The organism is Rhodococcus sp. 14-1411-2a (genome assembly GCF_002259485.1).
GTDB lineage: Bacteria > Actinomycetota > Actinomycetes > Mycobacteriales > Mycobacteriaceae > Rhodococcoides.
In genome coordinates this window covers 345,727-460,817 of record NZ_NPGA01000019.1, presented here as the reverse complement: position 1 = coordinate 460,817, position 115,091 = coordinate 345,727, and the positions used below count along the sequence as shown (strand labels likewise).

The following is a 115,091-nucleotide window of genomic DNA, read 5'->3' as shown; positions in this document are numbered from 1 at the left end:
TGCGCACCTTCTCGTACTCGGCGGTGACTTCCTCGATCACACCCATCAGAGCCTCGGGCACGAATCTGCCGCCGTAGACGCCGAAGTGGCCACCCACATCGGGCTCGTGCGCGCTGCGATCGGTGAGGCCGATGCTGCTCTGCGGCAGATCAGCGCCCTTGAAACGGACTGCCTGCGGGGCGTCCGTGGTGGAAGAAGAATTGCTGGTGCTCACCGGTCCAGTGTGCCCCAACGGCGGACCGCAGCCGCGCTCGGGTCAGCGTGCGGGCTTGGGGCACGAGGGATGCGTTCCCGCCGTCACCAGGTCCGAGACGGCCGTGCGTGGATCTCCAGCCGTGACCAAGCCCTCGCCGACGAGTACCGCGTCGGCACCGGCACCGGCGTAGGCGAGCAGATCTGCAGTGCCCCGTACCCCGGACTCCGCGATACGGATGATCTCGCTGGGCAACCCGGGCGCGATACGGCCGAAGCTGTCACGGTCGATCTCGAGCGTCTTCAGATTGCGGGCGTTGATACCGATGACGCTGGCACCGGCTTCGAGGGCGCGATCCGCTTCGGCCTCGGTGTGCACCTCGACGAGCGCAGTCATACCCAGCGACTCGGTGCGGTCGAGCAACGAGGTCAACGCATCCTGTTCCAGTGCCGCGACGATCAGCAGGATGACATCGGCACCGTGGGCCCGAGCCTCGTGGATCTGGTACGGACCGACGATGAAATCCTTGCGCAGCACGGGAATCGAGACGGCGGCCCGGACCGCGTCGAGGTCTGCGAGTGAACCGTGGAACCGACGCTCCTCGGTGAGAACGCTGATGATGCGAGCGCCGCCCTGCTCGTACGCGCGAGCGAGAACAGCCGGATCACCGATGTCTGCCAACGCGCCCTTGGACGGGCTCGCCCGCTTCACTTCGGCGATGACGCCGATGCCGTCCTCACGGAGGGCAGCTGCCGCGTCGAGGGGGGCCGGGGCTGCTTTCGCTGCTGCTTTCACGGCGGCGAAATCGACCACCGATTCACGCGCGGCCACGTCGGCTCGCACACCGTCGAGAATCGAGTCGAGAACAGTCATGGTGCCCCCAGTCCTTTCTGAGCGTCGACGTCCGATGTGAGGAATCTCATCGGGGTCGGACCTAGCGTAGAGGTCCGTTTCAATCCGACGAACGCCGGGTACCGGACTCGTCGGTAGGGTCTTCGCCTGCGTCGAGCGCGTCCCACATCATGCGTTCGGTGAGGTCCTCTCCCTCGTCCTCCGCGCCGGCACCGGATGCCGTGGTGCGCGCGCGCCGAGCAACCTCGTCGCGACGCACCGCCGGGGCGTCGTACTTGGACGAGAGTACCTGCGGGGCAAACGTTTTCCGAATCGACACCACAGCAGCGGCGAAGGCGCAGACAGCACCGACGAGGGTGACGATCGCCGGCAGAATCGAGACGTCCGTCATCGAGACCTGGGCGCGTGCAGGAAGCTCAGCCAGCGCCGCGGATTCGGAATCCGAAGCCCCGGCAGTGAGCAGTCGAACTGCCGGAATCGCGGCCGCCACGGCTACGACGGCGATCAACAGGGCCAGCACCCGAGAGGCCCACCCTCGCACGGCGAACGACGCGGCGATCGCTGCCACCAGCACCAGCGCGAGCGGCGTCGTGGCAGCAGCCCAGGTGCTGCCGAGCAGCTCGTCCGTCCTGCTCTCACCGAGGCCGTCGAACGACGTCACCCGAACCCAGGTCATTCTCGACGCGCCCCACAGGCACGCCGCTGCAACGACCAGAAGGGCGACGGGCAGAGCGGCCGACCCGCGGCGACCGGATCGCTCGGTCATCGGCCGCCGACCTCACGGAGTGATTCCGCTGCCGCGACGGCTCCCAGCACCGCCATCGCCTTGTTCCGTGCCTCGTCGTCCTCGTATTCCGCAACCGAGTCGGCCACGACGCCTGCCCCGGCCTGAACGTAGGCGGTGCCGTCCTTGATCAGAGCGGTGCGAATCGAGATGGCCGTGTCGGCGTCCCCCGCGAAATCGAGGTAGCCCACGATGCCGCCGTAGATTCCGCGTCGCGTCGGCTCCAGCTCGTCGATCAGTTCCATCGCGCGCACCTTCGGGGCCCCGGAGAGGGTGCCTGCCGGGAAGCAGGCCTTGACCGCGTCGAGGGCGCGCTTGCCCTCGGACAACCGTCCGGTGACCGTCGACACCAGATGCATGACGTGGCTGTATCGCTCGATGTGGCGGTAGTCGCTCACGCGAACGGTGCCGGGAGCGCAGACGCGTCCGAGATCGTTGCGGCCCAGATCGACGAGCATCAGGTGTTCGGCGTTCTCCTTCTCGTCGGCGAGCAGGTCCTTCTCGAGCAGCACGTCCTCTTCTTCGGACGTGCCGCGCCAACGCGTACCCGCGATCGGATGCGTGGTGGCCAGACCGTCGACCACCGTCACCAACGCCTCGGGGCTCGATCCGACGATGGAGAACGCCGTCTCGTCGTTCTCGCCCGGGACGTGCATCAGATACATGTACGGGCTGGGATTGGAGGCCCGCAGCATTCGGTAGACGTCGAGGGGTGACGCCTCGGTGTCCATCTCGAAACGCTGGGAGAGCACCACCTGGAACGCCTCCCCTGCTTCGATCTCCTCGACCAGGCGAGCGACATCGGCTCCGAAGCCCTCGGACGTGCGCTGCCGGCGGAACTGCGGCGCAGGCCTGGACACGGTGGAGACGGTGGAGGCAGCGGGCTTCGACAGGTCCGCACACATGCGATCGAGACGACGCACGGCGTCGTCGTACGCCTCGTCGACGTGATCGTCGGTGCCGTTCCAGTTCACGGCGTTCGCGATCAGGGTGATCGCGCCTTCGTGATGGTCGACGGCCGCGAGATCGGTGGCGAGCAGCATGACCATCTCCGGAACACCGAGGTCGTCCTGCGCGTGCTCGGGCAGTTTCTCTATGCGCCGCACCGAGTCGTATCCGAGATAACCCACCATGCCTCCGGTCAACGGGGGTAGACCGGGCAGCCGCTCCGAGTGCAGCAGCTCCAATGTCCGCGCCAGCACCTCGAGAGGATCGCCGCCGCTCGGCACGCCCGCGGGGACGTTGCCGCGCCACGCGGCCTCCCCGTCGATGACCGTGAGCGACGCCGGAGCGCCTGCACCGATGAACGACCACCTGGACCACGAGCTGCCGTTCTGCGCGGATTCGAGCAAGAAGGTTCCGGGTCGGTCGGCACCGAGCTTGCGGTATGCAGACAGTGGAGTCTCGGAGTCGGCGAGCACCTTTCGCGTCACGGGCACCACGCGGTGCTCTGCGGCGAGATGCCGGAACACCTCCCGCGAGGTGGTCGAGTCCGAGTTCTCGGTGTCGGGAGTGGGGCTGGGGTCGGTGGTCGTCTCGCCGTGCATGCCACCATCCTCCCAGGTTCGGGTGCAGGGTCGGCGCTCGCGGTAACCTGCCGAGCATGAAACCAGGCGAGCTCGTTCCCGATTTTTCCCTTCCGGACCAGACCGGAAAGACCCGAACACTGACCGAATTGCTGGCGAACGGTCCGGTCGTGCTGTTCTTCTACCCCGCGGCCTTCACTCCCGGTTGCACCGCCGAGGCGTGCCACTTCCGGGACTTGGCATCGGAGTTCGCCGAGGTCGGAGCAACCCGCGTCGGCATCAGCGCCGATGCTGTCGCCAAGCAGGCAGAGTTCGCCGCCGCCAAGTCCTTCGACTACCCGCTGCTCTCCGACGAGGACGGCAGTGTCGCCACCGCATTCGGCGTCAAGCGCGGTCTGCTGGCAAAGCTCTCCCCGGTCAAACGCGCGACGTTCGTGATCGGCACCGACCGGAAGGTCCTCGAGACCTTCTCGAGCGAAGTACGGTTCGAAGCCCATGCGGACAAGGCTCTGGAGTACCTGCGAGCACATCGCAGCTAGAGCACTGTCCGACGCGATGCCTCGGGTGGGGGGAACCTCGAGGCATCATGTGCAGGCGACAACCAACTCGATCGAGAGGTTCCCCGCGATGAACACGTCGGCGACACCGCAACACACGGTGGATCCCCGTTGGCTCACCGAGAGTCAACAGGAGGCCTGGCGATCACTCGTCGCGCTGGTCACTCGGTTGCCGGCAGCGTTGGACGCTCAGCTGCAGCGCGATTCGCAGCTGACCCACTTCGACTACTTCGTCCTCGCGACGGTCAGCGAGAATCCCCAGCGGCGGATCCAACTCCGCGATCTGGCCGAGTACGCGAATGCGTCGCTCTCGCGCCTGTCACACGTGGTGACGAAGCTCGAGAAGGCCGGGTGGGTCGAGCGCGAGAGCATCCCGGGCAGCCGGGGATCCTATGCGGTGCTGACCGACGCAGGTATGGCCAAGGTCGTGGAATCGGCACCCGGGCACGTCGGCACGGTGCAGTCGCTGGTGTTCGAGGGTCTGTCCGACGCGGAGGTCGAGCAGCTCGGGACCCTGAGTTCGACTCTGCTGGCTCAGTTGGACAAGGGAATAGCAGCGGGAACCGGTCACGCCTGAGTATCGGGGCCCAACAGGACGTCGGCGTCGAAGCAGGTATGTGTGCCGGTGTGGCATGCCGCGCCGACCTGATCGACGACCAGCAGCACGGTGTCACCGTCGCAGTCGAGTCGAACCTCGTGCACGTACTGCGTGTGACCCGACGTCTCACCCTTGACCCAGTACTGCTGCCTGGACCGCGAGTAGTAAGTGCCCTTACGGGTGTCGAGGGTTCGAGCGAGTGCCTCGTCGTCCATCCAGGCAACCATGAGTACCTGACCGGTGGATCTTTCCTGCACGACAGCGCTGAACAGCCCGGCCTCGTTGCGCTTGAGCCGCGCGGACAGCGTCGGGTCGAGTGTCATCGAAAATCCTCTTCGCTATCGAACGACGATGTGCTCGGCGCGCATCGCATCTTTGACCTGGCCGATGGTGAGATCGCCGAAGTGGAAGACACTCGCGGCAAGAACGGCGTCCGCTCCGGCGTGCACTGCCGGCGAGAAGTGCTCGACGCTACCGGCTCCACCGCTGGCGATCACCGGCACGTGCACCGCAGACCGAACGGCGGCGATCATCGGCAGATCGAATCCAGCCTTCGTTCCGTCGGCGTCCATCGAATTGAGCAGGATCTCCCCGACGCCCAGTTCTGCACCGCGTACTGCCCATTCGACGGCGTCGATGCCGGTGCCGCGTTTGCCGCCGTGCGTGGTTACTTCCCAGCCCGACGGGGTGTCCTGCTGCCCCTGAGGGACGGTTCGGGCATCGACCGAGAGCACGATGCACTGTGAGCCGAACCGTTCGCTGAGCTCGCGCAACAACTCCGGTCGGGCGATCGCAGCGGTGTTGACGCTGACCTTGTCCGCACCGGCTCGCAACAGCCGATCCACATCGGCGACGGTGCGCACTCCCCCGCCGACGGTGAGCGGGATGAAGACCTGCTCGGCGGTGCGGCTGACGACGTCGAGCATCGTGCCCCTGTCCGAGGTCGACGCGGTGACGTCGAGGAAGGTCAGTTCGTCGGCACCCTGCGCGTCGTAGGCGGCCGCGAGCTCCACGGGATCGCCTGCGTCACGGAGGTTTTCGAAGTTGACTCCCTTGACGACCCGTCCGGCGTCGACGTCGAGGCACGGAATCACTCTGACCGCGACGCTCATCGCACCGGTCCTTCCAGATAGTCGACGGGATCACCGAGTTCGGTGATCACCTTCAGCAATTCTTCGTGCACTCCTGGCCCGGCTGCCAGGACCGATGCAGAGTCGACGGTCCAGGGTTCACCCGCGAGGTCGGTCACGATTCCGCCTGCTGCGCGTACCAGCAGCGCACCGGCCGCGTTGTCCCAGGCACGGTGACCGAAGACGACTGCGCCGCCGAGTACTCCGCTGGCCGTGTACGCCAGATCGACTCCGGTGGCACCGTGCATCCGCAGTCGCGAGGAATGCATCGACAACTCTTCGAGAATGCGGAATCGGAACCGGCCCGGCAGCGAACCGCGGCTGGCGACGTTGAACGCACCGAACCCGATCATGGACTCGCGCAACGCTTTCGGCTTCAGCGCCGGGAGGGCGACACCGTTGAGCAGCAGGGGCCCGCCTGCCACAGCGCCGAAACGCTGATCCACCAACGGCAGCCAGGTGAGCCCGAGCACCGGCTCGCCGTCGTCGAGCAACGCCAACAACGTTCCGGCCGAGGGCAATCCCGACGAGTAGTTGAAGGTCCCGTCGATCGGGTCCAGCACCCAGACGAGTCCCGAGTTCAGGTCCGGTCCCCCGAACTCCTCACCGTGAACGGCGATTCCGGTGGCCTCGTACAATTCCGCACCGAGCCGCCGCTCGAGTTCCAGGTCCACCGCCGTGGCGAAGTCGTCGGGGCCCTTCTGCACCGCGCTCGGTGCGCCGACGCCGGCGACGAACCGATCGTGGATGCCGTCGAGCAGACCGCCGGCGATCTCGAGCAGACGAGTCGGGTCCTCGGGAACGGTCATTCCTGCGTTACCGAGACACCGCGGCGAGGGCGTCCGGGAGTGTGAAACGTCCGGCGTACAGCGCCTTTCCGACGATGGATCCCTCCACCCCGCGGTCGACGAGTCCGGCGATCGCCTCCAGGTCTGCAATCGTGGACACGCCACCCGACGCGATGACCGGCTTGTCGGTCTTGGCACACACATCGGCGAGCAGTTCCAGGTTGGGTCCGGTCAACGTGCCGTCCTTGGTGACGTCGGTGACGACGTAGCGCGAGCACCCGTCGCGCTCGAGCCGCTCGAGAACCTCCCAGAGGTCGCCGCCGTCGCTCACCCAACCGCGACCGCGCAACCGCGGCGCTCCGTCGACGATGAGCACGTCCAGACCGACGGCGACACGATCACCGAACTCGCCGATCGCGCGGGAGCACCACTGCGGATCTTCGAGGGCTGCGGTGCCGAGATTGACTCGCGCGCAACCGGTCGCCAGCGCCGCGCGCAGCGACTCGTCGTCACGAATTCCGCCGGACAGCTCCACCTTGACGTCGAGCTCGCCGACGACCGACGCCAGCAGCTCGCGGTTGGATCCGCGGCCGAACGCAGCGTCGAGATCGACGAGGTGGACCCACTCGGCACCGTCGTTCTGCCACGCGAGTGCGGCGTCGCGAGGCGACCCGTACTTCGTTTCGCTTCCTGCTTCTCCTTGAACGAGACGGACAGCTTCGCCGCCTGCGACATCGACAGCAGGCAATAAGACCAGGCTCACGTGCGGTTATGCTACGGGCCGAGCGTGTGTGAACTCAAAACGGGTCGACTGTGGTGCTACCGGAGTTCCTTGCGCGTCATGCGGGTGGACACCACGCCCATGGCCGCGATCGCGCCGACCACACCGGCCAACGCGATGACCAGACCCACCCCGGCGCTCGGCTGCAGCACCGCGATCAGTGCCGTCGCGAGGGCGAGCACGATCACGGCTGCACCGAGTGCTCGAAAGGCCAAGCGCCCGAGTGAGAACTCGCGCTCGCTCACACCGATCGGACCCAGTTCTCCAGCAGCGCGGCCCCGGCGTCACCGGACTTCTCCGGGTGGAACTGAGTGGCCGAGAGCGCACCGTTCTCCACTGCAGCGAGAAACCGGCCGCCGTGATCGGCCCAGGTGAGCAACGGGGCAGCGATGGTGTCGCTGAGTTCGAGCTCCCACTGCTGCGCGGCGTAGGAATGGACGAAGTAGAACCGGGTCTCGGGATCGATGCCGTCGAACAGCACGCTCTTCTCCGGTGCCTCGACGGTGTTCCACCCCATGTGGGGCAGCACCTCGGCCTGCAAACGCTCCACCGTTCCCGGCCACTCCCCGCAACCGTTCGCCTCGACACCGAACTCGACGCCGCGGTCGAACAGGATCTGCATTCCGACGCAGATGCCGAGCACGGGACGTCCGCCGGCCAGGCGACGGCCGATGATGCGGTCGCCCTTCACCGCCAACAGACCTTCCATGCAGGCGGCGAACGCACCGACACCGGGAACGACCAACGCTTCTGCGTTCAGAGCCTCGTCGAAGTCAGAGGTCACGGTCACATCGGCACCGACCCGGGCGAGAGCTCTCTTCGCCGAGTGCAGATTGCCCGAGCCGTAATCGAGCAACACCACAGAAGTCATGTGGGAAGTCTATCGGGGCGTGGTCTCGCGATGAGCGCCACCGCCGCGACGACGACCACCGTGGCAGCCGCGGCGGCGAATCCGGCGGTGTACCCCACACTTGTCGCCAGGACGCCGAGGGCGAGGGCTCCCGCCCCGGTCCCCGCGTCGAAGCTGATGTTCCAGACGGCGCTCGCGCTGCTGTAACGGGCGGGGCCGGCTGCGTCGAACGCCATCACGAGACTGTCGTTCTGGCATGCGCCGTACCCGATTCCGAACAGGACGGCTGCGACGAAGAACAGCGCCGCTGGCATGTTGCCGAGCGCGGCGATTGCGAAGAGAGCGATGCCGATCGCCGCCGACACCAGAGCCGGAAACACGGAGCGTCCGATACCGATTCGATCCGCCACCGACCCTGCGACGTATCGTCCGACGAGCATCGCGGCGCTGACGACGGCCAGTGCGAGTCCGATCATCGCGGCTCGGTTCGATTCGGCGATCGGCAACAGACTGGTGATTCCCCCGTATGCCGCGGACACCGAGGCCACGACGAGACACGGCACCAGGAATCGACGTACGTCGAGGCGAACCCGCTCGATCCTCGGCGGCTGCGGTGCGGGCCGGGTCGGCGGCAACAGCGCCACTCCGATCAGGCCGGCTGCGGGCACCAGAGCACCGAGGACGAACACGGCCGTCGGACTCGCCGCGAAAATCACCAGACCCAGTGGCAGCGTGACCATCTGAGACAAGGCGACGGCGATGCCCTGCGCGCCCGTTGCCCGGCCGAGCAACGCCGTCGGAGCGAGCTCGGCGACGATGGCGGCACCGGCGACCGTCAACATTCCGAACCCGGTGCCCCGCAGGGCGGACACCGCCAGCGACGGTGCGGCCTCGACGGAGACGATGAACAGCAGCGCGGGTAACCCGAGGAGCAAGCATCCGGCCGCGAGAACCGCGCGGTGGCCGACCTTCATCAGCATGCTCGGCACGAACAGTTGAGTGATCACCGTCGTGGCCATGAAGATCGCGGTGCTGGCAGCCGCCACTGCATCCGATGCCCCCGACTGGGACACCGCGAGGGGGACCACCGGAAGCAGCAGTCCCCAGCCACCGAACGACGCCGCACCCATGGCCATCGCGGCCGGAAGACCGCGGATGGAGCTCAGGCCACTCAACGCACGAGCGCCGATCGACCGATCACAGACTTCCCTTGGTGGACAACACACCGGTCACGCGAGAGTCGTACTCGGTGGCCTGACGCAGTGCACGAGCCACTGCCTTGAACTCGGCCTCGGTGATGTGGTGCTGGTCGCGGCCGTAGATCACTCGGACGTGCAGAGCGATCCGAGCGTTCGAGGCCAGCGTCTCGAACACGTGCTTGTTGATCACCGTGGAGTACGGAACACCGGGGTAGCCGCCGATCACCGAGTGCACCATGTAGTCCGGTTCGCCGGTGTGTACGCAGTACGGACGACCGGACACGTCGACGGCCGCGTGCACGAGCGTTTCGTCCATCGGAATGAACGAGTCACCGAACCGAGTGATGCCCGCCTTGTCGCCGAGGGCCTGACCGAGGGCCTGGCCGAGCACGATCGCGGTGTCCTCGACGGTGTGGTGCGCCTCGATCTCGATGTCGCCCTTCGCGCGCACCGTCAGGTCGAAACGAGCATGGGTGCCGAGCGCGGTGAGCATGTGGTCGTAGAACGGAACGCCGGTGGAGATGTCGACGATGCCGGTGCCGTCGAGGTTCAGCTCGACCGAGATGTCGGATTCCTTGGTGGTGCGCTCGATCTTGGCGATGCGGGGAGCGGGTGTGGTCACTTCGGTGCCTCTGCTGTTTCGGTCGGTGCGAGTGCTGCGCTGACGGTGAGGAATCGGTCGTTCTCGTGCGCCAGTCCGATGGTGACGCGAAGATATCCGGGAATTCCGACGTCCCGGATGAGCACGCCTTCGTCCAGGTACCGCTGCCAGGTCACGGCCGCATCGGAGAACCGGCCGAAGAGCAGGAAGTTGGCGTCGGACGGCACCACGTCGTACCCCTGGCGGCCGAGAGCCGCTGCCACCCGATCTCGTTCGGCGGAGAGTTCGGCCACACTCCCGAGGGTGTCCGAGGCATGCCGCAGGGCCGCTCGCGCAGCTGCCTGCGTGACGACCGACAGGTGATACGGCAAGCGCACCAACAACATTGCGTCGACCACGGCCGGGGCAGCCACCAGATATCCCAGCCGACCGCCGGCGAACGCGAACGCCTTGCTCATCGTTCGGCTGACCACGATCTTGCTGGGGTAGCTCTCGATCAACCCGATCGCGCTCGGCGCAGAGGAGAATTCCGCGTAGGCCTCGTCGACCACCACGATTCCCGGTGCCGCGTCGAGGATTCGGCGCAGATCGGCCTCGTCGATGCTGTGGCCCGTCGGATTGTTGGGGCTGGTGACGAACACGACGTCGGGTCGACGTTCTTCGATCGCCTGGACTGCGTAGTCGACGTCGAGCGAGAAATCTGCCCGACGCTTTGCCGGGATCCATTCGGTCTGCGTCCCGGAGGAGATGATCGGGTGCATCGAGTACGACGGCACGAAGCCCAGCGCGGTGCGATCCGGTCCCCCGAACGCCTGCAGCAACTGCTGCAGAATCTCGTTGGAGCCGTTGGCCGCCCACACGTTGGCCGCGTCGACAGCGAAGCCGGTCTGCTCGGTGAGGTACCGGGCGAGGTCGGCCCGTAATTCGTCGGCATCGCGATCCGGGTAACGGTGCAGCTGCCCGGCGGCGATCCGAACGGAGTCCGCCACATCGTCGATCAAGGCCTGCGTCGGCGGGTGCGGATTTTCGTTGGTGTTCAGCTGAACCGGCACGGTGAGCTGCGGCGCACCGTACGGTGATTTGCCGATCAGTGCTTCACGCAGCGGAAGGTCGTCCAGCGAGACCGCTTGCCCCAGAGCATCGGTCATGATGGGTCACCGGTGCGCAACCCTTCGAACCGCAGCCGCACCGCTTCGCCGTGAGCCGGCAGATCCTCGGCATTGGCCAGCGCAATAACATGTGCCGCAACATCTTTGAGCGCGGCTTCGCTGTAGTCCACCACATGGATTCCGCGCAGGAACGTCTGCACACTCAGGCCGGACGAGTGGCGCGCGCATCCCGCAGTCGGCAGAACGTGATTGGAACCGGCGCAGTAGTCACCGAGGCTCACCGGAGACCACGCTCCGACGAACACGGCACCGGCGCTGCGCACCCGGGCTGCGACGTCGGACGCGTCCTTCGTCTGGATCTCGAGGTGCTCGGCGGCGTAGGCGTTGACCACGGCCAATCCCTGCGTGACGTCGTCGACCAGCACGATGCCGGACTGGCTTCCGTTCAGTGCGGTGGCCACGCGTTCTGCGTGCCGGGTGGACGCCATCTGTGCGTTGACGGCCTCGTCCACGGCATCGGCCAGTTCGATACTGTCGGTGACCAACACGCTGGCCGCCATGACGTCGTGTTCGGCCTGGCTGATGAGGTCCGCTGCCACGTGAATCGGGTCCGCGGTGGCGTCGGCGAGAATCGCGATCTCGGTCGGTCCTGCCTCGGAGTCGATTCCGACGAGCGAGCGACACAGTCGCTTGGCGGCCGTGACGTAGATGTTGCCCGGACCGGTGATCAGATCGACCGGTGCCAACTCGCCGCCGTCGGTGTCGACGCCGCCGTAGGTGAGCAGCGCGACACCCTGTCCACCGCCGACGGCCCAGACCTCGTCGACGCCGAGCAGCTGCGCCGCAGCCAGGATCGTCGGGTGCGGCAGGCCGCCGAAGTTCTTCTGCGGCGGCGATGCCACCACCAGAGAGCCGACGCCTGCGATCTGCGCGGGCACCACGTTCATCACGACCGACGACGGATACACGGCGTTGCCGCCGGGCACGTACAGGCCGACGCGATCGACGGGGATCCAGCGTTCGGTCACCGTGCCGCCGGGTACCACCTGGGTGGTGTGGTCGGTTCGACGCTGATCCGAGTGCACCAGACGGGTTCGTTCGATCGCGACCTCGAGAGCAGCGCGAACATCGGAATCGAGCTCGGCGAGGGCCTTGACCAGTTCTTCCTGCGGGACGCGAATGCGATCCGGCCGGACGCCGTCGAACTTCTCACTGAACTCGAGCGCAGCCTCGGTGCCGCGTTCGCGGACGGCATCGACGACGGGGCGAACCTGATGCAGCACCGAATCGACATCCACTCCGCCTCGAGGAAGTGCGCCGCGTAGTTCGGCGGTGGATGGAGTTCGTCCGCGTAGATCGACGCGGGCGAGCTCGATGCGGGCAGGCATAGTGGGCCCCTTCGTGAAGTCGGTTCGGTGCCGGGGTTCGGTCGAAACAGTGTGGTTCGAACACCCAGGATAGTTCCACCGAATTCCGCTCAGCCCCGCACGTCCCACAGATGATGGATGGGGTCGTGAATGTAGTAGGCGGCCAGTGATTCGACCGAGAAGTTCGATCCGTCGCTGCGCCGACCGGTCCGATGCCGATTCTCGGGCGGAACAGCGGCGAAATCGTCGGCGAGGGCGCGAGCGGCGTCACCGAGTTCCGACGCCACCTCCGCAGGATCCTGGGAGTTGTAGTCGTCCGCCAGCGCAGTGGCGTCCTGGTCCCAGTTGGCGAACTCGGGATCGTCCTCGGTCAGCACCAGCGCCAGCCGGGTACGGAAGATCCGGTGCGCGTCACGTACGTGCGCGGCGTACTCGAGGGCGGACCACGTCGAGTCGTCGGGTCGCAGTTCAACGTCTTTGCGCCGCAGAACCGCTTCCCAACGCTCGACGTCGGCGCGAATAAGGTCCGGGATGTCGTCGTATACGACGGCACTGGAGTCGAACCCGCAATCCGGGCAGGCTCGTTCGAGTACCCAGGTCCAGTTCTTGGTGTCGGGATCGATCGGCATGCCGGTCAGAATAGATGCAGGTCAGGCGTAGCGGGCGGCCAGGTTGTGCAGCGTGCTCTTGATGCCCTGCGCGTTCTTCTGCGGCATCTTGAACAGTTCCAGCATCTTCGGGGACTTCGCTGTTCCGTACTTGAAGCTCTCGGTGACCGTCGTCAGTCCCGGCTGCTTCTCCTCGAACTCCCAGCGCCAGCTGTGCCCCAGCGGATGCTGCCACTCGACGACCTTGTGCTTGTCTGCGTCGACGAACTCGGTGACGGTGCTGGTGATCTTGTACGGCACGCCGTACTGCTTCATGCCGACCGAGAATGTGGCACCGCTACTGAGACGATCGGGGCCTTTGACGGTGTCCTTGACGGTTCCGGACCCGTCGAGTTCGCCGTGGCGGCGCGGATCGGCCACGATCGCGAACAATTCGGCCGCAGGCGCTCGAACCTCGGTCTGCTTGGAAACTTGCTGCGGTCCTGTGTCGATGGTTCTGATGTCTGCCATTCGGGAGGTCTACCCCGTCGCGCTGCGTTCGACACCCGCGGCCGGGCGGAATCGGAGTTGACGGGCGTAGTTCAATGAACGCATGTCCTGGTCAGTGTGGCTCGCATTCCTCGGCGCGAGCATCGTCATCAGTCTCTCCCCCGGTGCCGGTGCCATCGCGTCGATGTCCACCGGGCTTCGCTACGGCCTACGCCGCGGATATTGGAACATCTTCGGGTTGCAGATCGGGTTGCTCCTGCAGATCGGCATCGTCGCCGTCGGACTCGGAGCCGTTCTGGCGAACTCCGCGCTGGCCTTCACCGCCATCAAGTGGTTCGGCGTCGCCTACCTGGTCTTTCTGGGCGTTCGGCAATGGCGTGCGGCCCCCACCGATGTCGCCGATGCTCCAGCGGTGGCCGACCGCGGAACGACGATGCTCGCCCGCGGATTCCTCGTCAACGCGAGCAACCCGAAGGCGGTCGTCTTCATGGTCGCCGTGCTCCCCCAGTTCCTCGACCCGGCTCGGCCCCTGCTCGCCCAGTACCTCGCGATCGCGGCCACGATGGTGGCAGTCGACATGCTGGTGATGACCGGATACACCTCCCTGGCATCTCGGGTTCTGCGGCTGATGAAGTCGCAGCGCCAGCAGAAAACGATGAATCGCACGTTCGCCGGGATGTTCTTCGCGGCTGCGACGTTTCTCGCGACCGTCCGGCGCGTGACTCCGTGAGGAAATATCGCGTGATCATGAAGAATGCCCTCGGCGGCGACCCGATTCCACTGGGGCTGTTCGACACACTTCTCGAGGCCAACACCTGGATCCAGGACGTCGGCAAGCGGGACGAACACGAACTGGGCACCTATACGGTCGAGGTAGTCGACAAGTGAGTGGGCGGTGTCCGTGTTCGAGCGGTGACACGTTCGACGCATGCTGCGAGCCGTATCTGCTCGGAGTGGCGAACGCACCGACGGCGGAGACGCTGATGCGTTCGCGATTCACCGCGTTCGCCGTCGCAGACGTGGACTACCTCCGCAGATCGTGGCATTCCGACACCGCTCCGGCCGAGCTGGAATTGGACCCCGATCAGCGGTGGTATCGCCTGGACATTCTGGCAACCGACGCCGGTGGATTGTTCGACGACGAGGGGACCGTCGAGTTCCGAGCTCGGTACAAGCATCCGGACGGGGCGGGCTCGATGACCGAGGTGAGCCGCTTCGTCCGAGTGGACGGCGGCTGGCGTTACCTCGACGGGGTGGTCTCCCGCTAGAGGTTGCGGAGCTTTGTCGGCCGATTACCGGCGGTACGACGTGCTTCCTGCTTCTCCTTGATGCGTTCGGCATCCTTGCGCACCTGAATCTGGGTGCGACGCTCCCGGACGAGCCACTGCGGCGGGCTGACGACGAGCTCATCGATGGCATCACTGGTCAACGCTTCGGTGACACCGCCGCGGGCCAGTCCTGCGATGGACACGCCGAGCTTCTTCGCGATGACGTCGCGCGGGAAGGGTCCGTTGGTCTGCAATTCGGTCAACCACTGCGGCGGATCGCTGCGCAAGGCGTCCAGTTCGGACCTGCTGACCATCGAGTTCTGGAATTCTTCGGGTGCTGCGGGAAGATAGATGCCGAGCTTGTTCGCCGCGGTCAGTGGCTTCATGGTCTGTTGCTTGTTCTCCGGGCTCACCGGAACAGCTTATCCGGCCATGAGCGCTCTCGACGCCACGGTCGCTCGCCGCCCGCGTCGTCCCATAGGGTCGACACCGTGAACATCGATGTGCAGACACTGCGCTGGTACGCGGCGGTGGCGCAGCAACTGCATTTCGCGCGCGCTGCTCAGTCACTGGGAATCTCGCGAATCCGCTTGAGCAAGACGGTGGTGGAACTCGAGGAACAGCTCGGCGTCGATCTGTTCGTGCCGGGGGCATCCCCCACCGAGCTCACTGCCGACGGCCGCGATCTGCTCGAGCGGGCGCTGGTGGAGATCGCCGAGGACGATCGACTCTCGGAACTCGCGCAGGTTGCTGCTGCCGAGCCGACGACGTTCACCATCGGGTATGCCGAGGGAGTGACGCTGACGAAATGGACGCGCATCTGGGCTGATCGGTTCCCTGATGTCACGCTCTCCGTGGTCGCGACCACACCCGAGACACAGGTGGCGGCGTTGCGCGACGGCACGGTCGATGTCGGCTTCGTTCGTCCGCCGATCGATCGCGAGGGCCTCAACGCGATCGGTCTCTACCAAGAAGTACAGGTCGTGGTGGTACCCAAGGACCACGCCGTCGCCGCATTCGATTCGGTCACCGCGACCGATCTCGCCGACGAGCACTTGCTCGCAGACCCCGCGACCGTGCCCGAATGGGCAGCTGTGGCAACCGAACTCACGACCGGCAATCGCCCGGAACTTCCGCCGATGAACTCCGCCGCGGAGACGTTCGAGTACGTGGCTGCCGGGCTGGGGGTGGCGATCGTGCCGCACTCGGTGGCGCGTTTCAACGCCCGTAAGGACCTCGTCTACCGCCCCGTGACCGACGTCGAGCAGTCGCAGATCGCACTGGCCTGGGTCGCCGAACGCGAGGACGACCGCATCGAGGAATTCATCGGCATCGTCCGCGGCCGCTCGACCCGCAGCTCACGCGGTGTATCGGACGAGGCACCGGTCAAGAAGAAGAAAGCGCACCCCTCCAAACCTGCTCGCCCCGTTGCCAAGACGAAAACGAACGCCCGACGCAGCGGGAAGCGCCGCTGAATCTGCACCCTCGCGCCGGCCCGAATCCTGGACGAACCTGTGTTCGAAAGTTTGTCGGTGGGTCGCGGTAGATTCTGTCCATGCTTTCGGGGGACGGCGGATCAGGGGTGGACGGCATCGATGTGGTGCCGCCTGCCCCTGACGTGTCCGATCCCGAGTTGTCGGCATTCGTGGAGCGGGTCGAGTCTGCGGTTGCCGAGTTGGCGGGGCAGGCGTCGGTGTCGTGGACGAACGCCGACCGGCGTGCGGTGATCCAACGCATGGAGATGCTGACACGGTCGCTGACCGCGTACTCGTACACCTGGCTGAACGAGTTGATTTCTCAGCATGGCCTCGACGTGTATCCGGGCTCGGTCCCGTCGTCGGTGGCGTGGATGCTGCGGATCACCCCACGAGCAGCAGGAGCAAGAGTGCGTCTGGCTGCGGAGTTGGGGGATCGCACCTCGTTCTCCGGTGAAATTCTGGCCCCGTTGCTGCCGCACACCGCCGAAGCACTGCGGGCGGGGTTGCTCGATGCCAAGCACGTGCAGATGATCCGCGAATTCTTCCGCCATCTGCCCTCGAGTGTCGATCCGCAGACCCGCGATCTCGCCGAACAACAGTTGGTGGAACAGGCAGTGAAATTGCGGCCGGACGATTTCGCGCCGGTGGTGGCGTGCCTGGACGCAATGGTGAACCCGGACGGCGACCACGATGATGACGATGACGATGACGACGGAAACCGGCCGAAGCCGCGGAAGCGGAGAGATGCGTTCTTCTACCTCGGCGAGCAAGGGGTCGACGGGATGTCGGAAGGGAAATTCTGCGTCGACCCCGCACTGAGGGCCTACCTCGAGGCTCTGTTCTCCAAAGCCGCAAAACCGGGCATGTACAACCCCGCAGACCCGACATCGATCGTCCACGACGAGACCGAACGGGACGGCAGTGCCACTGCGCCGCAGCCCGAGTCGACGTCCAATGATGCAGGGTTGTGGGACAACACCGGCTGTGACGGTGACGGCGAATGCGGCGAGGGTGCCGACTGTGGTTGCGGCACTGAGTCAGGTGACACGCCTGACCCCGACGACACCGGCGACGACGACAGCGACACTGGTGTCGACGATCCTGCCGCGGACAAGACAGCAGCGCGGGACGCTGCCGCCGCACGCGATCTCCGCACCCAGAGCGAACGTCGTCACGACGCCCTGAAGCTGGCGCTCCGGCACACCCTCGCCTCCGGGACCCTCGGCACCCACCGAGGCCTGCCCGTCACCGCGATCGTCACCATGAGCCTGAAAGATCTGGAAGCCGGCTGCGGATACGCGAAGACCGCCACCGGATCACGAGTGTCGATCCGCGACGCGATCCGCATGGCTTCCCACGCACACCACTACCTGACGATCTTCGACGACCACGGCAGAGCGTTGTACCTCGGCCGCTCCAAACGCATCGCCTCCGCCGACCAACGCATCGTGCTCATCGCCCGAGACCGTGGCTGCAGCTTCCCCTCCTGCACCCGCCCCGCAACCTGGTGCCAAGCCCACCACCTCACCGACTGGATCGACGGCGGCAACACCGACATCGACGGATTGACCTTCGGCTGCGACATGCACCACGCACTCGTCGGCACCGGACCAGGAAAGTGGGCAACCACGAAAACCGGAGCAGAACATCGCTATCCGGGCCGCACCCTGTGGCATCCACCGGCCGGGATGGACCCACGTAGGCGTGGGCTGATCAATCACGCACACCACCCCGAAGAGGTGCTGTACCCGCCCGACCAGCATGACGACACCGGCGACGAGGAACCACGACAACCCGCCTGACCACCCACACCAGTCTCAGGGCACAGCCCTGCCTGCACCCGCGCCGACGTGCCTCAGCGAACCGGGTGGCGCTTCCGATTGTGAATCAGAACAGCCACCCCGAGTCCCACCAACGTCAACAGAAGCGGTGCGGCGATGACGAGGGAAGCGTCGATCGCCACGAACAGAATGAGCAGCAACGCTGCTGCCAGGAAATATACGGCGGCGAAACGTGGAGTCCACAGGACAGAATCCATTCCACACCTCCTTGCGCGTACGAACTACGTGTCGTTACCGAAGGTAACTGAAAGAAGCCGGGTGCACTAGATACCCAGGCCCCGAAGTCGGTCGATCTCACGACGATCGCGCTTGGTGGGCCTACCCGCCCCTCGATCCCGTCTCGGTACGGAAGCCAGAACTTCTTTCGGGGGCGGCGGCGGACTGCGATCGATCAAGCACTCGGGAACGACCGCTGCGCCGACGCGTTTGCCGATGGCCCGCACCACGACGACGATCTTCTCCACTCCGTCGGACCGGAGCCTGATCTCGTCGTCGGGGCCGATGCGATGCCCGGGTTTGGCAGGAGTTCCGTTGACACGGACGTGGCCGCCGCGGCAGGCAGCAGCGGCGGCAGACCGCGTCTTGAACAACCGGACCGCCCAGATCCAACTGTCGAGGCGGACACTCTGAACTTCCATCTTCGAACGAATTCCTCACATTGCGAGGCTCGACTACATGTCCAGGCCGAGATCGAGCACTGTCACCGAGTGTGTCAGACCGCCGACAGCAAGAAAGTCGACCCCCGTGCGCGCATAGTCACGTGCCACGTCGACGGTCAGGCCACCCGAGGATTCCAGCTTCGTCTGCGGCGCGAACTTGTCTCGGCGCTGCACGGCCATCTGCGTCTGCCACAGCGCGAAGTTGTCCAGCAGAACGAGTTCCACGTTCTCCGCCAGCACCTGGTCGAGTTGCTCGAGGCTGTCGACCTCGACCTCGCACGCGATGTCGGGAGCCGCAGCCCGCACCGCGTTCAGAGCGGCGACGACCGAACCGGCCGCTGCCACGTGATTGTCCTTGATCAGCGCGGCATCGCCCAGACCCATCCGGTGATTGACGCCACCACCTGCGCGTACCGCGTACTTCTGCAGCGAACGCAACCCCGGCAACGTCTTTCGACTGTCCCGGATCTTGCACTCGGTGTCTGCGACCTCGGCGACCCAGCCGGCCGTCGCAGTGGCGATTCCAGAGAGATGGCAGACGATGTTGAGCGTCGTGCGTTCTGCAGTGAGCAGACCCCGCGTCGGCGCCTCGACCGTCAGAACGGCCTGTCTCGGTTCGACCTCGGATCCGTCCTCGATGCGATGCACGACGGAGTATCCGTCGGCTCCGATCACCTCGTCGAGAACCAGGAGGCCGACGTCGATCCCGGCGATCGTGCCGAACTGGCGCGAGACCACCGACGCCGTGGTGACAGCATCCTCGGATACCGTCGCCAGCGTGGTGATGTCGGGTCCGTACCGCAGGTCCTCGTCGAGCGCGGTCCGAATCAGTGCGAGTACCTCGGTGCGATCGACGCCCGGGTTCACCTCGTTCACGGTGTCGGTCATGTCAGCGTGCTCCCGTCATCACGTCGTCGTTGACTATCGCCAGCCGTCCGTCGAGATCTCGTTCGACGAACAGGCTTCGGCGTTGCGCAGGCGCGCTCTCCGGATGATCGCGTCGGGTATGGCACCCTCGGCTCTCACGGCGCTCGGCCGCGGCCAGCACGATCACCTCCGCCGCAGCGGTCAACGCTGCGTCCTCGACGGCGCGCGCATCCACCGGCGGTTCCGATACCACGCCGTGCGCCAGAACACCCTGCGCTGCAACAAGACCCGCTGCATCTCGCACCACTCCGACCTCGGCGGTCATGGTTCGCTGCAGTACCGCGCGGTCGATACGGGAATACGTGGGCATTGCGACATCGGAAATGCTGCCGTGTCTGCCGACTCGTTCGACGGCCACGTAGGCCGCACGCTCACCGACGACGAGACCCTCGAGCAGACTGTTCGACGCCAACCTGTTGGCTCCGTGCAAGCCGGTGCGCGCCACTTCACCTGCGGCGAGCAAGCCGGGAACCGAGGTGCGCCCGGATATATCCGTCGCCACGCCCCCGCACGAGTAATGCGCTGCAGGTGCCACCGGAATCAGGTCTTTCGCCGGATCGATGCCGGCCTGTAGACATGAGGCGGTCACGGTCGGGAACCGTTCGTGGACGCGTTCCACCGCGCGGGCATCCAGCAGAACGTGGTCGTCACCACGCTCGTGCAGCAGCTCGGCGATGGCGCGGGACACCACGTCGCGTGGCGCGAGGTCGCCGAGCGGGTGCACTCCCGCCATGAAGGCACGGCCGGTGACATCGACCAGGCGGGCTCCCTCTCCTCGCACCGCCTCGCTGATCAACGGGCGACGGCCTGTGGACCCGGCGGCGAACAGCACCGTCGGATGGAACTGCACGAATTCCAGATCCGCGATCCGAGCACCGGCGTCGAGCGCGAGTGCGATGCCGTCGGCCGTCGCGCCCGGCGGGTTGGTGCTGCACGAGAAGAGTTGTCCCAGTCCGCCGGTCGCGAGCAGCACCGTCGGGCAATGAACGACGCCGACACCGCGAGGCCCGCGCACGAGCAGACCGACCACCTCGCCGTGGGTGGTCAGTACCCGCAGCGCGGTCGTGTCGAAATGCACAGTGGGCACGGACGCGTCCAACGTGCGCTGCACCTCCGCTCCGGTGGCGTCTCCCCCGGCATGAACGATGCGACGAACGCTGTGGCCACCCTCGCGGGTCCGCGCAACGGTGCCGTCGGCCGCTAGGTCGAACTGAGCGCCCGCAGCTTCGAGCGAGGTGATCGCCGCCCGCCCGCCGGAGACGATGGAACGCACCGCGTCCTCGTCGCACAGGCCGGCACCGGCGACGCAGGTGTCGGCCACATGCGATTCGATAGAATCCTCGAGTTCGGGGCCGACGACCGCGATCCCACCCTGGGCGTACTGCGTCGCGGTGTCGGTGGAACGCCCCTTGCTGACGGTAAGCACCCGCAGGCCGCGAGCTGCCGCCGTGCGAGCCGCGGTGAGTCCGGCAATTCCACCGCCGACCACGACGAGATCGGCCGCGGTTTCCCACGCGACCGATGGATTCACTCGCCGCCGCCAGGGGTGCCGATCTCGATCATCCGCTGCACCGACTTGCTCGCGATGTTCGCGGTCTCGAGGTCGACGTGCACCTCGTCGCGCCCCTCGACGAGGCAGCGCAGCAGAGCAGCAGGGGTGATCATCTTCATGTAGCCGCACGATGCGCGGTCGTTGACGGCGAGGAAGTCGACGTCGGGTGCCGCCATCCGCAGCTGATGCAGCATGCCGATCTCGGTGGCGACCAGAACCTGCTTGGACGCGGTGGTGCGGGCAGCGTCGAGCATGCCGCCGGTGGAGAGGATCTTGACCTTGTCGGCGGGTACGAACCCCTCGCCTGCGAGGTACAGAGCCGAAGTGGCGCAGCCGCATTCGGGGTGCACGTACAGCTCGGCATCGGGGTGGGTGCGAGACTTCTCGGCCAACTCGTCGCCGTTGATACCGGCGTGCACATGGCATTCTCCGGCCCAGATGTGCAGGTTCTCGCGCCCGGTCACGCGCTTGACGTGCGCGCCGAGGAACTGATCGGGCAGGAACAGGATGTCGCGGCCCGGATCGATCGACTCGACGACCTCGACGGCGTTCGACGAAGTGCAGCAGATGTCGGTCAGTGCTTTGATCTCGGCGGTGGTGTTGACGTACGAGACGACGACGGCGTCGGGAAAATCGGCCTTCCATTCGCGGAGCTGGTCTGGGGTGATGGAATCGGCCAGTGAGCAGCCGGCGCGCTGGTCCGGGATGAGGATCGTTTTCTGTGGGCTCAGGATCTTTGCCGTCTCGGCCATGAAATGAACTCCGCAGAACACGATCGTGTCCTCGGAGACCTCGGCGGCCATCCGCGAGAGCGCGAGCGAGTCGCCGACATGGTCGGCAACGTCCTGAATCGCAGGCAGCTGGTAGTTGTGCGCGAGCAGCGTCGCGCCGCGCAGATCGGCGAGCCGTCGAACCTCTGCCGCCCACTCGGGAGTTGCCTCCACTCCCCCGTAACCACCTGCTCCGTCGACGATGTCGCGAACTCCGGCGAATGCCGAGTCCAGGATGTTCACCCGGGTAGCGCTGCTGGTCATGACGGTTCTCCTTCACCGATCATCCGGTCGTCGGTGACCGAATTTCCTCCGAGGGAGTTTTCGACCTATGATCGAAAACGTGATCTATCGTAGCACCGTCCACGAAGTACTCATTGCGGTGTTCCAAGTTCGAGCCTTTTCCGACCCCGACGCCCCGGAACTGGCGGTGCTGCTGTGGCAGCGCGCCCTCGACCCCGAGGCCGGCACCTGGTCGCTGCCCGGTGGCACGCTGCGCGACGACGAGAACCTCGCCGCGTCCGCGCGCCGTCAGCTCGCCGAGAAGGTCGACGTGCGCTCGGTGGCGCACCTCGAGCAGCTGTCGGTCTTCAGCGAACCCGAACGCGTACCGGGAGATCGGCGGATCGCGTCGACCTTCCTGGGCCTGGTACCGATCTCGGCCGAGCCGACACTCCCCTCGGACACGGCATGGCACCCGGTTGCGGCACTGCCCGACATGTCGTTCGATCACGGAACCGTCGTCGCGCACGCGAGACATCGACTGGTCGCCAAACTCTCGTACACCAACATCGGATTCGCACTGGCTCCGGTCGATTTCGCCATCTCGTCGCTGCGCGAGATCTACGGTGCCGCACTCGGATATCAGGTCGATGCCACCAACCTGCAGCGGGTGCTGAGCCGGCGCGGAGTGATCGAACCCACCGGACGGCGCGCGCCGTCGGGCAAGGCCGGTGGTAGGCCGCCTGCACTGTTCCGCTTTGCCGACAACAGCATTCGAGTCACCGACGAGTTCGCCGCATTGCGACCGCCCCAGGCGTGAACGGCTGCTGTCAGTCGGCTCGATTCGAGTCGAACGACGGTGGCGGCGGGAAGAACTCGACATCGAGGTCGTCCGGATCGGGATCGGTGTGTTGCAGATTGTCGTTGGGATTCATCGCGGCCAGAAGCATGATCACCAGCGAAGCCATCAGCGCCTGAACGATCAGCACCTGCGGAGTCTCGATACTGGGCGCAACGGTGACGATCGACCCGACCGCCGGATCGGTGACCTTCGGAAACCGAGAAGCAGCAATCCCGTTGCCCACCAGGATCGCAGCGACCGAGCCGACGAGTGCGCCGACGAAGACGGCACCGAACAGCCGTGGCCCCCGCTCGGACCTCCACAGCCACCACCCGATCGGGAGAACGAGACCGAGGGCCAAGGAAAGGAACGAGAACATCGCAAGCCCGTCGAAGCTGTGCAGGCTCTCCCCGGTCAGGGCCGCCCCACGATCCTGCGCCACCACGAGCAACTGCTGCGCCGGTGCCAGGAATCCCCACAGCATCCCACCCAGAGCCGAGACTGCCACCGAGATTCCGACAACCACCGACAACACCCGAACGGTGCTGCTCCGCGGCGGCACTTCGAGAACGTCCGACGTGACCACCTAGCGCCTACCCGTCGTGGCCGAATCGACGAGGCCGTGACGCGAGCACAGCGACGTCCACCCGTCGGGGACGATCTGCACCACCAGGCGGCGACCGCATTCTGCGCAGAACCGCGGCGGCTCCAAACCGAGCCGGACGGCGACCGACAACGAACCCGCACTCACCTCGGCTCCGGCGTCGACAGGCCGACCGGTGTACGGGTCGTAGTGGGTCTCGCTCGTCATTCGACCCACCCTAATACGCCCATCAGATCGTCGAGTTCAGCGCTTTGATCGGCATCTGCAGCTCGCCGAGAAGATCGAGATCCTGCTCCGCCGGGCGGCCGAGTGTCGTCAGGTAGTTGCCGACGATGACGGCGTTGATCCCGCCGAGAATTCCCTGCTTGGCACCGAGGTCGCCGAGGGTGATCTCGCGTCCGCCTGCAAATCGCAGAATCGTGCGTGGCAGAGCGAGACGAAACGCGGCGACGGCGCGCAGAGCATCGGACGCCGGCAGCACATCGAGATCTCCGAACGGCGTTCCAGGCCTGGGGTTGAGGAAGTTCAGGGGCACCTCGTCGGGTTCGAGAGCAGTGAGATCGGCGGCGAATTCGGCCCGCTGCGCGAGCGTCTCCCCCATACCGAGAATTCCGCCGCAGCACACCTCCATGCCGGCCTCCCGCACCATGCGCAGGGTATTCCACCGCTCCTCCCAGGTATGGGTGGTCACCACGTTCGGGAAATACGAGCGAGAGGTCTCGAGATTGTGGTTGTACCGATGCACGCCCATCGCCGCGAGCTGATCGACCTGGTCCTGGTCGAGCATGCCGAGCGAGCACGCGATATCGATCTCGACTTCGTTCCGGATGGCTTCGATACCGGCGGCGACCTGCGCGAGCAGCCGAGCGTCGGGGCCGCGCACCGCCGCGACGATGCAGAATTCCGTGGCTCCGGTCTTCGCGGTCTGCTTCGCAGCTTCCACCAGCGACGGAATGTCGAGCCACGCAGCACGAACCGGGGAAGCGAAAAGTCCGGACTGCGAACAGAAGTGACAATCCTCGGGACACCCACCGGTCTTGAGGCTGATGATTCCTTCCACCTCGACCTCGGGCCCGCACCACTTCATCCGCACCTCGTGGGCCAACAGCATCGTCTCCTCGAGACGGTCGTCGCCGAGCTCGAGAACCTCGAGAACCTGAGATCGATCGAGCGCGATGCCGTCGCCGAGCACCTGAGTACGCGCCGTGCGCAAAATGTCCATTCCGGGTCCCCTCGTAGTCGAACGGCATCATCATTGAACACCGTTCAAGTTGAACGGCGTTCACGTTAGGCGCCGGGCTCGGCTACTGTCAAAGCGAAGATGCGTCGAACGACTTGGGGGCAGCAGTGCAACTGAACAGGCAGGACGTCCTGGACGGCGCGATCGCCATTCTCGACGAGTACGGCCTGGCAGACCTGACGATGCGGCGTCTGGCTACGTCGCTGCACGTGCAACCCGGCGCGCTGTACTGGCACTTCCCCAACAAGCAGACGCTGCTCGGTGCCATCGCCGATCACATGCTCTCCGGTGCCGATGCGCCGTCCACCGAAGATTCGTGGGACGCACAGATCGGGCAGATCGCCCACCGACTGCGCGACGCCCTTCTCTCCCGACGCGACGGTGCCGAATTGGTGGCCGCGACCTACGCGTCGAGGCTGACCACCAACCACATTCGCGAACGCATTGCCGCCGTGTGCATTCGAGCGGGACTGCCGCGACGCGACGCGGAACTCACCGCCGACACGTTGCTGTACTACATCCTGGGCCAGACCGTGGACGAGCAGGCGCGCCTACAGATGGACTCCGTCGGAGCCCTCACGCCCGACGCGTCACCGCTCTTCGAAGAACCCGACCCGACGAGCAGATTCGATTTCGGACTGAAGCTCTTCCTCGACGGAGTACGGCATACCGCGGCGGACCGCATCCGCCACTAGTCGATCAGAATTCGGCGAAGACGATCCGCCCGTTCCCGTTGTCCAAAGTCATGGTTCCGTCGTCCCGAGACCACCGCGGGGTGGAGGTCAGGAACTCCGACAGCCACCGGTCCTGCTCCATCAACGCCTCCGGGCAGGCCATCCGCGTCGACCCGAGAGAGTCGATGGTGATCCTGCCCTGCGAGGTGTCCACGGTGCCGAACAACCTGTTGCACCCGGCCTCGGCCGAGATTCGGTCGTCGACGAACTCAAGCCTGACCGTCGTTCCGGCGACCGGCGTGTAGGAGTCGGGTGCCTCGACCGACGAGTACGTCTTGCCGGCCGGGAATTCACCGTACGAGTCGGTGCACCCGGAGGCCACCGCACTCGCACCCAACGCGAGAGCGACCAGCGCGCGCCGCGCGTCAGCCACCGAAGATCGGCCCCAGACCGGCCGCACCGGCATTTCCGCGGGACGCGAACGGGTTGTCGTGCACCATGTACGTCCAGGTCGACGTCGGGCGTCGCAAGCCCGCTTCGTCCAGATCGATTCCGTCCGAGGTGATCTCGGCCGACTCGAACGTAGCGTGCGAGAGATCCATCGCCTTGGAGGACACCGTCTTGAACGCCTCGACAGCGATCCGGTGGTACTCGTCCAACGGATTCTCCCGACCCAGTGCGCGCAGGTGAATACTCTCGCGCACGTCGGCGAGGTGCGCGAGATAGTCCGACCACGACCGATCGAGGTGGTACAGAACGATCTGACGGGCGACCTCGACCAGAGTCTCCTCGGACACGTTCTCGCGCAACTCCTTCGAGCGCGCAGGCGCGTGCTGCTCGAGTAGCGTCAACGCCTCGTCGGTGTCGAGCAACGTGGCCCGGCGGCGGTCCAGGATCTCACGGTGCTGAGCCGTCAGCTGGTTGTAACGCCAGGTACGCGAATGTATCTCGAGCATCTGACCCTCGGCGATGCGCTGTGCATGATCGACGCGGTCGGCCGCAGCCGAGGAAGTGAACATTCCGCTCTCGTCGGTGTCCTTCGGTGCATCCTTGTCGCCGATGTTGTTCTTGACGACGTCGTCCTCCCAACTGCCGAAGAACAGCGAGCGCCCTGGATCTCCCTGCCTGCCTGCACGTCCGCGGAGCTGATTGTCGAGACGCTCGGTGGTGTGGCGACCGGTACCGAGAACGAACAGTCCGCCGAGCTCGGCAATACGTTCGCGATCGGTGCCCTCGGGACCACCGAGCTTGATGTCGGTTCCGCGCCCGGCGATCTGCGTCGATACCGTCACTGCGCCGTGCACACCCGCCGCGGCGATGACCGCCGCTTCCTCGGCGTCGTTCTTGGCGTTGAGTACCACCACGTCGACGCCCGAGGCGGTGAGCGTCTCGGCCAGCGCCTCGGACTCGGCGACATCGTGGGTACCGATGAGAATCGGCTGACCGGTCTCGTGAATCTCTTTCACCTGCAATGCAATTGCAGCGTTCTTGTGCTCGATCGTGTCGTACACACGGTCGTCCTCGTCGACGCGCACCGTCGGCACATTGGGGGCGATGACCGAGACACCGAGGCTGTAGAACGTGCGAAGCTGCTCCCCCGCCGCCATGGCCGTACCGGTCATACCGCACACCGTTGCGTACCGGTTGATCAACGCCTGCACGGTGATCGTGTCGAGAATCTCACCGGTCTCGGTGGGGGCGAGCCCTTCCTTGATCTCGACCGCGGCCTGCAACCCGTCCGGCCAGCGCTGCAGTTCGGCCACTCGGCCACGTGAGGCGTTGATCAGCTGCACGCGTCCGTCACGAACGATGTAATCGACGTCGCGCTGGACCAGCACCTGGGCGTGCAGGGCCACGTTGACCGCAACCAACGTCGTCCCTACGTGCTGCTCGGAGTACAGGTCGATTCCGCCCAGTTCCTTCTCCATCCGCAACGCGCCCTCGTCGGTGAGGAACACGTTGCGTCCTTCGGCATCGGTGTCGAAATGAACGCCCTTGTCCAACAACCGGACTGCATCCATGACCGTCGAAGTCGAGACGTCACCGGAGACCGAACCGGCCAACACCAGCGGAACGAGCGCCTCGTCGACCAGCACGGAATCGGCCTCGTCGATCAGGGCAACGTCCGGAACGGGCGCGACCAGATCGTCGCGGTCGTTCACCAGATGATCACGCAGAACATCGAAACCGATCTCGTTGACCGAGGCATAGGTGATGTCGCAGGCATACGCGGTGCGCCGCTCCTGGGCAGTCGAGGACTCGCCGATGGAACCGACCGTGATACCGAGGGACTCGAACAGCGGCTGCATCCACTGCGCGTCACGTTGCGCGAGAAAGTCGTTGACCGAGATGACGTGCACCGCGCGTCCGGACAACACGTATCCGACGGCAGCGATCGCGCCGGCCAACGTCTTGCCCTCGCCGGTTGCCATTTCCACCACGTCACCGGCGAGCAACCGCACGGCACCGTGCAGCTGCACGTCGAAGGGCCGTAGCTTCAGCGCACGCTCACTCGCCTCGCGCGTCAACGCCAGATACCGCGGAACGTCGAGACGCTCGGCGGCGTCGACACGCAGCGCGGCCGCCTCGGTCGCCAATTCACTCTCGCTCAGGGCAGCTGCCCACTCCGCGTGCTCCTGGGCCCGGTCGACGCTTCGACGCGAGGTGCTCTGCGCCTTCTGTGCGGATCGGCCGAGTACACGCCAGAATCGGTCGGAGCCCAAAGCCATCTGTTATCCCTACCTGAGAAAGAAAAACCGTTCTCACCCACAGTACCGATGCGGCTCCGCCCAGCTCTAGGCATCGAGCGGCGTCGTCACCGCGATCCGGCGCGTGCCGTCGTCCAACGTCACCACCTGATAGGCATTGCGCTCGGTTCCCACCGGCGAACCGTCGGAGTCGAGGTTCTCGAGAAGAAGATGCCCGACCCAGATACCCGGCACCTCGGCCTCGGTGACGATGTCGCGGGCCCGCACACCCTCGATTCCGCGCGACCGATAGTAGGTCTGCCCCTGCCGAAAGAACTCTCGGGTCTGCTGCGGCTCGGCGATCGCCGCACATCCCCGCGCTGTGACCGCCAGAGCCGGATAGTTGTAGATCTCGGCCAGACCGTCGAGATCACCCGAGGTCAGGTACCCCGTATAACGAGCGAAGAAGCTGTCGACCGATTCGTTGTCAGGTGTCATATCGACAACGGTAGGACCCATTCCCGTCAGGGCTGTGTCGGGAATCGGGAAAAATTCGGACGGTGCCGAAGCAGAATGCGCCCCGGTCGCTCGACAGCGCACTCACCCTGCGCCGCGTCGCGCGTCAGCAGCGGATCGTCGAGTGGCTGGGGTCGGCGGCTGCGCCGTTGACCTCGCCCGAACTCGCGCAGCGGCTCGGGGTCTCCGTGCGCACCGTCGAACGCGACCTCGCCCGGTTGCGTGAGTCCGGGGTCCCCCTCGATGCGGTGCCGGGTGTGCACGGCGGATCTCGGCTGGCAAGTGTCGACTCGCCTCGGCCAGTGCGGTTGACCGCCCCCGAGATAGCAGCACTCATCGCCAGCCTCGCCGCTCTGGGGCCCACCGAAACCGACAGTGCCGCATCGGCAATGAACGCTCTGATCGAGGCATTGACCACCGAGTGACCTGGGAGTGGGCATCACCGTTTTCCACGCCACCAGAGGTCAGAGTTGCGCAACCAATGCCGGCAATCCCGTCGCGGCCGTGGTGCGCCACCGGTGATCGGCCATGTCCGAGACCTCGGTCTCGACCGGGTTGATCTCGACCACCGTCGCTCCGGCGCTGCGGGCGATCGCGGGCAGCCCGGCGAACGGGTACACCACTCCGGACGTACCGACGACGAGAACGAGGTCGGCCTCACGAACCGCGTGCTCGGCCGCCTCCCACGCGGCCTCGGGCAAAGATTCGCCGAACCATACCGCTCCGGGCCTGATCAGCCCGCCGCACAGCGGGCATTCCGGCGGCGGAACTCGCTGATCGGCCTCGGCCGGGGCGACGGCCGCACCGTCGTCGAACGATGCTCGTGTTCCACAGTCGCTGCAGTACGGCTCGAACAGACTGCCGTGCACGTGCGCGAGAACCGTGGCCCCGGCCCTCTCGTGCAGGTCGTCGACATTCTGGGTGGCGATGTCCACGTGCGCCCGTTGCTGCCATTGCGCAAGTGCCACGTGACCGGCGTTGGGCTCGGAGCGTCGGACCAATTCGGCTCGCCATCGATACCAGCCCCACACCAGATCGCTGTCGGCCGACCACCCCTCCGGGCTCGCGAGATCTCTGGGGTCGAAGTCCTTCCACAATCCGCTCTGGGCATCCCGAAATGTGGCGATCCCCGACTCGGCGGACATGCCTGCGCCGGTGAGTACGGTGATCCGCGAGGCCCCTCGCGCGGAGTCCACGACGGGCTTCGGAACGGCTACGGGCGACTGGTTCTCGGAAGTGCTCACCCGGTTATTGTGCCGAGCGGTGTGCCAGGTCGCGCTACCGTGGTCGCATGAGCATCGACACCACCGCGCGCACTCGACGACGCCGGCCACTGTGGTTGGCCGCCGGCGCAGCTGCCGTCGTGGTGGTGGTGGTGGCTGTCGGGGTTCTGTGGCTGGCACCGAGCCGGTACCTCCCGTGGGACACCGAAGCGTTCCCCGAGGTGAGCACCGGCGAGCTGACCGCCGATCAGGCTCGGGTGGTCGAACTCCTGCGTACCGAGCACGAACTGCAGCGTCCGGGCACGTTCTACGCCGAGGGCGTCGAGGAAGCGTGGTGCGCCGATTTCGTCAGCTGGATCATGAAGGAGGCCGGCCTGCCGTTGTCGAACCCCCATTCGGGTTCGTGGCGCATTCCCGGCGTCTACACCCTGCAGGAGTACTACCAGGAGCAGGGACGATTCGAGGCCGTCGGCGACTACACGCCATCGGTGGGCGATGTGGTGCTCTACGACAACACGAGCTTCAGCGGACAACACACCAACGTGATCGTCGCAGTCGACGGCGACGAGGCCGTCACCGTCGGCGGCAACGAAGCCGGCAAGATCAGGGTGCACACGCTGCACTACGGATCGGATTCCGGGGTAGTCGGATTCGGTCGACTCCAGAGCTGACGGTCACTCCGTCGGGATTGCGTCTGCGTCACCGTACGAACGAGCGCCGCCGTCTCGTTTGGCCCGGTAGAGCAACATGTCCGCGCGGTCGAAGCAGTCGTCGACGGACTCCCCGGCACGCAGTGTCGTGTAGCCGGCAGAAAAGTTCTGTCCGTCGGGCACGACCGCCGACAACTCGGCCAGCACGGCCGACATGGTCGTCGCACCCGCGCCCGGTATCACCAGAGCGAACTCCTCACCGCCCCACCTGGCGATGGATGCGCGGCCACCGAGCAGGTCCTCGACAGCAGCAGAGAACTGGATCAACAGCCGATCTCCGCGTCCGTGCCCGTACTTGTCGTTGTACGACTTGAACCGGTCGAAGTCGAGCATCGCCAGAGCCAATACGACATCGGCACCGCGCGGTGTCGTCAACTGATGCAGCCGATCTCGCCATCCACGCCGGTTGAGCAATCCGGTGAGGGCATCGGTCTGCGCGGCCTGCCGAAGGTCGTCCTCGACGCGCCGACGATCGGTGGTGTCGTGCACTACAGCCATCGTCCACCGAATGCCCCCGGGGCCCGGGACCTCACTGGCCGAGACCCATCCCCACCGGACCGTGCCGTCCGGATGCAGGTAGCGCTTCTCGACGTGCACCGATTCCCCACGCGCCTTGGCGTCGGCCATGATCTGTTCCATGGCGGCATGCTGGGCCAGATCGTCGGGATGAGTGAACTCGCGAGAGGACCGGCCGGCCAACAGGTGACGGGGACAACCGACGATGGCCGCGTACGCCTCGTTTGCGAGAACCAACAATCCGTTCTCGTCGGCCAGGGCCAATCCGACCGTGCTGGCCTCGAACATCTCCCGATACCAACGTTCGGTGTCGACCATCTTCAGCCGGTCTCTTCCTCGAACAGTGCAAGCCACGTCGAATCGCACGGACCACCGAGAATACTCGGTGCGTCGCACCCGGGCGGCACGTGAGCAGGGCTCTGCCGATCTTGACCTTGACATAGCGTCACGGTTCACACTGAACACATGAGAATCGGATCCCTGGCCGACGCCGCCGGAACGACACCTCGAACAGTGCGGCACTATCACCGTCTCGGCCTGCTCGGTGAGCCACGCCGTCTGTCCAACGGGTATCGCGAGTACACGATCGACGACGTGGTTCGACTCATGAGAATCCGCTGGCTCGCCGATGCCGGAATGCCCCTCGGCGCGATAGCAGCCGCCCTCGACCGGTCCGAGGCGGACGAGAGCAACGTGGTCGCCGATCTACGGGCTCTGCTGGCCGGTATCGAATCGGAGCAGAAAGCGTTGGCGCACAAGCACACTCGACTGTCGGTCCTGCTCGACGACGCCGTCGAGCATCGTCCACTGACCGCTCTGCCGCGCGATGCGGCGGACACACTTGCCGCATTGATCGATGCCGCTGCGGAGACCGAGCGAGAAGCGCTGCTCCGTGAGCGTGACCTGCTCGAGGTGATGGCGATCGCGGGCACCGTCCCCGCATCGTTCTTCGAGACGACGACAGCGGCGCTGGCCGATCCCGGAACCCGGCAGACATACCTGGCGCTCCTGCGTAGATTCAGCGCGCTCGAAGGCCGAGACGTCGACGATGCCGCAGACGACATCGATTCGCTCGCAGCAGAATTGGCCTCGATGCTCGATATCGGCGCTCTTCTCTCGGCTGCGCCCGACGACACTGCCGACGAGACCGGCCCGCTGAGCATCGACGACATCGTGCCCGATCCCGCTCAGCGCGCAGTGATCATCGAAGCCACCGCACGTCTGCAGACCACCGAACCGAGCAGACCGGGTGATAGTCGATGACGGTCGTCGCGACGGTGGACCGAGCGAGCATCGTCTCCACCCGAGTTCACCGCCGCTTCGGCGTCGTGTCGCCGACGCTCGACGGCGGCCGACTCGTCCTACCGAATCAGGACGGCACCACCGTCGACATCGATTTGTCCTGCGCAACAGTGGTGTCCGTGCCCGCACCCCTGCGGCGGTGGTGGGTCGAGGGTAGTGCCCACTCCTTCGGCCTTCACGTGGACGATCCCGCGGCACTGGTCGCAGCGCTCGGTCGGTCCGCCCCCTCGATCGGATCCGCGTCGGCGCGTCGGAGCAGTCCGGTTGCGAACAACAGCACCATCAAGGCCGCCGCGGTGATACCGGATCCGGCCCAGATGGGCGAGGTGTAGCCGAGACCGGCCGAGATCGTCACACCACCGAGCCACGCGCCCAACGCATTTCCCAGGTTGAACGCGGCGATGTTCGCGCCGGACGCCATCGTCGGAGCGTCGGATGCGAACGACATCACCCGCATCTGCAGCCCCGGGACCGTCGCGAAGCCGAACGCACCCATCAACACGAGGGATGCGATCGTCGCCGGGCGACTCTCCGCGGTGAGCGCGAAGAAGACGAGTACGACGGTCAGTGCACCCAGCAGAATCGTCAGCGATCCGGTGAGGTTGCGGTCTGCTGCCTTGCCGCCGAGGTAATTGCCGACGAACAATCCACCGCCGAACAGCACGAGCAGCCACGGCACCGAACTCGACGCGAAGCCACTTACGTCGGTGAGCGTGAACGCGATGTAGGTGAACGCACCGAACATGCCGCCGTACCCGAGCACCGTGACCGCGATGGACAGCCACACCTGCACCGACCGGAACGCGCGCAGCTCTCGACGCAGATTGCTTACCTCACCGCTCCCGTTGTCACGAGGAACGAGGGCGGCGATACCGATCAGCGCAACGACGCCGATCACCGTGATCGCCCAGAACGTCGAGCGCCAACCGTGGTTCTGACCCAGGAACGTCCCGAACGGAACTCCGAGGACGTTGGCGGCGGTCAGACCGGCGAACATCATGGCGATCGCACCCGCCTTCTTCGCCGGCTCGACGAGGCTGGCCGCCACGACGGCACCGATGCCGAAGAACGCTCCGTGACACAGCGCTGCAACGACGCGGCCGAGCAGCATCATTTCGTAGCTGCTCGACAGTGCGGAGACGAGATTGCCGACGATGAACAGACACATCAGTGCGAGCAGGACACTCTTGCGAGGAAACCGTGTCACGGCGGCGGTGACGAGCAGGGCCCCGACGACCACGGACAGCGCGTAGCCCGTGATGAGCCAACCGGCCGTGGCCTCGCTGACCGCGAAATCGGCCGCGACTTCGGGCAGTAGCCCCATGATGACGAATTCGGTCAAACCGATTCCGAATCCCCCGATGGCGAGGGCGAGCAGGCCGAGTGGCATGTCCGATACTCCTGATTGGAAGATGCGTACGCAATTATCGCGCTATCGCGTGTAGTTGCACGCGCTGAACAAATGCTTGCATACGCGCTATACATGCGCAAGCCAGACACCGCTGGATCAGACCGAAACCGTCCCCGAACTGGGCATATCGCGGCAAAGCAGACTCCGAGGGTTACTTCACCTCACGTACACGTATTGTTTGCCCCAGAATCCCGTCTTCACCAGAACCGGGTACCACCGTCCGCGACCCCCGACCGAGTGGTCGATACACAGCCGGGAAGTCACTTCTCCTCCATGCACGTACCCCACAGCAGCTCCGATACTTCGGCTTCGGTTGTTCCGGCTCAGGGGGACACCGCTCTTTCGCCCAGCGGACCGCAGCGGCCACCGCAGCGGCACGACCTCGACGGGCTGCGCGGCGTGGCCATCGCGCTCGTTGTCGTATTCCACATCTGGATGGGTCGGGTGTCGGGAGGCGTCGATGTATTTCTCACCCTGTCCGGCTTCTTCTTCACCGCATCTCTGCTGAGATCGGCCGAGGCCGGGGCGAGCCTGAATCCGTTCACCCGGATCACTCGGGTGCTGCGCAGGCTCGGGCCTCCCCTGCTGATCACGCTGGCCGCGGTTGCCGTCGCATCGGTATTCCTGCTGCCGCGCACTCGCTGGGCCGATCTGGGCGATCAACTCGTATCCGGCGTCTTCTACTACGTGAACTGGCAGCTGGCGACGACGGCGAACGACTACCTTGCGGCCGACCCCTCGGTGAGCCCTCTTCAGCACCTGTGGTCGGTGGCCGTCCAGTTCCAGTTCTATCTACTGGCCATCGCTGTCGTGTTCGGTCTCGCGTGGATACGACGCACCGTGCGTCCCGACGGACCACGAAGCTTTCGACCGCTGACGTTCGCGGTGATATTCGCCGTCATCGCGGTGGTCTCCTTCGTGTACGCAGCGGACGGTGTGCAACGCCACCAGGCGTGGAACTACTACGACACCGGTGCCCGGCTGTGGGAAATCATGCTCGGAGCCGCAGTCGCCGCCGTGTTCGCCGCACGCAGCGGCGAGCCGTCCAGGGAGCCGTCCTCCGATGACACCCGAACGCGGTCGCAGCTACGCGGGGCCCTTGCCGGTATCGGAATAGCGGTCATCGTCGCGTGCGGCTTTCTCGTGGACGGTGTATCGGCGTTTCCCGGTCCCCTGGCCCTGATTCCGGTGCTGGCCACCCTCGCGTTGATCGTCGCGGGCTCCGAGACCGCAGTGGCGGCCACGCTCTCCAACCGGTTCTTCGCCTGGCTCGGATCCATCGCGTTTCCGCTGTACCTGTGGCACTGGCCGCTGCTGATCTTCTACCTGTCGGCCACCGGCCGACCTCACGCCGACGTTCTCGGCGGTCTCGGCATCGTCGGAGCCTCGGTTGCATTGGCATGGCTCACCGTCCGCCTCGTCGAGCGACCCACGCAGTCGCCGACATTCACGCCGGCACGCATCGCGGTGACTGCGACTGCGGCGATCGCTGCCGTCACGGTGACGGCAGGGTCGATCGGATGGAACTTCCACATCGATCGGTCGATCAACGCCGTGCAAGCGGACGGATCGGTCGACGAGCAGACTCACCCCGGAGCGCTCGAACTGACCGACGGGATTCGCGTGGAGCCGGCCGACGTCAGTCCCCCGCTGTACTCCGCCCCCGAGGATCTGCCGGCCACCACCCTCGAGGGCTGCATCGCGGACTTCGAGACGCGCGACGCGGTCTCGTGTACCTACGGCGACGTCGACTCGGACCGGACGATCGTGCTTGCAGGCAGCTCGCACGCCGAACACTGGGTGACCGCCCTCGACACGCTCGGTCTCCGGCACGGCTTCGCGGTCGTCACGTTCTTGAAGATGGGCTGCCCGCTGAGCACGGACACGATGCCGATGCTCGGCCCCAACGAATACCCCGACTGCCTGGACTGGACACAGACCGTGCTGGCCGAGGTGGCCGAGATGCAACCCGACTACCTGTTCACCACCGCCACCCGGCCCAGGGAGGACGCGCCCGGCGACTTCACACCGCCCTGGTACGCCTCGGTGTGGCAGCAACTGACCGCGAACGGCGTCGGAATTCTGGGCATCCGAGACACCCCGTGGCTCGCGTATCGGGCCATCGACTGCCTCGCCGACGGCGGCACGGCCGCCTCCTGCGGTATCCCGAGGGACGAGGCGCTGGACCCCGTCAACCCGGCCCTGGCCTCCTCGTTCCAGCTGCCCGGGTTCTCTGCTCTCGACCTGTCCGATGCGGTGTGCGACGACACCGTGTGCCGCGCCGAGCAGGGGAACGTTCTGATCTACCGTGACGAACACCATCTGACCGCCACCTACGTGCGAACGCTCACCACCGAGCTGGGCCGACAGATCGGATCGGCCACCGGCTGGTGGGCCGGACCGTGATCGGAGTCGGTCCAAGGCCAGGGGCATGCGGCTCGCGCTCGGTAAGCCCGGGCCCAGCCGCCACAGTAGGGTTGATCCATGCTGCACGAAGCCTCCGACGACACGCCTGCCATCGCAGTATGGCCGGGATCCGCTTATCCGCTCGGCGCGACCTACGACGGAGCAGGAACCAATTTCGCATTGTTCTCCGAGGCCGCTGAGGCCGTGGATCTGTGCCTGATCGCCGCTGACGGAACCGAGACCCGCATCCGTTTCGAGGAGTCCGACGGCTACGTCTGGCACGCGTATCTGCCCACGGTGGAACCGGGTCAGCGCTACGGCTACCGCGTGCACGGCCCGTGGGATCCAGCGGCCGGGCACCGCTGCGATCCGAGCAAGCTGCTCGTCGATCCGTACGGCAAGGCGTTCGAGGGATCGTTCGACGGCGACCGATCGCTGTTCTCGTACAACATGGATGCGCCGGCTCCCGAACCCGAGGCCGCGGTACCGACCGACGACGAATCCGCGGATTCACTCGACTCCGAGGCACCGTTCGAGGACACCACCGATCTCACCGATCCCGACGACGAGATCATCGAGGACGCTCCCCTCGCGCACGACGACGCGCCGAACAACGACTTCCCCCAGCACGATTCGCTCGGACACACGATGACCACCGTCGTCATCAACCCCTTCTTCGACTGGCAGGCCGATCGCGCCCCCAAGCGCCCGTACCACGAGACGGTGATCTACGAGGCCCACGTCAAGGGCATGACGATCAACCATCCCGACATCCCCGAAGCCGAGCGCGGCACCTACGCGGGCCTGGCGCATCCGGTGATCATCGACCACCTCAACCACCTCGGTGTCACGGCCATCGAGCTGATGCCGGTGCACCAGTTCATGCAGGATCAGGTTCTGCTGGACAAAGGGCTGCGAAACTACTGGGGCTACAACACGTTCGGCTTCCTGGCCCCGCACGCGGAGTACTCCTCACACAAGTCCCCCGGTGCCGCCGTCACCGAGTTCAAGGCCATGGTTCGTTCGTTCCACGCCGCAGGCATCGAAGTGATCCTCGACGTGGTCTACAACCACACCGCCGAGGGCAACCACATGGGCCCGACCATCAGCTTCCGCGGGATCGACAACGCCGCGTACTACCGGCTCGTCGACGGCGACCTCGAGCACTACATGGACTACACCGGAACCGGCAACAGCCTCAATGCGCGACACCCGCACACGCTGCAGCTCATCATGGACTCACTGCGCTACTGGGTCACCGAGATGCACGTGGACGGATTCCGATTCGACCTCGCGTCCACCCTGGCGCGCGAACTGCACGACGTCGATCGCCTGAGCGCGTTCTTCGATCTGGTGCAACAGGATCCGGTCGTCAGCCAGGTGAAGCTGATCGCCGAGCCCTGGGACGTGGGCGAAGGCGGCTACCAGGTCGGCAACTTCCCCGGCCTGTGGACGGAGTGGAACGGCAAGTACCGCGACACCGTCCGCGACTACTGGCGGGGTGAGCCTGCCACGCTGGGCGAGTTCGCGTCGAGGCTGACCGGATCCTCGGATCTGTACGAGGCCACCGGTCGTCGCCCCGGTGCCAGCATCAACTTCGTCATCGCGCACGACGGGTTCACGCTCAACGATCTGGTGTCGTACAACGACAAGCACAACGACGCCAACGGTGAGGGCAACAACGACGGCGAGAGCCACAACCGCTCGTGGAACTGCGGCGTGGAAGGCCCGACGGACGATCCGGAGATCCTGGACCTGCGTGCCCGCCAGATCCGCAACATCATGGCGACGTTGCTGCTCAGCCAGGGCACGCCCATGATCGCCCACGGCGACGAGATGGCGCGTACTCAGCAGGGCAACAACAATGTCTACTGCCAGGACTCCGAACTCGCCTGGATGGACTGGTCGTTGGCCGAGAAGAACGCCGAACTGATCGAGTTCACCCGCAACGCCATCTCGCTGCGCGCAGAGCATCCGGTGTTCCGGCGTCGACGATTCTTCGAGGGCCGCCCCATTCGCACCGGCGAGCAGGCCCGAGACATCGCCTGGCTCACTCCGGCGGGCGAAGAGATGACCCCGGAGGACTGGGACAGCGGTTTCGGCAAGTCGCTGACGGTCTTCCTCAACGGTGACGGAATCCCGGAACCGAACCAGCGCGGCGAGCGCGTCGTCGACGACTCGTTCCTGTTGTGCTTCAACGCACATCACGAGACCATCGAGTTCGTGACCCCGGACGGGAACTACGCCAAGGAATGGACTGTGGCGCTGAACACCGCGTCGCGAACCGGGACAAGTGAGAAATCGATCGAAGCGGGTACACCCGTGGAAGTCACCGCTCGTTCCCTGCTCGTTCTACGAAAGACTGCCTGACATATGCCGCTGCCCACCAGTACATACCGGTTACAACTGCGGGGCGATGCCTTCACCCTGGCCGACGCCTCCGACGTGGTCGACTACCTCCACGACCTCGGGGTCACCCACCTGTATCTGTCGCCCATCCTGACTGCGACCGAGGGCTCGACCCACGGCTACGACGTCACCGACACCGCCACGGTCTCGGCCGCACTGGGTGGCCGGGAAGCGTTGACGCAGTTGCATTCTCGCGCGGCAGAGCTGGGCATGGGGATCATCGTCGACATCGTCCCCAACCACGTCGGAGTGGAGGACCCGCGGCAGAACGCATGGTGGTGGGACGTGCTGCGACGCGGCCGTGACTCCGACTACGCGACGTACTTCGACATCGACTTCGGAGCCGACAACGGCGTCGACGGCAAGATCGCCATTCCGGTTCTCGGTAGCGCGAGCGACGTCGGCGAATTGACCGTCGACCGCTCCGAGGACCAGCCTCTGCTCGCGTTCTACGAGCACCGCTTCCCCATCGCCGACGGCACGGACAGCGGCGACGCGCGGGCCGTACACGATCGTCAGGCGTACCGACTGGTGAGCTGGTCCGATGGACTGATCGGGTACCGACGGTTCTTCTCGGTGAACGGCCTGGCAGGAATTCGGCAGGAAGACCTCGACGTCTTCACCGACTCCCATCGCCAGGTGGCCAGTTGGATCGAGGACGGTCTGATCGACGGACTTCGCGTCGACCATCCCGACGGCCTGGCCGACCCGGCCGGCTACCTCACCGAACTACGCGCGCTCCTCGGCCCCGACCGGTGGCTGGTCATCGAGAAGATTCTGGCCGACGGCGAACCGCTGGACGAATCGCTCCCCGTCGACGGCACGACCGGATACGACGCTCTGGCCGCGGTCGGCGGAGTCTTCGTCGATCCCGAGGGCGTGCACGCGCTCACCGCACTGTCTCAGGTGCGCTCGGGCATCGCCTACGACAGCGAGACGCTGCACGAGACGGAACTCGACCTCAAGACCGGTGTCGCCCGCGGGGATCTGTCCCCGGAGGTGCGACGCCTCGCCCGGGCGGTCGTACGGGAGTCCGGCACCTTCGTCGAGCTCGAGTCCGTCATCGACGCGATCGTCGCTGTCGTCGCGGCCGTCCCCGTGTACAGGACCGACTACGCACCGCTGGCCCGCGTACTGCCCGGCGTGATCGCGGACGTCGGCGAGGAGCAGCCCGAACTGGCAGCCGGCCTCGGTGCGTTGACGACAGCTCTCATCGGCGGTGCCGAATCGCCGGTGCGATTCGATCAGGTGTGCGGTGCCGTCACCGCCAAGGGCGTCGAGGACTGCCTGTTCTACCGCGCCAACCGGCTCATCTCGTTGCAGGAGGTCGGCGGCGATCCCGGCCGATTCGGTTGCAGCACAGAGTTCTTTCATCTCACCAATGCGGACCGCGCGAAGCGATGGCCGGCGGCGATGACGACGCTGTCGACTCACGACACCAAGCGAGGCGAGGACGTGCGAGCGCGCATCGGCGTGCTGTCGCAGACTCCCGAGCTGTGGGCCCGATGCATCACGGACTGGGAAGAACTGACCCCGAGTCCCGACGGCACCACCGGAATGTTCTTGTGGCAGAACCTGTTCGGAGTTTGGCCGGCGGACGGCGTGGTCACCTCCTCGTTGCGTGAACGCGTCCATGCCTACGCGGAGAAGGCGATTCGCGAGGCCGCCCTTCGCACCACGTGGACCGATCCGGACGAGGAATTCGAGTCCGCGGTACACAGCTGGCTGGATGCGATCTTCGACGGTGCCGTCGCCCGTTCGATGTCGATGCTCGTCGAGAAGCTCGCTCCGCACGGCCATTCCGACGCTCTGGGCCAGAAGCTGTTGAATCTGGCCGGACCCGGCATCCCCGATGTGTACCAGGGCACCGAGCTGTGGGAGGACTCGCTCGTCGACCCCGACAACCGCAGGCCCGTCGACTACTCGGTTCGTCGATCGATGCTCGCCGCGTCGAACCCCGCTGCGCTCTCGGTCGATACGGGTGCCGCCAAGCTCGCCGTCGTTCGCTCCGCCCTGCACGTGCGACGCGAGCGACCCGCGAGTTTCGTCGGCGGAACCTACGCACCCATCGTCGCGGACGGATCCGCAGCCGAGCACCTCGTCGGATTCGCACGTGGCCCACTGCCCGGCAACGCCGACGTGGTGGCACTGGCCACCCGGCTCTCCCTCGGTTTGGCCGAGCAGGGGTGGGGCGAGACGACCGTGACCCTGCCCGACGGTCGCTGGCGCGATCGGCTCACCGACGTCGAACACACCGGCACCGTGTCGGTGGCCGAGGTGTTCGCCTCGCTCCCGGTCGCACTTCTGGTGCGCGACAACGAAGGAACGGTGACACAGTGACGTCTCCCGCAGTGACATCACCGGCAGTGACATCGGCAGCAGCAACTCGTCGGTTCCAGGTCTGGGCACCGACCCCCGAGACGGTCCGGCTCCAACTCGACGACACGGTGCATCCGATGCAGCGCTCCTCGAACGGGTGGTGGCACGCGGATGTCGAGTGCAGCCCGACGAGTCGTTACGGCTTCCTGCTCGACGACGCAGACAAGGCCCTCCCGGATCCGCGGTCGCCGCGGCAGCCCGACGGAGTCCACGAGCTGTCCCAGGTCTTCGACGTCGATCCGACGCTGTGGACCGACGCGGCCTGGACCGGCCGGCAGCTGCCCGGCTCGTCGATCTACGAAATGCATATCGGCACGTTCACCGACGAGGGCACGTTCGATGCGGCCATCACCAAGCTCGATCATCTCGTCGATCTCGGCGTGACGTTCATCGAGATCATGCCGGTCAACGGGTTCAACGGCGTGCACAACTGGGGCTACGACGGTGTTCTCTGGTACACCGTGCACGAGGCGTACGGCGGCCCGGAAGGCTTGCAGCGCTTGGTCGATGCGTGCCACGGCCACGGCATCGGCGTCGTTCTGGACGTGGTCTACAACCACCTCGGCCCGTCCGGCAACTACCTCGAGCGCTTCGGCCCGTACATGACCGAGGGTGCCAACAGTTGGGGCCAGGCGATCAACTACGCCGAGGCCGACTCGGGCGAGGTGCGGCGCTACGCCCTCGACAACGCGCTGCGATGGTTCTCCGAGTTCCACATCGACGCGCTGCGACTCGACGCGGTGCACGCGATCGTCGACCACACTGCGATACACCTCCTCGAACAGCTCTCGATCGAAACGCGAAGCCTCTCCGCTCATCTGGGTCGGCCACTGACCCTGATCGCCGAGAGCGACCTCAACGATCCGATGCTGATCACTGCTCGATCGGGTGGCGGTTACGGACTCGACGCCCAGTGGGACGACGACATCCACCACGCGATCCATGCCGCGGTCTCCGGTGAGCGGCAGGGTTACTACGGTGATTTCGGTTCACTGCAGGGGCTTGCGAACACGCTGCGGCAGGGCTTCTTTCACGCCGGAACGTACTCGAGTTTCCGCGGTCGCGTCCACGGTCGCCCACTGGACACCCGGCGTATCCCGGCCAGTTCCCTGGTGACCTACACGACCACACACGATCAGGTGGGCAACCGTGCGATCGGCGACCGACCGGGCTTCTACCTCTCCCCCGGCCAGCTCGCGATCAAGGCCGCCCTGGTGCTGACCTCCCCCTACACTCCGATGCTGTTCATGGGCGAGGAATGGGGAGCGTCTACGCCGTTCCAGTTCTTCACCTCGCACCCCGAGCCCGAGCTGGGCAAGGCCACCGCAGAGGGGCGCAAGGCGGAGTTCGCCGAGCACGGTTGGGACAAGAGCGATATCCCCGATCCGCAGGATCCCGAGACGTTCACGCGGTCGAAGCTGAACTGGTCGGAGTTGGGCGACGGCGATCATGGGCGACTGTTGGCCGTCTACCGCGATCTGTTGCGGCTGCGTCGTGACCGGACCGAACTGACCGATCCGTGGCTCGACCACGTGAAGGTGGAGTACGACGAGGACGCGCAATGGATCGTCGTACGCCGAGGCCGCATCAGCGTGGTGTGCAACCTGTCCGAATCCGCAGTGACGGTGCCGGTCGGCGGCTCCGCACTGCTCGAGTGGGAGCCGACGACCTCGGACGAGACCGGCTCTGCCACCACGGTTCCCGGTCACTCCGTCGTCGTGTTGGAGTCCTGACGCTTACGTAGATTGACCAGGACGAACACGGCGGTGATCGCCAGCACCACCGCGGTGGCGACGGCCGCGACATGCATGCCCGACACGAACGCAGCATGCGCGGAATCGAGCAGAACCGTCGCCACCGAGTCCGGCAACTCACGAGCCACCGCATCCGCGCCGCCGAGTGTCTCCCCTGCCCTGGCTCCGAGCTCGGGGTTCAACTGGGTGACGTCGATTCCGCGACGGAAGATGGCCATGACCACGGTGCCGAGTACGGCGACACCCAACGCGATACCCAGCTCGTACGCGGTCTCCGACACCGCCGAGGCCGCTCCCGCTCGTTCGGGTTCGACGGAGCTGACGACCAACTCGGAGGTCAGCGTGAGCGCCACACCGACCCCGGCTCCCACCAGGACGAACCCTGCGATGAACAACGCCGGTCCGCTGTCGGTCGCGAGTCCGACCAGGATGCCTGCGCCCGCGGCGGCGACGATCATCGCGACGCCGAGAACCGTTCCCGCGCTGAAGTATCGAACCAGGACCGCGACCAGCAGTGAGGTGACGATACTGGCGGCGGTGCCGGGCAGCAGCAACAATCCGGCTTCGAGTGGGCTGTTGCCGAGCACGAGCTGCAGGTACTGCGAGCCGAAGAACAACACCCCGGCGAGGGCGAACACCGACAGGAAGTTCGTGGCCACGCCCGTCGAGAACGCCCGGTTGGCGAACAGTCGTAGGTCGATCATCGGGGCGGCAAGCGTCCGCTGACGACGGACGAACACGTACCCGGCGATGACGCCGACCACCGCGGAGAGCAGGTAGACCACGTCGAATCCGTGTGCCGCAGTCTCTTTCACCGCGAACACCACGGGGACGACGGCAAGCATCGACAGTGCCGAGCTCGTCAGGTCGAAGCGCCCCGGGTTCGGATCCTTGGACTCGGGGATGACCAGGGGCCCGAGCGCGATCAGCACGATCATCACGGGGATGTTGATGAGGAACACCGATCCCCACCAGTAATGCTCGAGCAGCCAGCCGCCCACGAGCGGGCCTGCGGCGGCACCGCCGCCTGCCATCGCGCCCCACACGCCGATCGCGGCGACGCGTTGACGCGGGTTCAGGAAGATAGTCCTGATCAGGCCCAGAGTCGCGGGCATCAGAGTTGCGCCGGAGATGCCCTGCAGCACTCGGGCGGCGATGAGCATCTCGGCGCTGGTCGACACGGCGGCGACGAGCGAGGCGAGACCGAAGCCCGCTGCTCCGATCAGCAGCAGTCGACGACGACCGATTCGGTCACCGAGCGTGCCCATGGTGATGAGCAGGCCGGCCAGGACGAACGAGTAGACGTCGATGATCCACAGCAGCTGGTTGCTGGTGGGTGCCAGATCCGCGCTGACGAACGGCAGGGCCAGATCGAGGACGGTGCCGTCCACAGCGATGAGCAGCACCGCGAAGGCAAGCACCACCAACCCGAGCCAATCTCGGGGGCCGGCCCGATGCTCGGACGCACCGTCGACCTCGTGCACCGAACCGGTGCGCACGTCACTCACCACGATCTCCTACGTTCTGCGCTCGACGACCGGGTAGGTGGCCGAAGCGACGACAGGCACCGACCGTCCAGCCGGTACAGTGATCGAGAGTACCGCGAACCGTCCAGCCGGTAAAGTGAGTTTCATGTCATCGGACACCCGCGACCGAATACTCGACGCACTCGAATCGATGCTGATCGAACACGGCATGACCAAGGTGACCCTCGACAGTGTCGCCGCCGCCGCAGGCGTTTCCAAGGGCGGCTTGCTCTATCACTTCAAGACCAAGGACGCCCTGGTTGCCGCCATGGTGAGGCGACTCGGTGCCCAGGCCGATCAGCAGCGCGCCGATGCTGCAGCGGGGGGCACCTCGGTGTCCGAGTGGTATCTGCAACCACCCGACTCCATCTCCGAGAAGGAGATCGCACTGTATCGATCGACCCTGGCCGCTTTACGGAGCGTCGACGGTAATTCCGGCGAGGTGCAGGACGCAGTCACGGAGATGATGCGGTTGTGGGACGAGGGGCTACGCGCCGAAATCGACGACCCCGTTCAGGCCGAGATCATCCGACTCGTCGGCGACGGCATCTACCTGGGAGCCCTCCTCGATCTCCCGGGCGTGGACCCCGAACTGCACCGACAGGTGGTCGATCGCCTCCTCGGCCGGTAACGCCGCAGGTAGGTGCGGTGGGCCGACTCAGGTCAGGTAGCGGTACACCGGAGACCCCGGCTCCAGCTGCTCGACGTGCAGGTGCGAATTCCGCATACGTTCGAGCAGCGGGCTCAATCCGGTCGCCGACCCGAGTTCGACGCCCACCAGAGCCGCTCCGGTCTCGCGGTTGTTGCGCTTGACGTACTCGAACAACGTGATGTCGTCCTCGGGGCCGAGCACCTCGTCGAGGAATCGGCGCAGCGCCCCGGGTTCCTGCGGGAAATCGACCAGGAAGTAGTGCTTGAGCCCCAGGTGGACCAGAGAGCGCTCGAGAATTTCTCCGTAACGGGAGACGTCGTTGTTACCACCCGAGACCAGGCACACGACGGTACTGCCGGGGGCGATGTCGAGGTGCTCGAGCGCAGCCACCGCGAGTGCGCCCGCGGGCTCGGCGATGACGCCCTCGTTCTGATAGAGCGCCAGCATCGCCGTGCAGATCGCGCCCTCGTCGATCTGTGTGATCAGGAACGCGCCCGGGCCCGCACTTTCGAATACCGGCGCAGTGAGCAGCGGCAACGAGGCATGCGAGACCACACTCGCTCCCAGCGACCGCAGCGCGGCGTACGGCACGTCTCCGATCCGGCGGACGGCAGCTCCGTCGACGAACGGATCGATGTCGGCGAGTGTCACCGGACCACCGGCGATCAGTGCGGCGGTCATCGACGCGGCTCCGGACGGCTCGACGCCGACCAGTGAGGTCTGCGGTGCTCGCTCACGCAGGTAGCTCGAGATGCCCGCGATGCATCCGCCGCCGCCGACCGGCATCACGACGACATCCGGTGCGCCGCCGAGCTGGTCGACGATCTCGGCGGCGATGGTGCCCTGGCCGGCCACGGTTCGGGGGTCGTCGAACGGCGGCACCATCGTGGCACCGGTACGAGCGACATCCTCGGCAGCGGCGGCAGCTGCCGCGTCGAACGTGTCGCCGATGACGATGAGATCGACGAATTCCCCACCGTGCACCCGGATGCGGTCACGCTTCTGCTTCGGGGTGTTGGCCGGGACGTAGATCCTCCCCCGCACCTGCATCGTGCGGCATGCGAATGCGACGCCCTGCGCATGGTTGCCGGCGCTCGCCGTCACCACGCCCACGGCGCGCTCGGCATCCGTCAGCTGATCCATCAGGTTGTATGCGCCGCGAATCTTGTACGACCGCACGATCTGCAGGTCCTCGCGCTTGAGGTAGACCTTTGCGCCCGTCTCCGCAGACAGCCGCTCGCACAACTGCAGGGGTGTCGCGGCCACCACCGAAGAAATTCGCACCGCAGCGGCATCGATGTCGGCAGCGGTGACGGCTACCGACGATGAGTGCTGGGAGGCGAGTTCAGGGGATGAAGACACCAGGACATGCTGCCACCAGCGTGGAACGGTTGCCCATCCGGGACCGTTCCACGACCGGTGCAGACACTCCTCAGGCGCGCGAGAGAACCAGAACCGGTATCTCGCGGTCGGTCTTCTTCTGGTACTCGGCGTAGTCGGGGTACGCGGCAACCGAGCGTTCCCACCACACGGCCTTCTCGTCGCCGGTCACTTCACGTGCGATGTAGTCGTGCTTCTCGGGACCGTCCTGTAGCTCGACCAGTGGCTCGGCCTTGACGTTGTGGTACCAGACGGGGTGTTTCGGCGCGCCGCCGAGGGAGGCGACGATGGCGTACTCGCCGTCGTGTTCGACCCTCATCAACGGCGACTTGCGGAGCTTGCCGCTCTTGTTGCCCTTCGTGGTCAGCAGCACGACCGGCATACCGTTCATCATCGTGCCTTCGGTTCCGCCGGAGTTCTCGTACAGCTCGGCCTGCTCGCGGGCCCAGTCGGATGAACTCGGTTCGTATTCTCCTGTCAATGGCATGGCTTTCAGTCAACACCCACCGACGTTGCGACGCCAGGAGATCGGCAACAATGCCAGGCCGGAGCCCAAGTTCGGTGGACCGAATCTTTTGTTGGGTATAGTCTGAACTTCCCGCAGCGGAGACCCGAATCTGCCGGTGGCACCAGAGGAGAACGCGATGACCTACACGAGCACCCAGGTGACCCGTCGACCCGCTCCTACCCTGCGCACCGCGGACGTGGCAGGCATCGCATGGCCGGTCTACAAGCTCGAAGCCCTCGCACTCGGCCTTCTCGTGTTCGCCGCGACCCTCGTCATCGCCGGCTCGCTGCAGGCAGCCGTGCTGGCCGGCGCAGCGGTCGCCGTAGTCGCCTGGTGGATGCTGCGGCTGACCGAGTTGGGTTCGACCGGGCCGGCCTCAGCCCGTCAGGCAGCCCGGCCCCAGTAGCGCCTTCAGGTCGCCCATCAACGCCGAGGTCGGCGTCACCCTCAGGCTGTCGTCCAGCTTCATCGTGGTGATCTTGTCGCCGCTGACCAACCGCAGATGGACGTCCGAGGTCCCTGGGTGACTGATCAACACCCGCTTGAGCGCGCCGACCTTGTCGGCGGTGCACAGTCGCGTCGGTAGACTCACCGCGAGCGGCTTGTCGATACCGATGGCCGAAAGATCCGGCACCGCAAGGTCGTTCGCGATCAAGGAAACTCGGTCGTCACGCACCGAAACCCGACCCTTGACCAGCACCACCGAGTCCTCGGTGACATCGGCACCGAACACCGAGTACGCCTGTGGGAAGAACAGCACCTCGATACCACCGGCCAGATCCTCGAGCTGAGCCGACGCCCACGTCAGACCGTTCTTGTTGATCCGACGGTTCACCGAGGCCAGAATGCCGCCCACAGTCACCTGGGTGCCGTCCTTGATGTCACCCTCGAGGATGGTCGGGATGTTGCAGTCGGACTTCGCCGCCAACATGTGCTCGACGCCCAGGAGCGGGTGGCCCGAGACGTAGAGACCGAGCATCTCGCGCTCGAGGGCGAGCCGATGCTTGGATTCCCACTCCTCGTCCGGCACTCGGACGTTGAACACCGCGGAGATGGACTCGTCGGCATCCTCGCCGCCGAACAGATCGAACTGACCTATCGCCTCGGCCTTCTTGGTGCCCATCACCGCGTCGATCGCGTCGGCATGGATGAGCATCAGACCTTTGCGCGGATGGTCGAGCGAGTCGAAAGCACCTGCCTTGATGAGGGATTCGGTGACCTTCTTGCTGCAGGCAATTGCGTCGATCTTGCCGAGGTAGTCGGAGAAGTCGGTGTACTTCGACTTCTCCGATCGCGCCCTGATGATCGACGCGACCACATTGGTACCGACGTTGCGGACAGCGCCGAGACCGAACCGGATGTCCTTGCCCACCGACGCGAAGTTGAGTTCGGACTCGTTGACGTCCGGCGGCAACACCGTGATTCCGAGCTTGCGGCAATCGGCCAGATAGATCGCAGCCTTGTCCTTGTCGTCGCCGACACTGGTGAGCAGGCCGGCCATGTACTCGGCCGGGTAGTTGGCCTTGAGGTACGCCGTCCAGTACGACACCAGGCCGTAGCCCGCGGAGTGAGACTTGTTGAACGCGTAGCCCGCGAAGGGCAGCACGGTGTCCCACAGCGCCTTGATGGCCGCCTCGGAGAAGTCGTTGTCTAACATGCCCTGCCGGAACCCGGCGTACGCCTTCTCGAGCTCGGAGAGCTTCTTCTTACCCATGGCACGACGCAGCAGGTCGGCTTGGCCCAGGGTGTAGCCGGCCACCTTCTGCGCGAGCTGCATGATCTGCTCCTGGTAGACCACCAGGCCGTACGTCTCACCGAGAATCACCTTGAGCGGCTCTTCGAGCTCCGGGTGAATCGGCTTGACCTCTTGCCTACCGTTCTTGCGGTCGGCGTAATCGTTGTGCGAGTTCATGCCCATCGGACCGGGCCGGTACAGCGCCAGGACGGCGACGATGTCCTCGAAACCGGTGGGCTGCATGCGTCGGAGCAGATCGCGCATGGCACTGCCGTCGAGCTGGAAGACGCCGAGAGTGTCTCCGCGAGAGAGCAAGTCGAAGGTCGCCGGGTCGTCGAGCGGGAGAGCGTCGAGGTCGATGTCGATGCCGCGGTTGGCCTTGATGTTGTCGATGGCGTCACCGATGACGGTGAGGTTTCGCAGGCCCAGGAAGTCCATCTTGAGCAGGCCGATGGCCTCGCACGACGGGTAGTCCCAGCCGGTGATGATCGCGCCGTCCTGCGCGCGCTTCCACACCGGAATGGCGTCGGTCAGCGGCTCCGAGGACATGATCACCGCGCAGGCGTGCACGCCTGCGTTGCGAATCAGGCCCTCGAGTCCCTTGGCCGTCTTGTAGATGGTCGCGACATCGGGGTTGGAGTCGATCAGCGCTCGAACCTCGACGGCTTCCTTGTAGCGCTCGTGCGACGGATCGGTGATGCCCGCCACCGAGATGTCCTTGGCCATGATGGGCGGCGGCAGCGCCTTGGTGATCTGATCGGCGATCCCGAAACCGGGCTGGCCGAACTGCACTCGGGCCGAGTCCTTGATCGCGGCCTTGGTCTTGATGGTGCCGAACGTGATCACCTGGGCGACGCGATCGCTACCCCACTTCTCGGTGGCGTAGCGGACCATCTCACCGCGGCGGCGATCGTCGAAGTCGATATCGATATCGGGCATCGACACACGCTCGGGGTTGAGGAATCGCTCGAAGAGCAGACCGTGCGGCAGTGGGTCGATGTTGGTGATGCCCATGGCGTAGGCGACCAACGATCCGGCGGCGGAACCTCGGCCCGGCCCGACGCGGATGCCGACGGCTTTGGCGTGGTTGATCAGGTCGCCGACCACGAGGAAGTAGGCCGGGAAGCCCATCTCGAGGATGACCTTGATCTCGTACTCGGCGCGTGCCAGGTAGTCCTCGGCCGGGCCGTCGGGGAACCGTCGCTCGAGTCCGGTCATGACCTCGTGGCGCAACCAGGTGCCCTGGGTGTGGCCCTCGGGCACGGGGAAGATCGGCATGCGGTCGCGGTGCGCCCACACCTCGTCGTACGGCTGCACTCGCTCAGCGATGAGCAGGGTGCTGTCGCAGGCACCGGGCACCTGATCGTCCCAGAGCTCGCGCATCTCGGCGGCGGACTTGAGGTAGTAGCCGTCACCGTCGAACTTGAAGCGAGTGGGATCGCTGAGCGTCTTACCGGTCTGGATGCACAGCAGCGCCTCGTGGTTCTCGGCGGCATCCTTGGTGACGTAGTGGCAGTCGTTGGTGGCCAGCGGCGGAATCGAGAGCTTCTTGCCGATGTCGAGCAGGCCTTCGCGGACACGCCGCTCGATGGACAGGCCGTGATCCATCAGTTCGAGGAAGAAGTTCTCCGGACCCCAGATCTCGCGCCATTTGGCAGCGGCCTCCAGCGCCTCACGATCCTGGCCGAGTCGCAACCGAGTCTGCACCTCACCCGACGGGCAGCCGGTGGTGGCGATGATGCCCTCGGCGTGCTGGGCGATGATCTCCTCGTCCATCCGGGCCCACTTGCCCAGCTGACCCTCGATGGAGGCGAGCGAGGACAGCTTGAACAGGTTGCGGACTCCGGTCGCGTTCTCGGCGACCATCGTCATGTGCGTGTACGCACCGCTACCGGAGACGTCGTCGGACTTCTGGCTGCGGTCGCCCCACAGCACACGCTTCTTGTTGAATCGGGACTCGGGCGCGATGTAGGCCTCGATGCCGATGATCGGCTTGATCCCGGCCTTCTTTGCCTCGTTGTAGAACTCGCTGGCCCCGTACATGTTGCCGTGGTCGGTCATGCCGACTGCCGTCATCTCCAACCGTGCTGCCTCGGCGAACATCGCGCCGATCTTGGCGGCACCGTCGAGCATCGAATATTCGGTGTGGTTGTGCAGATGAACGAACGAATCGGCCACGAAGGTTCTCTCCTGAAGGTCGTGCGTCGGCGTGAATACGAGCCGCGAACGTACTCACTGTAAGCGGTCGAACCGACAGAATTTTCACGCTGCCGGTGTGTCCTCGGAGGACGTGACAGGTGTGACGGATGCGACGAGAAATCGCCTCATCGGGTCGGCACGGGACCGTCGTCCGGGAGCGGACCGACGACGTCGACGTGCTCCGGCAGGAGCGGCTCGACTGCGAACTTGCCGGACACCGCATCCGGCGGAAGCGCCTGCACCGCTCGCACATCGGCGCGGCCGGCCAGCTCGCTCAACTCGGCTGGGGTCGCGCGCACCACCAACGTCACCACACACGCACACCCGTCGAGCAGACGTTGCTGCGAGACTGCGGCGATCTGCGCCTGCCGGTCTCCCGCCCCGAACGATTCGGTCGCCAGGCTCGCTGCCCGCGCGGTCGAATTCAGTACCGAGCGTTCGCTGCCCGGCACGCCGACGGTCAGTATCGGGGTCTGCACACGATCGAGCGGAACACGCAAAAGCACCTGCGAGATACGAATCCCGTCGGCGACGGCATAGGCCTGTTGGGCGGTGAGTTCGCGATCGAACGACACCGATCCCCACCGAGGTTCGGTGTTGTCGCTGCGCAGGCTCGCCTCGGCGCGGGCCAGGTAGTCGACCACCTGCTCGCCGCTGTCCGGGCCGAGCCGGTCGGTGCCCACGCCCAGCTGTCGTACCGGGTTGAGGTGCCCGATCACCGCGAGCGCCACGAACACGAGTGCCGCGGCAACGACACCGCCCAGCACTCCCCTGGTGCGCATCACGCCCTCCGAAGCACCTCGAGTGCGTGCTCGAGGTCGGCCGGATACTTGCTCTCGATCTCGACCCAGCGTCCGTCGGACGGATGCGCGAAGCCGAGCGACCGGGCATGCAGCCACTGCCGCTCCAGGCCCAATCGTTCGGCCAGCCGCGGATCGGCACCATAGGTCAGATCGCCACAGCACGGATGTCGCAGAGCCGAGAAGTGCACCCGAATCTGGTGCGTGCGACCGGTTTCCAAGTGCACGTCCAGCAGGCTCGCGGCCTGGAACGCCTCGACCGTGTCGTAGTGGGTGACGCTGGGCTTGCCGTCGGCACGGACGGCGAACTTCCAGTCGTTGCTGCCGTGTCGACCGATCGGGGCATCGATCGTTCCACTGCTCGGATCCGGATGCCCCTGCACCAGTGCGTGGTAGCGCTTGTCGATCGTGCGCGCCTTGAACGCCCGCTTGAGCACGGTGTACGCCCGCTCGGACGTGGCGACCACCATGACCCCGGACGTGCCGACGTCGAGGCGGTGCACGATGCCCTGACGCTCGTGCGCACCGGAGGTCGAAATTCGGAAACCGGCGGCCGCGAGACCGCCGATGACGGTGGGTCCGGTCCAGCCGACGCTGGCATGCGCGGCGACCCCGACGGGCTTGTCCACGGCCACGATGTCGTCGTCGGCGTAGAGGATGTCCATCCCCTCGACCGGCTCCGCCTCGATCGTCAACTCACGGGCCGGCTCGGGCAGCGTCACTTCGAGCCACGACCCAGCGGCCAGCCGGTCGGACTTGCCGACGGCACCGGCATCGACCAGAACCGAGCCCTCCTCGGCCAGCGCCGCGGCGACGGTACGCGAGAGCCCGAGCAACCGAGCGAGACCGGCGTCCACCCTCATTCCGTCCAGACCGTCGGGCACCGGCATCGAGCGCGATTCCCTCACTTGTCGGCCTCGGCTGCGGCATCGGAGTTCGCCTTGGTCACCCGTTCACCGTTCGGCTCGAACCCGAACAGGCTCAGGACGACGAGGAGGATCGCACCACAGACGATGGACGAATCGGCAACGTTGAACACCGGCCACCAGCCCACCGACACGAAGTCGACGACGTGTCCCTGGAACGGACCCGGGGCACGGAAGAATCGGTCGATCAGGTTGCCGAGCGCGCCGCCGAGAACCAGACCCAATCCCAGTGCCCACCACGGCGATCGCAGCGTCCGACCGATCTTGATCACTCCGATGACGACCGCGACTGCCACGACCGTGAGCAACCAGGTCATGCCGGTGGCCATCGAGAACGCCGCACCGGGATTACGCACCAGCCGCAACGTCACGACGTCTCCGACGATCGAAATCGGGTTGCCGGGCTTGACGTAGTGCACCACCACGATCTTGGTCACGAGGTCGAACAGCAGAATCACGGCCGCGATCGCGACCAGCAACCGCGTCTTGAGCGGCTTCGGAACTCGACTCGCGGCGCTGTCGGTATCGGTCACCTGCGAGTCCGCGGTCTCGTTCGGTGCCGGAACACTACTCGTCTCGGCTGGCGGATCGTCGGCGCGGTCTTCACTCACCTGTCCATCATGGCGTATGGACGGCGGCGGGTCCTCATCCGTGCCGCGCACCACCGGTCGCCACGGGCGGTGTCAGTAGCCTGGTGGCCGTGAAGTCGACCGATCGTTTCCGCACCGTCCGCTCCGGCACCGTCCGCTCCGGTTTCCTCGCTGCCTGCTGTGCACTGGTTCTCGTCGCCGGATGTTCGAGCGCCGACACCGACACCGATCCCGCTCCCGAGCAGGCGGCGTCCTCGAACGAGGTGACGATCGCCGTGACGCCGACGACCACCACCGTGGTCGACCCCGGCACCGAGCCGCGACGCGTACTGGCCTTCGAAACCTCCGACGCGAACGAGCAGAACGTGGACCTCACCACCACCTCCACCGTCTCGCAGCAGATCAGCGACGGGGCTCCACAGGACTTCTCCAGCCCCGAACTGACCGTGCCCCTGTCCGCATCGACGTCCGATACCGTCCCGGACGACGACGCCTCGACCGGCGCTACCCGGTCCGTCGAGCTGACCATCGGAGCTGCGACGTCGCCCGACGAGGGCCTGACCGACGCACTCTCCGCATCCGAGGGCTCGTCGGCACGGCTGGCGACCACCGACTCGGGAGCGATCACCGCACTGCACATCACCCCCGCCGACGCCGCGCTCGACACCGCCCGCGCGGCGATCGAACGCTCGTTGAACGCCGCGGTGTACCGCTCCGTCGACTTCCCCGAAGCAGAGGTGGGAGTGGGCGCGACATGGACCGTCGATCAACAGGTACTGAGCGGCATCACGTTGAACCAGCGCACCACGGTCACGCTGCGCGCACTCGACGGTGACCGAGCGACCCTGGACGTCGCGATCACCCAGACGCCCGAATCGACCACCTGGAACCTGCCCGACGACGCAGGGACGCTCAATATCGAGACGTACACGTTCACCGGCTCGGGAACGCTCGAGATCGATCTGACCCGACCACTTCCCGTCGGCGGATCGATCACCGCAGGTGGCGAGCAGATGTACACCGACCCCGAAAGCACAACCGTGCTGCGTCAGACCGTCGGAGATTCGATCACCTGGGCCGCCCGATGACCGGGCGGACCGCGACGCAGCTGCTGGCGGCGCTGTCTGTCCTCGGCGTCGCCGCGTCCGGGTGCAGCGCAGACGAGCCGGCCCCGACCCCTGCACCCGCGCCCAGCTCCGTCCCCGCACCCGATCCCTTGCTCGGTGCCCCCATCACCGACTCCGGCGTCCTCGCCGCAGCGATGTTGGGTCTCGGCGACCTCCCGGACGGCTTCTCCTCGATTCCCGACCCCGTTCAGGATCTCGGTCTCGATCCGGCTCCCGAGTACGACTCCCCCGACGAGTCCGGTACCGATCCTGCCGAGTGCGCTGCGGTACTGGCACCGATCTCGGAGCAGCGGGGCGGTGCGGCGTCGAACGCAGTCGTCCGCTTCTCGGGACCGAACTTCTCCTCGATCGACGAGGACGCGGCGAGTTACCCCGATACGGGCACGGCCGAGGCCTTCACGGCGATCCAGCAGGCGTGGGTGGGGTGCACGACGTTCAGCGGCACGGATGCGGACGGGGTGAGCGTCGACTACGCGTTGGCGGGCCGGGAGCAGTCGACGGTCGGTGACGCGTCGGCCTCGGTACGCCTGACCACCAGCAGTGAAGGGTTCACCTTGGTCTCCGATGTGGTGGTGGCCGTGGTCGACTCGACCGTCGTCCAGATCGTCGTCTCGGATCAGGCCGGCCTGGAACCGGAGACCGTCACCGCTGTCGCCGAGGCTGCCGTCGAACGCATTCGATCGGTGACACCGAGCATGTGAATCGAGCCGGGCCCACGAAAAACTGCCGGTGACACGTCCCCGAGGGGACATGTCACCGGCAGTGTTCTTGTCGGTCAGAGACGATCGGCAGGACTCAGGGTGCGGGGCACGCCGGGCTGGTCAGCTGCGCGAGCGAGACGATGCCGCACGCGTTGTCCTTGGAGAGCTTCCAGACGCCGTCCTCGGGGACGAACTGGAAGGTGCCGGGGTTGGCCTGGCCGTTGAGCGTGATCGTGATGCCCGCGTTGAGGACGCCGGTGCCGAGATCGTCGATGCTGGTGATCTCGATCTGCGCGTTGTTGGCGACGGCAGCGGCGGCGACCTGGTTGATCAGTTCGGGATCCTCGGATGCACCCTGGATCAGGGCGGCCTTCTCCTCGACCGGAACGTTGGGGTCGAGCCCGCGTACGAGCTGAGCGTTGAGGTCCTCCACGGTCGGCACCGGCGGGTACGCACCGGCGTCGGGAGCGGCAGCGGCAGAAGTTGTGACCGCCGTCGTCGTCGCGGTGGGCTCTTCGTCGCCTCCGGAGCTGCAGGCGGTCATGGTGAGCGCTCCGGCGATGGCGATGCCGGCAACCATTGCCCGTCGGGTGTTGCGAAGCTTCAAGTGCTTGTCCTTTTCACTCTGAGTCACGTCTCGATCGTTCTGTGACTCGTCGGTCGTCTGGAATGGGGTCGTCTCGGACCTGGTCCACTATGTCAGCTCGACACGCCCGAGTCACAACGCGATCGGCATACCTGTGAAACCTCACAGAGTTTCCTCAGCGACGCCACAGCTCACTTCAGGCTGTCGAGAACGTCGGCAACGACCAGGTTGTCGTCCGATTCGGCGAAGGTGCGCGCGATTCCCGGCCCGCTGGTTCGCGTCTCGAATCGCACGGTCACCACCGAGTGACCGGCCCCCTGCACCCAGCCGTGACCGAAGTCGGGATGCCGGACGTCCATGCCCGGTTGCCACCGCGGACCGTCCGGGACAACGACATCCGCGGCGGCCTCGATCGGTGCGGGCGACTCCTCGGTCGCATCCGCGGCAGGCTCGTACTCCAGCTCGGGAAACAGCGAACCCTGTCGCACGGCCGACAGCCCGGCCAGCCCGACGCCGACGAGCCTGATCGGACCGACGTCGACCGGATCGACGGCAAGTCGCTGTGCCGTGGCCACGATGGTCTGCTTGTCCACCGTCGCGTACGGCAACGTTGCCGATCGGGTGATGATGCTCATGTCGGACTTGCGCAGTTTCAGTACCACCGTCCTGGCACCCCGACCGTCCTTCAGCAACCGGCGATGCGTCGAATCGACGATGGACTCGATGGCCGGGCGGAGCTGAGCGAGAGAGATCAGGTCCTGTGCGAACGTCGTCTCGGCGCTGACCTGTTTGGCCTCGGCCCGCTCGGCCACGACGCGATTGTCGATTCCGCGTGCGAGCTGATGCAGGCTCGGCCCCATCGTGGCCCCGAGAATCGACGCCACCTCGGACTCCGGGGTGGCCACGAACTTGCCGATGGTGTTGATCCCCAAGCGTCGCAAGCGCTCTTCGGCCACCGGTCCGATCCCCCACAATTTCCGAACCGGCAGAGCCGCCATCAACTCGGCCTGGATTCCCGGAGCGACGACGGTGATGCCGTCGGGTTTGGCCAGTCCCGACGCGATCTTGGCAATCTGCTTTCCGGATCCGGCACCGATCGAGGCGACCAGTCCGGTCTCGGCGAGTATCAGTGCGCGCAGGCCCGCGCAGAACTGCTCGACCTCGTGAACCGTCGCACCGGCGAGTTCGAGCGGCTCACCGAACGCCTCGTCGATCGAGAGTTGTTCGAGAACGGGCATGGGTCCGCGTAGTGCCTCGAAAGCGCGTCGGCTGAGCTCGGAGTAGAGAACGAACCGCGGTGGCAACACCACGGCCCCGGCTCCGACGAGTCGGCGAGCCTGATGCATCGGCATGGCCGAACGCGCCCCGAAGGCACGCGCCTGGTAGCTGCAACCGGCCACCACTCCCCGCCCACCCGCGCCGCCGACGAGGACCGGGCGGCCCCGCAACGTGGGGCGAGTGAGCTGTTCGGCGGATGCGAAGAACGCGTCCATGTCCAGGTGCAGCACCCATCGGCGACTCCGCAGAGTGTCGTCGGCGATGTTCGACATGGTCAGCCGAGATCGACGGTGAAGCCGAGCGCCTGCGCCGCACGGTCGGGTATCGGACCCGACCACGGCTCGGTGGGCACGACGACCGATCCGTCGACGTCGATCATGACGACTTGGTGATCGCTGCCCGCACTCCCTCACCGAGATCGCTGCCGTCGTCCCCGACGCGTCCGTCGACGAGCGAGAGTGCGAGCACCTCACCGGCGATGAGATCGCGGTGCGTGTCGAGCCACGCCTGCCGATGTTCGGGGACCTCGATGACGATGTCGATGCGGTCCGAGACCTCGAAGCCGTGATTGCGACGCGCGTCCTGCAGTTCGCGGATGCGGTCCTTGGCCCAGCCCTCGGCTTCGAGCTCCTCGGTGACGGCGGAATCGAGCACGACCAGTCCGGCGTTTCCGGGCAACGGCGCCGTCGATTCGGGCTCGGCGGCAACGAGCCTGCGAGTGAATTCCTCCGGCAGCAGCGCAATTCCTGCTGCGCTCACCACACCGTCCGCGTCCTCGGACCAATCGCCTGCCTTCACGGCCTTGATGACGGTCTGGACGTCCTTGCCGATCCGCGGGCCCGCAGCACGCGCGTTGACGACGAGCTCGAACTTTCCGTGTACCGCAACGTCTTCGGTCAGATCGACCTTCTTGACGTTGACCTCGTCGGCGATGATGTCGACGAACGGACGCAGCCGCTCCGCATCGGCGGCCGCGACGGTCACCTCGGGCAGCGGCAACCGCACGCGCAGGTTCTGTGCCTTGCGCAGACCCAGAACGGTCGAGCACACGGTGCGGACCTCGTCCATGCTCTCGACGAGTTCGGGATCCGACGGCAGTTCGTCGGCCTCGGGCCAGTCCGTCAGGTGCACCGAGCGGCCACCGGTCAAGCCCCGCCACACCACTTCGCTGATCAGCGGCAACAGCGGGGCGGCGATGCGCGTGAGCACCTCGAGCACGGTGTGCAGGGTGTCGATCGCGTCGGCGTCCTCGCTCCAGAACCTCGAACGCGACCGTCGCACATACCAATTGGTCAGCGCATCGCAGAACGTGCGCAGCTCGTCGCAGGCACCGGCGATGTCGTTGCCCTCGAGCGCATCGGTGATCGCGTCGCGGGTGGCCGACAACTTGGCCAGAACGTAGCGATCGAGCACGTGCGGAGAATCGGTCCGCCACTGACCGGGCTTCGAAGCGTAGAGCTGAAGGAAGCTCCACGCATTCCAGATCGGCAGCAGCGCCTGGCGGACGCCCTCGCGGATGCCCTGCTCGGTGACGATGAGGTTGCCGCCTCGCAGGATCGGTGAGGACATCAGGAACCACCGCATGGCGTCGGAGCCGTCGCGGTCGAAGACCTCCTTGACGTCCGGGTAGTTGCCCTTGGACTTGCTCATCTTCAGGCCGTCGTCACCGAGCACGATGCCGTGTGCAGCAACAGTTTTGAACGCCGGTCGATCGAAGAGGGCCGTGGCCAGCACATGCAACGTGTAGAACCAGCCGCGTGTCTGCCCGTTGTACTCGACGATGAAATCGCCCGGGTTGTGCGTGGAGAACCACTCCTCGTTCTCGAACGGGAAGTGCACCTGCGCATACGGCATCGAGCCGGACTCGAACCAGCAGTCCAACACCTCGGGAACGCGGCGCATCGTGGACTCACCCGTCGGGTCGTCCGGGTTGGGACGCGTCAGATCGTCGATGTAGGGCCGGTGCAGATCGGTCGGCCGCACACCGAAGTCATGCTCGAGCTCGTCCAGGCTGCCGTACACATCCAGCCGTGGGTACGCCGGGTCGTCGGAAGTCCACGCCGGAATCGGACTGCCCCAGTACCGGTTTCGGCTGATGTTCCAGTCGCGTGCACCTTCGAGCCACTTGCCGAACTGGCCGTCCTTGATGTGCTCGGGAACCCAGGTGATCTCCTGGTTCAGCTCGACCATCCGATCACGGAACTTGGTGACTGCGACGAACCACGACGGCACCGCCATGTAGATCAGTGGCTGACCACTGCGCCAGCTGTGTGGGTACGAGTGCTCGATGGTCTCGTGCCGCAGCAACCGACCCGACGCCTTGAGGTCCTTGATGATCACCGGATTGGCGTCGAACACCATCAGGCCCTCGTACGGCGGCACCAGCGAGGTGAACTTGCCGCCTGCGTCGAGCGGTTGCACCACCTCGATGCCGTTCGCGGTGGCGACGTCCATGTCCTCCTCGCCGAAAGCCGGTGCGAGGTGGACGATTCCGGTGCCCGAATCGGTGGTGACGTAGTCGGCCTGCAGCACGCGGTGCGAGTTCTCGTGGCCGAGGAAGAAATCGTACGGCGGTGCGTAAGCAAGTCCGACCAACTCGGTACCGGTGTGCTCCGAGAGCACCTCCGGCTCCTCCCCCAGTTCCTTCGCGTAGTGCGAAAGACGCGCAGCGGCAAGCACGTAACGCTCACCGTCGGTGCCTCGCACCTGCACGTACTGCACCTCGGGATGCACCGCGATCGCCAGGTTCGACGGCAGGGTCCACGGCGTGGTGGTCCAGATCAACGCGTTCGCGCCGTCCAGGTCCGAGCCGGGAGCCGTCAACGGCATCGTGACGGTGACCGCAGGATCCTGACGCATCTTGTACGCGTCGTCGAGGCGGGTCTCCTGGTTGGACAGGGGTGTCTGCTCGTACCAGCTGTACGGCAGAACTCGGTAGCCCTGGTAGATCAGGCCCTTGTCGTGCAGCGTCTTGAACGCCCACATGACGGACTCCATGAAGTCGACGTCGAGGGTCTTGTAGTCGTTGTCGAAGTCGACCCACCTCGCCTGCCGGGTGACGTAGTCCCGCCACTCGTCGGTGTACTGCAGTACCGACTGCTTGCAGTAGGCGTTGAACTTCGCCAGGCCCATCTCGTCGATCTCGGACTTGTCCTTGATACCGAGCTGCTTCTCCGCTTCCAACTCTGCGGGCAGACCGTGGCAGTCCCAGCCGAAGCGGCGCTCGACCTTCTTGCCCCGCATCGTCTGGAATCGCGGGACGAGGTCCTTGACGTAGCCGGTGAGGAGGTGGCCGTAGTGCGGCAGACCGTTCGCGAAGGGAGGGCCGTCGTAGAAGACGAATTCCTCGGCACCCGCTCGATTGTCGATGCTGGCTCGGAAGGTGCCGTCCTCGGCCCACTCGTGCAGCACGATGCGTTCGAGATCGGGGAACGGGACACTGCCCGATCGGCCCTCGGCCAGATCGACCAGCGGGTAGGACGCATTCTTCGGACGTGCGCTCGCATCTGCCATATCTGTCTCCTCCGTGCCGGACGCGTATTGGACGCGACACCTGTTGGCACGGGGACGACATTCGACGATCGGGACGTCGGATACCGCGGTACCACCCCGCTTGCTCGGCTCCGACGACACTGTCGCCGGAGCAAGCCTCTCCACGTGAGCTGTGACGGGCTCACCCGTTCGGTTCTACTGGACGTCGATTCGAGGTGGTTGCCCATCGAACCGAGTCGTTCTTCCGAAAGCTCCCCGGTGATAGCCGGATCGACGCCTGAAACAACTGGGGAAATCAGCACATATTACTTGTCGGGTTCCGGCGGTGGTCGTTTGCCCGTCAGTGCACCGACAAGTAGCAGAACTGCTCCCACGATACACACGACGATGCAGGCCCACGCCCACACGACCGACCCCGTCATCAACGCAAGAATTAGAAAGCCGAAGCCGATAGCCGCTGCGCCGAGAGTCAGGACCAGCACGTGATTCCTCGCTCACCGTTCGACGCGACGTCAGGGTGCGATGCTGCCGTGTTCGGCAGCATCGACACGAACTCCTGCGTCAGTTGCCCTTGGCGTACGACTGGCTGTACCCCGACGACTGGCTGTCCTGGTTGAAGTTGTCCTGCCCGTTGTCCACCGGCAGCGCCGAGGAACGGTTCTCGAGCTCTTCGAGCTGCGATTCCAGGTAGGACTTGAGCCGCACGCGGTACTCGCGCTCGAACGTCTTGAGCTGCTCGATGCGACCTTCGAGGACCGAACGCTGCTGGTTGATCGTCGCCATGATCTCGGTGTGCTTGCGCTCGGCATCGGCCTGCAGTGCGTCGGCCTTCTCCTTGGCCTGACGCAGCTGGGTCTCGGAGCGCGTCTGTGCGTCGGACAGCAGCGACTCGGACTTCTGCCGAGCCTCGGACATCATCGACTCCGAACGCGTGCGGGCATCCGAGACCAAACGCTCGGCGTTGGTGCGCGCGTTGCCGAGCAGCTGCTCGGACTCCGACTTGGCATCACCGGTGAGACGATCGGCCATCTCCTGAGCGAGGCCCAGAATCTTGGCGGCCTGCATGTTGGAGTCGCCGCTCTGCTGCGGGGCCGCCGCAACGGGTGCGACCGGAGCGGGCTGGGCCGCGACGGGCGGTGGCTTGGGGGGATCCACCGGGCGCTGTGGCTCGGCCTTCGGTGCCGCGACCTGAGCCGCCTGCGGGCTCTGCCGCGAAGCGTTCTTGGCGTCCGCAAGCTCCTGGTCGAGCTCACCGACCCGCTGGCGGAGGTCGGCGTTCTCTTCGATCAGTCGCGACAACTCTTGCTCGACGAGGTCGAGAAAAGCGTCGACCTCGTCTTCGTTGTAACCACGCTTACCGATGGGCGGCTTGCTGAACGCGACATTGTGCACATCAGCTGGAGTCAGCGGCATGGAAGGATCCCTTCACGCGTCTTGGGGCGGTAGAGCAAGCATTCAGTTATATGCCATTCCGCGCGAGTGCAGAACAATCAAACTGTAACTGGCGTCCATTCTGTCACACAGGACACGCAGCATGCGCTGGGTCCCGCGTTCTAACATTTCGTCTGCGATCTCAGGCCGCGAGACCGCTGGTCACATTCCACGCGATGAAGACGACGAACAGCAGGACCATGATGGACAGGTCCAGTCGCACTCCGCCGAGGTTGAGCGGCGGAATTATCCTGCGGAGGAACTTCACCGGCGGGTCGGTGACCGTGAAGATCGCCTCGAGCACGATGACGACCAACCCGGTCGGTTGCCAATCTCTCGCGAAAGTTCTGATGAACTCGACGATGATTCGACCGATGAGAAGGAGCCAAAAAAGAAACAATACGATGTTGATCACCGTGAACACGATCACGGCTATACTCTGCCTGAATTCGACGGGCTGAGCAAAGCGCGCTGGTCACAGCCCTGCACTACCGCCCCGAACAGCGAATCTCTCACTGCTGACTGTAGAAGCCGGTCTCGGCGATCCGCCTGCGCTCCTGCGGCGAGACGTCGACGTCGGCCGGCGAGAGCAGGAATACCTTGGTCGCCACCTTGTCGAAGGAACCGCGCAGCGCGAAGGCGAGCCCGGCCGCGAAATCGACCAGGCGCTTGGCGTCGGCGTTGCTCATCTCGACCAGGTCCATGATGACCGGAGTGCCGTCGCGGAAACGCTCACCGATGGTGCGCGCCTCGCTGTAGTCACGCGGTCGCAGCGTGGTGATCTTCGAGAGCGGGCCGCCGTCGTCCGCGATAGGGCTGCGTCGCGTCTCCGCACGCACGTCCATCCGAGTGTCCATGGCCAACGCTCCCCTGGTTGCTGCACCTCGCGTGGTCGGTGCCGCGCCACGTCCTCGTCCGCCGATCGGGGCCAGCGTCGCCGGACGCGGGGCCTCGTAGTCGTCGTAGTCGTCCTCGACCTGCGCGTGCCGAGATCCACCGAACGACGGCTTCACGAATTCACGCTCGTCCATGTCGTCGTAGGTGTCACGACCACCACGGGAACTGCGTCGCGTGTCCGGATCGTCGAGGTAGTCGTCCTCGTAGTCGGCGAGCGGAACCATGCCGAAGTACGCCTTGAACTTGTGCAGGGTGCTCATCGTTCTGCCTTCCGTGGCGGTGTGTCTACTGTCCATCTCCAGGTTCGCAAGTGTCTGTTGTGACTGATGTGATCCATGGACTGTTATTGCGAGGTTATCGGCCGCGCGCCGAGTATTGCGGTACCGACACGCACGCACGTCGATCCGTGCCGCACAGCAGCTTCCAGGTCTCCGGTCATGCCTGCGGACAGCTCGAGCGCTTCGGGATGATCGGCCGTCAGCCGACGGTGCAGGCTCTCGAGATCGGCGAATGCGGCGTCCGGATCGGCACCGAGCGGTGGCACCGCCATCAACCCCGCCAAACGCAACCCGGACGCGTTCGACACCGCGTCGGCAAGCTCGTGGAGTTCGTCGCGTTCGACGCCGCCGCGGTGCACATCCCCGTCGAGACTGACCTGAACGATCACGTCGAGTTCGGTCCGACGCACACCCTCGTCCAATGCCGCCGTCGTCGCCTTGGACAGTGCGGCCACCAACCGCGCACTGTCGACGGAATGAATGGCGTGCGCCCACGCGGCAACCGACTTCGCCTTGTTTCGCTGCAGGTGTCCGATCATGTGCCAGCGAGGCGGATCGCCGACGAAATCTTCGGCCGTCTCGGCGACCTTGGGCGACGCGTCCTGCTCTCGGGACTCGCCGAAGTCGCGGCACCCCAGTTCGTAGAGAACCCGCACGTCCGAGGCGGGGAAGAACTTGGTCACCGGCAGCAGAGCCACGTCGGCGGGCGACCGGCCCGCATCGACACAGGCGCGGTGCAACCGCTCGCGCACCGACGTCAACGCCGTCTCGATCTCCTGCGCCCGGTCGGTGCCCGACGCGCTGCCGGTGGGTTCGCTCATGACAACCTCTTCTGCCGGTTCACCGGTCTGCCGTTTCGGCCCGATCACCGGGGGATGTGCTGTCCATCCAGACGACACTGGCGATTCGGCCGGTCGATCCTTCACGACGGTGACTGAACAAGGCCCGGTCCTCGATGGTGCACCGCGGATCCTGAGCGACACCGGACACTCCCGCGGCGAGCAGCTGAGCGCGGATACCGGCGGGAATGTCCAGCCCCGGCGTGTTGCGGACCGTGGTCGTCGCGCTGCCGGGGAGATGCTTGTCGACGTCCGCTCGCATGGAGGCGGGCACCTCGTACTGTCGGCCGCTCGCCGCCGGACCGAGAAATGCGCCGATCCGCGCCGGAACCGCCCCGAGCTCGACCATGGCGGCCAACACCCGGGGAACGATGCCGATGCGGGCACCGACCCGTCCTGCATGCACCGCTGCGATCACGCCTGCCTCCTCGTCGGAGAGCAGGACCGGCACGCAATCGGCAGTCAACACCACCAGACCGAGATCACGTTGCGTCGTCACCAACGCATCGGTCATCGGCACCGGCTCGGACACCGGACCGTCCACCACGGTGACGGTGCGTCCGTGGACCTGCTCCATGAACACGAGCCGTTCGAGTCCCATACCCAGTCGATCGCCGAGGCGTCGACGGTTGGCTTCCACCGAAGCGGGGTCGTCACCTACGTGATCGCCCAGATTGAACGTGTCGAACGGCGGTGCCGAGACGCCGCCCGCCCGCGTCGTCGAGACGCGTCGGACACGAAACGGACCGGCGGAAGCGGTGTCACTCACCGCCGCATGAAGGACGGCACATCGACTTCGTCTTCGCCCTCGTCCTCGGCGATCGGAACGCGACGGCCGGAACCGACGGACTCGCGGCCCTGTCCGGACGAGTCCCGGCCCTGGCCGGACGAGTCGCGACCGTAACCGGCTGCGGATTCGCGGCTCGACGATTCGCGGTTGGACGAGCTCGACGAGTTCAGCGGCGGCAGACTGCTACCACTCGGTGCGCCGACCGGGTCGCGGAACACAGCACCGTCGGAACTGTCGGTCGATTTGGAGGACACCTCGCCCGAGCGAGCCGATCCGATGGGGCCGCGGGTGGAGGTGGCAGCTTCGACCGGACGCCGCGTCGGGGTTCCGCCGTCGAAGCCTGCGGCGATGACGGTCACGCGGACCTCGTCGCCGAGCGAGTCGTCGATGACGGTGCCGAAGATGATGTTGGCGTCGATGTGTGCGGCTTCCTGCACCAGCGAGGCGGCCTCGTTGATCTCGAACAGACCGAGATCGGATCCACCGGCGATGGAGAGCAGCACTCCGCGTGCACCTTCCATCGAGGCTTCGAGCAGCGGCGAGTTGATCGCCGATTCGGCCGCCTTGATCGCGCGACCCTCACCGCGTGAGGATCCGATACCCATCAGTGCACTGCCTGCGCCGGACATGACGCCCTTGACGTCGGCGAAGTCGACGTTGATCAGTCCGGGAGTGGTGATCAGGTCGGTGATGCCCTGGACACCGTTGAGCAGTACTTCGTCGGCGCTGCGGAACGCGTCCATGAGGCTGACGGCCGCGTCGCCGAGCTGGAGCAGTCGGTCGTTCGGGATGACGATGAGCGTGTCGCAGGACTCGCGGAGCTGCTGGATGCCGGTGTCGGCCTGTCCACCGCGCCGCTTGCCCTCGAAGGAGAACGGCCGGGTGACGACACCGACGGTCAGTGCGCCGAGCTTGCGAGCGATGTTGGCGACGACAGGAGCGCCACCGGTACCGGTGCCGCCGCCCTCGCCTGCGGTGACGAACACCATGTCGGCACCCTTGAGCACCTCTTCGATCTCGTCCTTGTGATCGTCTGCTGCGCGGCGGCCGACCTCGGGATCGGCACCTGCGCCGAGTCCGCGGGTCAGTTCGCGGCCGACGTCGAGCTTGACGTCTGCGTCACTCATCAGCAAGGCCTGAGCGTCGGTGTTGACCGCGATGAACTCGACTCCCTTGAGTCCCTGTTCGATCATGCGGTTGACCGCGTTCACGCCGCCGCCGCCGATGCCGACGACCTTGATTACGGCGAGGTAGTTGTGCGGGGGCGTCATGGGCTCTCGCCTTCCGTGGATTGTTGCCTGAAATGTGGAAAACCCTCAACCTAAACCACAGGCTTAGAGTTATGTCAAGTACTGAACTGGTCGAAACGCTATTCATCGCCGACGACTATCGCCATTAGGCGCGCCGACGCCACGCGAGAAATTCCGGTCCGCGCGTCGAAACTATTTGGTGGTGGGCAGATCCGGACTCGACACGTCGAAGATCTGACCGGGTTGGGACAGCAATGCGATCGCGACCGCGCCCTTGCGCTCGGAGTCGTCCTTGCTGCCCCACACGACGGTGCGCCCGTCGAGCAGCAGAATCGAGATGTCGGACAGCGTGCTCGCCCGCAGCTCGGCGGCCTGATCGCGCAGCAGCGGTGGCAACGTATCGAGAACCGCCAGTGCATCTTTCGTCACCGGATCACCGAACACCGGATTGTCGGTCACCAGACGTACTACCCCTGGCGGTGGCGGCGCGATCGCGAAATCGACGCCGGTGGAGTCCAGGAGATGGGTGCCGTCCGGAGAATCGAAGAACGCCACCGGAACTCGCTCCTCGACCGTCACCTGCACGGTGGACGGATACTGGCGTTGCACGCGGACCGTCGCCAGCGCCGGGATCGTTGCCACCCGCTGCGCCGCCCCCGCCGTGTCCACCCGAACCAGCGGAAGGCCGACGGGTACGTCCAGCCGATCGAGGATCTCCTGCTCGGACACCGACGATGCCCCCGCGACCGCGATGGTGCGAACGGACAACAGCGGCGTGAAGTACACCAGCGCAGCCGATCCCACCACGACGACCACCACGGCGAGCGCAATCAGCGCGGCTTTGCGACGCGACCGCTTCACTCGGGCGCGCTCTTCTTCCCGTGCCTGAGCGCGGGCTTGCTTGTCGGTGACCGCGGACGGCGAATCACCCTCTCGTGCAGCTGTTCCCGACCTCGAAGAACGGACTCGATCGGAGCGGCGGGTCACGTCGACGGCCGATCCTTCGGTACTCCGCGGCCGGTCGCAGCACCGAAATCGGTCTTCGAGCGAAGCGCATCGAGAATCGGCCCGCCGAGCATCGTCACGTCGCCGGCTCCCATGGTGATGACGACATCGCCGGGCACACTCAGGTGGGCGACCTGCTTGGCCACCAACGACAGATCCGGCTGATAGTTCACCGGCTTGGTCACCGAAGCGGCAACCAGCGCCCCCGTCACACCGGGCAACGGCTCCTCTCGCGCGCCGTAGACGTCGAGCACGACGATCTCGTCGGCCAACGACAACGCGGCACCGAACTCCTCGGCGAACGTCGCAGTCCGCGAGTACAGGTGCGGCTGAAACACCACCACCACCCGTCCCTGCTCGCCACCCGAACGATCCTGGCCTGCTACGAGGGCCTGCGCGGCCGTCAACACCGCACGCACCTCGGTCGGGTGGTGCGCGTAGTCGTCGAACACGCGGACGCCGTGCTCACGCCCGGTGAACTGAAAGCGTCGATGCACGCCGCCGAAACCGGTGAGCCCGGCCAGCAATTCCTCGACACCGGCACCGACCTGGCGCGCCGCGACGAACGCCGCCAGAGCGTTGAGTGCAGTGTGCCGGCCGGGGACGCCGAGCCGTACGGTGCGCGCCGCGTCCTCACCTGCGATCTGCAACTGCGCGACGCCGCCGATGTCCTCGGGCTCCCACGCCAGCAGCCGAACGGCCATGTCGACCGGCCCCGCGTCGACGTCCGAGGACCCGTATCCCAGCACCGTGACTCCGGGAAGGTTCCGCTCGACCACGCGTCGAGCCAGCGCCGCCGAACCCGGGTCGTCCATGCAGGCCACGAGCACACCGCCGGGACCGAGGAGCGCAGCGAAGTCGTCGAACACCTGAACGTAGGCGTCGGTGGTGCCGAAGTAGTCCAGATGATCGGCTTCGATGTTGGTCACGATGATGACGTTGGCCGTGTACTGCAGCAGCGAGCCGTCGCTCTCGTCCGCCTCGGCCACGAACACGTCGCCGCTGCCGTGATGGGCGTTGGTCCCGGCTTCGTTGAGCTCTCCTCCAACGGCGAACGACGGATCGAACCCGCAGTGCTGCAGGGCGACGACCAGCATCGAGGTCGTGGACGTCTTTCCGTGCGTACCCGAGACCAGCAGCGTGCGGTATCCCTGCATGAGAGAAGACAGCACGGCCGGTCGCAGCACCACCGGAATTCCGCGTTCGCGAGCTTCGACGAGTTCGGGATTGGTCTGAGGAATCGCGGCGTGGGTCGTCACGACCACGGTGGGTCCGCCGTCGATCATGTCCAGCGCGCTGGCGTCGTGACCGATGCGGACCTGGGCACCGCGTGCGCGCAGTGCGAGCACGCCGCGCGATTCCTTGGCATCCGAACCCGACACCTGTCCCCCGCGAGCGAGCAGGATCCGCGCGATGCCGGACATTCCGGCACCACCGATGCCCACCATGTGTACTCGTTCGAGCTCTGCCGGCAGATCCGACATCGCACCCTCAGTTGTCACGCGGACGTCTCCCTCGTTCTCTTCTCATGCGCGACGCCGCCCAGCTCAGCGCCGCGACGCGTGCGCGGTATCGAGCACGATCTGCGCGACGGCAGCTGCTGCGTCCTTGTGCCCGGCACCGGCGGCGGCACGAGACATGGTGGCGATTCGTTCGGTGTCGGCCAGCAGCGCGACCACTGTCTCGCTCACGTACTGCTCGGTCAGTGTCGCATCGGCTACCAGGATGCCACCTCCGGCGTCGACCACAGGACGGGCGTTGAGTTCCTGCTCGCCGTTGCCGTGCGGCAGGGGCACGTAGACGGCAGGCAGACCGGTCGCGGAAACCTCGGCGACCGTCATGGCACCGGAGCGACAGATCGCGAGGTCCGCGGCCGCATACGCCAGATCCATCCGGTCGATGTAGGCGCGCGCGACGTACGGCGCGGCCGGATTGCGCTGCTCGACATCGAGCGAGTTCTTCGGACCGTGGGCGTGCAGAACCGAGATTCCCGCATCGGCGAGAGCCGCCGAGGCTCCGGACACCGCGTCGTTGAGCGATCGGGCCCCCTGTGAGCCGCCGAACACCAGCAGCACCGGGCCGTTCTCGGGCAGGCCGAAGTGCGCGCGAGCCTCCACGCGGAAGGCAGCCCGGTCGAGTCCGGTGATGGTGGGACGCACGGGAATTCCGATCACGTCGGCGTCGGCAGCACCGCGCGCGGCGATCCCCGAGCCCGCGACCGCGGCGAGTACCCGCTCGGCCGAGCGGGCACCGACCTTGTTGGCGATACCCGCTCGTGCGTTGGCCTCGTGGATGACCACGGGAATTCGGCCACCACGGCCGAACAGTCGACCGCGGGCCGCGAGATAGGCCGGTAACGCGACATAGCCGCCGAATCCGACGAGCACGTCCGCCTCGACGGCCGCGAAGATCTCTCGGGTGCGGCGCACCGATCGCACGACGCGCAGCGGCAACTTGAGCAGGTCGACGGTGGGCTTACGAGGCAGCGGAACGGGCGGAATGAGCTCGAGTGCGTACCCGCGAGCCGGGACGAGAGTCGTCTCGAGGCCCCGGCTGCTGCCGAGAGCGGTGACGGTGACGGTGGGGTCGAGGACACGCAAGGCGTCGGCCACAGCGAGCGCAGGCTCGATGTGCCCGGCCGTTCCGCCCCCGGCAACCACTACGGAAATCGGTCGAGATGTCTGCTTCACCGTCGATATCCTCGCTCACCCGAGCGGACGGGAGGGCGACCGGGTTGTGGTTCCGGCCGCGGACGGTATGCCGATCGCGATCCTGCGGCGGGCTCTCGCCGGACCGGATCGCTTCGACGGGGGTTGCCGCGGGCGTTACCGCGGGGAGCGTCGCTCCGGTACGCAGCCGATGTGGGCGACATCGCGTCGGTCCGGGAACTGGAGACGCGCGTGCGGGCACGGCCGGGCTCGGCAGCCCGCGCTGTCCGTGCGTCACTGCCCTTGCCCTTACGGGACTCTAGGCGTTTGCGATCCTGCGCCGCCAGTGTGGGGCGAGTGGACTTCGAGCGCGCCATCGCGGCTCGCTTGGGCGAGAACACGGCGGGCAGCGGCAGCTTCAGAGCTCGCGCGATTCGGCCCTCCTGCCCTGCGTGCAGGGCCGCGATCGCCTCGGGTTCGTGGCGGGCGGCGCTCGCGATGATGCCGAACATCAGCAGCGTGATCGCGGTCGAGGTGCCACCGTAGGACACCAGGGGCAGCTGCAGACCGGTCACCGGCAGCAACCCGACGACGTAGCCGATGTTGATCATGGCCTGGCCGAACACCCAGCACGTGGCACCTGCGGTCAACAGCCGCAGGAACGGATCGACCGAACGCATGGCGATGCGCAGGCCGGTGTAGACGAAGAGGCCGAACAATCCGATGACTGCGAGGCAGCCGATCATTCCGAGTTCCTCGCCGATGATGGCGAAGATGAAGTCGTTGTGCGCGTTGGGCAGGTAGCTCCACTTCGCGCGGCTCTGCCCGAGCCCGCGACCGAACATTCCGCCGTCGGCGAGAGAGTATTTCGCCTGGGTGGACTGATATGACAGGCCCTGGGTGTCCTCACCCGGGTTGAGCCAGGCCTTGACGCGATTGGATCGGTAACCGGCGGTGAACGCGAGCACGGTCGCCAACGCCAGACCGGTCATCAGCACCGCACCGAACAGCCGAGCGTTGAGGCCGGCGAACCACAGCAGCGCCACCAGGATGATGCCCAGGGCGATGGCGGTACTGAGGTTCGGCTGCAGCACGACGAGCAGACACATCAGCAGACCTGCAGGCAACAGCGGCACCAGCAGCGATTTGATGTTGCCGTGCTCGCTGCGCCGCGAGGCCAACAGGTGTGCGCCCCACAGAACCAGCGCGACCTTGGCCAGCTCGGACGGCTGGAAGGACACGACGCCGAAGTCGAACCAGCGGCGCGCACCTTGGCGTTCGGCACCGATTCCGGGAATGAGCACCAACATCAACATGGTGATCGAAACCAGGAACAGCGGAAACGACAGCTTCCTGAGGTAGCGAACCGGCAGCCGGAGAGCGACGTAGAACGCCACGACTCCCAGCGCGACACCGATCAGCTGCTGGGTGAAGAGCGCGTACCCGGACTCATCGGCTGCGAAGGACTCGGCGGACGACGCCGACAGCACCATCACCAGGCCCAACACCGTGAGCAGTACCGCGATCGTGACGACGAGGTGGAAGGACGCGAGCGGTCGGCCGAACCACAGGCCGATTCGGGTGCGTGGAGCGGCGGTGCGGCGAGGTGGACGCGGCGGATGACCGGCGGCAGTCACGATCGCGACGATCCGATGTCGGTGGCCTCGAGGCGCTGGACCGACTCGGCGAAGCTGCGGCCGCGGTGGCCGTAGTCGGCGAACATGTCCAGTGACGCGGCGGCCGGGGCCAGCAGGACCGTATCCCCCGGCGCGGCGAGTTCGGCCGCATGGGCCACGACCGCCCGCATCACCGCATCAGCATCTTCAGCACCATGAGTCACACCAGCATCGTCTCCCGAAGGGAGCCTGACGACCGGAACATCGGGCGCGTGTCGCGCCAAAGCCTCTGCGATCTGCATCCCATCGCGCCCGAGAACGACCGCAGCCACGAGACGATCGGCGATCTCGACCACCAGATCGTCGATCACCGCACCCTTCAGCAACCCACCCGCGATCCACACGACGCGATCGTGCGCCGAGATCGAGGAGCGAGCGGCGTGCGGGTTGGTCGCCTTCGAGTCGTCGATGAACGTCACCCCGCCGAGCTCGCGCACCACCGCCGCACGATGCGGACCCACCCGATAGGTCTGCAGCCCCACCCGAACAGCGTCGGCCTCCACCCCGATCGAACGAGCCAGCGCGCCTGCCGCGAGCGCATCGAGAATGCCGGACGGGCCGCTCGGCTCCACGTCCTCCGCAGCGAGAAACTCGACGTTCGCACCGAAGGCGTCGTCCACGAGCATCCCTGCCCGCACTCCCAGCTCACCCGAGGCCGGCTCACCCAACCGAAACCCGACGACGGTGGCTGCGGGCGATCCGGCAGCGAGACTCGCCGCCCTCGAGTCGTCGAGACCGACCACCGCGACATCGCCACTCAACGCACGAGCCTTGGCCTGGACATATCCGTCCATACCGCCGTGCCAGTCGAGATGGTCCTCGGCGATGTTGAGCACCACCCCCGCCGCCGGACGCACCGACGGAGCCCAGAACAACTGGAACGACGACAACTCCACGGCGAGCACACTCGGATGCGGGGTACCGCGCAACGCGTCGGCGATGGGGAGTCCGATGTTGCCGCAGGCCACCGATGCGATGCCCGCGGCGTCGAGTATCGACGCCAGCATCGAGGTGGTGGTCGTCTTTCCGTTGGTGCCGGTGACCACCAGCCAGCGAGTTCGGGGTCCGTACAGCTCGGCCCGGTCCACGTGCCAGGACAACTCGACATCGCCCCACACCGGAATGCCCTGCTCCGTGGCAGCGGCCAACACCGGAGAGTCGGGACGAAAGCCGGGGCTGGTGACGACCAGCGAAAACGCGGCGAGCGCCGCCGGATCGACGAGCAGGTCGTCCTGCAGCACCACGGCAGCACCGGAGTTCGACGCCTCGTCCAGCGCGGCACGATTCGAGTCGGTGACGGTGACGACGGCACCGAGATCGAGCAACGGTTGCACGACGGCCAGTCCCGAGATGCGGGCACCGGTGACCAGCACCGAACTGCCGCGCAACCAGGTCAGGTCGTTCCTAGCGTCGTGCGGAGATTCGGCCATGCCCTATCCGCCGACAGCAGCGAGATACTCGCTGTAGAACAGGGCGAGTCCGACGGCCGACGCGATGGCGGCCAGCAACCAGAACCGGATGATCACCGTCGTCTCGGCCCATCCGGCCAACTCGAAGTGATGATGGAACGGTGCCATGCGGAACACGCGTCGGCGACTGGATCGGAACACCGCGACCTGGATGACGACCGATGCGGCCTCGGCGACGAACAGCGCACCGATGACCACCATGATCAGTTCGGTCTTGGTCACCACCGACAGGCCCGCGATCAGACCGCCGAGGGCCAGGGATCCGGTGTCGCCCATGAAGATCTTGGCAGGCGCGGCGTTCCACCACAGGAAGCCGATGCAGGCTCCCGCTGCCGAAGCGCAGACCAGAGCCAGGTCGAGGGGATCTCGGACGTCGTAGCAGCCGGGGGCAGGCCCTGCGGGGCCTGCGCACGCCTGGCGGTACTGCCAGAAGGTGATGACGGTGTAGGCACCGAGCACCAGTGTCATCGACCCGGCTGCGAGGCCGTCCAGGCCGTCGGTGAGGTTGACCGAGTTGGACCATGCGATCACGAGCAGGCAGACGAAGAACACGAAGACCACCGCGGACATCGACCAGGTCGCGATGTCGCGCACGTACGACAGTTGGGTGCTGCCAGGAGTGAGCCCACTCTCGCTGCGGAACTGCAACACCAGGATCGCGAACAGCACGGCTGCCGTTATCTGACCGACGTACTTACCGGTGGCGTTCAGACCCAGGTTGCGCTGCTTGCGGATCTTGATGAAGTCGTCGAGAAAGCCGACGAGACCGAGCACCGTGGTCAGGCCGAGGACGAGCAGGGCCGAGGCCGACGGACCGTCTGCGTCGTAGCCGATACCGATCAGGTGCGAGCCCCAGTAGCCGGCCCAGATGCCGACCAGAATTGCGACGCCGCCCATTGTCGGTGTGCCCCGCTTGGACTGGTGACTCGCCGGGCCCTCCACTCGAATCTCCTGGCCGAAGCCCTGTTTCGAGAAGGTCTTGATCAGCACCGGGGTCAGGAGGATCGCGACCGCGAGCGCGATGCCTCCGGCGAAGAGGATCTGCCTCACTGCTCACCCTCCGCGGTGGCGCTCGACGCATCGGCCAGCAGGGCGTCTGCGACGGTCCACATCGCCCCGGACTGCGAGGCCTTCACCAGCACGATGTCGCCGGGACGCACTTCCTCGTGCAGTACTGCGATCGCCGTTTCACGGTCGGGCACCAGCATCGATTCCTCGCCCCACGAACCCTCCATGACGGCACCCTGGTGCAACGCCCGGGTGGGACGGCCGGAGTCGACGATGATCAGACGGTCGACATCGAGGCGGACGGCGAGGCGGCCGATCGCGTCGTGCTCGACCACCGAGTCCGAACCCAGCTCGCCCATCTCTCCCAGCACCGCCCAACTGCGGCGCTTCGGCCCGTCGTCGCGACGCGACATCGACACCAGTGCCTTGAGTGCGGCGCGCATCGAATCGGGGTTGGCGTTGTACGAGTCGTTGACGACGGTGACGCCGTCGGCGCGGGTGCGCACGTCCATCCGCCTGATCGACGTCGGTGCGGCGGCCCCGAGCGCCTCGGCAACCTGCGTCAGCGTTGCTCCGCACTCGAGGGCGACGGCCGCTGCCGCGAGGGCGTTGCCGACCTGATGCTCACCGTGCACCGCCAGGGTGATCGGTACCGAACCCGCTGCGCATTCGAGCGTGAACGACGCCCGGGCGTCGGTGTCGACCTGCACGTCGAGGGCTCTGATGTCGGCATCTGCGTTGCGCCCGACCGTGACGACGGCAGCCGTTGTACGCGTGACCATTTCGGCGACGAGGCGATCGTCGATGTTGAGGATCGCCACTCCCCCGTCGGCGGCACTCGGCAGCGCCTCGACGAGCTCGCCCTTCGCCAGCGCGATGGCCGCGCGCGAGCCGAACTCGCCCAGGTGCGCGGTTCCGACGTTCAGGACCACCCCGATCCGGGGCGGTGCGAGCGTGGCGAGTTCGGCGATGTGGCCGATTCCTCGGGCGGACAACTCCAGACAGAGGAAATCGGTGTCGGCATCCGCTCGCAGCGCCGTCCACGGATGTCCCAATTCGTTGTTGAACGATCCGGGCGGTGCCACCACCGAGCCCAGAGGCTCGAGGACCGCAGAGATCAGGTCCTTGGTGGAGGTCTTCCCGGAGGATCCCGTCACACCGACGACGGTCAGGCCGTGCTGGGCCGTCAACTCGAGCACCGAGGCCCGGGCCAGAGCGCCGAGCGCGGACAGCACTGCCGAACCGGAGCCGTCCGGGTCGTTCTCGAGTGCCATCGCGCGGCTCTCGTGCGGGACCGGACTGACGACCACGGCCGGTACGCCCACCGGACGCGCGGCCAGTACCAGCGCCGCACCTGCGGCAACCGCGGCGGCGGCATGGTCGTGACCGTCCACCTTCGCACCGGGTAGGGCGAGGAAGATGCTGCCGGGGGTGACCTTGCGGGAGTCGAACTCCACCGGTCCTGGCACCACGACCGACGGATCCGGCACATCGTGCACCGTGCCTCCGACGATCTCGGCGATGCGGTCGATCGAGAGGGGGATCACCGTACGCCCGCGCTCGTGCCGACCCGACGCGCATCGATGGCCGAGGCGAGTATCACTCGATCGTCGAACGGATGCTTCACACCCGCTACCTCTTGTCCGGTCTCGTGCCCTTTACCTGCGATCAACACAACATCCCCTTCGCGTGCCCACGCCACGGCCTGTTCGATCGCCGCCGCGCGGCCTGCCACGTTTCGTACTTCACCGCGGGCCTCGTCCGGCACCGACAATGCGCCGTCCTCGACGGCCTGCCGAATGATGGCCGGATCCTCGCTGCGCGGGTTGTCGTCGGTCACCACCAGGAGCTCTGCGCCGCGCGCTCCGGCGGCACCCATCAGCGGACGCTTCGCGGTGTCGCGGTCGCCACCTGCTCCGAGCACCACCGCGATTCGTCCGCGCGAGGATTCGCGCAACGTCGCCAGCACGGCCTCGACGGCGGCAGGCTTGTGCGCGTAATCGACCACCGCCAGGAAGTTCTGTCCACGGTCGATCCGCTGCACGCGGCCCGGCACGTCGACCGTCGCGACCCCGGTCACGGCCTTGCGCACGTCGGCCCCGGCCGCCGCGCAGGTCGCCAACGCCAGCACGGTGTTCGCGACGTTGTAGCGACCCGGCAACCGAACCGAGACCGGCAGCGACGCACCCTGCGGATCGGCGACCGTGAACGACTGGGTGCCGTCGTCGTGCTTGGCCCAATCCGAGACCGTCCACTGCGAATCGGCACCGGTCGACGCCGTCACCACGGCCGACCCGGCCGATCGAGCGATGTCGGCCATCCGCACGCCCCACGCGTCGTCGACACAGACGACGGCGGTGTCGGCACGAACCGCCGAGTCGGCCGCGAACAACCGACTCTTGGCCGAGAAGTAGTCCTCGAGAGAGTCGTGAAAATCGAGGTGATCCTGGGAGAGATTGGTGAACGCACCGATCGCGAAGCAGGTGCCGTCGACCCGGCCGAGGGACAACGCGTGGGAGGACACCTCCATCACCACAGTGTCGACACCCTCTTCGAGCATGACGGCGAAGAGCGCGTGCAGTTGCGGGGCCTCGGGCGTGGTGAGCGCGCTCGGTACATGCCGGCCCAGAACACGTGTCTCGATGGTGCCGATCAGACCGCATCGACGACCTGCAGCAGTCAGGCCGGCTTCGAGCAGATACGACGTCGTCGTCTTCCCCGAGGTACCGGTGATACCGATGACGGTCATCTTCGACGACGGGTTGCCGTACACGAGAGCGGAGACAGCACCCAACACCTGGCGCGGACGCTCGTGCACCAGAACCGGAACCTGTCGACCCGTGCCTGCGAGCGCTCTCCGCACGATCTCGAGTCCGGCCGGATCGGTGAACACCGCCACGGCACCCCGCTCGACTGCGTCGGCGACGAACTCGGCACCGTGTCGAGACGATCCGGGCAGTGCGGCGAAGAGATCGCCGGAAAGAACGGACTGTGCACGCAGATCGATACCGGTCACGCTCACACCGGCGGGATCGGCCTCGCCGATCGTTGCACCGACCGCGGACGCCACCTCCCGTACTTCGGTGTGCGGTGGATGCGCCGGACGTGAACCCGGAGCCGGGTGTGAATCCGATGACACAGTCACTCCTGCTCCCTTCCTCTCTACTGCCGGCCACGCGCCTGCCGCGGCTCGATCACGCCGCGGCGGCAGACGAACGAAGACGCCCGAGCCGATGTGTCAGATTACCGGCGTCCGGGATCGTGATGTCGCCGCCCCGACTACGAGGACCGGCGGGTCGGGATCTCAGTCCGCCTGCAGAACCAGCTTGGGTCCGGGGTCCGCGGACATCGGCACGCTGTCGCGCTGCAGCATCCAGCTGGCGATGTTGTGGAACAGCGGTGCTGCCGACTGGCCGCCCGAACCGTCGGCGCTGCGGGTCGGGGCGTCGAGCATGATCCCGATCACGTAGCGGGGATCGTCGGCAGGCGCGATGCCGGCGAACGTGATCCAGTAGTTCGAGTTCGAGTAGCACTTGCACTCGGGATCGACCTGCTGAGCTGTACCTGTCTTGCCGCTGATCTGGTATCCCTCGACCCCCGCGGCCACGCCGGTACCGCGCTGGTTCCCGGTGTCGTCCTGGGTGACGGATCGGAACATGTTGCGGACGGTCTTCGCGGTGTCGGGACTGACCACGTACACCCCGTCGGGCTGCTGGGTCTCGGTTCGCTGACCGTTGGCGTCCACTGTCGCTTCGACGATCCGCGGCGGGATGCGAACCCCGTCGTTGGCGATGGCCTGATACATCCCGGTCATCTGCAACAACGTCATGGACAGGCCCTGACCGATGGGGAGGTTGGCGAACGTTCCACCCGACCACTGATCACGGCTCGGAACATTTCCCGCGCTCTCGCCGGGCAGACCGACGTCGCTGCGTTGGCCGAGGCCGAACTTGGTGAGCATGTCCGCGTAGCGATCCTCACCGACGCGCTGCGCCAGCATGAGGGTGCCGACGTTGGAGGACTTACCGAACACCCCGGTCGTCGTGTACGGCACGACGCCGTGGTCCCATGCGTCCTTGACCGACACGCCGGACATGAAGATGCTGCCCGGTACCTGCAACACCTCGTCGGGTGTGGTGAGTCCGTACTCGATGGCTGCGGCCGCGGTGATGATCTTGTTCACCGAACCGGGCTCGAACGGCGTGGTGACGGGCAGATTGCCCATTTCCTTGGTGCGCTCGTTGTTGCCGACTCCGATACCGGGGTTGAAGGTGTTGTCGTTCGACATGGCGAGCACCTCGCCGGTGTGCGAATCCTGAACGTACGCCGAGGCGTTCTTCGCTCCCGACAGGTCCTTCGCCAACTGCACCTGCTGTTGCACGTAGTACTGCAGATCTGCGTCGATGGTCAGTTCGACACTCGAACCGTTGACCGCCGGCTGCTTGTCCCGCCAGCTTCCTGGAATGACGGCACCGTCGGATCCGCGGTCGTAGGTCTGCGAACCGTCGGTTCCGGCCAGAGTCGCGTCGAGCGAATCCTCCAGACCGAGCAGACCGTGTCCGTCCCATCCGGTGGCACCGACGATGTTCCCGGCCAGCGATCCGCCCGGGTACTCACGGATGTCCTGACGCTCGAGTCCGACCTGCTTGAAATCCTTGCTGATCTTCGACGCCACGGTGGCGTCCACACCGCGGGCGAGGTAGGTGAATTCGTCGTTGCTCTTCAGCTTCGCGAGCAGGTCCTTCTCGCTGATCACATCGCCGAGATCGCTGTGGATGCGGGCCGCGATGTCCTCGAGGTACTGCTCGGTCTCCGGCTCGGTGGGGTCCTTCGCCCTCGCCTCGTCGAGTTCCTTGCGAACCCGAACCGGTTGGAACGTCAGCGCTTTGGCCTCCATCGTGAAGGCGATCGGATTGCCGTTGCGGTCCAGGATGGATCCACGCATCGCCGGATCGACGAGAGTTGTGGTGCGTTGCGACGCCGACTCGGCCGACAACCTCGGCGCATCGAATCCCTGAATCCACAGCAACTGTGCCGCCGCGACGGCGAGCGCCACATACATCAGAACGCGACCGGTGCCGTGACGGAACCGAAAGGTGGACGAGTCGAGACGCTTTCGGCTCGGGGGCCGACGGCGTGGAGCAGGCGACGGCCTGGTCACTGCCCGCCACCCGATGCTTCGCCGGTGGACTCGGGGGCTTCGACCGCAGGTGTTTCGAGCGAGGGGATGCTCATGGGAACCAATTGTTCAGCAAGCGCGGTGTTTCCAGCTCCATTGCTTGTACTCGGCGTGGCGGCGCGGGTGTCGATCGTGCCCGAGGTTCGGTTGGGCTGAGACGCGCTTCGCGGCGTCTGCTGCTGCGATGACTGCGTGCTCGGATTCGCGACGGTGCCCTCGCCCGCGGCCGCGGCCGGTACCGGATCGAGCGGCGCCACCGGCGCACCGTCGGCCGGAGCCGGAGTACCGACGACCTGGACACCGCCGTCCGGCGCGACGATCAGACGCGCGGAGTTCTTCGCCGGGACCATCCCGAGCTCGGCGGCCTTGCGCGCCAACTCCGGAGCCGATTCCGCCAACTCCACATCACGCTGCAACGACGCCCGCTCCTGAGCGAGTTCGGCGTTGACAGCCTTGGCGGCGCTGAGATCGTAGGAGTCTCCTGCGGACCGAGTGGTCAGGAGCAACGTCAGACCGAGACCGATGGCGAGCAGGCCGATGATCAAGGCGACGAACGGAATTCGCGCGGCGATAGCGCTTCCGTTCAGCGAAGGCCGCGCACCGGCCCCGGAACGACGCGCAGAATCCGAGGTGTGGATCGACGCACGCTGCTGCCTGCGCTCGTATGCGCGAAGTGCAGCGCCGGATCGTCCACCACCCTTGCTCGTACGCTCGGGTCGCGAGAGTGGAGCCTGCGGAGCGACCCTGTTCCTCGGTGCTGGAACCCGATTGCGTTGTGTTCCAACGGTTGTGCCTGGAACCGTCATTCCGCTCTCCTTGCAATCCGTTCGGCGGCGCGCAATCTCACCGGAGCCGAACGTGGGTTGTCGTCTATTTCTGAATCCGAGGCACGCTCGGCACCTCTGGTCAGGAGCCGGAACTCCGGACCCATTCCTGGAAGCTCGACCGGCAGCCCCTCGGGACTGCGGGACTTGATCCGAGGTGCCAACTCCTGCTTGACAACTCGGTCTTCGAGCGATTGATACGACATGACGACGACCCGGCCGCCGACAGCCAATGCGTCGAGCCCGGCAGGTACCGCCGCCTTCAACGAATCCAGTTCACCGTTGACCTCGATGCGAAGTGCCTGGAAGGTGCGCTTGGCAGGGTGTCCGCCGGTGCGCCGGGTCGCGGCCGGAATTGCGGCATAGAGCAATTCGACCAACGGGCCACTCGTGGTGAACGGCGTGTGCTCTCGGCGTCGCAGTACAGCGGAAGCGATCTTGCCGGCGAACCGTTCCTCGCCGTACGTGCTGAGGACCCGTGCGATGTCGCCGTGCGAGTACGTATTGAGGACGTCTGCGGCGGTGATTCCCACGGTCGGATTCATTCGCATGTCCAGCGGGGCGTCCACGGAGTAGGCGAATCCGCGATCGGACTCGTCCAACTGCATGGACGACACTCCGAGATCGAACAGAATCGCATGAACGGACCCGACAGCAGGCAGACCGGCCTCGTCGAGCGCTTCGGCGATGCCGTCGTAGGTCGTGTGCACCAACGTAATTCGATCGGCAAAGGGAGCCAAACGGGCTCCGGCCAGCTCGAGCGCATCGGGATCCCGGTCGAGTCCGATGAGGTGCAGGTGCGGGTAGGTCCGCAGGAAATGCTCGGCGTGACCACCGAGGCCGAGTGTTGCGTCGATCATGACGCGAGTACCGCCGGTGGAGCCGAGTGCGGGTCCGAGCAGTTCGTCGGCTCGTTCGAGTCGAACCGGAACGTGGAGCGGGCCTGCGGATCGACGGTCGGGTCGGTCGGCGGACGACTCGATGTCGTCCGGTCCGGTGCCCTCCGTCATGGTTCCTCCCGGTCGCGCGTACGTACTTCTCGCCCGGGTCCGGGCCGTGCGGGTCGCCCACCGAAGCCGACGCGAATGCATCGAGGTCCCTGTCCGATAGGGAACCTGGCGTTGGGGAAGAACGTCAGGGTCCTGATCTGCGAAACCTGGCGTTGGGGAAGAACGTCAGGGTTCTGATCGGGCAGAGGCCTCGCTGCACTCGCAGGCGACCTGGTTCGGGCTACAAGATCCCTCCGAGGGACTCGTCGAAAGCGTCGGAGAAATCCTGTTCGTTCTCGGCGGAGTAGCGCGCCCACGCTTCGTCGTTCCAGATCTCGATGAAGTCCATCGAACCGATCACCACGCAGTTTCGTTCGAGCCCCGCGTACCGGCGATGCTCGGGACTGATGGTGATTCGACCCTGTCCGTCCGGCCGCTGTTCGTCGGTTCCCGAGAAGAACTGGCGAACGTAAGCACGGGCTTTGGGGTTGGCACGAGAAGCCGCCGTCAATTTCCGAGAGCGCTCCGCGAAGTCGGCCGCGGTGTAGACAGCGAGGCTGAAATCCTGCCCCTTGCTCACCATGACCCCTCCTGCAAGCGCGTCCCGAAACTTGGCCGGCAACGTGAGTCGACCCTTGTCGTCGAGCTTCGGCGTGTAGGTACCGAGAAACACTCGCCACCTCCAGCCTCGACTCTCCGCTGCGGACCACTTTACCCCACTCTCCCCCACTTCGAACCATCCGCCGCCGGAAAACTTTGGCCAAAGTGACATTCATGCAGCTCAGCGTGCACAAGATCGGCTGCTTCGGCAGCGATGCCGCGGGTGATATCGCCGGTTCGATTCGGGAGCGACGGCCCTTGGGTCCACCACTGCAGCCGTCTGAGCAGCACCTCGACGTCGGGTGTGGCGGTTGGACGCAGATCTCAGCCCTTCAGTGGGGCCTTGGTGGGGAGAAGTGGGGAATGTGGGTGAAAGTGGGGAGTGTCGGGGAGGGATCCCAGAACTCCCGTGCACGGGAGTGTTCGAGCCGGCCCTCGACGCGGAGCGGAGGGCTGCAGGCAATTCTGCGGCGTCTGTTCGCGGGCAGAAAACGACAACAGCACCTCACCCGAGGGTGAGATGCTGTTCTACGTCGACGCGTGAAGTTGTCGAGACGAGCCGGTTCGATGTAACCCGGTCGATTCAGTCCTGCTCGAACCTCTTACGGAACCGATCTTCCATGCGAGAGGTGAAGCTGCCGCCCTTGCGACCACCCTTCGATTTCTGTCCGGTAGAACGCCCGGAGGTCTCGGCAGCATCGTTGGCTGTGCTGCCTTCGTCCTGCGACGCTGCGGCTCCCTTGCTGGAACCGCCGAACAGGAACAGTGCCCCGGCACCGAACATCAACAAAAAGCCGATGAGACTGACGACGAGAAAAGCCAAACTGTTCGTCGACAATGCAACACCGGCGACGAGCAACACGAGTCCCACTACGAACAGCGCGGCAGCCTGAAAGCGCCTCCTGCTCGACGCCGCGCGTACGCGACCGCCCCTCACATGAGACGCGAATTTGGGATCCTCGGCGTAGAGAGCGCTCTCGATCTGATCGAGCATGCGCTGCTCGTGCTCGGAGAGTGGCACGGTACCTCCCCCTGCACAGATATTGAAGGTCGTTTCGGTTACGAAACGACGGGAAGCTGACCTTGGCGGCTACCTGTTGTCGATGATACGAGCTGAATCGGCCGCTTACCACCTACTCGGTCGATGTGTTCCTGAGAAACACCGAAGTTTTCGAGACGCACGTGCCGAAAACTCCGTGCGAACACCGCATGACGTGGCGATTGTCGGCTGACGTCCAGCTGTGTGAGCTACGCCGACAAGGGTGCGGTCATCGGGTCGACGGACGCGAAACGCCCCTGCCCGCCGAGTCGATCCTCGACGGAGTTCAGAAAACGACCGACGTGCCGCTGGAAATCGTCGGCATCGAGATCGTCGATCGTGCTCGACGCACCGGCCTCGACTGCAGCCCGGGTGGCCGAGAAGGACGCGAAGTAGTCGGCCCAGACTGCGAGTTCCGGTGCCGCCTTCGCCATCAACACCCACGCGCTGCGTGAACGAGGACGCGCTCCGATCGAGTTCGGCAACGACGCGAGTACCGCTGCCGCGCCTTTCAGTGCGGCGGCGTAGCTGCCGAGAAATCGATCTCCGGCATTGCTCTCCCCGATGGACTCGGACAGCAGAGCATCCGCTCGACCCAACAGAACCTGAGCCTGACGCGACACCGGCGACCGCACTCCGGCATCGAATGCCTTCGTGATCGTCATACTCGAACACCTCCAGTTCGAATCTCCGGCGCGCACCTGGCGCGGCCGGAACCGTGGCGAAGCCTTACAGTCGAACTCCGGAGAATCCGACTCGAGGATCCGAGCCGGAACCACCGGCGCACTCGGCCCCGATTGTCGAACACCCGTTCGACACATTCAATATAGCTGTGCCCACCGACAAGTTTCCGAAGAAAGGTTGAGAACAGTCGTCACCGATGCGCAGACAACGCCGTACCTGGTCGATCTGACGCCCCCGGAATTCCGCCAGCGGCTGTTCGAGGCACTGTCCATCTACGTCGAGGCCATGGGCTATCCGCGTGGAACCGAACAGAGCAGAGCACCGATGTGGAGCGAACATCTGCACCGGCCGGGCTGGCGAGCAGTCGGTGCACTGCTCCCGAACACCGACCCGACACAACCCGATTCCCTGGTCGCCGTGGCATACGGCTACGACGGTGCCGCGCACCAGTGGTGGCATCAACAGGTTCGCGACGGTTTGCGACGCACGGGGCATTCCCCACAGAACGTCGAGGCCACGCTCGACGACTACTTCGAGCTCACCGAGTTGCACGTCCTGCCGAGCGCTCAGGGGCACGGCCTCGGCGGACGGCTGTGCAGCCGTCTGCTCGACGGCGTTTCCGCGCAGAACGTGATGTTGTCCACACCCGAGGTATCGGAGGAGGACAATCGAGCCTGGCGGCTGTACCGGCGGCTCGGCTTCGCGGACGTACTACGCGACTTCACGTTCGCCGGTGACCGACGCCCCTTCGCAGTCCTGGCCCGCCGGTTGCCTCTCGACGGGCCAGTAGCCTGAGGGTGTGATCGATGCTGTGGTGGTGGGCTCCGGCCACAATGCCCTGACCTCTGCCTGTTACCTGACCGACGCCGGCATGTCGGTCGAGGTTCTCGAGCGCGACTCCGTTGCCGGTGGCGCGGTGTCGACGGTGGAACGCTTTCCCGGCCACCGTGTGGACCGTGGTTCGTCGGCGCACATCATGATTCGTCACACCGGCATCATCGAGGAGCTCGGACTCGCCGACTTCGGTCTGCGCTACATCGACTGCGATCCCTGGGCGTTCGCGCCTGGGGCCGTCGGCACCGACGAACGCGGCATCGTCTTCCACCGCGATCTCGACCGAACCTGCGACTCCATCGCCGCTGCCTGCGGCACAGCCGACGCACGCGCCTACCGCACCTTCGTCTCCGTCTGGGGTCCCCGCAGCGAACGCACCATGCGTGCGTTCGGCGGACCACCAACCGGGGCGAAACTGCTCCGATCCTTCTGGGGCCTCGGCGCGCCCGACGGCGGCAGCATGCTCTCGCGGGAATTCCTGGCCACCGGCGATTCCCTGCTGGACGAGATGTTCTCGAGCGAACGACTCAAGGCCGCACTCGCGTGGTTCGGCGCACAGTCGGGTCCGCCGATGTCCGAGCCGGGTACCGCACCGATGGTCGGCTTCGCTGCCCTCATGCACACCCTTCCGCCGGGCCGCGCCGTCGGCGGTAGCGGCGCGCTGACCGAGGCGATGATCGCTCGGCTACAGCGCGACGGCGCCGAACTGACGCTCGGCGACGCCGTGACCTCGCTCGTACGCCGCCCACACGGCTGGACCACCAGGACCGCGTCGGGACGGGAGATCGACAGCCGCATCGTCGTGGCCGGTTGCCACATCGTGACCACCCTCGACCTGCTGGCAGCCGGCGGCCACGACTCGGCGCAGCTCGCGCGGTGGCGCAGCACCATTCGGGTGGGGCCCGGGATCGGTGCCGCGGTCAGACTGGCCACCGACGCCCTTCCGACGTTCCCGAGCGCGGACCGGATCGAGGACGGCACCCACGGTCTGGCGCTGCTGGTACGCGACCGCAGCCAACTGCGGTTGGCACACGGGCACGCGCTGGCAGGCGATCTGCCGCCCACCCCGGCTGTGCTGGGGATGTCCTTCAGCGCGCTCGATCCCACCATCGCGCCGCCGGGACAGCACCAGATCTCTCTGTGGTCGCAGTGGCATCCCCACACCCTCGCCGACGGCAGACAGTGGCGATCGGATGTTCCCGGCGAGCGCTCGTTGGCCGAGTTCGAGGCGGATCGGATCGTGGCCGAACTGGACCGATACGCACCCGGTTTCGCAGGATCGGTGCTGGATCGGTTCGTTCAGTCGCCACCCGACATCGAGCGGGAGCTCGGTCTGGTCGGAGGCAACATCATGCATCTGGACATGTCGCTGGACCAGATGATGATGTGGCGACCGCATCCTCAACTGGCCGGACATCGGGTCCCCGGTGCAGACGGGCTCTATCTCACCGGCGCATCGACCCATCCCGGCGGAGGGGTCACAGCGGCCAGTGGTCGTTCGGCGGCGCGGATCGCGATCGCCGACGCCCGCGCCGCCCGCCGTCGCACGTTCTTCGGAAGGAAACGGCTATGAAGGTTGCGCCGATCGTCGTGGCTGCCGCTGCCGTGGGCTGCCAGATCCTCTACCCCTTGGTGTCGGGATCGACCAGAGACGTGGTGACGGTGGCGGTGGTGGCCCTGCTCGCGCTCGCGTCGATCCTGCACGCGGCACTCAATCGCGGCATCGTATGGGCCACCATTCTCGTCGTCGTGACCGCAGGTACCGGGTTCGCGTCCGAACTCGTCGGCACGGCCACCGGCATCCCGTTCGGCGAATACTTCTACGCGCAGAATCGCTTGGGCCCGAGCCTGTTCGAGGTGCCTGTCGTGGTTCCCCTGGCGTGGACGGCCGGGTTCTATCCGATCTGGTGTGCCGTGACCTTCGTCGTTCGCCGTCTCGATACGACGCAGGTACGCGCCACCGCACTCCGAATCGTGGCGGTCGCGGTGGGGATGGTCGGTTGGGACCTGTATCTCGATCCGCAGATGGTCACCGACGGACAGTGGACCTGGACTGCCGGTTCCGCCGGGCTGCCCGGGGTGCCGTCGATTCCGCTCACCAACTACCTCGGCTGGCTGGTGGTGGCCACCCTGATGGCCGCGGTGATGGAATCGATCGACCGCGCCGTCGGTCGCCCACAGCCATCCGACGACGCGGTGCCCATCGGGTTGTTCCTGTGGACGTGGCTGGGGTCGGCGCTCGCGCACGCGGTGTTCCTCGACGGTCCGGAACTCCGATACTCGGCGGTGTACGGGTTCGTCGTCATGGGCCTCGTCGGCATCCCCCTGGTGTGGATTGCCCGTCGCGACCGACCACTCGGGGCCGGACCGCGTGCGGCCGTCGATCGCTCCGGTACCGACACGCCTCGCTGACAACCCCTGCCGACTGACATCACCTCGATGTCCTGGCACGATGTCGCTGTGCAGTCGACATCGCGAACATCTCATCGAACCCACCGCCGCCGCGTTCTCTCGGTGGTCGCGCTGGCGCTGCTGGTCGCGCCGATGCTGGCCGGTTGCCTGCGTGTGCAGGTCACGATGGGCGTGTCGGCGAACGACCGCGTCGCGGGTCAGATCGTGGCTGCCAGCGTGCCGACATCGGACTCCGACACCGGCCCGGAACTGGTGGTGCCCTCCTCGATCGAGGACAAGGTTCGCGTCGAGCCGTACAACCAGGACGGATACGTCGGGTCGCAGGCCATCTTCGACGATCTGTCGTTCGGCGACGTGCAGACCCTCGGCTCGATCTTCCAGAACGCGGCCGGATCGTTCCAGCTGACGCTGCAGCGCTCGGGTGACACCGTCACTCTGGCAGGCAACGCCGATCTTTCCTCCGTTCCGGTGCAGGGCTCGGACGTACAGTTCACCATCGCGTTCCCGGCCCGCATCGGCACCACCAACGGCACCCGCGAGAGCGACAACTCGATCTCGTGGAAGTTGCCTGCGGGCGAGGTCACCTCGCTGCGCGCCGAGGTCAACTATCCCGATCCCAACACCCGCAGCTTCGCCGGCTGGGCCGGCATCGTGGGCGGCGTGACCGTCGGCGTCGCGGCCATCGTCGGGGCCATGGCATGGGTGTCGCGCAACCCACCGCTGCGGGGCCGCGGGTCGCGCAACACCGACTCCGGAAGCTCCACCGACAGAACGTCTGTGTGAGAGCCCGCCTGCTCGCGCGCACGACGGCGACGGCAAGCGTCCTCGCGACAGCGTCGGCCGCGGTCTCCGTGTTCAACTCTCGGTTCATGCCGAGCCTGCGCTCCCCGGACCACGACGTCACCGAGCGCGTCGTCGTCTGCATTCCCGCCCGCAACGAGGTTGCGACGCTGCCTGCGCTGATCGGCGACCTCACGCGGCAACGATCGTGCACAAACCTGCGCGTGATCGTCCTCGACGACGATTCGACCGACGGAACGGCGTCCGCTGCCCGTGCGGCTGCGGACGGTGACCCGAGGATTCGCGTCGTGACCTCCGGTGTCGCTCCCCCGGCCGGCTGGACCGGCAAGGCCGCAGCGTGCGCCGAGCTCGCCAGACTGGCCGACGAGGACGACCCGATGACGTCGCTGATCGTGTTCGTCGATGCCGATGTGCGACTCGAACCGGAGGCGGTGGCGGCAGCGGCCCGGGTACTGCGACGGCGCGGCGCCTCCCTGCTGTGCCCGTGGCCGGAGCAACTTGCCGAGAGCACCGTCGAGCGACTCGTCCAGCCGCTGCTCGCCTGGTCGTGGATGTCCACGCTTCCGGTACCTCTGGGCAACGCCACTCTCGCACCGTCGATGGCGGTCGCCTGCGGGCAGTTCATGGCCTTCGACGCCGCCGCCTATCGCGCCATCGGGGGCCACAGCTGCGTGGCGGCGAGCGCAACCGAGGACCTGGATCTGGCACGCGCTCTGCGTCGACGGGGATTCTCGACGGCGGTGGCGTCGGGTGCGGGGTTCGTCCGATGCCGGATGTACCGATCGGCCGCGGAGTTGCGGTCCGGCTACAGCCGGTGGTTGTGGAGCGAGTTCGGTGGACCGGCCGGTTCGGCTGCGGCGGCCCTGGCACTGACGGCAGTGTACGTACTGCCCCCGATCACCGCGCTCACGTCCTCGGGTGTCACACGTCGCCTCGGCCTCGCCGGGTATCTCGCGGGAACGGTGTCTCGGATGTCCACCCGGCGCAGCGAGGTGGGATCGCGGTTCGGGGTGGTCGACGCAGTCGATGCTGCGCTGCACCCGGTGTCGATTCTCGCGTTCGTCGGCCTCGTCGCGGAATCCCACGTGCGCAGGCGTCGTGGCTCGCTGTCGTGGAAGTCGCGCCCGATGCCGCGCCGCGAGCCCTGACCCGTCTCACACTCGTGCGGCCGCGAGCCCCAGATTGCTCAATACCTCACGCGTCGCGCGCGCGAAGTTCAGGGTGATGAAGTGCAATCCGGGCGCGCCCTCGGAGATCAGGCGCTCACCGATGTTCGTGGCGAGTTCGATGCCCACCTCTCGGACGGCGGCGCGGTCCTCTTCGGGACCGGATCCTGCTGCGCGAGTGAACTTCTCGTCCAGGTGCGACGGAAGCGTTGTGCCCGAGAGCTCGAGCATCCGGCGAACCGAACGAAGTGAGGTGATGGGCATGATCTCGGGAATGATCGGCTTGGCACCCTGCTCGGCGTCGAACGCACTCACGCGGTCCCGCAGGCGCAGGTAGTCGTCCACATCGAAGAACATCTGAGTGATCGAGTACTCGGCACCCGCCCGCAACTTGCCGACCAGGCACCGGGTGTCCTGCTCGAGGTCGGCGGCGCGGTGGTGACCTTCGGGGAACGACGCCACGCCGACGTGGAAGTCGCCGAGATCACGTACCAACCGGACCAGCTCCTCGGCGTACTCGACTCCGTCCGGATGCTTCTCCCAGTCGCCCAGTGGATCTCCGGGGGGATCTCCTCGCAGTACGAGAATGTTGGTGATGCCGCGGTCCGCGTACGACCCGACCATCGATCGCAGTTCGTCCACACTGTGCGAGACGGCAGTGAGATGCGCCACAGGGAGGAGGGTGGTCTCCTCGGCGATCTGCCCGGTGACGCGCACCGTTCGATCGCGGGTCGAGCCGCCTGCGCCGTAGGTCATCGACACGAATGCGGGCTGAAGTTGTTCGAACTCACGAACCGCTCGCCACAGCCTGGCTTCGGCCTCCGCGTCTCGTGGAGGCGAGAACTCCACCGAGAACGGGATCCTGGCCTCGGGTTCTGTCCGTAGCCGGTCGACGATGGACGGTGTTCTCGTCACGAATCCTCGACTCGACCGCCCCCTGACGGATTCTTCGCTCACCCGAAGATCATAGGTTGCGCCCCACCGACGCCCGTGAGGCCTCCCGGACGAGAGATGTTCGCTGCACGTCGGCCCAGGGTGTGCGCGGCTATTACTGTGGGAACCGGAATCCACGCAATTCACAGCAACCTTGGAGGATCGTCCTGTCCGGAGACTTTTCTTCACCCGTAGCCGACGCCCCCGTCGCCGCGAACGACCCGAAGGCGATGCGTTCGGCAGTCGACGCGACTCTCGCCGAGTTCTTCGCCTCGCGCCGAGGTGTCGTGGACACCGTCGGCGGCGGCTACCCCGATGCCGTGGCCGATCTCGAGGCGTTCGTGCTTCGCGGCGGCAAACGCATGCGCCCCGCGTTCGCCTGGACTGCGTGGCTCGGTGCAGGCGGAGAATCCACCGGTGCCCGCGCCGAGGCAGTGCTGCGGGCGTGTTCGGCGCTCGAACTGATCCAGGCCTGCGCTCTGATCCACGACGACATCATCGACTCGTCCAGCACGCGACGCGGTTTCCCGACCGTGCACGTCGGCTTCGCCCAACGGCACCGGGACGCGGGCTGGACCGGCTGTGCGGACCATTTCGGTGAATCGGCAGCGATACTCGTCGGCGATCTCGCTCTGTGCTGGGCCGACGATCTACTGCGCGAGTCGGGTATCGACGCCGATGCCGCGCGGCGAGTCCAGCCGGTGTGGTCGGCGATGCGCACGGAGGTTCTCGGCGGTCAGTTGCTCGACATCGAAGCCGAGGCAGGCACCGACGAGAGCGTTGCGGCGGCAATGCGCGTCAACCGCTACAAGACCGCCGCGTACACAGTCGAGCGGCCGCTTCATCTCGGGGCAGTCCTCGCCGATGCCGACGAGAACCTGATCTCGGCCTACCGCAACTTCGGTGCGGACATCGGAATCGCGTTCCAGCTGCGCGACGACCTCCTCGGAGTGTTCGGCGATCCCGAGGTGACCGGCAAACCGTCCGGCGACGACATCACCGAGGGCAAACGCACCGTCCTGATCGCGCTGGCACTGCAGAAGGCGGACGAGACGAGGCCGGATCACGCAGCCACGATCAGGGCCAGCCTCGGGACCGAACTCGACGCCGACGAAGTGGCCGACATCCGGTCCATTCTCGTCGAACTCGGCGCAGTGGACGCGGTCGAGAAACAGATCGACGACCTCGGGACCCGGGCCGTCGCAGCCCTCGACAACAGTTCGATCGAACCGGTCGCTGCCGCGCACCTGCGCGCCATGGCAACCGCCGCCATCCAACGGCAGTACTGAAAGAGAGCGCCATGTCTTCGTTCCGCACGGTCTCCGGCACCACCGACTCCGTCGTCGTCGTGGGAGCCGGATTGTCAGGCCTCGCCGCCGGTCTGCACCTACTGGGAGCGGGCAGAAAAGTCACGCTCGTCGAGCGTCACGAGACCGTGGGCGGCCGCGTCGGGGTGTACCCGGTGTCGGACACCGACGGATCGCACCTCTACGACATCGACAACGGTGCAAGCGTGTTGACGATGCCGAACCTGGTGCTCGAGGCACTCGCCGCCGTGGGCGCCGACTTCGAATCGACCACGCCGCCGATTCGGCTGACGGCCCTGTCGCCGTCCTATCACACGCGCTACGCCGACGGCACGTCCATCGACGTCTACTCCGATCCCGAGGCCATGGCGGCCGAGGTGGAACGCACCTGCGGCCCCGCCGAGGCGCAGGGATACCGCGAACTGCGACGCTGGCTCGCCGACATCTTCGACGCCGAGTTCGACCGCTTCATCGACTCGAACTTCGATTCACCGCTCGATCTCGTGGGATCGAAAGCTGCGATCTCCGACACCGCGACACTCACGAAACTGGGCGGCTTCGGTCGCCTCGGGCCCCGCGTCGACAAGTTCCTGAAGGACACCCGCCTACGCCGCGTCTTCACGTTCCAGGCGCTCTACGCAGGCATGGCACCCCAGAAGGCCCTGGCGGTCTACGGAGCCATCGCGCACATGGACACCTCCCTCGGAGTGTTCTTCCCCGAGGGAGGGATGGCGGCCATCGCCAAGGCCATGGCCGACGCGTTCGTCACCGCAGGCGGCACGCTCGAACTCGGCACCGAGATCGTCGACATCACCGTCGACCGGGGTCGGGCCGACTCCGTGATCACCGCAGCCGGTGGTCGAATCGCCTGCGACGCACTCGTTCTCACCGCAGACCTGCCCGTCGTCGATCGACTCCTCGACAGGGCGTCGGTGTCGAAGAAGGGCCGACGGAACGGATACGGCGTGGTCTCACCGTCGGCGGTCGTCGCGCACGGAACCGTTCCCGTCGAGCTGACGGAGACGTGGCCCGCCCGCGCTCACCACACCATCGACTTCGGCGACGAATGGGCCGAGACCTTCCGCCGCATCACCGCGCGATCGGGCAAGGGATCGTTGATGGCCGATCCGTCCCTGCTGATCACCCGACCGTCGGTGAGCGATCCCGATCTCGAAGTGGTGCGCGGCGGAGTACGCAGCGAACCGGTGTCGATCCTCGCACCGTGCCCCAATCTCGACAGCGCTCCACTGCCGTGGGGCGAGCTGGCGCAGCCGTATCTGAACGAGATCCTGACGACTCTGGAGGCTCGCGGATACAAGGGTCTGCTCGACGGATTCACGCTCGACCACATCGACACACCCGAGACCTGGGCGCAGAAGGGCATGATCGAGGGTTCTCCGTTCTCGTCCGCCCACGTGTTCAGGCAGACCGGACCGTTCCGACGCAAGAACATGGTCGCCGGGCTCGACAACGTGGTTCTCGCCGGCTCGGGCACGACTCCTGGAGTGGGCGTCCCCACGGTTCTGGTGTCGGGAAAGCTCGCCGCGCAGCGGGTGACAGGGCGCACGGGCCGGTAGGTTCGTTCGATTCACTGCGTCGACCAACTAAGCTGAGCGCGATCGTTTGCCGGTCGCGCTCATTGCTGCGACCATGATCGTTCGGTGATCGGCGAGAACCATCGGCCGACGTACACATCTCGACCCACAACTCGTTGCAGAGGAGGAGCAGGCGGCAATGTCTTCGATCTCGTCGCACTCCACCTCCGAGGATCGATCGTCGGACGGCGGCACCCCACCCTCGGCTGCGCGACGACCGTCCAGACTGACCGCAACCGGCAATTTCCTGCGCAGTCCCGAGGGCAAGGCAGCGATACTCGGTGTGGTCGGTGCCGTCTGCATCGTGTTCGGCGGGTTCGGCGCGGGCAGTGTGCGCCGACGCGATCCGTTGCTCGAGGAGATGCACCTGTCGTGGCTGCGATTCGGTCACGGATTCGTACTCTCCACCATCATCGTCTGGGTCGGCGTACTGCTGATGATCACCGCGTGGGTTCGGCTCGGGCGCGCAACCCTGCACGGCCGCACCACGGTGGGCGAACTGCGCTGGATCGTCCCGGCATGGACCGCTCCGCTACTGCTGTCGGTGCCGATGTTCAGCCGCGATGCGTACTCCTACCTGGCCCAGGGCGCTCTGCTCCGCGACGGATTCGACCCGTATGCCGTTGGCCCCGTTGCCAATCCAGGAGTTCTGCTGGACAACGTCAGCAACGTCTGGACCACCACCACCGCCCCGTACGGCCCGCTGTTCCTGCTGCTCGGTCGCGGAATCACCAGCCTGACCGGCGACAACGTCATCGCCGGGACCATGCTGCTGCGCCTGACGATGCTGCCCGGCCTGGCACTGATGATGTGGGCGGTTCCGCGGCTGGCGAAACACCTCGGCGGCCGCGCGACCACCGCGGTGTGGCTCGCCGTCCTCAACCCTCTCGTCCTGATCCACCTGATCGGCGGAGTGCACAACGAGTTGCTCATGGTGGGCCTGATGACCGCAGGGATCGTGCTGACGCTCGAACACCGACACGTGGGCGGCATCGCACTGGTCGCGATCGCGGTGGCGATCAAGGCCACAGCAGGCCTGGCGCTGCCCTTCCTGGTGTGGATCTGGATGCTCCATCTGCGGGAGAAGGCGCGGGCCGAGGGGCGAACCCCGATGCCGCCCGCCCTGGCGTTCGTCAAGACCGCGGGCATCGGAGCCGCCGTCTTCGTTGCTGTGTTCGCCGTGGCGTCGGTGATCGCCGGAGTCGGAATCGGTTGGCTGACCGCGCTTTCCGGATCGGCCAAGATCATCAACTGGCTCTCGCTTCCCACGATCCTGGCTCACCTGGTGACCGTCAGCACGTCGTGGTTCCTCGATCTACGCCTCGGACCCGTTCTCGACGTCACCCGCCTGCTGTGCGCCATCGCGCTGGTCGTCGTGCTAGCGGTCGCCTGGTGGTTGGGCCGCAGATCCGAACGCGACGCGGTCAAGGGCATTCTGATCGCCCTGGTCGCCACCGTCGTCCTCTCCCCCGCGGCCCTGCCCTGGTACTACTCGTGGCCACTGGCTGTCGCCGCAGGCTTCGCACTCTCGCGCACCACCCTGATGATCCTGACGGGTCTGTCGACGTGGCTCATGCTCGTCTTCCAACCCGACGGATCGATCGGCCTCTACACCCTCGGACACGTCGCACTGGCGGTCTTCGCCGCGGTCGTCGCAGCTCTGTCTCTGACGCGCGTCGATCCGCTGCGTCTACGATCGGACCGATCCAGGCAACACCGTGCCGTGCCGAACGCACCCAAGACCCCAGCAACGGAACCGACCGGAGACGAATCCACGTCATGAAGGCTCGCGTGATGAAAGAACTGGACGGGATCGATCCGGAGCTGCACGAGGCATACCGCATCTGTCGCGAACTCAACGCCCAGCACGGCAAGACGTATTTCCTCGCCACTCGCCTGCTCCCCACCGACAAGCGCGCAGGCGTGCATGCGTTGTACGGGTTCGCCCGGATGGTCGACGACATCGTGGACCTCGAGGGCACCGACATCTCCGTGGGATCTGACGAACTCAATGCCAGACGCATCGTCGAACTCGACGTGATCGAGTCCCGGGTGCGCGACGCCTTGGCCGGAAAACCGTTGTCCGAGAGCGTGTCCGATCGAGTGTTGAGCGCGTTGTGCGACACCGTGGGGCGCTACGACATTCCGCACGACTATTTCTACGCGTTCATGCACTCGATGCGGATGGACATTCCGGGGAGTCCGATGTTCGTCTCGCGCTACCGGACGATGGAGCAGCTGCGCGAGTACATGTACGGCTCCGCTGCGGTCATCGGACTGCAGATGTTGCCGATCCTGGGAACCGTCGTCGAGCGGTCGGAGGCCGAGCCTCCCGCCGCAGCCCTCGGCGAGGCGTTCCAGCTCACCAACTTCATCCGAGACATGGGTGAGGACCTCGATCGCGACCGCATCTACCTACCCACCGACGAACTCGCTGCGTTCGGTGTCGACGAAGAACTGCTCCGGTGGTGCCGCACCACGGGAAATGTCGACGCCAGGGTGACCAGGGCCCTCGCGCACCTGATCGCCGTCACCCGCTCGATCTACCGCACGTCCGACGCGGGTATCGAGATGCTGGATCCGCGAGTGCGACCGTCGATGCGCACGGCATCGATCCTGTACGGCCGCATACTCGCAGAGGTCGAGTCACAGGGCTACCGCGTGCTCTCGCAACGCGCGACGGTGCCGCAGTGGACCCGAGCTCGCATCGCGCTTCCGCAGTTCGCCGTCACCGGCTTCAAGCGCGCAACGATTCGCTAGAAGGCCATTGCCTGAGCTCGCCTGATCACTTCGCGCATCAGGTCGCCGTGCAGAGCAGCGACGGGTGCACCGGGCAAGCTCTCGTCCTCGGTGAACAGCCACCGCAGGATTTCCTCGTCCTCGTAACCGCCGTCGTGCAGCACGGCCAGCAGACCCGGCAGGCCCTTGACGATGGTGCCCTTGTCGGTGTCGAGGAACTGCTCGGGAACACCGGGCACACGCGAACGCTTCAGCGCCAGCAGCTGCCGATCTCGAATCAGCTGCTCGACGCGGGTCTTGGGAACGTCGAGAATCTTCGCGACGTCGGCGAACTGCAGCACGGACACCGACGGATCGAGCACATCGTCGGCATAGGGAATGGCACTCACGCAGGTAACGTTAACGGGTCCGGCATCCAGACATCAAAAGCGTGACAGTCGGCCCAGCAGGACGAACACACGAGCCACGATCGTCGGTCGGCATCTCCTGCACCGATACGATCGACTTCAGCATCCGGCGTCGAACGCCGGAAGACCAGTGGACGACGAGGGGAGGTTCGGTGATACCGGGTTCGATGCTCGATCGTCGATACCGAATAGACGCACCGATCGCGCGCGGCGGTATGTCGACGGTCTACCGCGGACTCGACACCAGGCTCGACCGCCCCGTGGCGGTGAAGATCATGGACCCGAAGTTCGCCGAGGACCCACAGTTCGTCCAGCGCTTCGAGTTCGAGGCACGGGCCGTGGCCAGGCTCAGTCACCCGGGCCTCGTCGCCGTCTACGACCACGGTCGAGACGGCGAACACGCCTTCCTCGTCATGGAACTCGTCGAGGGCGGAACTCTGCGTGAGCTGCTGCGCGAGCGTGGACCGATGCCTCCGCATGCTGCAGCGGCCGTCATCCGGCCGGTCCTCGACGCACTCGCCGTAGCCCACCGAGCCGGTCTGGTGCACCGCGACATCAAGCCCGAGAACATCCTGATCAGCGACGACGGTGACGTGAAGATCGCGGACTTCGGACTCGTCCGAGCCATAGCGGCCTCCACCGTGACGTCGAGCAGTGTGATTCTGGGCACCGCCGCGTACCTGTCTCCCGAGCAGGTCACCACCGGTTCCGCGTCCGCTAGCAGCGATGTCTACGGCGTCGGTGTCGTGTTGTTCGAGCTGCTGACCGGACGCACGCCGTTCACCGGCGACACCTCGCTGTCCATCGCCTACCAGCGCATCGACAACGACGTACCGCTCCCCTCCACCCTCATCGCAGGCGTCCCCCCGCAGTTCGACGAGGTGGTCCAGCGTGCCACCGTCCGCGCCCCGGAAAATCGGTACCGCAATGCCGACGACATGGCCCGGGCCCTGCGCGCGGCCGCGTCGGCGCTGGCGCTGCCCGAGTACCGAGTGCCGGCACCCAAGCGCTCGGCCGAGCACCTGAGCTCGGCCGCAGCCGGAGCACCGACAACGGTCGCGGGCAACCGTCCGCCGTCCGCTCGCACCCAGGTCGTGGACACTTCGCCGCCGCCACCTCCGCAACACGGGGTGCAGCACACCAGGGTGGTCACCTCGCCCACAGCGCGGGGCATCGACCACGGCCAGGACATCGCCGAGGTGCCGCCCGCCGGACCACCCCCGACCGGCAGGCGGCACTACGAGTTCCCCGATTTCGACGCCGACCGCCAGCGCTCGCGCCGAGCGATCGTCATCTGGCTCCTCGTCGTCGCCCTGCTCGCGGTGTTGGTCGGCTTCGGCGGATGGTGGATGGGCTCGGGTCGCTACACCGCAGTCCCGATGGTGGACGGGCTCGACACCACCGGTGCCACCAGTGCCGTGGAAGCCGCCGGTCTCGAAGCCGCGGTGCGCGGAACCTACTCCGACTCGGTGGACACCGACCTTCTCATCGGCACCGACCCCACCGGCGGATCGCGAATCGCCAAGGGCGACACGGTGTCTCTGTTGGTGTCACTGGGACGCCCCACCGTTCCCTCGATCGACACGAGCGCATCCGTCGACGACATGGAGCAGCAACTGCGAGACCGAACGTTCACGCCCGTCGACGGCGGCGAGGCCTTCAGCACGTCCGCTCCGATCGGCGGCGTCGCAGCCCTGGACCCGCCGCCCGGCACCGTACTGACCACGGGAAGCTCGGTCACGGTGCTGCGCAGCAAGGGGGCACCGCCGGTCGAGGTACCCGACGTACGCGGGCAGAGCGTCGACCAGGCCAGGACAACGCTGGAATCGGTGGGCATCACCGTCGGCGAGGTTCGGGAGACCTTCGACGAGGACACCGACGGCGGCAGGGCGATAGGGACGACGCCGGAGGCCGGGCAGACGGTGCGATCCGGGACCACCGCTGCGCTCGAGGTGTCCAACGCCGTCACCGTGCCGTCGCTGCTGGGTCGCTCGGTCGGCTCGGCCCGGACCGCTGTCGAGACGTTGGGCCTGACGATCGACGTCCGTCAGGTGGTGGACACCGACGGGTCGCTGATCATCACCCAGAGCCCCGGAGCCGGTTCTCGGGTGGAACCGGGCTCCGAGGTCATGGTCGTCTCGCTACCCTGATCAGTCGCGAAGCATCTCGGCGACCAGGAATGCCAGTTCGATGCTCTGCTGCGTGTTCAGACGCGGGTCGCAGGCGGTCTCGTACCGGCCGGCGAGGTCCAGGTCCGAGATGTCCTGGGCACCGCCGAGGCACTCGGTGACGTTGTCGCCGGTCAGTTCGACGTGAATTCCGCCCGGATGCGTTCCGAGGCCGTTGTGCACCTCGAAGAATCCCTGGACCTCGTCGACGATGCGGTCGAAGTGGCGCGTCTTGTAGCCGGTCGAGGCCTCGTGAGTGTTGCCGTGCATCGGATCGCACTGCCAGATGACCTGGTGGCCGGTGGCCTGAACCTTCTCGATGATGGCGGGCAGGATGTCGCGAACCTTGCCGTTGCCCATGCGTGAGATCAGCGTCAGACGTCCCGGCTTGTTGGTCGGGTCGAGGCGCTCGACGTACTCGACGGCCATCTCGGGCGTGGTCGTGGGCCCGATCTTGAGACCGATCGGGTTGGAGATCAGCTCGGCCAGCGCGATGTGCGCCCCGTCGAGCTGGCGGGTGCGGTCGCCGATCCACAGGAAGTGCGCGGACAGGTCGTACAGCTTGGGGTGATCGTCGGTGTTGTCCAGGCGCAGCATCGCACGCTCGTAGTCGAGAACGAGCGCTTCGTGGCTGGCGAAGATCTGCGCGGTGTGCAGGTTCGGGTCGGAGACGCCGCAGGCATCCATGAAGCGCAGGCCGCGATCGATCTCCCCCGCGAGCGCCTCGTAGCGCGCACCGGCGGGCGACTGGGCGACGAACTCGCGGTTCCAGTCGTGCACCTTGTGCAGATCCGCCATCCCTGCACCGGTGAGTGCGCGGACCAGGTTCATCGCCGCGCTGGCATTGGCGTACGCGCGCACCAGTCGTGACGGATCGTGGCCGCGGACGCTCTCGTCGGCGACGAGCGAGTTGATCATGTCGCCGCGGTAGGACTGCAGACCGAGCGCGTCGATGTTCGACGACCGCGGCTTGGCGTACTGACCGGCGATACGGGCGACCTTGACCACCGGCATGCTCGCGCCGTAGGTGAGCACCACAGCCATCTGCAGCAGCGTGCGGATGTTGCCCTTGATGTGCGGCTCGGTGTTGTCGACGAACGTCTCGGCGCAATCGCCACCCTGCAGCAGGAAGGCCTCGCCTCGGGCGACGGCCGCGAGCTTGTCCGACAACGCCTCCACCTCACCGGCGACGGTGATCGGTGGCACGCTCTCGAGCACCTTGCGCATGTCGGCAGCATGCTCGGGATCCCACTGCGGTTGCTGCGCAGCCGGCTTGGCCAACGCATCGTCCAATCGAGAGCGCAGCGTCGGCGACAACGGCGGCAGGTCGGGCAAGCGATCGATGGGTACGTCGACAGTCCAGTTCACGGCTACAGGATATTCGCACCGCCGAAGCCGCAGGACAACGGGTGTTCACCCGCGGTGCGAGTACTCCTCGATCGTCTGGAACTTCGCCAGATTGTGCCGCGCGTCGGCCAAGGCATCGTGAGCGTCGTCGGGCACCGACGGCAGCTCGGGACTGCCGCGATCCTCCCAGTGCTGGCGCAGCTCGCGGGTGAACCGCGGCAGCGAACGCGGCAACTCGGTCATCGAGCCCCACAGCTGGCAGAGCGCGACGTGGTCGTACGCCGCCACCCACGCCCACAGTTCGACCTCGGCACCGTAGTGCGGAACGAGAAATTCGAGCAGTTCGTCCCGGATTCGCGACCTGCTCATCCACAGCGGCGACGAGTACGGTGGCAGCTTGGGAAGCACGTTGCGTCGAACCCAGCGGCCGGCGCGCTCGGGGTCGAACTCGGAGGACACCGCATAGAACTCGCGACCGTCCTCCGACACCACACCGATCGACACCAACTCGATTGTGCGACCATCCTCGATGAACTCTGTGTCGTAGAAGTAGCGCACGCGGCTCACCCTAGCGCGTCCCCGACACGTCCCCCCACGTGCCGGTAGCCCCGATCCGAACAGCCCTGAAAGGCAACGCCAGTGACTCCGCCCGACACCAACCGTCCGGTCGCCGAAGCATCGGAGCCGGCGGCGCCGACGCGACGCCGGTGGCCGAGTTGGGCGGTGGCGTCGAGCAGGGTTCTCGTCCTGATCGGTGCTCTCGTCGGCGTGCTGTTCCATCTCAACGGCTTTCCGGGGTTGCGTGAGCTCGGCGAGCACTACCGACTCGATCTGGACGTGTATCGACTCGGCGGTCAGGTGTTCGCCGAGGGCGGGGATCTCTACGGTCAACTGCCGCCGATCGCGACCGGTACGACGCTGCCGTTCACCTATCCCCCGATCGCCGCGGCGATCTTCAGCCCGCTGTCGTCGGTGTCGCTGTACGCCGCCTCGATCGCGGTCACCGTGCTGTCCATGCTCCTGCTGCTGGTGACCGTCGTGGTGACCCTCACCTCGCTCGGACTGCGTCCTCGCACGCTCGTGTGGTGGTCTGCCGGAGCAGTCTTCGCCGTGGCCGTGCTGCTTCTCGAGCCGGTCACCTCGACGCTGAACTACGGGCAGATCAACATCGTGCTGATGGCGTTCGTTGCACTGGACTGCCTGCCGAAGAAGACGCCGTGGCCCCGAGGTGTGCTGATCGGACTCGTGGCTGCCGTCAAGCTCACCCCCGCGGTGTTCGTACTGTTCTTCTTGTTGCGCAAGGACTTTCGAGCCGCTGTGGTTTCGGTCCTGAGCTTTGCGGTGTTCACCGCGGTCGGTTTCGCGCTGACGTGGTCGGACTCGGTGAAGTACTGGACCGAGACGATCGTCGATTCCGACCGAATCGGCGGTCCGGCCTACCCGCCCAACCAGTCGATCACCGGAGTGCTCGCGCGGCTCGGGCTGGACGAACTGCCTCGGTCGATCCTGTGGCTCGCGTTGTCGGTGGTGGTCCTTGCCATCGCGGCGATAGCGATGCGAAAGGCGTTCGCCGCGGGCGAGACTGCTCTCGCCCTGACGATCAACGCCATGTTCGGTCTGCTGGTGTCGCCGGTCTCCTGGTCACACCACTGGGTGTGGGCCATCCCGTTCACCGTGGTGCTCGCCGTCCTCGGCTACCGACGCCGCAGTGCGCTGTTGGCAACGCTGGTGCCCGTCGGGCTGGCGTTGATGGTCTACCCGCCGCACTGGAAGCTCGGCGAGGGCCGTTGGAGCGGTCTCGGTTGGCCGCTCGTGGATCAGTTCGCGGCCTCGGGATACGTGTGGTGGGCGCTCGCGTCGATCATCGCGGTGGCCGCGGTCGGCTGGACCGACCGGGCCGATACGACAGTCGACACCCGCTCCGCAGTCTGATCACGGAGCGGGCCGAGCAGATTCAGCTCGCCTTGGAATCCGGGATGCGCTGCGCGGTCGGACCCGACTCCGCCTCGGGCGCAGCCTTCTTCAGCGATGCGGCGTACACGTCCACGTACTCCTGACCGGAGAGCAACATCAGGTCGTACATTACTTCGTCGGTCACCGCACGCTCGACGAAACGGTTGCCTGCCATGCCCTCGAAGCGCGAGAAGTCGATGGGCTTGCCGATCCGGATGGTGACCTTCGCCGGACGCCACACGCGCGAACCGATCGGGTTCATCTTCTCGGTACCGATCATCGCGACCGGAATCACCTGAACTCCGGTCTGCAGTGCCAGACGCGCCATCCCGGTCTTGCCCTTGTACAACCGCGCGTCGGGTGACCGAGTGCCCTCGGGGTAGATACCGAGAACCTTGCCTGCTTCGATCACACGCACGCCTGCGTTGAGTGCGTCCTGTGCCGCGTCGGCTCCGGTGCGATCGATCGGCACCTGCCCGACGGCGGTGAAGAACCATTTCTGGAACTTGCCCTTGAGTCCCGGTCCGGTGAAGTACTCGCTCTTGGCGAGGAAGGTGATGCGTCGAGGCGTCTTGAGCGGAAGGTAGAAAGAATCGAGAACGGCCTTGTGGTTGCTGGCCAGAATGACCGGCCCCTCCGTCGGGATGTTCTCCGCACCCTCGATCGTGGGCCGACCCAGGGCGATGAGAAGGGGGCCGACGAAAATGTACTTAACCAGCCAGTACCACATTGACATGCTCCCTGATGATGGTCGGGAAATCGTTTGGTGCCGCCTCGCCCTGAAGCGAATCGACTGCGGCCGTGCGTCCTCGAACCGTGCCGCGTAGTGAACTGTACCCACGGTTTATGACACCAGCCACATCATCGCCGACACCAGGACCGAGGTCACAGAAAGCAGTCGAAGAACCGTCAGCGAACGCCGGTGACGAACTGCGCCCGGGCCAACTCCGCGGCCCCGATCATGCCTGCTGCCTCACCGAGTTGAGTACTGCGAATACGCGCCAGGGGGCGATGCCCCGCACCGGTCACCAGCTCCGCGTACTTGTCGGTCGCGCGAGCGAGGAACTGACTCGACGACGTCGCCACTCCACCGGCCAGCACGATCAGATCGGGGTCGTACACGTCGCTGACCATCGAGAGCCCGACGCCGAGCCACTGCGCGAAGTCCTCCATCGTGCGGCGGGCGATCGAGTCACCCTCGTGCGCGGCACTGGCGATTCGGCGGCCGGTCAACGAACCCGGGTCGAGGAACACCTCACGTGCCAGCGTCGTCGAGGACGCCGGGTCCGCCGCCAGCAACTCGACTGCGGTGTCCACCAGAGCGGTGCCGCTGCAGTACCGCTCCCAACAACCGCGCTTGCCGCAGGGGCACGCACGGCCGTCCGGCACGACCTGGATGTGACCGAGTTCCGGTGCCACACCGTGGCTACCCCGATAGATCCTGCCGTCGATCAACAGGGCCGCGCCGATTCCGGTGCCGATGGCCACCATCACCACGTTGCGCCCCCCGGACGCCGCACCGAAGCGATACTCGGCCCACGCCGCAGAATTGGCGTCGTGCTCGAGCAACACCGGCAGACCGATGCGCATGCTCATCTCGGTCGCCACAGGGGTGTTCACCCACGGCAGATGCGGGGCGAAGAGAACCGTCGTGCGATCGGAGTCGATGAACCCGGCGACGGCGAGCCCGACGGCCGCGATGTCGTGTCGCCCGGCCAGCTCCTGCACGGCCCGATCGAGACCGCGTTCGAGCGCACGCGCAGTGTGCGGAGTGGGAGCGGCCGTCGAATCGAGGACTTGCCCGTCCTCATCGACGACGGACGCGCGCAGGCTCGTCCCACCCACGTCGATTCCTACCGTCAGTCGCTGGTGGTGGCGCTTCATTCGTTCATGCCTTCCTCGCCCGTCCCCCGCGCGGGCTGCACCCGAGTCGCTCCGATCACGGACGCTCCTGCTCGTCCGAACGCGAATTCTTCACTCGAACGGTAATCGGAACGAACGAAGCGGGACGATCGCCCTGAAGTTTCGTGTCGATCGACACGTCCGCGACCTCCGCGGGGTCCGAGGGGACACCGGCACTACCGGACCCGGGCTCGGGCGCAGTCCCCGGTGGCGGCGAGGTCGGCGTAGCCTGCGCTGCGGAGTGCGTCGCCCCGGAGGTCGTGTGATCGGCCAGCAACTGACGCAACAGCGCGATCACCACGGCGCTCTCGGAGGCCACGAGCTCGACGAGATCGTGGCGCTCCCCGCGCACCAGTGCCGCGAGAGCGCAAACCGGACACCAACTGCATCCCTGGCGGTCACGATCCTGCTGCGTCTCGGCGACGCGACGCAGGATGGGCTCGAGTCGCGTCAGCACGGTCTCGGCCAGGGCCAGCAGGTCCGCCCCCAGCTCGGAGTGGTCCGAGGTCATCGCGACACCCCGGCCGTCGGGGTTGTCGGAGTCACAGCGGCCACACGTCGGGGTTCGGACGAAAACGCACCACCAGGCACGGTCCGTCGAGTTCGGCGGAGTCGGCCACGCACCGACGCAGCACCGACGCCAATCTGATGCGCCGTCGCCTCCCGTCGGCACTCACTATCAAGTCGTCCTCCACTCGCCCCAGGCCCAAGGTCGTCGAATCCACCACCGGCAGCAGCATTCTCATCGCGTACACGGATTCGAGTCCGCCACCCGACTCGAGCACGACCGAAGGCTTCTCACCCCAGCCCGGCGCGCGCCGTTCGAGGGAGTCCGGTTCGAGGCGATCGGCAACATCTTGCAAGGGCCCCAACCCTACCGGTTCACCGGGAGCCTGCTCCACCTCCACGATCGGCACGGTACCGATGCGTCGGCGCAGCTCGGCGACCGCGTCGAGCTGCGCCGCCCGCCACCTCTCGAACCAGAACACGGCCGGATGAGCGCCCACCAGACCGACCGACGATGCGTTGAGCTTCGGCAGGATTCTGTTGACCAGCACACGATCGATTCTGATTCCGAGCAGAGCAGCTGCCGACAGAGTTCGTTCCGCGTCGACGATCGAGAGCTGTTCGGCGGTGACGACCACGGTCGCCCCGGTACGGTCGGCGTCGGTGATCAGGGACCGGACGGAGTCGATCTGCGCGAGGATTCGCTCGATCATCGCCACCACGAGAGTGAGCCGCACATCGGAACCGGTGCCGGCGACCATCCGAGCGTGCAGAGGCCAGATCCGCTCGACGTATGCGGCGACGGTGTCGGGCAACTGCAGGGTACGTAAGGCATCCGCCGATGCGGGAAGGTCGACTATCACTGTGTCCCAGCGATTCTCGTCGGCAAGACGGCTGATCTCGTGCATGCCGAGCAGCTCTTCTATTCCCGGGAGACCGAGCAGCTCCTCCGGTTCGATCGCCCCGAAGCTCACCCCGTGCTCGTGTCCCGCGGACGCCACGGCCAACAGTGAGCCCAATCCCCGGTACCGGGCTTCGAGCAGCCTCAACGTATCGATCTCGAGGATGTCGAGGCCGGGTGCGATCGAACGAACACCGGACGCATCCTCGACCTCGGCGTCCCCCTTGAATGCATCGGCGAGCGAGTGAGCCTGGTCGACGGACGCGATCAGAACCCGTTCGCCGGCCTGGGCGAGTCGTAGCCCCGACGCAGCCGCCAGCGTCGTCTTACCCGCACCACCTTTGCCGAGGAACAGCAACACCGTGGTGCGGGCTTCGGTGCGAGCTTCGCTCAGCCTTCGACCCGCTTCTTCAATTCCTTGAGTGCAGTGTCGGTGATGACCTTTTCTGCCTTGCGCTTGAACAGACCGATCATCGGAATGTTCAGATCCACGGTGAGCTCGTACGTCACGTCGGTGCCGCTGCCGGTCTCCTTCAACGTGTACGAGCCGTTCTGCGATTTCTGCATTTCGCCCGATACGAGGTTCCAGGAGACCGAATTGCCGTCGGCTGCCCAGTCGTATTCGAGCTCGTAGGTGTCTTTCACCATCCCGGCGTCGAGCACGAACTTGACCCGCTTGCCGCGGCCGTCCGCACCGACCTCGAGGACCTCGACGGATTTCGCGGCCGACACCCACGTGGGGTACGCGTCGAAATCGGCGATGACGTCCATGACCCGGCTCGATGGAGCTTCGACGACGATCGACCTCTGGGTTTTCTCCGCCATGACTACTGGTCCGCTTCCTCTCGGGTACTTCGATCAGCTCGGTTCGCTTCGGTGCCGCAGAACTCGCGCAGGCCTATCTCACACGATCGATCCGCGGACGCACAATGCGAACCGGCCGACCGTACCGCGCGGTTCATTCGCGAGCTGAAGTCGACGCTACGTGGTGGGGTGCTTCACCTGCAGACCGACCGGCCTCGAGCTCTCGCTTGAGCTCGAACGTCATCGCACGTCCGGCCACCCGCCGGGCATGCTGGTGCGCTGCCACGTCGGCGTCCGCGGCGGGTTCGGCGTGCAGGAAGTAATGGACGATCACCCCGTCCAGCGCGGGCTCGAGCCACAGCTCCATCGTTCCGACCACACCGCCGCGCACTGCCCAGCGGATCCCCTTCTCACCCCGGTCCTCGGTGATCGTCAGGTTCAGATCCGGCCACCATCGACGCCACCGCGCAGGCGACGCGAACGCCTGCGCCACCCGCACGCCGGGGGCGGCCACGAATGTCTGATCCGCAACTTGAATACTGCTCATCGACAGAGCTTCACACATCGGGTCGGGGGCCGTGCGCGTCGAGGCGTATTTCGACGCCGGGAGCCCGGGTCTAGAGTATCTGTGAAGCCGAGCTATCGACTTTCGTTCTCCCCAAGTTCTATCCGGAGGTAATCCCGTGCGCGAGTTCACCGTCGCCGCCAAATACGCCATCGCGGACACCGACTCGGCTGTCGATACCGTCTTCGCTCGCGCCCGCACCTCGCCCGACGCGGTGGTGTTCCGACGCACAGTGGACGGACAATGGATCGACGTCACCGCCGCCGAGTTCGAGCGCCTGGTGGTGGGGGTGGCACGGGGTCTGATCGCCGCAGGCATCGAGCAGGGCGATCGGGTCGCACTGATGTCGTCGACGCGATTCGAGTGGTCGGTAGTGGACTACGCGATCTGGGCCGCGGGCGGTGTGACGGTGCCGATCTACGAGACGTCCTCGGCCGGTCAGGTCGAATGGATCCTCGAAGACGCCGAGCCGGTCCTGCTGATTCTCGAGAACGACGCGCATGTGCAGGAGACGAAGTCCGTTGTAGCAGCAGCCCCGTCGGTCCGACAGACGTTCGTCATCGCGAACTCGGCGGGCACCGACGCAGTGCAGGCACTGCTCGACGGTGGTGCCGAAGTCGCCGAAGACGAGGTGCACCTACGGGTTTCGAAACTCGTCTCGTCCGACCCGGCAACCCTGATCTACACCTCGGGAACCACCGGTCGGCCCAAGGGCGTCCAGCTGACCCACGCCAATCTGCTCGCCGAGTCACTCGGGATTCGTGAGACGTCGCTGAAATCGCTGATGACACAGGGCCGCAGCACGCTGATGTTCCTTCCGCTCGCGCACGTCCTGGCACGCGCAGTGTCCATCGCGTCGTTCGACGCCGGGGTCACCATCGGCCACACCAGCGACATCCCCAATCTCGTCGCGACGTTCGGCACGTTCCAACCGGACTTCATCCTGTCGGTTCCGCGAGTGTTCGAGAAGGTCTTCAACACCGCCAAGCAGAAGGCGCACGCCGACGGCAAGGGAAAGATCTTCGACCTCGCCACCGAATGCGCAGTGGCATGGAGTGAAGCGCAGGATACCGGAGGTCCGGGAATCGTGTTGCGCGCCAAGCACACCGTGTTCGACAAGTTGGTGTACGGCAAACTGCGAGCAGCGCTCGGCGGCAAGTGCGAACTCGCGATCTCCGGCGGAGCGCCCCTCGGTTCCCGGCTCGGCCACTTCTACCGGGGCATCGGTGTGACGATCTACGAGGGCTACGGACTGACCGAAACCACGGCGGCGTTCGCGGTCAACACCATCGGATTCCAACGCGTGGGCAGCGTCGGGCGTCCACTGCCCGGCAACACCGTGCGCATCGCCGAGGACGGAGAGATCCAACTCCGCGGACCGGTGGTGTTCGACGGCTACTGGCGCAACGAGACCGCCACCGCCGAGTCGCTGGACGAAGGCTGGTTCCGCACCGGTGATCTCGGTTCCGTGGACGACGACGGCTACATCACGATCTCGGGACGCAAGAAAGAACTGATCGTCACCGCAGGCGGCAAGAACGTCTCACCCGCCGGGTTGGAAGACCACCTGCGGGCGGGTGCACTGATCAGCCAGGCCGTCGTCGTGGGCGATCAGAAGCCCTTCATCGGCGCGCTCATCACCCTCGATCCGGACGCGTTCGATCGCTGGAAGTCCGCACACGGTAAGGCCGCCGACGCCACCGCGGCGGATCTGCAGAGGGACCCCGAACTCGTCGCGGAGATCGACGCCGCCGTCGCCGACGCGAACAAGTCCGTCTCGCATGCGGAGTCCATCAAGAAGTATCGACTTCTCCCCCACGACTTCTCGGAAGAGAACGGCGAGCTCACTCCCACGATGAAGCTCAAGCGCAACGTCATCACCAAGTCGTACGCCGACGAGATCGAGTCGATCTACTCCCGTTGAGCCGTACTGCCTAGATCAACGAACGCAGCTTCTCGGTCAGCACGTCCCAGCGCCATTCCGCGTCCACCCAGGCGCGGCCGGCGTTGCCCATCTGCGTCGCCAGCGTGCGATCGGACAGGATTCGCACGATGGCGTCGGTGGTGTCCGAGACGGACGTGCCGTCGACGACGAGGCCGGTCTTGTTGTGCTGCACCGCTTCCGGCGCACCCCCGGACATGCCGGCGACTACGGGTACACCGCAGGAAGACGCCTCGAGGTAGACGATGCCGAGACCTTCGACATCGAGACCGGCACCTCGGGTTCGGCTCGGCATCGCGAACACGTCGGCGATCGTGTGGTGGGCGGCGAGCTCCGCCGACGGCACGGTACCGGTGAACACCACGTGTTGCTCCATGCCGGTGGATCGGACGAGCTCGCGCAGAGTCTTCTCGTACGGCCCGCCGCCGACGATCACCAGAACCGCTCCGTCGACGGCCCGGCGGATCCCCGGGAGCGCCCGGATCAGGACATCCTGACCCTTGCGCGGAACCAGCCGGGACAGGCACAGAACGGTGGGGCGATCACCGAGGCCGTAGCGGGCACGAAGTTCCGCTCGCGCTGCGTCGTCGGGCACGAAGCGATCGGTATCGACACCGGGCGGCAGATGTTCGAGGGCGGCGGTCCGCCCGAACGCCGAACTGAATCGCCCCCGGGTGTACTTGCTGACGTAGGTCACCACATCGGTGTTCTCGCCGATCGTGCGCAGGGTCGCCCGCCCGCCCGGCACCATCGACCATCCGACCTCGTGACCGTGTGTGCTCGCCACAATGCGATCGGCCCCGGCCTTGCGCAGGTACGACGACATCACTGCCAACGGAGCCGACGCACCGAACCACACCGAATCGCAGCCTCGGGACTTCAGGATTCGAGCCGCACGACGCGCGACGAGCGGAGTCGGCAACATCAGGGTCGTCGGATGCCGGATCACCTCGAAAGGCTGCCTGGCATCGAATTTCTCGTGCGAGTCGCCGCGCCAGCGGGGGGCGTAGACCACCAGCTCGTCGGCCGGCAGCTGCGAGGCGAAGCTGTGCAAGTAGGACTGAATACCACCCGGGCGAGGAGGAAAGTCGTTCGTCACGAGCAGGGTACGACGCATGGAGTCAACCGTAGCGCCCCGTGTCAGCCGGCCTGGCGAGCCACCCAGTCACCCCACGAGGACACGAACTGTGCCCGGCCGAGTCCCAGCACCGACTCGAATGCAGAATCGGTGGGGCTCTCGGACGCGAGCGCTTCGTACAGGGAACGCAGGGTCGACTCCCCGAACCGGTCGGCCACGAATGCGAACACCGACCAGGCCGATTCGTAGGCCACACTCGACCGGGCACCACCGGCACCGAAATCCTCGTTCTTCGGCAGCACCGTCGGCGGCCCACCCGCCGCCACGATCGCCGCGAGAGTGGGTGCCAGTTGCGCGAACTCGGCACCGGACCCTCGATACCCGGAATAGTCGGCGAACCCCTCCGACACCCACAACTCCGTACCGTCGGACGTCCGCGCCCTCGCCGCCACATGCGTCAACTCGTGCCGCAGAACCGAGCGCACGGTGAACGGCGTCAACCTCGACGCGGCGTCGGGACCGAACACCACCCGCTGACCCGTCGGACGGGAGCCGTCGGCCGCCACCGCGTCGGACACCGTCACCGCAGCCACGTCGGTGGACGGATCGGACCCCGTCAGTTCGGCGAACTCCTCCGCCGAGGATGCGACGAAAACCAGCCCGTCGCGCGCCCAGTCGTCTCCCCAGAAGTCGGTGACGGCCGCGATTGCCGACGGAAGTTCGGCCGCCAGGTTCTCCACGAACCGATCGCGGTCCGGATGACCCATGACCACAGATGTCCCGGCTGCAGTGGCCACCGAACGCACGGTGAGAGGGCCGAAGTCCCACGGCCCACGCCAGGTCTGGCGTCGATACTCGGTCAGATCCGCGTCGTCGACCAACCGCCATCGACCGTCCCGCTCGGCGACGACGAGTGAGACCGGCCGACGCGTCGGCGATGCGTCCGGGCCGGTGATCGCGTATCGCAGATACACCGCGGGTGCCCAGACATCGGTGGAATCGAGCGCCGCTGCGATCGACGGCGGCACCGGGGTCTCGGGCTCGTCGCCCAGGTCGTAGCCGAACTCCGCGAAGGGGACGCCGGGTACCACTGCTGCCCGGCGCAGCTGCGCTTCGACGAAGCCGGGGTCGGCCTGCGGATCCATCACATCGCGCAGTGCGTCGAGATCACCGGAACGAACCGCGCGCGCCCACTGGTCGAGGAGGACGGTCACATCGGCGCGGCGCTGCTGATCGTAGGTCGGCGGGTCCTGGCCGACGGTGACCTCGGCGGTCCCGGCCGTGGGCGGGCCGTCGAATCGGTGAATCAGGACGACCGAGACGGCGACCACCACGACGACCACGACGACAAGCCAGCGCCGCCATGACGATCGGAGGATGACGTGCAACCCGGATGGTCGGTTCGAGGTGCTCATGCCGCCACTCGTCGATCGTCGAGACACGACCTCAGTATCGACGCGCCCCGTAGTACGGGAACGATGCCATCGACTGCACCTTCACGGGCACACCGAATGTGGAGGCATGCAGCACGTTGCCGTTTCCGGCATAAATTCCGACGTGTGAGATGTCCGGATAGAACAGAACGACGTCACCGGGCTGCAGATCCTTCTGATCCACCGGAGTTCCGCCCGCCGCCTGCGCCTGACTCGATCGCGGCAGCGTCTTGCCCACCTGCTTGTACGCCCACACGACCAACCCGGAGCAGTCGAAGCCATCCGGACCGGTTGCGCCCCAGACGTACGGCTTGCCGATCTGCGTGAGGCCGGCCTGCAGCGCACTGGCTCCCGATCCCGGCGTCAGGTTCTGCAGAATCGAGGACGGGTCGAACCCGTCGGGCAGGGTCGAACCGGCCAGAGACAGTTGCTCCGAGGACGAGAGCGCACTGTAGGCGGCCATGACCTCGGCTATCTGTCCCTGCAGCTCACTCTGCTTGGCCTGGAGATCGTCGCTGACGGCCTTGGCCTGCTCTGCGGCGACGCGTGCCTGTTCGGCGGCCGTCGTCGCGGCCTGCTCGGCCGTCTCTGCATCCGAGCTGGCCTGCTTGAATCGGGCGACCTGGTCGGCGGTCTCCGCCGAGATCACGTCCAGCGCCGACATCTGGTCGAGCAACTGCTGTGGTGAGTCGCTGACCATGACGGCGAACAGTCGGTTGGTCCGCGCGCCCTGGTAGTTGACGTTGGCGACCTTGTCCATGGCCGGTTTGAGCTGCTCCAACTGCGCCTGCGCTGCGTCCACGGCGGCACGGCTCTGGTCGACGAGGGCCTGAGCGTCGAGTTGCTGCTGGTTCTTGGCGTCGAGATCGATCTGAGCATCGTGCAGAGATTCGGTGGTCTGCTCGGACTGGCGAGAGAGCTCGGCGAGTTCGGTCTGCGCGTCGGATGCCGAACCGAATCCCGGCTGCGCGGTTGCCGTCGTCGTCGGCACCACGGCGATGCATGCGGTCAGCGCGAGCGCAACCACCGAGTTTCGGGTCGTACGCAACGCTCGGGTAGATCTCGATATCGCCACGGAAAGCGACTCTCCGTCCTCACAGATGTTGCCTCGACCGAGGCAACGGTTGGAAAAGTAGTCCGAAAACGAACCATACCCATGCTCTTACGGGCGCGGACGTGAACACGGTCCGAAATCGACGGGGGTTCGAGGTGACAGGTCACAAAATAAACATCGACCAGGTCTCGATCAGATTACGAACTGGATCCTTCCCTGTCCACCGAACCGGCGTGTCGCGCAGTCCGTGTCCGGATACGCCAACAGGGCCGAGCCGATGAACGGCTCGACCCTGTCGGTCGGTTCACAACGAGCGTCGATCGCTCGAGTCAGTAACGGCGAGCACCGTCGAACGGCATCGAGTCGAGCGGGGCAACCTTGACCGGCACGCCGGACGTGGATGCGTGCACGACATTGCCGTTGCCGACGTAGATGCCCGAGTGCGAGCCGTCGTAGAACGAGACGACGTCGCCGGGGGCGAGGCTGTCGCGCGAGACCGGAGTGCCTGCGGCGGCCTGGTCGTAGCTCGTACGAGGCAAGCTGACGCCGGCCTGCTTGTACGCCCACTGGACGAGGCCCGAGCAGTCGAACGAATCCGGACCCGAAGCCCCGTACACGTACGGTGCTCCGATCTTGGATTCTGCGGCCTGAACGGCCTTCGCAGCCGGGGTGACCTGCGGTGCCAACGGCGCACCCGGCGCGGGCACACCCGGAAGGTTGAGGGGAGGAAGGCCCGGGATGTCAGGAATCTCGAAGGTTCCGACGCCGGGAATGGTGAGGGGGGCCGCCATTGCGGGTGCAGCGGGAAGAACGACCACGCCTGCCGTGAGCGCTCCGGCTACGAGGACTCGCCGCAATGTTCGGTTGGAAAGTTGTGACGCCACGAAAGATGGTGCTCCGTTTCTTCCTATCGTCCGCCGACCGAGTTAGCTGACGGGTTCGGGCTGGGAAGAGCAGCCCTACCCACCGGCCACCATGTGGTGGCTCAGCGGGATTCACCCCAGTAGATATCGGGTTCCCGGTACGAACACTCTCGCGAGTGAACGATTAGGCGGTGACTTGCGACGCCACTCCGGTTTGGACTGGCGAGACTCCGCAAGGTCTCAGGAAGGTTACGAAATGGCATACCCCCGTGTCGACCCCAACTCGCCGAGGAGAGCGAATTCGGCTCGATTCTCGCTAGCCGGCGCGCTGATCCCCCGGTGTGTCACGAGTCGATAACAAAGGAACCTCGGCGATGTCGTCGTCGTTCACCACGAGCTTGAGAGTGGGCACGAGACCGACATCGGCGAGCACCCCAATGGCACCGAGTTCCTCCTGCTCGAGAGTGATACGAGACGGCGGACCGACCCGCCGTCCGTCCGACCCGGACGGCATCCCCGGAGCCCCCAGAAGCACCGTCACGACGCAGTCCGCGCAGGCGATGTCACGGACCAGGCAGTCACTGCAATCGATGATCATTGTGATCCTTGTCTCTTTACGGTTTCCGGCGGCCGAATCGGCCGACTCAGCGAAAGATAGCGACGGGCACCGACAGGTTCCGTGACACGACGACGTTCGACGGCGCGATGAGCGTTCTTGTCGGAGGTCGGCCCTAACGTCGTCCCGGTGAGCCTGCCCATCCAGCTGACGTTCGACGAACTCGACACCCCGCTGCACGAGACGACGTTCGTCGTCGTCGACCTCGAGACCACCGGCGGTAGCGCGGACACCGAGGCCATCACCGAAATCGGGGCAGTCAAGGTTCGAGGCGGCGAGATTCTCGGCGAGTTCGCCACGTTGATCGACCCGGGCAGGTCCATTCCGCCGTACATCGTGGAACTGACCGGCATCACATCGGCGATGCTCATCGGTGCGCCGCGCATCGAACGGGTTCTGCCCGGTTTCCTCGAGTTCGCACGAGGTTCGGTACTGGTGGCGCACAACGCCGGCTTCGACACCGGATTCCTCAAGGCCGCCGCGAGCCGTCTCGACATCGCGTGGCCACGGTTTCAGGTGCTGTGCACGGTCAAGCTGGCTCGCCGAGTTCTGACGCGCGACGAAGCTCCGTCGGTGAAGCTGTCCGCACTGTCGACTCTGTTCCGATCCGGCACCAGGCCTACCCACCGTGCGCTCGACGACGCCAGGGCCACGGTCGACGTTCTGCACGGCCTCATCGAACGCGTGGGCAATCAGGGAGTCCACAGCTACGCCGAGTTGGTCGACTACCTACCCGCGGTGTCGGCCGGCCAGCGCGCCAAACGCGGGCTGGCCGCCCATCTTCCCGGCAAACCCGGCGTCTATCTGTTCCGCGGCCCGTCCGACGAGGTGCTGTACGTCGGTACGTCCAACAACCTCAAACGACGCGTGCGCAACTACTTCACCGGCTCGGAGACCCGAGGCCGGATGAAGGAGATGGTCGCACTGGCCACCCGCGTCGACCACGTCGAGTGTGCACACGCGCTCGAAGCCGGAGTCCGCGAGCTACGTCTGCTCTCGGCGCACATCCCGCCGTACAACCGCCGCTCGAAGTTCCCCAGGAAAGGGTGGTGGATCACCCTGACCGACGAGGCGTTCCCTCGCCTGTCGATCGTCCGCACCCCGGCACCGAACAGTCTCGGACCGTTTTCGGTTCGCGGTGACGCCGCAGAGGCCGCGGCGCTCGTCGCGGAGTTCTGCCGCCTGCGTACGTGCACTCGCCGTCTGGCCCGCTCGGTTCGACACGGTGACCAGTGCCCGGCGACCGACGTCGGAGGCTGCCCAGCGGCACTGTCCGGCCCGTTGACGGCCGACGAGTACTCCGATGCCCCGACGCAGTTTCTCGCGCTGGTGTGTGGCCAGGACGACGCCGTTCTCGTCTCCATGCGCCGCCGCGTCGCCGAGCTCGCAGACAAGGAGCTGTACGAGACGGCTGCCCGTCTGCGCGACAGAATTGCGATCACCGTCGATGCACTGCGCCGGATGCACCGATCGGCAGCAGTGGCCGCCATTGCCGAACTGGTTGCGGCGAGGCGCACGGCCGACGGCGGGTGGGAGTTGATCGTGGTGCGCTTCGGCCGGCTGGCCGGCGCTGCCGTCGCGCCGCGGGGAGTGCATCCGATGCCCGTCGTCGATGCCATCACCGCGTCGGCCGAAACGGTGATGCCCGATACGACCCCGCTGCGCGGCGCGCCCCCGGAGGAAGTCGGACTCATTGCGGCCTGGCTGCGCACGGACGGAGTCCGGATCGTGCGCACGAGCAGTGGGTACTGCAGCCCGGCACGGTCGGCGGGTTCGTGGGAGTCGTGGTGTCGGACGGCGAGAGAAGCCGCGAGGGCAGGAGTGGAGCCTGCGGAACGACTGTTCAGGTCAGGAGAGGAGCCTGCGGAACGACTGTTCAGCTCAGGAGTGGAGCCTGCGGGACGACTGTCGGGGTACGGCAGCAACTAGGGTCTGGGGGTAGCTCGCGTCGAACACCGAGCTCGAGATGCTTGAGGAGCGCACATGATCAATGCCATCGTCTTGATCGACGCCGAGGCCGACTTGATTCCGGAAGCGGCGCAGGCCGTTGCGGATGTCGACGGGGTGTCGGAGGTCTATTCGTGTGCTGGTGATGTCGATCTGATCGCCATCGTGAAAGTTCGTGATCATGCGTCGATCGCAGAGGTCATCACCAAGCACATCAATCGTGTGCGGGGGGTGCGCAGCACCACCACTCACATTGCGTTCCAGTCCTATTCGAGTGCCGATGTCGAAGCCGGGTTCTCGATAGGCGAGTAGCCGCGCTCTTCGTCAGCCGGCGAGTTCGGTGGTGCATCGACCCCAGTCGGCGAGTCGCCGTGCTGCTGCACCGGAATCGATTGTTGTTGCGGCAGTGGCCAATCCGGCTTCGATTCGGGCGTGGAGGTCGTCGGACACGCCGTGGTGCGCTGCCATGGCTGCGGCGGCATTGAGCAGTACGGCGTCGCGGACGGGGCCCTGTTCTCCGGCGAACACTCGGTGCGCCACCGCTGCATTGAATTCGGCGTCTCCACCTCTGAGAGCTTCTATGGGCGCTCGGGCGATGCCGTAGTCGAGCGGGTCGATCGTCTCGACGGTCACCGAACCATCGGACACCACGTGCACTGTCGTGGTGGTGGACAGTGTGATCTCGTCCAGTCCGTCGTCACCGCGGACCACGAGCACCGAGCTGCCCCGGGCTGCGAACACGTCGGCGACGACGGGGACCAGGTTCTCGAACGCACAGCCGATCAGGCCTGCGCGCGGGCGCCCGGGGTTCGTCAGTGGCCCCAGCACGTTGAAGACCGTGGGGATTCCGATTTCCTTGCGCGGTGCGGCAGCGAAGCGCAGTGCTGGGT

Annotated in this window: 112 protein-coding genes and 1 riboswitch (2 of these 113 only partly in view); of the genes, 34 read left to right on the top strand and 78 right to left on the bottom strand. The window is 66.1% G+C overall.

Annotation, left to right across the window (positions count from 1 at the left end):
- From trpB to CH291_RS20840, 4 genes are all read right to left on the bottom strand, one after another.
- Nucleotides 1–148 carry the start of a tryptophan synthase subunit beta gene (gene trpB, locus CH291_RS20855; RefSeq protein ID WP_068052608.1) on the bottom strand. It extends 1,124 nt beyond the left edge of the window, so only the first 148 of its 1,272 coding nucleotides appear in the window; the start codon lies at nt 146–148; the stop codon falls past the left edge of the window.
- A 108-nt stretch (nt 149–256) separates the two neighbouring features.
- Nucleotides 257–1,066: an indole-3-glycerol phosphate synthase TrpC gene (gene trpC / locus CH291_RS20850; RefSeq protein WP_037192691.1), complete on the bottom strand. Its 810-nt coding sequence runs from the start codon at nt 1,064–1,066 to the stop codon at nt 257–259.
- Between the two features lie 79 nt (nt 1,067–1,145).
- On the bottom strand, nt 1,146–1,811 hold the full coding sequence (locus CH291_RS20845; RefSeq protein ID WP_094688506.1) for a TIGR02234 family membrane protein: 666 nt from the start codon (nt 1,809–1,811) through the stop codon (nt 1,146–1,148).
- Nucleotides 1,808–3,376: an anthranilate synthase component I gene (locus CH291_RS20840; RefSeq protein WP_094688505.1), complete on the bottom strand. Its 1,569-nt coding sequence runs from the start codon at nt 3,374–3,376 to the stop codon at nt 1,808–1,810. The genes CH291_RS20845 and CH291_RS20840 overlap by 4 nt, the downstream gene beginning before the upstream one ends.
- A 56-nt stretch (nt 3,377–3,432) precedes the next feature.
- On the opposite strand from CH291_RS20840, the gene CH291_RS20835 reads away from it, so the two are divergent.
- Nucleotides 3,433–3,894, top strand: a complete 462-nt coding sequence (locus CH291_RS20835) for a peroxiredoxin (RefSeq protein WP_094670067.1) — start codon at nt 3,433–3,435, stop codon at nt 3,892–3,894.
- 88 nt (nt 3,895–3,982) lie between these two features.
- Nucleotides 3,983–4,489: a MarR family winged helix-turn-helix transcriptional regulator gene (locus CH291_RS20830; protein WP_068052632.1), complete on the top strand. Its 507-nt coding sequence runs from the start codon at nt 3,983–3,985 to the stop codon at nt 4,487–4,489.
- Here CH291_RS20830 and hisI read toward each other — a convergent pair.
- From hisI to CH291_RS20770, 12 genes are all read right to left on the bottom strand, one after another.
- Nucleotides 4,480–4,833 carry a phosphoribosyl-AMP cyclohydrolase gene (gene hisI, locus CH291_RS20825; protein ID WP_068052616.1) on the bottom strand — a complete coding sequence of 118 codons (354 nt, stop codon included), beginning with the start codon at nt 4,831–4,833 and terminating at the stop codon, nt 4,480–4,482. The two genes, CH291_RS20830 and hisI, sit on opposite strands and share 10 nt — an antisense overlap.
- A gap of 15 nt (nt 4,834–4,848) precedes the next feature.
- Entirely contained in the window at nt 4,849–5,622 is a 774-nt protein-coding gene (gene hisF / locus CH291_RS20820; protein WP_068052619.1) for an imidazole glycerol phosphate synthase subunit HisF, read from the bottom strand.
- Nucleotides 5,619–6,449 carry an inositol monophosphatase family protein gene (locus CH291_RS20815; protein WP_094640092.1) on the bottom strand — a complete coding sequence of 277 codons (831 nt, stop codon included), beginning with the start codon at nt 6,447–6,449 and terminating at the stop codon, nt 5,619–5,621. The genes hisF and CH291_RS20815 overlap by 4 nt, the downstream gene beginning before the upstream one ends.
- A gap of 7 nt (nt 6,450–6,456) precedes the next feature.
- Complete coding sequence (gene priA / locus CH291_RS20810; RefSeq protein WP_008715867.1) at nt 6,457–7,191, bottom strand: bifunctional 1-(5-phosphoribosyl)-5-((5-phosphoribosylamino)methylideneamino)imidazole-4-carboxamide isomerase/phosphoribosylanthranilate isomerase PriA; 735 nt, start codon at nt 7,189–7,191, stop codon at nt 6,457–6,459.
- Between the two features lie 56 nt (nt 7,192–7,247).
- Nucleotides 7,248–7,454 carry a hypothetical protein gene (locus tag CH291_RS20805; RefSeq protein WP_094669887.1) on the bottom strand — a complete coding sequence of 69 codons (207 nt, stop codon included), beginning with the start codon at nt 7,452–7,454 and terminating at the stop codon, nt 7,248–7,250.
- Nucleotides 7,451–8,080: an imidazole glycerol phosphate synthase subunit HisH gene (gene hisH / locus CH291_RS20800; RefSeq protein ID WP_094688504.1), complete on the bottom strand. Its 630-nt coding sequence runs from the start codon at nt 8,078–8,080 to the stop codon at nt 7,451–7,453. The genes CH291_RS20805 and hisH overlap by 4 nt, the downstream gene beginning before the upstream one ends.
- Nucleotides 8,077–9,195 carry an MFS transporter gene (locus CH291_RS20795; RefSeq protein WP_094688564.1) on the bottom strand — a complete coding sequence of 373 codons (1,119 nt, stop codon included), beginning with the start codon at nt 9,193–9,195 and terminating at the stop codon, nt 8,077–8,079. Before CH291_RS20795 ends, hisH begins: the two co-directional genes overlap by 4 nt.
- A gap of 61 nt (nt 9,196–9,256) precedes the next feature.
- Complete coding sequence (gene hisB / locus CH291_RS20790) at nt 9,257–9,880, bottom strand: imidazoleglycerol-phosphate dehydratase HisB (protein ID WP_094688503.1); 624 nt, start codon at nt 9,878–9,880, stop codon at nt 9,257–9,259.
- Nucleotides 9,877–11,007 (bottom strand): histidinol-phosphate transaminase, encoded by a 1,131-nt coding sequence (locus CH291_RS20785; RefSeq protein WP_094688502.1) that lies wholly within the window; start codon nt 11,005–11,007, stop codon nt 9,877–9,879. Before CH291_RS20785 ends, hisB begins: the two co-directional genes overlap by 4 nt.
- The gene (gene hisD / locus CH291_RS20780; protein ID WP_094688501.1) at nt 11,004–12,356 is read right to left on the bottom strand and encodes a histidinol dehydrogenase; all 1,353 of its coding nucleotides are present in this window, start codon (nt 12,354–12,356) and stop codon (nt 11,004–11,006) included. The genes CH291_RS20785 and hisD overlap by 4 nt, the downstream gene beginning before the upstream one ends.
- 89 nt (nt 12,357–12,445) lie before the next feature.
- Nucleotides 12,446–12,964 (bottom strand): DinB family protein, encoded by a 519-nt coding sequence (locus CH291_RS20775; RefSeq protein WP_094688500.1) that lies wholly within the window; start codon nt 12,962–12,964, stop codon nt 12,446–12,448.
- Between the two features lie 21 nt (nt 12,965–12,985).
- Nucleotides 12,986–13,453, bottom strand: a complete 468-nt coding sequence (locus CH291_RS20770) for an SRPBCC family protein (protein WP_094640097.1) — start codon at nt 13,451–13,453, stop codon at nt 12,986–12,988.
- Nucleotides 13,454–13,535: 82 nt separating this feature from the next.
- Here CH291_RS20770 and rhtB point away from each other — a divergent pair, with 82 nt between their 5' ends.
- From rhtB to CH291_RS20760, 3 genes are read left to right on the top strand one after another with little or no spacing between them, the layout of a single operon-like run.
- Entirely contained in the window at nt 13,536–14,162 is a 627-nt protein-coding gene (gene rhtB, locus CH291_RS20765; RefSeq protein WP_094688499.1) for a homoserine/homoserine lactone efflux protein, read from the top strand.
- An 11-nt stretch (nt 14,163–14,173) separates the two neighbouring features.
- Entirely contained in the window at nt 14,174–14,320 is a 147-nt protein-coding gene (locus CH291_RS26910; protein WP_179276605.1) for a hypothetical protein, read from the top strand.
- Nucleotides 14,317–14,700 (top strand): YchJ family protein, encoded by a 384-nt coding sequence (locus tag CH291_RS20760; RefSeq protein ID WP_094688498.1) that lies wholly within the window; start codon nt 14,317–14,319, stop codon nt 14,698–14,700. The genes CH291_RS26910 and CH291_RS20760 overlap by 4 nt, the downstream gene beginning before the upstream one ends.
- Here the strand turns inward: CH291_RS20760 and CH291_RS20755 are convergent.
- Entirely contained in the window at nt 14,697–15,113 is a 417-nt protein-coding gene (locus CH291_RS20755; protein WP_094688497.1) for a DUF5997 family protein, read from the bottom strand. The two genes, CH291_RS20760 and CH291_RS20755, sit on opposite strands and share 4 nt — an antisense overlap.
- A 78-nt stretch (nt 15,114–15,191) precedes the next feature.
- Here CH291_RS20755 and CH291_RS20750 point away from each other — a divergent pair, with 78 nt between their 5' ends.
- Together CH291_RS20750 and CH291_RS20745 are read left to right on the top strand one after the other, a co-directional pair.
- Nucleotides 15,192–16,175 (top strand): LysR family transcriptional regulator, encoded by a 984-nt coding sequence (locus tag CH291_RS20750; protein WP_094669879.1) that lies wholly within the window; start codon nt 15,192–15,194, stop codon nt 16,173–16,175.
- An 80-nt stretch (nt 16,176–16,255) separates the two neighbouring features.
- Nucleotides 16,256–17,980 (top strand): HNH endonuclease signature motif containing protein, encoded by a 1,725-nt coding sequence (locus CH291_RS20745; RefSeq protein ID WP_094688496.1) that lies wholly within the window; start codon nt 16,256–16,258, stop codon nt 17,978–17,980.
- Nucleotides 17,981–18,033: 53 nt separating this feature from the next.
- Here the strand turns inward: CH291_RS20745 and CH291_RS20740 are convergent, their stop codons facing one another.
- The 5 genes from CH291_RS20740 to nadA all read right to left on the bottom strand — a co-directional run bounded on the left by CH291_RS20740 (nt 18,034) and on the right by nadA (nt 22,191).
- On the bottom strand, nt 18,034–18,216 hold the full coding sequence (locus tag CH291_RS20740; RefSeq protein WP_068052666.1) for a hypothetical protein: 183 nt from the start codon (nt 18,214–18,216) through the stop codon (nt 18,034–18,036).
- A gap of 66 nt (nt 18,217–18,282) precedes the next feature.
- On the bottom strand, nt 18,283–18,657 hold the full coding sequence (locus tag CH291_RS20735; RefSeq protein WP_068052669.1) for an RNA-binding S4 domain-containing protein: 375 nt from the start codon (nt 18,655–18,657) through the stop codon (nt 18,283–18,285).
- Nucleotides 18,658–18,690: 33 nt separating this feature from the next.
- Nucleotides 18,691–19,566 (bottom strand): carboxylating nicotinate-nucleotide diphosphorylase, encoded by an 876-nt coding sequence (nadC, locus tag CH291_RS20730; protein ID WP_094688495.1) that lies wholly within the window; start codon nt 19,564–19,566, stop codon nt 18,691–18,693.
- Nucleotide 19,567: 1 nt separating this feature from the next.
- The gene (locus tag CH291_RS20725; RefSeq protein ID WP_094688494.1) at nt 19,568–21,136 is read right to left on the bottom strand and encodes an L-aspartate oxidase; all 1,569 of its coding nucleotides are present in this window, start codon (nt 21,134–21,136) and stop codon (nt 19,568–19,570) included.
- Nucleotides 21,133–22,191, bottom strand: coding sequence for a quinolinate synthase NadA (gene nadA, locus CH291_RS20720; protein WP_094688493.1), 1,059 nt, complete (start codon nt 22,189–22,191; stop codon nt 21,133–21,135). Before nadA ends, CH291_RS20725 begins: the two co-directional genes overlap by 4 nt.
- Nucleotides 22,192–22,258: 67 nt before the next feature.
- Here nadA and CH291_RS20715 point away from each other — a divergent pair, with 67 nt between their 5' ends.
- Entirely contained in the window at nt 22,259–22,969 is a 711-nt protein-coding gene (locus tag CH291_RS20715) for an NUDIX hydrolase (RefSeq protein WP_179276621.1), read from the top strand.
- Between the two features lie 10 nt (nt 22,970–22,979).
- Here CH291_RS20715 and CH291_RS20710 read toward each other — a convergent pair whose 3' ends face one another.
- Genes CH291_RS20710 through bioB form a run of 3 tightly spaced genes read right to left on the bottom strand, consistent with a single transcriptional unit; the run spans nt 22,980 to nt 24,816 of the window.
- Nucleotides 22,980–23,576: a DUF2567 domain-containing protein gene (locus CH291_RS20710; RefSeq protein ID WP_256980922.1), complete on the bottom strand. Its 597-nt coding sequence runs from the start codon at nt 23,574–23,576 to the stop codon at nt 22,980–22,982.
- The gene (gene bsaP / locus CH291_RS20705; RefSeq protein WP_094640104.1) at nt 23,577–23,801 is read right to left on the bottom strand and encodes a biotin synthase auxiliary protein BsaP; all 225 of its coding nucleotides are present in this window, start codon (nt 23,799–23,801) and stop codon (nt 23,577–23,579) included.
- 22 nt (nt 23,802–23,823) lie between these two features.
- Nucleotides 23,824–24,816: a biotin synthase BioB gene (gene bioB, locus CH291_RS20700; protein ID WP_068052684.1), complete on the bottom strand. Its 993-nt coding sequence runs from the start codon at nt 24,814–24,816 to the stop codon at nt 23,824–23,826.
- 125 nt (nt 24,817–24,941) lie between these two features.
- Here bioB and CH291_RS20695 point away from each other — a divergent pair, with 125 nt between their 5' ends.
- The gene (locus tag CH291_RS20695) at nt 24,942–25,529 is read left to right on the top strand and encodes a TetR/AcrR family transcriptional regulator C-terminal domain-containing protein (protein WP_068052686.1); all 588 of its coding nucleotides are present in this window, start codon (nt 24,942–24,944) and stop codon (nt 25,527–25,529) included.
- A gap of 4 nt (nt 25,530–25,533) precedes the next feature.
- Here CH291_RS20695 and CH291_RS20690 read toward each other — a convergent pair whose 3' ends face one another.
- The 3 genes from CH291_RS20690 to CH291_RS20680 form a co-directional block, all read right to left on the bottom strand.
- Nucleotides 25,534–25,941, bottom strand: a complete 408-nt coding sequence (locus CH291_RS20690) for an META domain-containing protein (RefSeq protein WP_068052689.1) — start codon at nt 25,939–25,941, stop codon at nt 25,534–25,536.
- The gene (gene secA2 / locus CH291_RS20685; RefSeq protein ID WP_094688492.1) at nt 25,934–28,237 is read right to left on the bottom strand and encodes an accessory Sec system translocase SecA2; all 2,304 of its coding nucleotides are present in this window, start codon (nt 28,235–28,237) and stop codon (nt 25,934–25,936) included. Before secA2 ends, CH291_RS20690 begins: the two co-directional genes overlap by 8 nt.
- Nucleotides 28,238–28,303: 66 nt before the next feature.
- Nucleotides 28,304–28,693 (bottom strand): hypothetical protein, encoded by a 390-nt coding sequence (locus CH291_RS20680; RefSeq protein ID WP_094640108.1) that lies wholly within the window; start codon nt 28,691–28,693, stop codon nt 28,304–28,306.
- Nucleotides 28,694–28,755: 62 nt separating this feature from the next.
- Between CH291_RS20680 and CH291_RS20675 the strand changes: the two genes are divergently transcribed.
- Nucleotides 28,756–29,136 (top strand): helix-turn-helix transcriptional regulator, encoded by a 381-nt coding sequence (locus CH291_RS20675; protein WP_256980921.1) that lies wholly within the window; start codon nt 28,756–28,758, stop codon nt 29,134–29,136.
- A 39-nt stretch (nt 29,137–29,175) separates the two neighbouring features.
- Here the strand turns inward: CH291_RS20675 and CH291_RS20670 are convergent, their stop codons facing one another.
- Nucleotides 29,176–29,955 carry an SIR2 family NAD-dependent protein deacylase gene (locus CH291_RS20670; RefSeq protein ID WP_094688490.1) on the bottom strand — a complete coding sequence of 260 codons (780 nt, stop codon included), beginning with the start codon at nt 29,953–29,955 and terminating at the stop codon, nt 29,176–29,178.
- A gap of 47 nt (nt 29,956–30,002) precedes the next feature.
- On the opposite strand from CH291_RS20670, the gene CH291_RS20665 reads away from it, so the two are divergent.
- A complete protein-coding gene (locus CH291_RS20665; RefSeq protein ID WP_094688489.1) occupies nt 30,003–30,605 on the top strand; it encodes a CHAP domain-containing protein in 603 nt (200 codons plus the stop codon).
- 3 nt (nt 30,606–30,608) lie between these two features.
- On the opposite strand, the gene CH291_RS20660 is transcribed toward CH291_RS20665, so the two are convergent.
- Nucleotides 30,609–31,478 carry a GGDEF domain-containing protein gene (locus CH291_RS20660; RefSeq protein ID WP_179276620.1) on the bottom strand — a complete coding sequence of 290 codons (870 nt, stop codon included), beginning with the start codon at nt 31,476–31,478 and terminating at the stop codon, nt 30,609–30,611.
- Between the two features lie 147 nt (nt 31,479–31,625).
- On the opposite strand from CH291_RS20660, the gene CH291_RS20655 reads away from it, so the two are divergent.
- Nucleotides 31,626–32,423: a MerR family transcriptional regulator gene (locus CH291_RS20655; RefSeq protein WP_068051886.1), complete on the top strand. Its 798-nt coding sequence runs from the start codon at nt 31,626–31,628 to the stop codon at nt 32,421–32,423.
- A gap of 214 nt (nt 32,424–32,637) precedes the next feature.
- On the opposite strand, the gene CH291_RS20650 is transcribed toward CH291_RS20655, so the two are convergent.
- On the bottom strand, nt 32,638–33,852 hold the full coding sequence (locus tag CH291_RS20650) for an MFS transporter (protein ID WP_068051889.1): 1,215 nt from the start codon (nt 33,850–33,852) through the stop codon (nt 32,638–32,640).
- 294 nt (nt 33,853–34,146) lie between these two features.
- On the opposite strand from CH291_RS20650, the gene CH291_RS20645 reads away from it, so the two are divergent.
- The 4 genes from CH291_RS20645 (at nt 34,147) to treZ (ending at nt 42,800) form a co-directional block, all read left to right on the top strand.
- On the top strand, nt 34,147–36,279 hold the full coding sequence (locus CH291_RS20645) for an acyltransferase family protein (protein ID WP_094688487.1): 2,133 nt from the start codon (nt 34,147–34,149) through the stop codon (nt 36,277–36,279).
- A 78-nt stretch (nt 36,280–36,357) separates the two neighbouring features.
- Nucleotides 36,358–38,649, top strand: a complete 2,292-nt coding sequence (gene glgX / locus CH291_RS20640) for a glycogen debranching protein GlgX (RefSeq protein WP_094688486.1) — start codon at nt 36,358–36,360, stop codon at nt 38,647–38,649.
- A gap of 3 nt (nt 38,650–38,652) precedes the next feature.
- Nucleotides 38,653–41,028: a malto-oligosyltrehalose synthase gene (treY, locus tag CH291_RS20635; protein ID WP_094688485.1), complete on the top strand. Its 2,376-nt coding sequence runs from the start codon at nt 38,653–38,655 to the stop codon at nt 41,026–41,028.
- 26 nt (nt 41,029–41,054) lie between these two features.
- Nucleotides 41,055–42,800: a malto-oligosyltrehalose trehalohydrolase gene (treZ, locus tag CH291_RS20630; RefSeq protein ID WP_094688560.1), complete on the top strand. Its 1,746-nt coding sequence runs from the start codon at nt 41,055–41,057 to the stop codon at nt 42,798–42,800.
- Here treZ and CH291_RS20625 read toward each other — a convergent pair.
- On the bottom strand, nt 42,773–44,329 hold the full coding sequence (locus CH291_RS20625; RefSeq protein WP_373455148.1) for an MFS transporter: 1,557 nt from the start codon (nt 44,327–44,329) through the stop codon (nt 42,773–42,775). The two genes, treZ and CH291_RS20625, sit on opposite strands and share 28 nt — an antisense overlap.
- 124 nt (nt 44,330–44,453) lie before the next feature.
- On the opposite strand from CH291_RS20625, the gene CH291_RS20620 reads away from it, so the two are divergent.
- On the top strand, nt 44,454–44,978 hold the full coding sequence (locus CH291_RS20620; RefSeq protein ID WP_068051915.1) for a TetR/AcrR family transcriptional regulator: 525 nt from the start codon (nt 44,454–44,456) through the stop codon (nt 44,976–44,978).
- 27 nt (nt 44,979–45,005) lie between these two features.
- On the opposite strand, the gene ilvA is transcribed toward CH291_RS20620, so the two are convergent.
- Entirely contained in the window at nt 45,006–46,361 is a 1,356-nt protein-coding gene (ilvA, locus tag CH291_RS20615; RefSeq protein WP_094688484.1) for a threonine ammonia-lyase IlvA, read from the bottom strand.
- Nucleotides 46,362–46,431: 70 nt separating this feature from the next.
- Entirely contained in the window at nt 46,432–46,866 is a 435-nt protein-coding gene (locus CH291_RS20610; protein ID WP_068051906.1) for a nitroreductase family deazaflavin-dependent oxidoreductase, read from the bottom strand.
- A 157-nt stretch (nt 46,867–47,023) separates the two neighbouring features.
- On the opposite strand from CH291_RS20610, the gene CH291_RS20605 reads away from it, so the two are divergent.
- On the top strand, nt 47,024–47,293 hold the full coding sequence (locus CH291_RS20605; RefSeq protein ID WP_094688483.1) for a hypothetical protein: 270 nt from the start codon (nt 47,024–47,026) through the stop codon (nt 47,291–47,293).
- Here CH291_RS20605 and dnaE read toward each other — a convergent pair.
- From dnaE to lspA, 4 genes are all read right to left on the bottom strand, one after another.
- Nucleotides 47,264–50,800, bottom strand: coding sequence for a DNA polymerase III subunit alpha (gene dnaE, locus CH291_RS20600; RefSeq protein ID WP_094688482.1), 3,537 nt, complete (start codon nt 50,798–50,800; stop codon nt 47,264–47,266). The two genes, CH291_RS20605 and dnaE, sit on opposite strands and share 30 nt — an antisense overlap.
- Before the next feature lie 146 nt (nt 50,801–50,946).
- Nucleotides 50,947–51,603 carry a hypothetical protein gene (locus CH291_RS20595; RefSeq protein WP_094688481.1) on the bottom strand — a complete coding sequence of 219 codons (657 nt, stop codon included), beginning with the start codon at nt 51,601–51,603 and terminating at the stop codon, nt 50,947–50,949.
- Nucleotides 51,603–52,529 carry an RluA family pseudouridine synthase gene (locus tag CH291_RS20590; RefSeq protein WP_094688480.1) on the bottom strand — a complete coding sequence of 309 codons (927 nt, stop codon included), beginning with the start codon at nt 52,527–52,529 and terminating at the stop codon, nt 51,603–51,605. Before CH291_RS20590 ends, CH291_RS20595 begins: the two co-directional genes overlap by 1 nt.
- Nucleotides 52,526–53,158 (bottom strand): signal peptidase II, encoded by a 633-nt coding sequence (gene lspA / locus CH291_RS20585; RefSeq protein ID WP_068051928.1) that lies wholly within the window; start codon nt 53,156–53,158, stop codon nt 52,526–52,528. The genes CH291_RS20590 and lspA overlap by 4 nt, the downstream gene beginning before the upstream one ends.
- 89 nt (nt 53,159–53,247) lie before the next feature.
- Here lspA and CH291_RS20580 point away from each other — a divergent pair, with 89 nt between their 5' ends.
- Together CH291_RS20580 and CH291_RS20575 are read left to right on the top strand one after the other, a co-directional pair.
- Nucleotides 53,248–54,225 (top strand): hypothetical protein, encoded by a 978-nt coding sequence (locus tag CH291_RS20580; RefSeq protein ID WP_255183229.1) that lies wholly within the window; start codon nt 53,248–53,250, stop codon nt 54,223–54,225.
- Entirely contained in the window at nt 54,222–54,965 is a 744-nt protein-coding gene (locus CH291_RS20575) for a hypothetical protein (RefSeq protein ID WP_068051932.1), read from the top strand. The genes CH291_RS20580 and CH291_RS20575 overlap by 4 nt, the downstream gene beginning before the upstream one ends.
- Nucleotides 54,966–55,059: 94 nt before the next feature.
- Here the strand turns inward: CH291_RS20575 and CH291_RS20570 are convergent, their stop codons facing one another.
- From CH291_RS20570 to CH291_RS20455, 24 genes are all read right to left on the bottom strand, one after another.
- Entirely contained in the window at nt 55,060–55,545 is a 486-nt protein-coding gene (locus CH291_RS20570; RefSeq protein ID WP_176460298.1) for a hypothetical protein, read from the bottom strand.
- Between the two features lie 197 nt (nt 55,546–55,742).
- Nucleotides 55,743–57,101 (bottom strand): DNA polymerase IV, encoded by a 1,359-nt coding sequence (locus CH291_RS20565; protein ID WP_094688479.1) that lies wholly within the window; start codon nt 57,099–57,101, stop codon nt 55,743–55,745.
- A gap of 103 nt (nt 57,102–57,204) precedes the next feature.
- Nucleotides 57,205–60,342, bottom strand: coding sequence for an isoleucine--tRNA ligase (gene ileS / locus CH291_RS20560; RefSeq protein WP_094688478.1), 3,138 nt, complete (start codon nt 60,340–60,342; stop codon nt 57,205–57,207).
- 284 nt (nt 60,343–60,626) lie between these two features.
- Nucleotides 60,627–60,803, bottom strand: a complete 177-nt coding sequence (locus CH291_RS26905) for a hypothetical protein (RefSeq protein ID WP_176460265.1) — start codon at nt 60,801–60,803, stop codon at nt 60,627–60,629.
- A 79-nt stretch (nt 60,804–60,882) separates the two neighbouring features.
- Nucleotides 60,883–61,734: a DivIVA-like cell division protein Wag31 gene (gene wag31, locus CH291_RS20555; RefSeq protein WP_094640120.1), complete on the bottom strand. Its 852-nt coding sequence runs from the start codon at nt 61,732–61,734 to the stop codon at nt 60,883–60,885.
- Between the two features lie 160 nt (nt 61,735–61,894).
- Complete coding sequence (locus tag CH291_RS20550) at nt 61,895–62,182, bottom strand: YggT family protein (RefSeq protein ID WP_068051947.1); 288 nt, start codon at nt 62,180–62,182, stop codon at nt 61,895–61,897.
- An 82-nt stretch (nt 62,183–62,264) separates the two neighbouring features.
- A complete protein-coding gene (locus tag CH291_RS20545; protein WP_068051950.1) occupies nt 62,265–62,909 on the bottom strand; it encodes a cell division protein SepF in 645 nt (214 codons plus the stop codon).
- Nucleotides 62,910–62,992: 83 nt separating this feature from the next.
- Nucleotides 62,993–63,748, bottom strand: coding sequence for a YggS family pyridoxal phosphate-dependent enzyme (locus tag CH291_RS20540; RefSeq protein WP_068051992.1), 756 nt, complete (start codon nt 63,746–63,748; stop codon nt 62,993–62,995).
- A 19-nt stretch (nt 63,749–63,767) separates the two neighbouring features.
- Nucleotides 63,768–64,535 (bottom strand): peptidoglycan editing factor PgeF, encoded by a 768-nt coding sequence (pgeF, locus tag CH291_RS20535; protein WP_068051953.1) that lies wholly within the window; start codon nt 64,533–64,535, stop codon nt 63,768–63,770.
- The gene (gene ftsZ, locus CH291_RS20530) at nt 64,532–65,827 is read right to left on the bottom strand and encodes a cell division protein FtsZ (protein WP_068051956.1); all 1,296 of its coding nucleotides are present in this window, start codon (nt 65,825–65,827) and stop codon (nt 64,532–64,534) included. The genes pgeF and ftsZ overlap by 4 nt, the downstream gene beginning before the upstream one ends.
- Before the next feature lie 171 nt (nt 65,828–65,998).
- The gene (locus CH291_RS20525) at nt 65,999–66,793 is read right to left on the bottom strand and encodes a cell division protein FtsQ/DivIB (protein WP_082898936.1); all 795 of its coding nucleotides are present in this window, start codon (nt 66,791–66,793) and stop codon (nt 65,999–66,001) included.
- Entirely contained in the window at nt 66,790–68,295 is a 1,506-nt protein-coding gene (gene murC / locus CH291_RS20520; RefSeq protein ID WP_094688477.1) for a UDP-N-acetylmuramate--L-alanine ligase, read from the bottom strand. The genes CH291_RS20525 and murC overlap by 4 nt, the downstream gene beginning before the upstream one ends.
- Nucleotides 68,296–68,358: 63 nt before the next feature.
- On the bottom strand, nt 68,359–69,501 hold the full coding sequence (murG, locus tag CH291_RS20515) for an undecaprenyldiphospho-muramoylpentapeptide beta-N-acetylglucosaminyltransferase (protein ID WP_218829049.1): 1,143 nt from the start codon (nt 69,499–69,501) through the stop codon (nt 68,359–68,361).
- Nucleotides 69,498–71,096 (bottom strand): putative lipid II flippase FtsW, encoded by a 1,599-nt coding sequence (ftsW, locus tag CH291_RS20510; RefSeq protein ID WP_068051961.1) that lies wholly within the window; start codon nt 71,094–71,096, stop codon nt 69,498–69,500. The genes murG and ftsW overlap by 4 nt, the downstream gene beginning before the upstream one ends.
- A complete protein-coding gene (gene murD / locus CH291_RS20505; RefSeq protein ID WP_094688476.1) occupies nt 71,093–72,565 on the bottom strand; it encodes a UDP-N-acetylmuramoyl-L-alanine--D-glutamate ligase in 1,473 nt (490 codons plus the stop codon). The genes ftsW and murD overlap by 4 nt, the downstream gene beginning before the upstream one ends.
- Before the next feature lie 3 nt (nt 72,566–72,568).
- The gene (gene mraY / locus CH291_RS20500; RefSeq protein WP_032394385.1) at nt 72,569–73,654 is read right to left on the bottom strand and encodes a phospho-N-acetylmuramoyl-pentapeptide-transferase; all 1,086 of its coding nucleotides are present in this window, start codon (nt 73,652–73,654) and stop codon (nt 72,569–72,571) included.
- Complete coding sequence (locus tag CH291_RS20495) at nt 73,651–75,159, bottom strand: UDP-N-acetylmuramoyl-tripeptide--D-alanyl-D-alanine ligase (RefSeq protein WP_094688475.1); 1,509 nt, start codon at nt 75,157–75,159, stop codon at nt 73,651–73,653. Before CH291_RS20495 ends, mraY begins: the two co-directional genes overlap by 4 nt.
- Nucleotides 75,156–76,757 carry a UDP-N-acetylmuramoyl-L-alanyl-D-glutamate--2,6-diaminopimelate ligase gene (locus tag CH291_RS20490; protein ID WP_094688474.1) on the bottom strand — a complete coding sequence of 534 codons (1,602 nt, stop codon included), beginning with the start codon at nt 76,755–76,757 and terminating at the stop codon, nt 75,156–75,158. Before CH291_RS20490 ends, CH291_RS20495 begins: the two co-directional genes overlap by 4 nt.
- A gap of 159 nt (nt 76,758–76,916) precedes the next feature.
- Nucleotides 76,917–78,773: a peptidoglycan D,D-transpeptidase FtsI family protein gene (locus tag CH291_RS20485; RefSeq protein WP_068051974.1), complete on the bottom strand. Its 1,857-nt coding sequence runs from the start codon at nt 78,771–78,773 to the stop codon at nt 76,917–76,919.
- Nucleotides 78,770–79,597: a hypothetical protein gene (locus CH291_RS20480; protein WP_256980920.1), complete on the bottom strand. Its 828-nt coding sequence runs from the start codon at nt 79,595–79,597 to the stop codon at nt 78,770–78,772. The genes CH291_RS20485 and CH291_RS20480 overlap by 4 nt, the downstream gene beginning before the upstream one ends.
- Complete coding sequence (gene rsmH, locus CH291_RS20475) at nt 79,594–80,625, bottom strand: 16S rRNA (cytosine(1402)-N(4))-methyltransferase RsmH (protein WP_256980919.1); 1,032 nt, start codon at nt 80,623–80,625, stop codon at nt 79,594–79,596. The genes CH291_RS20480 and rsmH overlap by 4 nt, the downstream gene beginning before the upstream one ends.
- Nucleotides 80,626–80,845: 220 nt before the next feature.
- Entirely contained in the window at nt 80,846–81,277 is a 432-nt protein-coding gene (mraZ, locus tag CH291_RS20470) for a division/cell wall cluster transcriptional repressor MraZ (RefSeq protein ID WP_027497352.1), read from the bottom strand.
- 510 nt (nt 81,278–81,787) lie between these two features.
- Entirely contained in the window at nt 81,788–82,225 is a 438-nt protein-coding gene (locus CH291_RS20460) for a DUF3040 domain-containing protein (RefSeq protein WP_068051986.1), read from the bottom strand.
- Between the two features lie 227 nt (nt 82,226–82,452).
- Complete coding sequence (locus CH291_RS20455) at nt 82,453–82,908, bottom strand: SAV_6107 family HEPN domain-containing protein (RefSeq protein WP_068051989.1); 456 nt, start codon at nt 82,906–82,908, stop codon at nt 82,453–82,455.
- A gap of 196 nt (nt 82,909–83,104) precedes the next feature.
- On the opposite strand from CH291_RS20455, the gene CH291_RS20450 reads away from it, so the two are divergent.
- The 5 genes from CH291_RS20450 to CH291_RS20430 are packed head-to-tail and all read left to right on the top strand — an operon-like array spanning nt 83,105 to nt 88,122.
- Nucleotides 83,105–83,722 (top strand): GNAT family N-acetyltransferase, encoded by a 618-nt coding sequence (locus CH291_RS20450; RefSeq protein ID WP_094688557.1) that lies wholly within the window; start codon nt 83,105–83,107, stop codon nt 83,720–83,722.
- 4 nt (nt 83,723–83,726) lie between these two features.
- Entirely contained in the window at nt 83,727–85,334 is a 1,608-nt protein-coding gene (locus tag CH291_RS20445; RefSeq protein ID WP_094688472.1) for a phytoene desaturase family protein, read from the top strand.
- Nucleotides 85,331–86,173, top strand: a complete 843-nt coding sequence (locus CH291_RS20440; RefSeq protein ID WP_094688471.1) for a carotenoid biosynthesis protein — start codon at nt 85,331–85,333, stop codon at nt 86,171–86,173. Before CH291_RS20445 ends, CH291_RS20440 begins: the two co-directional genes overlap by 4 nt.
- Nucleotides 86,174–86,200: 27 nt before the next feature.
- Nucleotides 86,201–86,956 carry an LppM family (lipo)protein gene (locus CH291_RS20435; RefSeq protein ID WP_176460266.1) on the top strand — a complete coding sequence of 252 codons (756 nt, stop codon included), beginning with the start codon at nt 86,201–86,203 and terminating at the stop codon, nt 86,954–86,956.
- Entirely contained in the window at nt 86,953–88,122 is a 1,170-nt protein-coding gene (locus tag CH291_RS20430; RefSeq protein WP_231893931.1) for a glycosyltransferase, read from the top strand. Before CH291_RS20435 ends, CH291_RS20430 begins: the two co-directional genes overlap by 4 nt.
- Before the next feature lie 6 nt (nt 88,123–88,128).
- Here the strand turns inward: CH291_RS20430 and metF are convergent, their stop codons facing one another.
- The gene (metF, locus tag CH291_RS20425; protein ID WP_218829048.1) at nt 88,129–89,055 is read right to left on the bottom strand and encodes a methylenetetrahydrofolate reductase [NAD(P)H]; all 927 of its coding nucleotides are present in this window, start codon (nt 89,053–89,055) and stop codon (nt 88,129–88,131) included.
- 248 nt (nt 89,056–89,303) lie between these two features.
- On the opposite strand from metF, the gene CH291_RS20420 reads away from it, so the two are divergent.
- The 4 genes from CH291_RS20420 (at nt 89,304) to CH291_RS20405 (ending at nt 94,735) form a co-directional block, all read left to right on the top strand.
- Nucleotides 89,304–90,362 carry a polyprenyl synthetase family protein gene (locus CH291_RS20420; protein WP_068052016.1) on the top strand — a complete coding sequence of 353 codons (1,059 nt, stop codon included), beginning with the start codon at nt 89,304–89,306 and terminating at the stop codon, nt 90,360–90,362.
- Nucleotides 90,363–90,373: 11 nt separating this feature from the next.
- On the top strand, nt 90,374–91,957 hold the full coding sequence (gene crtI / locus CH291_RS20415; protein ID WP_094688469.1) for a phytoene desaturase family protein: 1,584 nt from the start codon (nt 90,374–90,376) through the stop codon (nt 91,955–91,957).
- 157 nt (nt 91,958–92,114) lie between these two features.
- Nucleotides 92,115–93,758 carry an alpha-(1->6)-mannopyranosyltransferase A gene (locus CH291_RS20410; protein ID WP_094640129.1) on the top strand — a complete coding sequence of 548 codons (1,644 nt, stop codon included), beginning with the start codon at nt 92,115–92,117 and terminating at the stop codon, nt 93,756–93,758.
- Nucleotides 93,759–93,769: 11 nt separating this feature from the next.
- Complete coding sequence (locus tag CH291_RS20405) at nt 93,770–94,735, top strand: phytoene/squalene synthase family protein (RefSeq protein ID WP_068052046.1); 966 nt, start codon at nt 93,770–93,772, stop codon at nt 94,733–94,735.
- Here CH291_RS20405 and CH291_RS20400 read toward each other — a convergent pair.
- The gene (locus tag CH291_RS20400) at nt 94,732–95,103 is read right to left on the bottom strand and encodes an Rv2175c family DNA-binding protein (protein ID WP_068052028.1); all 372 of its coding nucleotides are present in this window, start codon (nt 95,101–95,103) and stop codon (nt 94,732–94,734) included. The two genes, CH291_RS20405 and CH291_RS20400, sit on opposite strands and share 4 nt — an antisense overlap.
- 185 nt (nt 95,104–95,288) lie before the next feature.
- On the opposite strand from CH291_RS20400, the gene pknB reads away from it, so the two are divergent.
- The gene (gene pknB / locus CH291_RS20395) at nt 95,289–97,271 is read left to right on the top strand and encodes a Stk1 family PASTA domain-containing Ser/Thr kinase (RefSeq protein ID WP_094669891.1); all 1,983 of its coding nucleotides are present in this window, start codon (nt 95,289–95,291) and stop codon (nt 97,269–97,271) included.
- On the opposite strand, the gene CH291_RS20390 is transcribed toward pknB, so the two are convergent.
- Nucleotides 97,272–98,657 carry a class II 3-deoxy-7-phosphoheptulonate synthase gene (locus tag CH291_RS20390; RefSeq protein WP_032394396.1) on the bottom strand — a complete coding sequence of 462 codons (1,386 nt, stop codon included), beginning with the start codon at nt 98,655–98,657 and terminating at the stop codon, nt 97,272–97,274.
- Nucleotides 98,658–98,702: 45 nt separating this feature from the next.
- Nucleotides 98,703–99,194: a polyadenylate-specific 3'-exoribonuclease AS gene (locus tag CH291_RS20385; RefSeq protein WP_094688468.1), complete on the bottom strand. Its 492-nt coding sequence runs from the start codon at nt 99,192–99,194 to the stop codon at nt 98,703–98,705.
- 81 nt (nt 99,195–99,275) lie between these two features.
- Between CH291_RS20385 and CH291_RS20380 the strand changes: the two genes are divergently transcribed.
- Complete coding sequence (locus tag CH291_RS20380) at nt 99,276–100,568, top strand: glycosyltransferase 87 family protein (protein ID WP_094688467.1); 1,293 nt, start codon at nt 99,276–99,278, stop codon at nt 100,566–100,568.
- A 22-nt stretch (nt 100,569–100,590) separates the two neighbouring features.
- Here the strand turns inward: CH291_RS20380 and CH291_RS20375 are convergent, their stop codons facing one another.
- The 6 genes from CH291_RS20375 to CH291_RS20350 all read right to left on the bottom strand — a co-directional run bounded on the left by CH291_RS20375 (nt 100,591) and on the right by CH291_RS20350 (nt 105,250).
- Nucleotides 100,591–101,319 carry a lysophospholipid acyltransferase family protein gene (locus CH291_RS20375; protein WP_068052034.1) on the bottom strand — a complete coding sequence of 243 codons (729 nt, stop codon included), beginning with the start codon at nt 101,317–101,319 and terminating at the stop codon, nt 100,591–100,593.
- A gap of 179 nt (nt 101,320–101,498) precedes the next feature.
- Nucleotides 101,499–102,473: an ROK family protein gene (locus CH291_RS20370; RefSeq protein WP_037192841.1), complete on the bottom strand. Its 975-nt coding sequence runs from the start codon at nt 102,471–102,473 to the stop codon at nt 101,499–101,501.
- Between the two features lie 55 nt (nt 102,474–102,528).
- Nucleotides 102,529–103,002, bottom strand: a complete 474-nt coding sequence (locus CH291_RS20365) for a hypothetical protein (protein WP_094640131.1) — start codon at nt 103,000–103,002, stop codon at nt 102,529–102,531.
- Nucleotides 103,003–103,033: 31 nt separating this feature from the next.
- On the bottom strand, nt 103,034–104,260 hold the full coding sequence (locus tag CH291_RS20360; RefSeq protein WP_094688466.1) for an ArsA family ATPase: 1,227 nt from the start codon (nt 104,258–104,260) through the stop codon (nt 103,034–103,036).
- 29 nt (nt 104,261–104,289) lie between these two features.
- The gene (locus tag CH291_RS20355; protein ID WP_068052039.1) at nt 104,290–104,724 is read right to left on the bottom strand and encodes an SRPBCC family protein; all 435 of its coding nucleotides are present in this window, start codon (nt 104,722–104,724) and stop codon (nt 104,290–104,292) included.
- A 133-nt stretch (nt 104,725–104,857) separates the two neighbouring features.
- Nucleotides 104,858–105,250 (bottom strand): polyketide cyclase / dehydrase and lipid transport, encoded by a 393-nt coding sequence (locus CH291_RS20350; RefSeq protein WP_082898941.1) that lies wholly within the window; start codon nt 105,248–105,250, stop codon nt 104,858–104,860.
- A 136-nt stretch (nt 105,251–105,386) separates the two neighbouring features.
- Here CH291_RS20350 and CH291_RS20345 point away from each other — a divergent pair, with 136 nt between their 5' ends.
- Nucleotides 105,387–107,192, top strand: a complete 1,806-nt coding sequence (locus CH291_RS20345; protein ID WP_094688465.1) for an AMP-dependent synthetase/ligase — start codon at nt 105,387–105,389, stop codon at nt 107,190–107,192.
- Between the two features lie 10 nt (nt 107,193–107,202).
- Here the strand turns inward: CH291_RS20345 and CH291_RS20340 are convergent, their stop codons facing one another.
- The 5 genes from CH291_RS20340 to CH291_RS20320 form a co-directional block, all read right to left on the bottom strand.
- Nucleotides 107,203–108,327, bottom strand: a complete 1,125-nt coding sequence (locus CH291_RS20340; RefSeq protein WP_068052069.1) for a glycosyltransferase family 4 protein — start codon at nt 108,325–108,327, stop codon at nt 107,203–107,205.
- A gap of 23 nt (nt 108,328–108,350) precedes the next feature.
- A complete protein-coding gene (locus CH291_RS20335) occupies nt 108,351–109,703 on the bottom strand; it encodes a hypothetical protein (RefSeq protein ID WP_094688464.1) in 1,353 nt (450 codons plus the stop codon).
- Between the two features lie 31 nt (nt 109,704–109,734).
- A complete protein-coding gene (locus tag CH291_RS20330) occupies nt 109,735–110,796 on the bottom strand; it encodes a C40 family peptidase (protein WP_373455147.1) in 1,062 nt (353 codons plus the stop codon).
- A gap of 308 nt (nt 110,797–111,104) precedes the next feature.
- Nucleotides 111,105–111,659 carry a C40 family peptidase gene (locus tag CH291_RS20325; protein WP_068052083.1) on the bottom strand — a complete coding sequence of 185 codons (555 nt, stop codon included), beginning with the start codon at nt 111,657–111,659 and terminating at the stop codon, nt 111,105–111,107.
- 16 nt (nt 111,660–111,675) lie between these two features.
- A riboswitch (cyclic di-AMP (ydaO/yuaA leader) is annotated at nt 111,676–111,839 on the bottom strand.
- 115 nt (nt 111,840–111,954) lie between these two features.
- Nucleotides 111,955–112,236 (bottom strand): hypothetical protein, encoded by a 282-nt coding sequence (locus CH291_RS20320; RefSeq protein ID WP_094688463.1) that lies wholly within the window; start codon nt 112,234–112,236, stop codon nt 111,955–111,957.
- Between the two features lie 147 nt (nt 112,237–112,383).
- On the opposite strand from CH291_RS20320, the gene CH291_RS20315 reads away from it, so the two are divergent.
- Together CH291_RS20315 and CH291_RS20310 are read left to right on the top strand one after the other, a co-directional pair.
- Complete coding sequence (locus CH291_RS20315) at nt 112,384–114,183, top strand: DEDD exonuclease domain-containing protein (protein WP_094688556.1); 1,800 nt, start codon at nt 112,384–112,386, stop codon at nt 114,181–114,183.
- Between the two features lie 54 nt (nt 114,184–114,237).
- Nucleotides 114,238–114,513 carry an Lrp/AsnC family transcriptional regulator gene (locus CH291_RS20310; protein ID WP_068052089.1) on the top strand — a complete coding sequence of 92 codons (276 nt, stop codon included), beginning with the start codon at nt 114,238–114,240 and terminating at the stop codon, nt 114,511–114,513.
- Between the two features lie 12 nt (nt 114,514–114,525).
- Here CH291_RS20310 and trpD read toward each other — a convergent pair whose 3' ends face one another.
- Nucleotides 114,526–115,091, bottom strand: partial view of an anthranilate phosphoribosyltransferase gene (gene trpD / locus CH291_RS20305; RefSeq protein ID WP_094688462.1) — the 3' portion only. It continues 496 nt past the right edge of the window; only the last 566 of its 1,062 coding nucleotides appear in the window; the start codon falls outside the window, past its right edge; it ends in the stop codon at nt 114,526–114,528.

What these genes read in the sequence shown, in the direction of transcription:
- trpC (WP_037192691.1), bottom strand. Translation starts at nt 1,066, where the DNA reads ATGACTGTTCTCGACTCGATTCTCGACGGTGTGCGAGCCGACGTGGCC.
- CH291_RS20845 (WP_094688506.1), bottom strand. Translation starts at nt 1,811, where the DNA reads ATGACCGAGCGATCCGGTCGCCGCGGGTCGGCCGCTCTGCCCGTCGCC.
- CH291_RS20840 (WP_094688505.1), bottom strand. Translation starts at nt 3,376, where the DNA reads ATGCACGGCGAGACGACCACCGACCCCAGCCCCACTCCCGACACCGAG.
- CH291_RS20835 (WP_094670067.1), top strand. Translation starts at nt 3,433, where the DNA reads ATGAAACCAGGCGAGCTCGTTCCCGATTTTTCCCTTCCGGACCAGACC.
- CH291_RS20830 (WP_068052632.1), top strand. Translation starts at nt 3,983, where the DNA reads ATGAACACGTCGGCGACACCGCAACACACGGTGGATCCCCGTTGGCTC.
- hisI (WP_068052616.1), bottom strand. Translation starts at nt 4,833, where the DNA reads ATGACACTCGACCCGACGCTGTCCGCGCGGCTCAAGCGCAACGAGGCC.
- hisF (WP_068052619.1), bottom strand. Translation starts at nt 5,622, where the DNA reads ATGAGCGTCGCGGTCAGAGTGATTCCGTGCCTCGACGTCGACGCCGGA.
- CH291_RS20815 (WP_094640092.1), bottom strand. Translation starts at nt 6,449, where the DNA reads ATGACCGTTCCCGAGGACCCGACTCGTCTGCTCGAGATCGCCGGCGGT.
- hisH (WP_094688504.1), bottom strand. Translation starts at nt 8,080, where the DNA reads ATGACTTCTGTGGTGTTGCTCGATTACGGCTCGGGCAATCTGCACTCG.
- CH291_RS20795 (WP_094688564.1), bottom strand. Translation starts at nt 9,195, where the DNA reads ATGGCCATGGGTGCGGCGTCGTTCGGTGGCTGGGGACTGCTGCTTCCG.
- CH291_RS20785 (WP_094688502.1), bottom strand. Translation starts at nt 11,007, where the DNA reads ATGACCGATGCTCTGGGGCAAGCGGTCTCGCTGGACGACCTTCCGCTG.
- hisD (WP_094688501.1), bottom strand. Translation starts at nt 12,356, where the DNA reads ATGCCTGCCCGCATCGAGCTCGCCCGCGTCGATCTACGCGGACGAACT.
- CH291_RS20775 (WP_094688500.1), bottom strand. Translation starts at nt 12,964, where the DNA reads ATGCCGATCGATCCCGACACCAAGAACTGGACCTGGGTACTCGAACGA.
- CH291_RS20770 (WP_094640097.1), bottom strand. Translation starts at nt 13,453, where the DNA reads ATGGCAGACATCAGAACCATCGACACAGGACCGCAGCAAGTTTCCAAG.
- rhtB (WP_094688499.1), top strand. Translation starts at nt 13,536, where the DNA reads ATGTCCTGGTCAGTGTGGCTCGCATTCCTCGGCGCGAGCATCGTCATC.
- CH291_RS20745 (WP_094688496.1), top strand. Translation starts at nt 16,256, where the DNA reads ATGCTTTCGGGGGACGGCGGATCAGGGGTGGACGGCATCGATGTGGTG.
- CH291_RS20740 (WP_068052666.1), bottom strand. Translation starts at nt 18,216, where the DNA reads ATGGATTCTGTCCTGTGGACTCCACGTTTCGCCGCCGTATATTTCCTG.
- CH291_RS20735 (WP_068052669.1), bottom strand. Translation starts at nt 18,657, where the DNA reads ATGGAAGTTCAGAGTGTCCGCCTCGACAGTTGGATCTGGGCGGTCCGG.
- nadC (WP_094688495.1), bottom strand. Translation starts at nt 19,566, where the DNA reads ATGACCGACACCGTGAACGAGGTGAACCCGGGCGTCGATCGCACCGAG.
- nadA (WP_094688493.1), bottom strand. Translation starts at nt 22,191, where the DNA reads ATGACCAGCAGCGCTACCCGGGTGAACATCCTGGACTCGGCATTCGCC.
- CH291_RS20715 (WP_179276621.1), top strand. Translation starts at nt 22,259, where the DNA reads ATGATCGAAAACGTGATCTATCGTAGCACCGTCCACGAAGTACTCATT.
- bsaP (WP_094640104.1), bottom strand. Translation starts at nt 23,801, where the DNA reads ATGACGAGCGAGACCCACTACGACCCGTACACCGGTCGGCCTGTCGAC.
- bioB (WP_068052684.1), bottom strand. Translation starts at nt 24,816, where the DNA reads ATGGACATTTTGCGCACGGCGCGTACTCAGGTGCTCGGCGACGGCATC.
- secA2 (WP_094688492.1), bottom strand. Translation starts at nt 28,237, where the DNA reads ATGGCTTTGGGCTCCGACCGATTCTGGCGTGTACTCGGCCGATCCGCA.
- CH291_RS20680 (WP_094640108.1), bottom strand. Translation starts at nt 28,693, where the DNA reads ATGACACCTGACAACGAATCGGTCGACAGCTTCTTCGCTCGTTATACG.
- CH291_RS20665 (WP_094688489.1), top strand. Translation starts at nt 30,003, where the DNA reads ATGAGCATCGACACCACCGCGCGCACTCGACGACGCCGGCCACTGTGG.
- CH291_RS20660 (WP_179276620.1), bottom strand. Translation starts at nt 31,478, where the DNA reads ATGGTCGACACCGAACGTTGGTATCGGGAGATGTTCGAGGCCAGCACG.
- CH291_RS20655 (WP_068051886.1), top strand. Translation starts at nt 31,626, where the DNA reads ATGAGAATCGGATCCCTGGCCGACGCCGCCGGAACGACACCTCGAACA.
- CH291_RS20650 (WP_068051889.1), bottom strand. Translation starts at nt 33,852, where the DNA reads ATGCCACTCGGCCTGCTCGCCCTCGCCATCGGGGGATTCGGAATCGGT.
- CH291_RS20645 (WP_094688487.1), top strand. Translation starts at nt 34,147, where the DNA reads ATGCACGTACCCCACAGCAGCTCCGATACTTCGGCTTCGGTTGTTCCG.
- glgX (WP_094688486.1), top strand. Translation starts at nt 36,358, where the DNA reads ATGCTGCACGAAGCCTCCGACGACACGCCTGCCATCGCAGTATGGCCG.
- treY (WP_094688485.1), top strand. Translation starts at nt 38,653, where the DNA reads ATGCCGCTGCCCACCAGTACATACCGGTTACAACTGCGGGGCGATGCC.
- CH291_RS20620 (WP_068051915.1), top strand. Translation starts at nt 44,454, where the DNA reads ATGTCATCGGACACCCGCGACCGAATACTCGACGCACTCGAATCGATG.
- CH291_RS20610 (WP_068051906.1), bottom strand. Translation starts at nt 46,866, where the DNA reads ATGCCATTGACAGGAGAATACGAACCGAGTTCATCCGACTGGGCCCGC.
- CH291_RS20605 (WP_094688483.1), top strand. Translation starts at nt 47,024, where the DNA reads ATGACCTACACGAGCACCCAGGTGACCCGTCGACCCGCTCCTACCCTG.
- CH291_RS20595 (WP_094688481.1), bottom strand. Translation starts at nt 51,603, where the DNA reads ATGCGCACCAGGGGAGTGCTGGGCGGTGTCGTTGCCGCGGCACTCGTG.
- CH291_RS20575 (WP_068051932.1), top strand. Translation starts at nt 54,222, where the DNA reads ATGACCGGGCGGACCGCGACGCAGCTGCTGGCGGCGCTGTCTGTCCTC.
- CH291_RS20570 (WP_176460298.1), bottom strand. Translation starts at nt 55,545, where the DNA reads ATGGTTGCCGGCATCGCCATCGCCGGAGCGCTCACCATGACCGCCTGC.
- CH291_RS20565 (WP_094688479.1), bottom strand. Translation starts at nt 57,101, where the DNA reads ATGTCGAACATCGCCGACGACACTCTGCGGAGTCGCCGATGGGTGCTG.
- ileS (WP_094688478.1), bottom strand. Translation starts at nt 60,342, where the DNA reads ATGGCAGATGCGAGCGCACGTCCGAAGAATGCGTCCTACCCGCTGGTC.
- wag31 (WP_094640120.1), bottom strand. Translation starts at nt 61,734, where the DNA reads ATGCCGCTGACTCCAGCTGATGTGCACAATGTCGCGTTCAGCAAGCCG.
- CH291_RS20545 (WP_068051950.1), bottom strand. Translation starts at nt 62,909, where the DNA reads ATGAGCACCCTGCACAAGTTCAAGGCGTACTTCGGCATGGTTCCGCTC.
- CH291_RS20540 (WP_068051992.1), bottom strand. Translation starts at nt 63,748, where the DNA reads ATGAGCGAACCCACCGGCAGCGCGTCGGGCACCGACCGGGCGCAGGAG.
- ftsZ (WP_068051956.1), bottom strand. Translation starts at nt 65,827, where the DNA reads ATGACGCCCCCGCACAACTACCTCGCCGTAATCAAGGTCGTCGGCATC.
- murC (WP_094688477.1), bottom strand. Translation starts at nt 68,295, where the DNA reads ATGTCGGATCTGCCGGCAGAGCTCGAACGAGTACACATGGTGGGCATC.
- murD (WP_094688476.1), bottom strand. Translation starts at nt 72,565, where the DNA reads ATGGCCGAATCTCCGCACGACGCTAGGAACGACCTGACCTGGTTGCGC.
- CH291_RS20480 (WP_256980920.1), bottom strand. Translation starts at nt 79,597, where the DNA reads ATGACGGTTCCAGGCACAACCGTTGGAACACAACGCAATCGGGTTCCA.
- rsmH (WP_256980919.1), bottom strand. Translation starts at nt 80,625, where the DNA reads ATGACGGAGGGCACCGGACCGGACGACATCGAGTCGTCCGCCGACCGA.
- CH291_RS20455 (WP_068051989.1), bottom strand. Translation starts at nt 82,908, where the DNA reads ATGACGATCACGAAGGCATTCGATGCCGGAGTGCGGTCGCCGGTGTCG.
- CH291_RS20440 (WP_094688471.1), top strand. Translation starts at nt 85,331, where the DNA reads ATGAAGGTTGCGCCGATCGTCGTGGCTGCCGCTGCCGTGGGCTGCCAG.
- CH291_RS20435 (WP_176460266.1), top strand. Translation starts at nt 86,201, where the DNA reads ATGTCCTGGCACGATGTCGCTGTGCAGTCGACATCGCGAACATCTCAT.
- CH291_RS20420 (WP_068052016.1), top strand. Translation starts at nt 89,304, where the DNA reads ATGCGTTCGGCAGTCGACGCGACTCTCGCCGAGTTCTTCGCCTCGCGC.
- crtI (WP_094688469.1), top strand. Translation starts at nt 90,374, where the DNA reads ATGTCTTCGTTCCGCACGGTCTCCGGCACCACCGACTCCGTCGTCGTC.
- CH291_RS20410 (WP_094640129.1), top strand. Translation starts at nt 92,115, where the DNA reads ATGTCTTCGATCTCGTCGCACTCCACCTCCGAGGATCGATCGTCGGAC.
- CH291_RS20405 (WP_068052046.1), top strand. Translation starts at nt 93,770, where the DNA reads ATGAAAGAACTGGACGGGATCGATCCGGAGCTGCACGAGGCATACCGC.
- pknB (WP_094669891.1), top strand. Translation starts at nt 95,289, where the DNA reads ATGCTCGATCGTCGATACCGAATAGACGCACCGATCGCGCGCGGCGGT.
- CH291_RS20375 (WP_068052034.1), bottom strand. Translation starts at nt 101,319, where the DNA reads ATGTGGTACTGGCTGGTTAAGTACATTTTCGTCGGCCCCCTTCTCATC.
- CH291_RS20370 (WP_037192841.1), bottom strand. Translation starts at nt 102,473, where the DNA reads ATGAAGCGCCACCACCAGCGACTGACGGTAGGAATCGACGTGGGTGGG.
- CH291_RS20365 (WP_094640131.1), bottom strand. Translation starts at nt 103,002, where the DNA reads ATGACCTCGGACCACTCCGAGCTGGGGGCGGACCTGCTGGCCCTGGCC.
- CH291_RS20355 (WP_068052039.1), bottom strand. Translation starts at nt 104,724, where the DNA reads ATGGCGGAGAAAACCCAGAGGTCGATCGTCGTCGAAGCTCCATCGAGC.
- CH291_RS20350 (WP_082898941.1), bottom strand. Translation starts at nt 105,250, where the DNA reads ATGAGCAGTATTCAAGTTGCGGATCAGACATTCGTGGCCGCCCCCGGC.
- CH291_RS20340 (WP_068052069.1), bottom strand. Translation starts at nt 108,327, where the DNA reads ATGCGTCGTACCCTGCTCGTGACGAACGACTTTCCTCCTCGCCCGGGT.
- CH291_RS20335 (WP_094688464.1), bottom strand. Translation starts at nt 109,703, where the DNA reads ATGAGCACCTCGAACCGACCATCCGGGTTGCACGTCATCCTCCGATCG.
- CH291_RS20320 (WP_094688463.1), bottom strand. Translation starts at nt 112,236, where the DNA reads ATGATCATCGATTGCAGTGACTGCCTGGTCCGTGACATCGCCTGCGCG.
- CH291_RS20310 (WP_068052089.1), top strand. Translation starts at nt 114,238, where the DNA reads ATGATCAATGCCATCGTCTTGATCGACGCCGAGGCCGACTTGATTCCG.